This window comes from Enterococcus sp. AAFC-DPL-5146, assembly GCF_058216635.1.
In genome coordinates, this window is record NZ_CM177103.1 from 1,383,600 (window position 1) to 1,498,942 (window position 115,343).

97 protein-coding genes and 1 other annotated feature (1 of these 98 only partly in view) are annotated in these 115,343 nt (G+C 34.7%); of the genes, 73 read left to right on the top strand and 24 right to left on the bottom strand.

Annotated features, from left to right (window positions below):
- The 14 genes from uppS to AC4BB2_RS06305 all read left to right on the top strand — a co-directional run.
- Positions 1-221: the 3' portion of an undecaprenyl pyrophosphate synthase gene (gene uppS, locus AC4BB2_RS06240; RefSeq protein ID WP_490474565.1), read on the top strand. 583 nt of this gene lie to the left of the window's left edge; the window shows 221 of its 804 coding nt (coding positions 584-804); the start codon falls outside the window, past its left edge; the stop codon is at positions 219-221.
- Entirely contained in the window at positions 218-1,018 is an 801-nt protein-coding gene (locus tag AC4BB2_RS06245) for a phosphatidate cytidylyltransferase (protein WP_490474566.1), read from the top strand. Before uppS ends, AC4BB2_RS06245 begins: the two co-directional genes overlap by 4 nt.
- Positions 1,019-1,076: 58 nt before the next feature.
- Entirely contained in the window at positions 1,077-2,237 is a 1,161-nt protein-coding gene (locus tag AC4BB2_RS06250; protein WP_490474567.1) for a 1-deoxy-D-xylulose-5-phosphate reductoisomerase, read from the top strand.
- Positions 2,234-3,502, top strand: a complete 1,269-nt coding sequence (rseP, locus tag AC4BB2_RS06255; protein WP_490474568.1) for an RIP metalloprotease RseP — start codon at positions 2,234-2,236, stop codon at positions 3,500-3,502. Before AC4BB2_RS06250 ends, rseP begins: the two co-directional genes overlap by 4 nt.
- A gap of 72 nt (positions 3,503-3,574) precedes the next feature.
- Positions 3,575-5,287 (top strand): proline--tRNA ligase, encoded by a 1,713-nt coding sequence (locus AC4BB2_RS06260; protein WP_490474569.1) that lies wholly within the window; start codon positions 3,575-3,577, stop codon positions 5,285-5,287.
- Between the two features lie 479 nt (positions 5,288-5,766).
- Positions 5,767-10,119: a PolC-type DNA polymerase III gene (locus AC4BB2_RS06265; RefSeq protein ID WP_490474570.1), complete on the top strand. Its 4,353-nt coding sequence runs from the start codon at positions 5,767-5,769 to the stop codon at positions 10,117-10,119.
- 503 nt (positions 10,120-10,622) lie between these two features.
- A complete protein-coding gene (locus AC4BB2_RS06270; protein ID WP_490474571.1) occupies positions 10,623-10,880 on the top strand; it encodes a hypothetical protein in 258 nt (85 codons plus the stop codon).
- Positions 10,881-11,193: 313 nt separating this feature from the next.
- On the top strand, positions 11,194-11,637 hold the full coding sequence (gene zapA, locus AC4BB2_RS06275; protein WP_490474572.1) for a cell division protein ZapA: 444 nt from the start codon (positions 11,194-11,196) through the stop codon (positions 11,635-11,637).
- Positions 11,638-11,654: 17 nt separating this feature from the next.
- Positions 11,655-12,203: a CvpA family protein gene (locus AC4BB2_RS06280; RefSeq protein WP_490474573.1), complete on the top strand. Its 549-nt coding sequence runs from the start codon at positions 11,655-11,657 to the stop codon at positions 12,201-12,203.
- 95 nt (positions 12,204-12,298) lie between these two features.
- Entirely contained in the window at positions 12,299-14,665 is a 2,367-nt protein-coding gene (locus tag AC4BB2_RS06285) for an endonuclease MutS2 (protein WP_490474574.1), read from the top strand.
- A 90-nt stretch (positions 14,666-14,755) separates the two neighbouring features.
- Complete coding sequence (trxA, locus tag AC4BB2_RS06290) at positions 14,756-15,070, top strand: thioredoxin (RefSeq protein ID WP_490474575.1); 315 nt, start codon at positions 14,756-14,758, stop codon at positions 15,068-15,070.
- Between the two features lie 100 nt (positions 15,071-15,170).
- Positions 15,171-16,967, top strand: coding sequence for an excinuclease ABC subunit UvrC (gene uvrC, locus AC4BB2_RS06295; protein ID WP_490474576.1), 1,797 nt, complete (start codon positions 15,171-15,173; stop codon positions 16,965-16,967).
- Positions 16,968-17,308: 341 nt separating this feature from the next.
- Entirely contained in the window at positions 17,309-18,208 is a 900-nt protein-coding gene (locus tag AC4BB2_RS06300; protein ID WP_490474577.1) for an ABC transporter ATP-binding protein, read from the top strand.
- Entirely contained in the window at positions 18,201-19,460 is a 1,260-nt protein-coding gene (locus AC4BB2_RS06305) for an ABC transporter permease (protein WP_490474578.1), read from the top strand. Before AC4BB2_RS06300 ends, AC4BB2_RS06305 begins: the two co-directional genes overlap by 8 nt.
- 27 nt (positions 19,461-19,487) lie before the next feature.
- Here AC4BB2_RS06305 and AC4BB2_RS06310 read toward each other — a convergent pair whose 3' ends face one another.
- Entirely contained in the window at positions 19,488-20,483 is a 996-nt protein-coding gene (locus AC4BB2_RS06310) for a LacI family DNA-binding transcriptional regulator (protein WP_490474579.1), read from the bottom strand.
- Between the two features lie 205 nt (positions 20,484-20,688).
- On the opposite strand from AC4BB2_RS06310, the gene AC4BB2_RS06315 reads away from it, so the two are divergent.
- Positions 20,689-22,083 carry a 6-phospho-beta-glucosidase gene (locus AC4BB2_RS06315; RefSeq protein WP_490474580.1) on the top strand — a complete coding sequence of 465 codons (1,395 nt, stop codon included), beginning with the start codon at positions 20,689-20,691 and terminating at the stop codon, positions 22,081-22,083.
- A gap of 84 nt (positions 22,084-22,167) precedes the next feature.
- On the opposite strand, the gene AC4BB2_RS06320 is transcribed toward AC4BB2_RS06315, so the two are convergent.
- Positions 22,168-23,640: a helix-turn-helix domain-containing protein gene (locus tag AC4BB2_RS06320; RefSeq protein WP_490474581.1), complete on the bottom strand. Its 1,473-nt coding sequence runs from the start codon at positions 23,638-23,640 to the stop codon at positions 22,168-22,170.
- A 368-nt stretch (positions 23,641-24,008) separates the two neighbouring features.
- Here AC4BB2_RS06320 and AC4BB2_RS06325 point away from each other — a divergent pair, with 368 nt between their 5' ends.
- The 6 genes from AC4BB2_RS06325 (at position 24,009) to AC4BB2_RS06350 (ending at position 29,196) form a co-directional block, all read left to right on the top strand.
- Positions 24,009-24,437 (top strand): LPXTG cell wall anchor domain-containing protein, encoded by a 429-nt coding sequence (locus tag AC4BB2_RS06325; RefSeq protein WP_490474582.1) that lies wholly within the window; start codon positions 24,009-24,011, stop codon positions 24,435-24,437.
- A gap of 315 nt (positions 24,438-24,752) precedes the next feature.
- On the top strand, positions 24,753-25,487 hold the full coding sequence (locus tag AC4BB2_RS06330) for a WxL domain-containing protein (protein ID WP_490474583.1): 735 nt from the start codon (positions 24,753-24,755) through the stop codon (positions 25,485-25,487).
- 17 nt (positions 25,488-25,504) lie between these two features.
- Positions 25,505-26,320 (top strand): WxL domain-containing protein, encoded by an 816-nt coding sequence (locus AC4BB2_RS06335; protein ID WP_490474584.1) that lies wholly within the window; start codon positions 25,505-25,507, stop codon positions 26,318-26,320.
- Between the two features lie 69 nt (positions 26,321-26,389).
- Positions 26,390-27,202, top strand: coding sequence for a WxL domain-containing protein (locus tag AC4BB2_RS06340; RefSeq protein WP_490474585.1), 813 nt, complete (start codon positions 26,390-26,392; stop codon positions 27,200-27,202).
- Between the two features lie 117 nt (positions 27,203-27,319).
- Entirely contained in the window at positions 27,320-28,450 is a 1,131-nt protein-coding gene (locus tag AC4BB2_RS06345; RefSeq protein ID WP_490474586.1) for a WxLIP family cell surface protein, read from the top strand.
- Positions 28,451-28,500: 50 nt separating this feature from the next.
- Entirely contained in the window at positions 28,501-29,196 is a 696-nt protein-coding gene (locus AC4BB2_RS06350; protein WP_490474587.1) for a winged helix-turn-helix domain-containing protein, read from the top strand.
- 77 nt (positions 29,197-29,273) lie between these two features.
- On the opposite strand, the gene AC4BB2_RS06355 is transcribed toward AC4BB2_RS06350, so the two are convergent.
- On the bottom strand, positions 29,274-29,702 hold the full coding sequence (locus tag AC4BB2_RS06355; RefSeq protein WP_490474588.1) for a hypothetical protein: 429 nt from the start codon (positions 29,700-29,702) through the stop codon (positions 29,274-29,276).
- 189 nt (positions 29,703-29,891) lie between these two features.
- Positions 29,892-31,175: a BaiN/RdsA family NAD(P)/FAD-dependent oxidoreductase gene (locus AC4BB2_RS06360; protein ID WP_490474589.1), complete on the bottom strand. Its 1,284-nt coding sequence runs from the start codon at positions 31,173-31,175 to the stop codon at positions 29,892-29,894.
- A 138-nt stretch (positions 31,176-31,313) separates the two neighbouring features.
- Here AC4BB2_RS06360 and gdhA point away from each other — a divergent pair, with 138 nt between their 5' ends.
- Together gdhA and AC4BB2_RS06370 are read left to right on the top strand one after the other, a co-directional pair.
- Positions 31,314-32,660, top strand: coding sequence for an NADP-specific glutamate dehydrogenase (gdhA, locus tag AC4BB2_RS06365; RefSeq protein WP_490474590.1), 1,347 nt, complete (start codon positions 31,314-31,316; stop codon positions 32,658-32,660).
- A gap of 246 nt (positions 32,661-32,906) precedes the next feature.
- Complete coding sequence (locus tag AC4BB2_RS06370; protein WP_490474591.1) at positions 32,907-34,256, top strand: glucose-6-phosphate isomerase; 1,350 nt, start codon at positions 32,907-32,909, stop codon at positions 34,254-34,256.
- Between the two features lie 107 nt (positions 34,257-34,363).
- Here AC4BB2_RS06370 and AC4BB2_RS06375 read toward each other — a convergent pair whose 3' ends face one another.
- Positions 34,364-35,836, bottom strand: a complete 1,473-nt coding sequence (locus tag AC4BB2_RS06375) for a helix-turn-helix domain-containing protein (protein ID WP_490474592.1) — start codon at positions 35,834-35,836, stop codon at positions 34,364-34,366.
- A 158-nt stretch (positions 35,837-35,994) separates the two neighbouring features.
- Positions 35,995-36,306 carry a hypothetical protein gene (locus AC4BB2_RS06380; protein WP_490474593.1) on the bottom strand — a complete coding sequence of 104 codons (312 nt, stop codon included), beginning with the start codon at positions 36,304-36,306 and terminating at the stop codon, positions 35,995-35,997.
- 333 nt (positions 36,307-36,639) lie between these two features.
- Between AC4BB2_RS06380 and lepB the strand changes: the two genes are divergently transcribed.
- The 6 genes from lepB to pheT all read left to right on the top strand — a co-directional run bounded on the left by lepB (position 36,640) and on the right by pheT (position 48,953).
- Positions 36,640-37,185 (top strand): signal peptidase I, encoded by a 546-nt coding sequence (gene lepB, locus AC4BB2_RS06385; protein ID WP_490474594.1) that lies wholly within the window; start codon positions 36,640-36,642, stop codon positions 37,183-37,185.
- Positions 37,186-37,333: 148 nt separating this feature from the next.
- Positions 37,334-40,912 carry a PD-(D/E)XK nuclease family protein gene (locus tag AC4BB2_RS06390; RefSeq protein ID WP_490474595.1) on the top strand — a complete coding sequence of 1,193 codons (3,579 nt, stop codon included), beginning with the start codon at positions 37,334-37,336 and terminating at the stop codon, positions 40,910-40,912.
- On the top strand, positions 40,905-44,705 hold the full coding sequence (addA, locus tag AC4BB2_RS06395; RefSeq protein WP_490474596.1) for a helicase-exonuclease AddAB subunit AddA: 3,801 nt from the start codon (positions 40,905-40,907) through the stop codon (positions 44,703-44,705). Before AC4BB2_RS06390 ends, addA begins: the two co-directional genes overlap by 8 nt.
- Positions 44,706-44,765: 60 nt before the next feature.
- On the top strand, positions 44,766-45,110 hold the full coding sequence (locus AC4BB2_RS06400; protein ID WP_490474597.1) for a winged helix-turn-helix transcriptional regulator: 345 nt from the start codon (positions 44,766-44,768) through the stop codon (positions 45,108-45,110).
- A 366-nt stretch (positions 45,111-45,476) separates the two neighbouring features.
- A complete protein-coding gene (gene pheS, locus AC4BB2_RS06405) occupies positions 45,477-46,523 on the top strand; it encodes a phenylalanine--tRNA ligase subunit alpha (RefSeq protein ID WP_490474598.1) in 1,047 nt (348 codons plus the stop codon).
- A 6-nt stretch (positions 46,524-46,529) separates the two neighbouring features.
- On the top strand, positions 46,530-48,953 hold the full coding sequence (pheT, locus tag AC4BB2_RS06410) for a phenylalanine--tRNA ligase subunit beta (RefSeq protein WP_490474599.1): 2,424 nt from the start codon (positions 46,530-46,532) through the stop codon (positions 48,951-48,953).
- A 53-nt stretch (positions 48,954-49,006) separates the two neighbouring features.
- Here the strand turns inward: pheT and AC4BB2_RS06415 are convergent, their stop codons facing one another.
- Genes AC4BB2_RS06415 through AC4BB2_RS06430 form a run of 4 tightly spaced genes read right to left on the bottom strand, consistent with a single transcriptional unit; the run spans position 49,007 to position 51,994 of the window.
- Positions 49,007-49,663 carry an amino acid ABC transporter permease gene (locus AC4BB2_RS06415; protein ID WP_490474600.1) on the bottom strand — a complete coding sequence of 219 codons (657 nt, stop codon included), beginning with the start codon at positions 49,661-49,663 and terminating at the stop codon, positions 49,007-49,009.
- Between the two features lie 12 nt (positions 49,664-49,675).
- Complete coding sequence (locus AC4BB2_RS06420; RefSeq protein WP_490474601.1) at positions 49,676-50,374, bottom strand: amino acid ABC transporter permease; 699 nt, start codon at positions 50,372-50,374, stop codon at positions 49,676-49,678.
- Positions 50,375-50,420: 46 nt separating this feature from the next.
- Positions 50,421-51,233 (bottom strand): transporter substrate-binding domain-containing protein, encoded by an 813-nt coding sequence (locus AC4BB2_RS06425; protein WP_490474602.1) that lies wholly within the window; start codon positions 51,231-51,233, stop codon positions 50,421-50,423.
- Positions 51,234-51,265: 32 nt separating this feature from the next.
- The gene (locus tag AC4BB2_RS06430; protein ID WP_490474603.1) at positions 51,266-51,994 is read right to left on the bottom strand and encodes an amino acid ABC transporter ATP-binding protein; all 729 of its coding nucleotides are present in this window, start codon (positions 51,992-51,994) and stop codon (positions 51,266-51,268) included.
- Positions 51,995-52,457: 463 nt separating this feature from the next.
- On the opposite strand from AC4BB2_RS06430, the gene racE reads away from it, so the two are divergent.
- The 6 genes from racE (at position 52,458) to AC4BB2_RS06460 (ending at position 57,953) form a co-directional block, all read left to right on the top strand.
- On the top strand, positions 52,458-53,285 hold the full coding sequence (gene racE / locus AC4BB2_RS06435) for a glutamate racemase (RefSeq protein WP_490474674.1): 828 nt from the start codon (positions 52,458-52,460) through the stop codon (positions 53,283-53,285).
- The gene (rph, locus tag AC4BB2_RS06440) at positions 53,272-54,624 is read left to right on the top strand and encodes a ribonuclease PH (protein ID WP_490474604.1); all 1,353 of its coding nucleotides are present in this window, start codon (positions 53,272-53,274) and stop codon (positions 54,622-54,624) included. Before racE ends, rph begins: the two co-directional genes overlap by 14 nt.
- Before the next feature lie 10 nt (positions 54,625-54,634).
- Entirely contained in the window at positions 54,635-55,150 is a 516-nt protein-coding gene (locus AC4BB2_RS06445; RefSeq protein ID WP_490474605.1) for a metallophosphoesterase, read from the top strand.
- A gap of 177 nt (positions 55,151-55,327) precedes the next feature.
- Positions 55,328-55,825: a cyclic-di-AMP-binding protein CbpB gene (cbpB, locus tag AC4BB2_RS06450; RefSeq protein WP_490474606.1), complete on the top strand. Its 498-nt coding sequence runs from the start codon at positions 55,328-55,330 to the stop codon at positions 55,823-55,825.
- Positions 55,826-55,946: 121 nt separating this feature from the next.
- On the top strand, positions 55,947-56,648 hold the full coding sequence (gene dapD / locus AC4BB2_RS06455; protein WP_490474607.1) for a 2,3,4,5-tetrahydropyridine-2,6-dicarboxylate N-acetyltransferase: 702 nt from the start codon (positions 55,947-55,949) through the stop codon (positions 56,646-56,648).
- A gap of 177 nt (positions 56,649-56,825) precedes the next feature.
- On the top strand, positions 56,826-57,953 hold the full coding sequence (locus AC4BB2_RS06460) for an N-acetyldiaminopimelate deacetylase (protein WP_490474608.1): 1,128 nt from the start codon (positions 56,826-56,828) through the stop codon (positions 57,951-57,953).
- A gap of 44 nt (positions 57,954-57,997) precedes the next feature.
- Here the strand turns inward: AC4BB2_RS06460 and AC4BB2_RS06465 are convergent, their stop codons facing one another.
- Positions 57,998-58,930, bottom strand: coding sequence for a mechanosensitive ion channel family protein (locus AC4BB2_RS06465; protein ID WP_490474609.1), 933 nt, complete (start codon positions 58,928-58,930; stop codon positions 57,998-58,000).
- Positions 58,931-59,071: 141 nt separating this feature from the next.
- Between AC4BB2_RS06465 and AC4BB2_RS06470 the strand changes: the two genes are divergently transcribed.
- From AC4BB2_RS06470 to AC4BB2_RS06480, 3 genes are all read left to right on the top strand, one after another.
- Positions 59,072-60,088 (top strand): branched-chain amino acid aminotransferase, encoded by a 1,017-nt coding sequence (locus AC4BB2_RS06470; RefSeq protein ID WP_490474610.1) that lies wholly within the window; start codon positions 59,072-59,074, stop codon positions 60,086-60,088.
- A 117-nt stretch (positions 60,089-60,205) separates the two neighbouring features.
- Positions 60,206-61,264 carry a glucosaminidase domain-containing protein gene (locus AC4BB2_RS06475; RefSeq protein WP_490474611.1) on the top strand — a complete coding sequence of 353 codons (1,059 nt, stop codon included), beginning with the start codon at positions 60,206-60,208 and terminating at the stop codon, positions 61,262-61,264.
- Positions 61,265-61,393: 129 nt separating this feature from the next.
- Complete coding sequence (locus tag AC4BB2_RS06480) at positions 61,394-63,799, top strand: ATP-binding protein (RefSeq protein ID WP_490474612.1); 2,406 nt, start codon at positions 61,394-61,396, stop codon at positions 63,797-63,799.
- 5 nt (positions 63,800-63,804) lie between these two features.
- On the opposite strand, the gene AC4BB2_RS06485 is transcribed toward AC4BB2_RS06480, so the two are convergent.
- The gene (locus AC4BB2_RS06485) at positions 63,805-64,881 is read right to left on the bottom strand and encodes an ATP-grasp domain-containing protein (protein WP_490474613.1); all 1,077 of its coding nucleotides are present in this window, start codon (positions 64,879-64,881) and stop codon (positions 63,805-63,807) included.
- A gap of 25 nt (positions 64,882-64,906) precedes the next feature.
- On the bottom strand, positions 64,907-65,842 hold the full coding sequence (locus tag AC4BB2_RS06490) for a tyrosine-type recombinase/integrase (RefSeq protein ID WP_490474614.1): 936 nt from the start codon (positions 65,840-65,842) through the stop codon (positions 64,907-64,909).
- A 186-nt stretch (positions 65,843-66,028) separates the two neighbouring features.
- Here AC4BB2_RS06490 and AC4BB2_RS06495 point away from each other — a divergent pair, with 186 nt between their 5' ends.
- Complete coding sequence (locus AC4BB2_RS06495) at positions 66,029-66,853, top strand: aldo/keto reductase (protein ID WP_490474615.1); 825 nt, start codon at positions 66,029-66,031, stop codon at positions 66,851-66,853.
- Positions 66,854-66,917: 64 nt separating this feature from the next.
- Here the strand turns inward: AC4BB2_RS06495 and AC4BB2_RS06500 are convergent, their stop codons facing one another.
- Positions 66,918-67,637: a gamma-glutamyl-gamma-aminobutyrate hydrolase family protein gene (locus AC4BB2_RS06500; RefSeq protein WP_490474616.1), complete on the bottom strand. Its 720-nt coding sequence runs from the start codon at positions 67,635-67,637 to the stop codon at positions 66,918-66,920.
- A 147-nt stretch (positions 67,638-67,784) separates the two neighbouring features.
- On the bottom strand, positions 67,785-68,159 hold the full coding sequence (gloA, locus tag AC4BB2_RS06505; protein WP_490474617.1) for a lactoylglutathione lyase: 375 nt from the start codon (positions 68,157-68,159) through the stop codon (positions 67,785-67,787).
- Between the two features lie 173 nt (positions 68,160-68,332).
- Here gloA and AC4BB2_RS06510 point away from each other — a divergent pair, with 173 nt between their 5' ends.
- Positions 68,333-68,776 (top strand): NUDIX hydrolase, encoded by a 444-nt coding sequence (locus AC4BB2_RS06510; RefSeq protein ID WP_490474618.1) that lies wholly within the window; start codon positions 68,333-68,335, stop codon positions 68,774-68,776.
- Between the two features lie 67 nt (positions 68,777-68,843).
- On the opposite strand, the gene yidA is transcribed toward AC4BB2_RS06510, so the two are convergent.
- The 4 genes from yidA to AC4BB2_RS06530 all read right to left on the bottom strand — a co-directional run bounded on the left by yidA (position 68,844) and on the right by AC4BB2_RS06530 (position 72,338).
- Positions 68,844-69,650, bottom strand: a complete 807-nt coding sequence (gene yidA / locus AC4BB2_RS06515) for a sugar-phosphatase (protein ID WP_490474619.1) — start codon at positions 69,648-69,650, stop codon at positions 68,844-68,846.
- A 24-nt stretch (positions 69,651-69,674) separates the two neighbouring features.
- Positions 69,675-71,045 carry an HD domain-containing protein gene (locus tag AC4BB2_RS06520; protein ID WP_490474620.1) on the bottom strand — a complete coding sequence of 457 codons (1,371 nt, stop codon included), beginning with the start codon at positions 71,043-71,045 and terminating at the stop codon, positions 69,675-69,677.
- A 92-nt stretch (positions 71,046-71,137) separates the two neighbouring features.
- Complete coding sequence (locus tag AC4BB2_RS06525) at positions 71,138-71,986, bottom strand: lipoate--protein ligase family protein (protein WP_490474621.1); 849 nt, start codon at positions 71,984-71,986, stop codon at positions 71,138-71,140.
- Positions 71,979-72,338: a hypothetical protein gene (locus AC4BB2_RS06530; RefSeq protein ID WP_490474622.1), complete on the bottom strand. Its 360-nt coding sequence runs from the start codon at positions 72,336-72,338 to the stop codon at positions 71,979-71,981. Before AC4BB2_RS06530 ends, AC4BB2_RS06525 begins: the two co-directional genes overlap by 8 nt.
- Before the next feature lie 205 nt (positions 72,339-72,543).
- On the opposite strand from AC4BB2_RS06530, the gene AC4BB2_RS06535 reads away from it, so the two are divergent.
- From AC4BB2_RS06535 to AC4BB2_RS06585, 11 genes are all read left to right on the top strand, one after another.
- Positions 72,544-73,530, top strand: coding sequence for a thiamine pyrophosphate-dependent dehydrogenase E1 component subunit alpha (locus AC4BB2_RS06535; RefSeq protein WP_490474675.1), 987 nt, complete (start codon positions 72,544-72,546; stop codon positions 73,528-73,530).
- Positions 73,527-74,516: an alpha-ketoacid dehydrogenase subunit beta gene (locus tag AC4BB2_RS06540; protein ID WP_490474623.1), complete on the top strand. Its 990-nt coding sequence runs from the start codon at positions 73,527-73,529 to the stop codon at positions 74,514-74,516. The genes AC4BB2_RS06535 and AC4BB2_RS06540 overlap by 4 nt, the downstream gene beginning before the upstream one ends.
- A 2-nt stretch (positions 74,517-74,518) precedes the next feature.
- Positions 74,519-75,460, top strand: a complete 942-nt coding sequence (locus AC4BB2_RS06545) for a sugar-binding transcriptional regulator (RefSeq protein WP_490474624.1) — start codon at positions 74,519-74,521, stop codon at positions 75,458-75,460.
- Between the two features lie 315 nt (positions 75,461-75,775).
- Complete coding sequence (locus AC4BB2_RS06550) at positions 75,776-76,210, top strand: YwiB family protein (protein ID WP_490474625.1); 435 nt, start codon at positions 75,776-75,778, stop codon at positions 76,208-76,210.
- Between the two features lie 75 nt (positions 76,211-76,285).
- Positions 76,286-76,912, top strand: a complete 627-nt coding sequence (gene rpoE, locus AC4BB2_RS06555) for a DNA-directed RNA polymerase subunit delta (protein ID WP_490474626.1) — start codon at positions 76,286-76,288, stop codon at positions 76,910-76,912.
- Positions 76,913-77,216: 304 nt separating this feature from the next.
- Positions 77,217-78,050 (top strand): PRD domain-containing protein, encoded by an 834-nt coding sequence (locus AC4BB2_RS06560; RefSeq protein WP_490474627.1) that lies wholly within the window; start codon positions 77,217-77,219, stop codon positions 78,048-78,050.
- Positions 78,051-78,071: 21 nt separating this feature from the next.
- Positions 78,072-80,054, top strand: coding sequence for an N-acetylglucosamine-specific PTS transporter subunit IIBC (gene nagE / locus AC4BB2_RS06565; RefSeq protein ID WP_490474628.1), 1,983 nt, complete (start codon positions 78,072-78,074; stop codon positions 80,052-80,054).
- A gap of 287 nt (positions 80,055-80,341) precedes the next feature.
- The gene (locus AC4BB2_RS06570) at positions 80,342-80,695 is read left to right on the top strand and encodes a hypothetical protein (RefSeq protein WP_490474629.1); all 354 of its coding nucleotides are present in this window, start codon (positions 80,342-80,344) and stop codon (positions 80,693-80,695) included.
- Positions 80,696-80,711: 16 nt separating this feature from the next.
- On the top strand, positions 80,712-80,873 hold the full coding sequence (locus AC4BB2_RS06575) for a hypothetical protein (RefSeq protein ID WP_490474630.1): 162 nt from the start codon (positions 80,712-80,714) through the stop codon (positions 80,871-80,873).
- A 212-nt stretch (positions 80,874-81,085) separates the two neighbouring features.
- Positions 81,086-82,273 carry an elongation factor Tu gene (tuf, locus tag AC4BB2_RS06580; RefSeq protein ID WP_490474631.1) on the top strand — a complete coding sequence of 396 codons (1,188 nt, stop codon included), beginning with the start codon at positions 81,086-81,088 and terminating at the stop codon, positions 82,271-82,273.
- Between the two features lie 99 nt (positions 82,274-82,372).
- Positions 82,373-83,257, top strand: a complete 885-nt coding sequence (locus tag AC4BB2_RS06585) for a PhzF family phenazine biosynthesis protein (RefSeq protein WP_490474632.1) — start codon at positions 82,373-82,375, stop codon at positions 83,255-83,257.
- Positions 83,258-83,284: 27 nt separating this feature from the next.
- Here the strand turns inward: AC4BB2_RS06585 and mprF are convergent, their stop codons facing one another.
- Positions 83,285-85,873 (bottom strand): bifunctional lysylphosphatidylglycerol flippase/synthetase MprF, encoded by a 2,589-nt coding sequence (gene mprF / locus AC4BB2_RS06590; RefSeq protein ID WP_490474633.1) that lies wholly within the window; start codon positions 85,871-85,873, stop codon positions 83,285-83,287.
- A 9-nt stretch (positions 85,874-85,882) separates the two neighbouring features.
- A complete protein-coding gene (locus tag AC4BB2_RS06595; RefSeq protein ID WP_490474634.1) occupies positions 85,883-86,602 on the bottom strand; it encodes an alpha/beta fold hydrolase in 720 nt (239 codons plus the stop codon).
- A 174-nt stretch (positions 86,603-86,776) separates the two neighbouring features.
- Here AC4BB2_RS06595 and AC4BB2_RS06600 point away from each other — a divergent pair, with 174 nt between their 5' ends.
- The 10 genes from AC4BB2_RS06600 to AC4BB2_RS06645 all read left to right on the top strand — a co-directional run bounded on the left by AC4BB2_RS06600 (position 86,777) and on the right by AC4BB2_RS06645 (position 99,596).
- Entirely contained in the window at positions 86,777-87,394 is a 618-nt protein-coding gene (locus tag AC4BB2_RS06600; RefSeq protein WP_490474635.1) for a lysozyme family protein, read from the top strand.
- 144 nt (positions 87,395-87,538) lie between these two features.
- Entirely contained in the window at positions 87,539-89,875 is a 2,337-nt protein-coding gene (locus AC4BB2_RS06605) for a cation-translocating P-type ATPase (protein WP_490474636.1), read from the top strand.
- A 254-nt stretch (positions 89,876-90,129) separates the two neighbouring features.
- Positions 90,130-92,034, top strand: a complete 1,905-nt coding sequence (gene dnaG / locus AC4BB2_RS06610; protein WP_490474637.1) for a DNA primase — start codon at positions 90,130-90,132, stop codon at positions 92,032-92,034.
- Between the two features lie 72 nt (positions 92,035-92,106).
- Positions 92,107-93,213: an RNA polymerase sigma factor RpoD gene (rpoD, locus tag AC4BB2_RS06615; protein ID WP_490474638.1), complete on the top strand. Its 1,107-nt coding sequence runs from the start codon at positions 92,107-92,109 to the stop codon at positions 93,211-93,213.
- A 160-nt stretch (positions 93,214-93,373) separates the two neighbouring features.
- On the top strand, positions 93,374-95,380 hold the full coding sequence (locus tag AC4BB2_RS06620) for a cell division site-positioning protein MapZ family protein (protein ID WP_490474639.1): 2,007 nt from the start codon (positions 93,374-93,376) through the stop codon (positions 95,378-95,380).
- Positions 95,381-95,614: 234 nt separating this feature from the next.
- On the top strand, positions 95,615-96,319 hold the full coding sequence (locus AC4BB2_RS06625; protein WP_490474676.1) for an AzlC family ABC transporter permease: 705 nt from the start codon (positions 95,615-95,617) through the stop codon (positions 96,317-96,319).
- Positions 96,312-96,638, top strand: a complete 327-nt coding sequence (locus tag AC4BB2_RS06630) for an AzlD domain-containing protein (RefSeq protein ID WP_490474640.1) — start codon at positions 96,312-96,314, stop codon at positions 96,636-96,638. Before AC4BB2_RS06625 ends, AC4BB2_RS06630 begins: the two co-directional genes overlap by 8 nt.
- Positions 96,639-96,657: 19 nt before the next feature.
- Complete coding sequence (locus tag AC4BB2_RS06635) at positions 96,658-97,527, top strand: CvfB family protein (protein WP_490474641.1); 870 nt, start codon at positions 96,658-96,660, stop codon at positions 97,525-97,527.
- Between the two features lie 123 nt (positions 97,528-97,650).
- Positions 97,651-98,130, top strand: a complete 480-nt coding sequence (gene fur / locus AC4BB2_RS06640; RefSeq protein WP_490474642.1) for a ferric iron uptake transcriptional regulator — start codon at positions 97,651-97,653, stop codon at positions 98,128-98,130.
- A gap of 130 nt (positions 98,131-98,260) precedes the next feature.
- Positions 98,261-98,503 (top strand) — a binding site (T-box leader).
- 64 nt (positions 98,504-98,567) lie between these two features.
- Entirely contained in the window at positions 98,568-99,596 is a 1,029-nt protein-coding gene (locus AC4BB2_RS06645) for a 3-deoxy-7-phosphoheptulonate synthase (protein WP_490474643.1), read from the top strand.
- Between the two features lie 104 nt (positions 99,597-99,700).
- On the opposite strand, the gene gap is transcribed toward AC4BB2_RS06645, so the two are convergent.
- Positions 99,701-100,711 (bottom strand): type I glyceraldehyde-3-phosphate dehydrogenase, encoded by a 1,011-nt coding sequence (gene gap, locus AC4BB2_RS06650; RefSeq protein WP_490474644.1) that lies wholly within the window; start codon positions 100,709-100,711, stop codon positions 99,701-99,703.
- Between the two features lie 476 nt (positions 100,712-101,187).
- Between gap and obgE the strand changes: the two genes are divergently transcribed.
- The 12 genes from obgE to AC4BB2_RS06710 all read left to right on the top strand — a co-directional run bounded on the left by obgE (position 101,188) and on the right by AC4BB2_RS06710 (position 114,173).
- Positions 101,188-102,501 (top strand): GTPase ObgE, encoded by a 1,314-nt coding sequence (gene obgE / locus AC4BB2_RS06655; RefSeq protein ID WP_490474645.1) that lies wholly within the window; start codon positions 101,188-101,190, stop codon positions 102,499-102,501.
- Between the two features lie 261 nt (positions 102,502-102,762).
- Positions 102,763-103,482, top strand: coding sequence for a polyphosphate polymerase domain-containing protein (locus AC4BB2_RS06660; protein WP_490474646.1), 720 nt, complete (start codon positions 102,763-102,765; stop codon positions 103,480-103,482).
- A 120-nt stretch (positions 103,483-103,602) separates the two neighbouring features.
- Positions 103,603-104,280, top strand: a complete 678-nt coding sequence (locus tag AC4BB2_RS06665; RefSeq protein WP_490474647.1) for a DUF4956 domain-containing protein — start codon at positions 103,603-103,605, stop codon at positions 104,278-104,280.
- A gap of 9 nt (positions 104,281-104,289) precedes the next feature.
- Positions 104,290-106,167 carry a carbohydrate-binding domain-containing protein gene (locus AC4BB2_RS06670; protein WP_490474648.1) on the top strand — a complete coding sequence of 626 codons (1,878 nt, stop codon included), beginning with the start codon at positions 104,290-104,292 and terminating at the stop codon, positions 106,165-106,167.
- Positions 106,168-106,236: 69 nt separating this feature from the next.
- Positions 106,237-106,809 carry a DUF1269 domain-containing protein gene (locus AC4BB2_RS06675; RefSeq protein WP_490474649.1) on the top strand — a complete coding sequence of 191 codons (573 nt, stop codon included), beginning with the start codon at positions 106,237-106,239 and terminating at the stop codon, positions 106,807-106,809.
- Positions 106,810-106,966: 157 nt separating this feature from the next.
- Positions 106,967-107,659 carry a response regulator transcription factor gene (locus AC4BB2_RS06680; protein ID WP_490474650.1) on the top strand — a complete coding sequence of 231 codons (693 nt, stop codon included), beginning with the start codon at positions 106,967-106,969 and terminating at the stop codon, positions 107,657-107,659.
- On the top strand, positions 107,652-108,947 hold the full coding sequence (locus AC4BB2_RS06685) for a sensor histidine kinase (protein WP_490472190.1): 1,296 nt from the start codon (positions 107,652-107,654) through the stop codon (positions 108,945-108,947). Before AC4BB2_RS06680 ends, AC4BB2_RS06685 begins: the two co-directional genes overlap by 8 nt.
- Positions 108,948-109,015: 68 nt before the next feature.
- The gene (rnz, locus tag AC4BB2_RS06690) at positions 109,016-109,948 is read left to right on the top strand and encodes a ribonuclease Z (RefSeq protein WP_490472191.1); all 933 of its coding nucleotides are present in this window, start codon (positions 109,016-109,018) and stop codon (positions 109,946-109,948) included.
- A gap of 12 nt (positions 109,949-109,960) precedes the next feature.
- Positions 109,961-110,761, top strand: a complete 801-nt coding sequence (locus tag AC4BB2_RS06695) for an SDR family NAD(P)-dependent oxidoreductase (protein WP_490472192.1) — start codon at positions 109,961-109,963, stop codon at positions 110,759-110,761.
- 13 nt (positions 110,762-110,774) lie between these two features.
- Complete coding sequence (locus AC4BB2_RS06700) at positions 110,775-111,212, top strand: LapA family protein (RefSeq protein ID WP_490472193.1); 438 nt, start codon at positions 110,775-110,777, stop codon at positions 111,210-111,212.
- Between the two features lie 133 nt (positions 111,213-111,345).
- Positions 111,346-113,658, top strand: a complete 2,313-nt coding sequence (gene recJ / locus AC4BB2_RS06705; protein WP_490472194.1) for a single-stranded-DNA-specific exonuclease RecJ — start codon at positions 111,346-111,348, stop codon at positions 113,656-113,658.
- 2 nt (positions 113,659-113,660) lie between these two features.
- Positions 113,661-114,173, top strand: coding sequence for an adenine phosphoribosyltransferase (locus AC4BB2_RS06710; RefSeq protein ID WP_490472195.1), 513 nt, complete (start codon positions 113,661-113,663; stop codon positions 114,171-114,173).
- A 64-nt stretch (positions 114,174-114,237) separates the two neighbouring features.
- Here AC4BB2_RS06710 and AC4BB2_RS06715 read toward each other — a convergent pair whose 3' ends face one another.
- Both AC4BB2_RS06715 and trhA read right to left on the bottom strand, forming a co-directional pair.
- Complete coding sequence (locus tag AC4BB2_RS06715) at positions 114,238-114,438, bottom strand: hypothetical protein (RefSeq protein ID WP_490472196.1); 201 nt, start codon at positions 114,436-114,438, stop codon at positions 114,238-114,240.
- Between the two features lie 161 nt (positions 114,439-114,599).
- Positions 114,600-115,253 (bottom strand): PAQR family membrane homeostasis protein TrhA, encoded by a 654-nt coding sequence (gene trhA, locus AC4BB2_RS06720; RefSeq protein WP_490472197.1) that lies wholly within the window; start codon positions 115,251-115,253, stop codon positions 114,600-114,602.
- Positions 115,254-115,343 lie beyond the last annotated feature (90 nt).

The window sequence follows — 115,343 nt, forward strand, 5'->3', positions numbered from 1 at the left end:
TATCTGAAGAGTTAAGAGATCCTGAATTATTGATTCGTACAAGCGGTGAAGAGAGAATAAGTAACTTTTTACTTTGGCAGATTGCATACAGCGAATTATTTTTTACAGATGCATTGTGGCCTGATTTTAATGACGAGCTATTAGAAAGTGCTTTAGCATCATTTCAAAATAGAAATCGTCGTTTTGGTGGTTTAAAAGAAACTGAGGAGGAAGATAAATGAGACAGCGTGTTATTACAGCAGCCGTAGCATTAGTTGTTTTTATACCGATTATTTGGTATGGAGGTTTTGTCATCGAATTAGCCGCAGCGTTACTTGCTGTTGTAGGTGTTTATGAACTATTTCGAATGAAGGGCTTAGAAATAGCTAGTTTTGAAGGGGTACTTTCAGCTTTAGGGGCAGTATTTTTAGTATTGCCAAAAGAACGTTGGTTTTTCTTTTTACCAGAAAAAGCGGATAATTTTATTTTATTTTATCTGACAGTAATGATTCTTTTAGGTGGATTAGTTGCTTCAAAGAATATGTATACGATCTCTCAAGCAGGATTTCCGGTTATCACAAGTTTATATGTCGGTGTTGGTTTCCAAAATTTTGTAAGTGCAAGACATACCGGATTTGTTGTTTTACTTTATGCATTATTTGTTGTATGGTCAACAGATATCGGCGCTTATTTTATAGGAAAACGCTTTGGAAAAAGAAAACTCTGGCCAGAAGTTTCACCCAATAAAACAATTGAAGGTTCATTAGGAGGCGTTCTTTGTGCAGTAGTTGTATCACTGTTATTCTTGACGTTAACACCTAATAAAGAATTGTTTGCTTATAATTTACCAATTATGTTGATTATAACTGTAGTCTTTTCAATGGTAGGACAATTTGGTGACTTAGTTGAGTCCTCTATTAAACGCCATTATGATGTAAAAGACTCTGGAAATATATTACCTGGACATGGTGGTATATTAGATCGTTTTGACAGCTTACTTTTTGTTTTTCCAATTATGCATTTATTCGGACTATTTTAATTTCTAAACAAGAAGGGAAGGTGAAAAACTCTGAATGTTCAGGGTTTTTCTTTTTAATATGAAAAAAATCGCATTATTAGGAGCAACAGGTTCGATAGGTACAAGTACAGTGGATGTAGTTACTTCTTATCCTGAGTTATTTCAAATCGTTTCGTTAACATTTCATTCCAGTGTTGAAGAAGGTGCAGCATTAATCAAGAAATTAAACCCTCAATATGTGGGAGTTGGTTCAAAAGAAATAGAAGCAGAGTTATCTCAGCGCTTTCCAAATACTGCTTTTGGTGTAGGAGAGTTAGGTCTGATAAAAGCGGCAACCCTTGATGATGTGGATGTTGTTTTGACTGCTGTTACAGGAAGTGTTGGTTTGAATCCAACGATGGCTGCGATTGAAGCTGGTAAGGATATCGCTTTAGCCAATAAGGAAACGCTGGTAATGGCAGGGCAGTGGGTAATGGAAGCGGCGTTAAAAAAGAATGTCACTATCTTACCTGTAGATAGTGAGCACTCAGCCATATTTCAATGTTTAGAAGGTCAAAAGAAAGAGAATTTGAAAGAATTAGTAATTACGGCTTCTGGCGGAAGTTTTAGAGATTTAAGTCGTGAAGAGCTGAAATCTGTGACTCTAGAGCAAGCTTTGAAACATCCAAACTGGTCAATGGGTAAAAAAATCACCATAGATTCTTCAACAATGATGAACAAAGGGTTAGAAGTTATAGAAGCCCATTGGTTATTTGGTACAGATTATGATAAAATAAAAGTTGTTTTACATAAAGAAAGTATTGTTCATTCAATGATTGTCTTAAACGATGGCGCTTATTTAGCTCAATTGGGAGCAAGTGATATGCGGGAACCGATCCAATACGCGTTAACACACCCAACTCGTTTACCCATTAAAAATGAAAAAACATTTGATTTAACTCAAATTGCTCAATTAAATTTTGAAGAGATGGATTTTGACCGCTTTCCAATGTTGGCACTCGCTTTTACTGTTGGAAAAAAAGGTGGGGCATATCCAACGGTTTATAATGCGGCCAACGAAATTGCAGCGACAGCATTCATTAATGAACAAATCTCCTATCTGCAAATCGAGCAATTTGTTCAAAGAGCAGTGGAGAACTACACTGAAACTACTGAAGTCACTTTAGCACAAGTGATTGAAATCGATAAAAAAACAAGAACTATCGTAGAAAGATGGATTAAGGAAGAAGGTCGTTTATGAAAACTATCATTACATTTATTATTGTCTTTGGGATTCTTGTCTTAGTACATGAATTTGGACATTTTTTCTTCGCAAAACGTTCGGGTATTTTAGTACGTGAATTTGCGATAGGTATGGGACCAAAGATATTTGCTCATCAAGGGAAAGACGGTACAACCTATACCATTCGTATTTTACCGATTGGCGGCTATGTTCGCATGGCTGGTATGGGAGAAGATGAAACAGAGCTGGCCCCAGGAATGACTCTTTCTGTTGAATTAAATGAACAAGAAGAAGTCGTGAAAATCAATACGAGTAAGAAAGTTCAATTGACTAATAGTATTCCAATGGAAATGTTGGAAGCTGACTTAGAAAAAGACTTATTTATAAAAGGTTATGTTAATGGGAACGAGTTAGAAGAAATCACTTATAAAGTGAACCATGATGCAACAATCATTGAACAAGACGGCACTGAAGTTAGGATTGCACCGATTGATGTGCAATTTCAATCAGCGAAACTTTGGCAGCGTATGTTGACAAATTTCGCAGGTCCGATGAATAACTTTATTCTAGCGTTTGTATTATTTACTGTATATGTCTTCATGCAAGGCGGAGTTACATATACTAATACGAACTTAATCGGCGGGGTGCAAGCAGATAGCCCAGCTGAAAAAGCTAGTTTAAAAGCGGATGATAAAATCGTATCAATCGATGGACAGTCAGTTGCTAATTGGGAAGATTTTACAAAAATCATTCAAGAAAGCCCCGACAAAGAATTAAATCTAATGGTTGAATCACAAGGGAAAACTAGAGAAGTTGATATCACTCCCAAAAGTCAAAAATCAGGTAAAAAAGAAATTGGTGTAATTGGAATTTTACCACCGAAGAAAACAGGCTTTTCGGATAAATTAATTGGCGGTGTTCAAACAACATTAGATAGTTCTATGCAAATTTTCAAAGCACTTAAATCACTAGTTACTGGATTTAGTTTAGATAAATTGGGTGGTCCAGTAATGATGTTCCAAATGTCTTCAGAAGCATCTAAAGCAGGCTTAAACACAGTGATTTGGTTAATGGCTATGTTGTCAGTCAACCTGGGAATTATTAATTTATTACCGATTCCAGCTTTAGATGGTGGTAAACTTGTATTAAATATTTTCGAAGGAGTTAGAGGGAAACCTTTAAGTCAAGAAAAAGAAGGAATACTGACACTCATTGGTTTTGGGTTTATCATGTTATTGATGGTGTTGGTAACTTGGAATGATATTCAACGTTTTTTCTTTTAATTAAATAATCAGATTTTATGACGAATCACTTGAGGAGATTCAACATATTCGTTTAAACAAAGGAGAGTTCTAATGAAACAATCAAAAATGCTAATCCCTACTTTACGTGAGGTACCTAATGACGCTGAAGTCTTAAGTCACCAAATGTTACTGAGAGCAGGTTATATTCGTCAAGTCTCAGCTGGAATATACTCATATTTACCATTGGCTAATCGGGTGATTGAGAAATTGAAAAACATCATGCGTGAAGAATTCGAGAAAATTGACGCGGTTGAAATGCTGATGCCAACATTACTTCCAGCCGAACTATGGAAAGAATCCGGTCGTTATGAAACATATGGACCGAACCTTTATCGCTTAAAAGATCGTAATGAGCGTGATTACATTCTTGGTCCAACACACGAAGAGACCTTTACAGAATTGATTCGTGATGAGATAAATTCATATAAACGTTTACCGTTGAATTTGTATCAAATTCAAACAAAATACCGTGATGAAAAACGTCCACGTTTTGGTTTGTTAAGAGGACGGGAATTCATTATGAAAGATGGCTATTCATTCCATGCTGATGAAGAAAGTCTTGACCAATCATATCGTGATTATGAAAAAGCATACTCAGCTATATTTGAACGTTGCGGCTTGAACTTTCGTGCAATCATTGGCGATGGTGGTGCAATGGGCGGAAAAGACTCTAAAGAATTTATGGCGATTTCTGATATTGGTGAAGATACAATTTGTTTCTCAACAGAAGGCGATTATGCAGCTAACTTAGAAATGGCAACAAGTTTATATACACCAAAAAAATCACATGAAACGCAATTAGATATAGAAAAAATTGCAACACCAGATGTTACATCTATTGAACAAGTTTCTGCATTCTTCAACGTGGAACCACAACGTATCATTAAATCAGTATTATTTATGGCTGATGAAGAACCTGTATTAGTTTTGATACGTGGAGACCATGAAGTAAATGACGTGAAGTTGAAAAACTTCTTAGGCGTGAATTTCTTAGATGAAGCAACCGATGAAGATGCACGTAAATATTTAGGTGCTGATTTTGGTTCTGTTGGTCCAGTTGAATTATCTGAAGAAGTAAAATTATATGCGGATCTTCATGTCCAAGATTTAGCTAATGCAATTGCAGGTGCTAATGAAACTGGTTTCCACCTAAGTAACGTTAATCCAGGACGTGATTTTACACCTATCAGTTATGAAGATTTACGTTTTGTTCAAGAGGGTGACCCTTCTCCTGATGGAAATGGTGTTTTAGAATTTACTAAAGGAATTGAAATTGGTCATATCTTTAAACTTGGTACTCGTTATAGTGAATCTATGGGTGCTACAGTTTTAGACGAAAATGGTAGAGAAAAACATGTAATCATGGGATGTTACGGTATTGGAGTCAGCCGTTTACTTTCAGCGATTGTTGAACAAAATACTGACGAGAATGGTATTAATTGGCCAGCTGGTATTTCTCCATTTGATTTACATGTTGTTCAAATGAACGTAAAAGACGAGTATCAGACAAAATTAGCTCAAGAAGTTGAAGAGATGATGTCAGCTTCTGGCTACGAAGTCTTAGTCGATGAACGTAATGAACGCGCAGGTGTGAAATTTGCTGATGCTGATTTGATTGGTTGTCCAATCCGTATCACTGTTGGTAAAAAAGCAGTTGATGGGGTTGTAGAAGTTAAAATCAAAAGAACAGGTGAAATGGTTGAAGTTCGTAAAGAAGAACTTGAAAGCACGTTGTCTATTTTACTTAATGCAGATAAAGAATAGTATTAAAAATGTTTGCGAAATCTTTCCATAATTAGATTTCGCAAACATTTTCTTTTAGTTTTCATATTGGTAAAAGTAAAGTAAATAAAGAAAACGTATTTTGATTTACGTTGTATTTCAGTAAAAAAAATAGTATACTTAAATATGGCGAGGCACTTGGCAGGAATGTCTAAGGGCCTCTTTCTTATCAAATTATCCAATTAAAAAGTTATTGGATTTTCAATATACTTTACAGGCTAGCTTTCCGAAAAAAAGATAAAACTTGATCGTGACAAAAATCGTCATCTTCATGTTTTCCCTATTTTTTAGACAAGACAGAACGAGCCTGTTCAGCTGTAACATTATCTAGCTTCTCAGGCTAGCCTTTTGAAAAAAAGATAAAACCTGATTGTGACAAAAATCGTCACTCTCATGTTTTCCTATTTTTTAGACAAGGCAGAACGAGCCTGTTCAGCTTTTAAAACAAGGAGGTTCATTTAGTGGCAGAAAAGGCACAGGAGTTATTCGCAAAGTTGATTGATCAGATTCAGTTAAGTGACCAAGAACGTCAGCATCCTCTAATTCAACAGGGGAGAATCAACAAAGTAGTCGTTCATCAACAAAGCCGCTTATGGGAATTTCATTTAGGGTTCACAGAGATTTTACCTGTCATGCTTTATCAATCATTCATGCAGCAATTAGAACTTTCTTTTCAGCAAATTGCTGGTGTATCTGTAAAAATTTCAGCAGACAAAAATGAATTTACTGAAGAGCAATTAACGGACTACTGGCAATTAGCCTTATTAAATAGTCAATGTGATACACCGCTAGTTCAACGCGTGATAAAAACGCAAACACCAATTATTGAAGACAAAAAAATAATCTTACCTGTTGATAATGAAGCCGTTATTCCTTATTTAAAACAACAATATTTACCAATTATTGAAGAGCTTTATATTAATTATGGGTTTCAAAAATTTCATATCGAACCTAAAATGGATGAACAACAAGCAAAACGCGTGTTAGCGCTTTTTGAAGAACGCAAACAAGAACAAGATGCAGCTTTCCAGCAACAAGCGGCAGAATCACTTGTTAAGCATGAACAAAAGAAAAAACAACAACAGCAACAAGGGCCTGCCCTTGAAGGCCCCATTCGTCTAGGAAGAAACTTACCAAATGACGAACCGATCATACCTATGGGCAATATTTTAGAAGAAGAGCGTCGAGTGACCATCGAAGGATTTGTTTTTGATGTAGAAGTACGTGAATTACGCTCTAAACGTAAAATTTTGATTTTAAAGATCACCGACTACACCTCATCATTTATCGTTAAGAAATTTTCAAACGGCGAAAAAGATGAACAAGTATTTGATGCGATTCAAAAACATAGTTGGATTCGAGTTCGTGGAAGTATACAAGAAGATACATTTATGCGTGATTTGGTAATGAACTGTCAAGATTTGATGGAAGTCAAACATGCACCGCGGAAAGATTATGCGCCAGAAGGTGACAAACGAGTGGAACTTCACCTACACAGTAATATGAGTACAATGGACGCAACAAACAATGTAGCTGATTATGTTGCTCAAGCAGGTAAATGGGGACATAAGGCAATTGCCATCACTGATCATGGAGGAGCTCAAGGATTTCCTGATGCTCATAGTGCAGGAAAAAAAGCTGGCGTGAAAATTTTGTATGGTTTAGAAGCTAATGTTGTTGATGATGGTGTACCTATTGCTTATAATGAAGCGCACATTGAATTAAGTGAAGCGACTTATGTAGTATTTGACGTGGAAACAACTGGATTATCTGCTGTCTATGATACGATTATTGAGTTGGCAGCTGTCAAAATGCATAAAGGCAATATAATTGATACATTTGAACAATTTATTGATCCAGGTCACCCGTTGTCTCAAACAACAATCAATTTAACTGGAATTACAGATGAAATGGTACGAGGCTCAAAATCAGAAGAAGAGGTTCTTCGTTTATTTAGAGAGTTTTCTGAAGACACTATTTTAGTAGCCCACAATGCATCATTTGATATGGGATTCTTAAATACCAGTTATGGCAAATACGATATTCCAGAAGCAGAAAATCCAGTTATCGATACACTAGAGTTATCTCGTTATTTACATCCGACATTCAAAAGCCACCGATTAAATACATTATCTAAAAAATTCGGTGTGAATCTAGAACAACATCACCGAGCAATTTACGATTCTGAATCCACGGGTCATTTATGCTGGATCTTTTTAAAAGATGCCAAAGAAAATCACAATATGAATTATCATGACGAATTGAATATGCATATTGGAGAAGGAGATTCTTATAAACGTGCCAGACCGTTTCATGCAACGATATTAGCAACGACTCAAGCAGGTTTAAAAAATCTATTTAAGCTGATTTCAATGTCTAATGTCAATTACTTTTTCAGAATTCCTCGAATTCCCCGCTCTCAATTAAACAAATTGCGAGAAGGGCTGATCATTGGATCAGCTTGTTCTAACGGTGAGATATTTGAGGCGATGATGCAAAAAGGTGTGGAAGAAGCAAAAAATCGAGCGAAGTTTTACGATTATATCGAAGTAATGCCAAAGGCTGTTTATGCACCGTTACTTGAACAGGAATTAGTAAAAAGTGAAGCTGATTTAGAAGAAATCATCACTAACTTAGTTAAAATTGGTGATGAATTAGATAAACCGGTCGTTGCGACGGGAAATGTTCATTACCTGAATGAAGAAGATAGTATTTATCGTAAGATTTTAGTTGGTTCTATGGGTGGTGCAAATCCGTTGAATCGTCATAGTTTACCAGAAGTTCATTTTAGAACAACCGACGAAATGTTGACAGCCTTTCAATTTTTAGGCGAAGAAACGGCGCATCGTTTGGTTGTAGAAAATCCTAATGCAATTGCAGATATGTGTGATGAAATTACACCTGTTAAGGATGATTTATATACACCAAAAATTCCAGGTTCTGAAGATGAAATAAGAAATTTAAGTTACAATCGTGCCAAAGAGTTATATGGAGATCCCTTACCTGATATTGTTGAGAAGCGCTTGAAAAAAGAATTGGATAGTATTATCGGAAATGGATTTTCAGTTATTTATTTGATTTCACAAAAACTAGTGCACAAAAGTATGGAAGATGGGTACTTAGTTGGTTCCCGTGGCTCTGTAGGTTCAAGTTTTGTAGCGACGATGACTGGTATCACAGAAGTGAATCCTTTAGCGCCCCATTATCATTGTGTCAATTGTAAACACTCTGAGTTTTTCGAAGATGGATCTTATGGTTCAGGATTTGACATGCCGGAGAAAAATTGTCCTAATTGTGGTCAGCGTTTATTTAAGGATGGTCATGATATTCCATTTGAAACCTTTTTAGGATTCCATGGAGATAAAGTACCCGATATCGATTTGAACTTCTCTGGTGATTATCAGGCGGAAGCGCATAACTATACGAAAGTTTTGTTTGGTGAAGAATACGTTTATCGTGCTGGAACGATCGGTACTGTTGCCGATAAAACCGCTTATGGATTTGTAAAAGGTTATGAACGAGATCATAATCTACATTTTAGAGGAGCCGAAGTAGATCGTTTAGCTAAAGGTTCTACAGGGGTGAAGCGGACAACTGGACAGCATCCTGGAGGAATTATTGTTATTCCAGATTATATGGATGTGTATGATTTTACGCCGATTCAATATCCTGCAGATGATCAAAATTCTGAATGGAAAACAACTCACTTTGATTTCCACTCGATTCATGACAATATTTTGAAACTCGATATCTTAGGACATGATGATCCTACGGTTATTCGGATGTTGCAGGATTTATCAGGAATCGATCCTAAAACGATTCCGACAGATGATGCTGAGATGATGCGGATTTTTGCCGGACCTGAGGTATTAGGTGTGACGCCAGAACAAATTTATTCTAAAACTGGTACATTAGGGATTCCAGAGTTTGGGACTCGTTTTGTACGAGGGATGCTTGAAGAAACACATCCGTCAACCTTTGCAGAGTTACTGCAAATATCTGGACTTTCACATGGTACCGATGTTTGGTTAGGGAATGCTGAAGAGTTGATTCGTAGAGGCGAAGCAACATTGGCAGAAGTAATTGGCTGTCGTGATGATATCATGGTTTATTTAATTCACTCAGGATTAGACAGCGGAATGGCGTTCAAGATTATGGAAACTGTTCGTAAAGGGTTATGGAACAAAATTCCTGATGAGTTAAGGGAAGAATATTTAACTGCGATGAAAGAAAATAATGTACCTGATTGGTATATTGATTCTTGTTCAAAGATCAAATATATGTTTCCAAAAGCCCATGCAGCAGCATATGTTCTGATGGCGCTTCGCGTGGCTTACTTTAAAGTGTATTTTCCAATCCTTTACTACTGTGCTTATTTCTCCGTACGTGCAGACGATTTTGATTTAGTTGCAATGTCACAAGGAAAAGAAGCAGTAAAGGCTCGAATGAAAGAGATTCAAGATAAAGGGCTGGAAGCCTCTACAAAAGAAAAAAATTTATTAACAGTTTTAGAACTTGCCAATGAAATGATCGAGCGCGGTTTTAAATTCGGTATGATTGATTTATATAAATCGGATGCTGAAAATTTTGTGATTGATGGAGATACATTGATTGCGCCGTTTAGAGCTGTACCTAGCTTAGGTCTTAATGTGGCGAAATCAATTGTTGAAGCAAGAGAGCAACCTTTCTTATCTAAGGAAGATCTTGCGAGTCGAGGAAAAGTATCTAAAACATTGATTGAGTATATGACTGAAAATGGCGTTTTGAAAGATTTGCCGGATGAAAATCAATTATCATTGTTTGATATGTTATAAAAAATAGAGTAAAGTTTAGATATTTAGCTCTAAAATAATAAAGGAAATACCACAAAAATTATCTTGATAATTTTTGTGGTATTTCCTTTTCTTGATGAATAGATTCCGTTAAAATATACTAATTAAATCTTAGCTTTATATATATTATGAAATATCATTGTATTTTGCTCACTAATAGATTCATGATTGGAGAGGTCAAAAGCAATACTTATTTGTTATAACAATATTAATACAATGAGTTAATAGTTAGGAGATTTTAATTTAGTGAAAAAAAGGTTTTTTTCTATTTATATATTAATGTTTTTAAGCCTCATAGTTTATGTAAATACAATGTTTTCAGCTATTGTTGAAGCTGAAGAGGTTTGGTTACCGCAATCTAACTATTTGGAACACCAACAATTAGCTCCCGTCAACAAGAAATACAGCAAACAAATCCAGATTGGAAACTAAATATCTTAGATAATCGTTTAAGGAAAACTTCATGGGAAATTCAAGCACGCGTTATGCATCCTTTTCAAGCGAAGGTTGGAGAGACAACGAAAGAACTTAACGGAGCTGAAATAAAGATAAAGGATAATGGGAATATAATTTATTTAAATCAAGAAGTGAAAAATATTTATATGAAAGAAACCCCTGAAAGTAGTAATATCATCCAGTGGAAGGGGTTAAATGGATTTTATTTAAGTGTACCGCCAAGCGCAATCAAAAAAGATCTGTCCTATCAAACGGAAGTAGAGCTTTTATTAAGTGTTGGACCGTAGTTCAATAAAAAATTAAAAATTGTGTGAACTCGTTTACACTCTTAAATAAAAAGTCTATCTAAGCCTAATAGTTTATCATATTAAATTGATAACATTAGGTTTAGATCGATTTTTTTGAAATAAAGAATAGCAGTAAGTGTCTAATAACAAGTATTGTTAGAAAAAAAGGTAATAAAAGTTTTAATAATAACACTAAACCTTTAACTTTTCTTTTTAGTAGCATATAATAAGAAAGGGTTTATTTGAGAACACATAATGATGACTTTCATGGTACAATAGCATGTAATGGATCACTACAGGAGGGAACACGATTATGGTTAAAGAAAAATCAAGATATAAAGCTGTGATTGCCGATCATACGTATACGATCATCGGACAAGAAAGCAAACAACATATGGATTTAGTGACGAAATTAGTCAATGAACAATTAGCAGAAATTAAACATATCTCACCACAAACGAATAATGAGCAAGCATCTATTTTGTTAGCGATCAATGCAATTTCTGATCAGTTGAAGAAACAAGAGAAAGTTCTTAATTTAGAAAAAGAAGTGGCTGAGTTAAAGAAACGGACGATTAGATTAGCTGAGTTAGAAAATCGTATCAAGCGAATTGAAGCCATTGAAGAAGAAGCAAGAGTTGTGTTAAAAAACAATGGTCAAGAAGACGTTGAAATCCATAATCATATGGAAGCGCAACAAATTTTAAATGAAAATCGTAAACAACAGATTCAAAACAAAAGTACTCAAGATCAATAATTTGAGAGGATGACAGGATGTTAACATTACTCATTTTACTACTATTAGCCATTGGATTTTATACAGGAGCTAAACGCGGATTGGTTCTGCAAATTATATATACATTCGGTTATCTATGCTCTTATTTAGTAGCAAAAACGTTTTATAAGAGCTTGGCCTCTCATTTGGAATTGTACATCCCATATCCTTCACCAACAGCGGATACTAAATTAGTTTTTTTCAACCAAGAATTGACACTAGATTTGGATCAGGCATTTTATGGAGCAGTGGCTTTTTTACTTATTTTAGTAGCCGGTTGGCTAGTTGTACGATTTTTAGCCATTTTTGCCCATGGATTGACTTTTGTACCAGTTTTAAAACAAGCTAATTGGTTAGCAGGAGGCATAATAAGCGTACTGGTTATTTATATTGGTGTATTTTTGGTGTTGAGTATGCTATCGATGCTACCAGTTGATGCTGTTCAAAACCAATTTAAAAATAGCGGGTTCGCTCGTTTTATTGTAAAAGACACACCGATTTTTTCAAAACAAGTCTACCATATGTGGATTGAACAGATGATAAAATAAAATATCAACGCTATTGACGAGTGGATATTCAAATAATGCTAAATTATATTATAGAAACGACTTATCTTAAGTATTACAAGAACAGAAGGTGAAAAATGAATACACGAATTTTAATGACATTAGGTTTTGACAAGGTTAAATTGCTGGTGTCTCAGTATATTGTGACAGCCCAAGGGCTAGAGGAAGTTGAACATTTAGTTCCTGTAAACGATGCAGCTAAAATTCATGCATGGTTGGAAGAAACAGAGGATGGATTAAAAGTTCAGCGTTTACGTGGAGGAATCCCGATTCCTAAAGTAGAGAATATTCGTCCCCATATGAAACGAATCGAAATTGGTGCGGATTTAAATGGGATTGAATTAGCACAAGTGGGGCGAGTGCTGTCAACGACTTCTGAAATTATTCGCTTTTTTAGTGATTTACAAGACAGCGAAATTGAATTGTTGAGACTCTATTCTTGGATGGATCAATTGATTGTTTTACCTGAATTGAATCGACGTCTGAAAGAGTCAATCGATGAAGACGGACGAGTAACTGATGAAGCATCACCAGAATTAAAAATCATCAGAAATAATATTCGTAGAAGTGAACAGACAATCCGAGAACAATTAGATGGCATCGTTAGAGGGAAAAATGCAAAATACCTAAGTGACGCAATTGTAACAATGAGAAATGAACGCTATGTTATTCCAGTTAAACAAGAGTATAAAAGTGTGTTTGGCGGTGTTATCCATGACCAAAGTGCATCAGGACAAACCTTATTTGTTGAGCCAAAACAAATTGTTGATCTGAATAACCGCTTACGCCAGCATCAAATTTCTGAACGTAATGAAATTGAACGGATTTTATCAGAGTTATCCGCTGAACTAGTTCCTCATAGAAACGACATTATGCACAATGCATATGTGATAGGGAAATTGGATTTTGTGAATGCGAAAGCTAGATTTGGTAAAGAACTGAACGCCGTGGTTCCTGAAATAAGCGAAGAGAACCATATCTATTTCAAGCAAGCAAGACATCCGTTATTAGATCAAGAAAAAGCTGTTCCAAATGATATTACGATTGGGGAAGATTATCAAGCGGTTGTTATTACGGGACCCAATACAGGTGGTAAAACCATTACATTGAAAACCTTAGGATTACTTCAATTAATGGGGCAATCTGGGTTACCGCTGCCTGTTGGTGAAGAAAGTAAAATGGGTATTTTTGATGAAGTCTTTGCGGATATCGGAGATGAACAATCAATTGAGCAAAGCCTCAGTACGTTTTCTTCTCATATGACAAATATCGTTGATGTACTAAAAAAAGTTGATAGTCACAGTTTAGTGTTGTTCGATGAATTAGGTGCTGGGACGGATCCTCAAGAAGGGGCAGCGCTAGCTATCTCAATTTTGGATGCCTTAGGAAGTAAAAGTGCTTATGTAATGGCTACAACGCATTACCCAGAGTTAAAAGTCTATGGGTATAATCGAGCTGGTACCATCAATGCGAGTATGGAGTTTGATGTAGATACCTTAAGTCCAACCTATCGATTATTAATAGGGGTTCCTGGCCGAAGTAACGCTTTTGAGATTTCAAAACGTTTGGGTTTAGATACTACAATCATTAATGAAGCAAAACACATTATGGACGGTGAAAGCCAAGATTTAAATGAAATGATCGCTGATTTAGAAAATCGTCGTAAGATGGCGGAAACTGAATACTTAGAAGTACGTCATTATGTAGACGAATCCCAACGATTGTACAATGAGTTAAAAGAAGCGTATAGTTACTTTTTTGATGAACGTGAGAAAGAAATGGTTAAGGCGCGTAAAAAAGCCAATGATCTAGTTTCTCAAGCAGAAGAAGAAGCTAGCGGGATTATTTCTGATATTCGCAAAATGCAGCTTAACAACGGTAATCAAGGCGGCATAAAAGAACATCAATTGATTGATGCAAAATCTAAACTTTCCCAACTGCACCAAGAGGAAGCAAAGTTGGAAAAAAATAAAGTTCTGAAAAAAGCGAAAGAACAAAAGAAATTAAAAATAGGTGATGAAGTGATCGTGAATACTTACGGGCAACGAGGGACATTGATTCGTAAGTCAGGAAATCATGAATGGCAAGTTCAACTAGGCATCTTAAAAATGGCTGTTGACGAAAGTGATATGACACCAGTTGCTCCAGAGAAAGAGCCGAAACAAAGAGTTACAGCTGTCCGTTCAAGCGAAAGCAGCCATGTAGCAAATCAATTAGATTTACGAGGCCAACGTTACGAAGAGGCGTTAGCCGAAGTTGATCAATATCTAGATGCGGCTATTTTAGCTGGATATCCTCAAGTAACGATCGTTCATGGTAAGGGAACCGGAGCATTACGTACCGGGATTACAGATTATTTGAAGAATCATAGAAGCGTTAGCAGTTTTGAGTTTGCACCAGGGAATCAAGGCGGTAATGGAGCAACGATTGTTAAATTTAAATAGTCTGCTTACTAAAGGTAAGCAGAAAACTAGTCGAATAATTAAACGAGTGATATAATCAGTTTAGAAATGAAAGAGTAGGAGGTCTTTAATATGACACAAGTAATTACTGATAAAGAATTTTCAACTGAAACAGATAGCGGTCTTGTCTTGATCGATTTTTGGGCAACTTGGTGTGGCCCTTGTCGTATGCAAGGACCGATTTTAGAACAATTAAGCGAAGAATATGATGAGAGTGAAGTAAAAATCACAAAAATGGATGTAGATGAAAATCCAGAAACGCCTGCATCATTTGGAATCATGAGTATTCCAACTTTACTTTTGAAAAAAGATGGAGAAGTTGTAGAAAAAGCAGTTGGTGTTCATTCAAAAGAACAACTACGTGCATTAATCGACAAACATCTGTAGAATAAAATTTTAGGATGGAGATATTCTTCATCCTATTTTTTATGTCTAACTTTAGAGAAAATGGTATAATAAAATTTATCAAGAAAAGAAAGGAAGTATTATGAACGATAGAATCAAAAATAAATTAGCATTGCTTCCTGACCAACCAGGTTGTTACTTAATGAAAGACAAAAATGGTACAATCATTTACGTTGGGAAAGCTAAAGTTTTAAAAAATCGCGTACGTTCTTATTTTACTGGCAGCCACGACACAAAAACAGAGCGTCTTGTCAGTGAAATTGAAGATTTTGAATATATTGTGACTGAATCAAATATTGAAGCATTGCTTTTGGAAATAAATTTGATTCATAAAAATGATCCTAAGTACAATGTCATGTTGAAAGATGATAAAAGTTATCCGTTTATCAAAATTACAAATGAGGATTATCCCCGCCTGTTGATTACTCGAAAAGTGTCTAAAGATAAAGCATTATATTTTGGGCCTTACCCAGACGTTGGTGCAGCCAATGAGACAAAACGCTTGCTTGACCGCCTTTTCCCATTAAGAAAGTGTCGAGTTTTACCTAAGGAAGTTTGCTTATATTACCATATGGGACAATGCTTGGCTCCTTGTGTGTTTGATATTCCAAAATCAACCTATACAGAGATGGTTGGTGAAATCAAACGCTTCTTAAATGGTGGACATCCAGTAATACAAGAAGAATTACAGAAAAAAATGGATATAGCTGCAGAAAATATGGAGTTTGAAAAAGCAGCTGAATATCGGGATCAAATCAAAGCAATTGAAACAGTCATGACTCGCCAAAAAATGACCAATGCTGATTTAGTTGACCGTGATGTTTTTGGTTATGCGGTAGATAAAGGTTGGATGTGCGTTCAAGTATTTTTCGTTCGTCAAGGAAAACTGATAGAGCGAGATGTCTCTATTTTTCCTTTTTATAATGAAGAAGAAGAAGACTTTTTAACATTTATTGGACAATTTTATCAAGAAAATGAACACTTTATTCCAAAAGAAGTATTGATTCCTGATAACATCGATATTGCCAGTGTAGAAGCTATGTTAGCAACAAAAGTTTTGCAGCCTCAAAGAGGTGAGAAAAAGAAATTAGTCAAATTAGCTGGGAAAAATGCAATAGTTGCCCTGCAAGAAAAATTTGATTTAATTGTACGTAAGCAAGAACGAACCATTGGAGCGGTAGAAAAATTAGGGAATGCCATGAACATTCCATCTCCAGTGAGAATTGAGGCATTTGATAACTCAAACATCATGGGAACCGATCCGGTTTCAGCGATGGTTGTTTTCATAGACGGACGCCCAGACAAAAAAGAATACCGAAAATACAAAATAAAAACGGTAAAAGGTCCTGATGATTATGCATCAATGCGGGAAGTTATTTATCGCCGCTACTCACGAGTCCTAAAAGAAAATTTACCATTTCCTGATTTGATTGTCATTGATGGTGGGAAAGGGCAAGTGGATGCTGCTAAAGAGGTTTTAGACAATCAACTAGGGTTAGATATTCCAATTGCTGGACTAGCAAAAAATGATAAACACAAAACAAGTGAGCTTCTTTTTGGTTCTAATTTAGAAATCGTTCCTTTAGAAAGAAACTCACAAGAATTCTTTTTATTACAGCGGATTCAAGATGAAGTCCATCGATTTGCGATTACTTTTCACCGACAATTAAGAAGTAAAAACAGCTTTTCTTCTCAATTAGATGAGATAGATGGTTTAGGTCCAAAGCGTAAGAAAGAGTTATTAAAACAATTTAAATCGTTAAAAAATATTACAGCTGCATCGGTAGAGGAGCTAAATGCTTCTGGATTACCGAAAAATGTGGCAAAAAATGTGTACGATCATCTTCATAAGGAAATAGACTCAAAACAAGATTCTTAATATTTGAACATTAAGTTGAAAGATCCCATTGTCAAAGAATTGATTGTGGGATTTTTTTATCCATGTCAAGTAAAATGCTCATATGAAGAAGAAAAGGTTTGACTCCACTAATAACAAACGATATCATATTATTATGTCTCAGTAAAAAGCAGGACTAGAAACATTGATTAGAAGATAGCGTTAGTTTTGGAAGATGAATTATCTGAATCTTTAGAAATTTCGGGTAGTGTAGTTAGGAAATTCTAGTAGAATCTTGAATGATTTTTTTTAATACTAATACATGGTAAAATTTGTTAAAGATTAGTGCACAGATTTTTAATTTGAATACAGGAGGATGGGAAATGTTAGAAGTAAATGGTTTGGTTAAAACATTTGGTGATTATACAGCTGTAGATAATATCTCTTTTAAAATACCAGATGGTAAAATACTTGGGTTGATTGGTCAAAATGGTGCTGGTAAAACAACAACATTCCGTTTAATTTTAGATTTTTTAACACAAGATAGTGGAACTGTACTTTGGAATGGTCATCAATTAAGTGGAAAAGACTACAATGATATTGGTTATCTACCTGAGGAACGTGGATTATATCCAAAAGTATCGGTTCAAGAGCAATTGATTTATTTTGCTGAGCTAAGAGGCAAGACAAAAAAAGAAATCGAACCTAAGATTGATGAATGGATGGAAAAATTTAAAGTTAAAGGTAAAAAAACAGATAAAGTAAAATCATTATCTAAAGGAAACCAGCAAAAAGTTCAGTTAATCGCAACACTCATTCACGAACCTAAACTAGTTATCTTGGATGAACCGTTTAGTGGATTAGATCCAGTGAATGCGGAGCTTTTAAAAGATGGAATACTCGCTCTAAAAGAAAAGGGCTCGTGTGTCATTTTTTCCAGTCATAATATGGATAATGTTGAAAAAATTTGTGATCATCTAGTCATGTTAAAAAATGGAAAGATGGTGCTAAATGGTAAAGTTCACGAAATTCGTGAGAGTTTTGGACGTACGAAAGTATTTTTAGAATCACCGTTAAATCCTGAAGATATCTTATCCATTGATGGGGTAAAAACAGCTATCAAGCGTGGAGATGGTGTTGTTGAAGCGACATTAACTGATCCAAAGGCGGGGCAAGAAATTTTTGCTCGTGCAACTCAGTATGGTTATATCCCAATGTTCAATCAGCAACCACCGAGCTTAGAAGAAATATTCAAGATGAAAGCAGGTGAACCAAATGAGTAAGTTTTGGATTATAGCAAGTGACGTATATAAAAAAAATGTAAAATCTGTTTCTTTTCTCATCATGATAATTGTCCCGTTCCTAGTTTTGGGAATCATTTATATTGCTGGTTCAATAGCCGGAGGTTTGTCAGAAGAGACAACAGTTGGTCTTGTTTCAGATAATCCCAAAGTAGCAGAAGAATTAGCCAAATCAAAAACAGATGACTATACATTTAAAGTAGTCAAGTCTCAAAAAGAAGCAGAGAAGCAATTAAAAGACAAAGACATTGAAGCTTTTCTTATCTTAGATACAGAAACGGAACAAATTCAAGGAAAATTATACGCTGAATCATCTCTAGGTACGACAACTGAACTGATGTTGAGTCAAATGCTTAATAGCTTACAATCTTCACTGAATGCCGCAAAATTGAAGTTAACTCCTGATCAACTGACCAGCTTAAGTCAAACAGCAAATTTTAAAAAAACGAAAGTAAGTTTTGATGAGAATGGAAAAATGACGACAGGACAAGACAATACAGCAATTCAATCAGTTGTATCACTTGTGGTAACTATCATTCTTTGGGTGATAATTATCACTTATGCATCGATTATTGCTCAAGAGATTGCCTCTGAAAAAGGAACTCGGATTATGGAAGTCATTTTATCAAGTACAAAAGCTCAAACACATTTTTACGGGAAATTGACTGGAGTCATTTTAGTGGCACTTACTCAAATCGTAATTTATGCAGGAGCAATCGGAATAGGTTATACGCAATTGAAGAATTTAGATATAGTGAAAAGTTTCATATCTGGGTTGTCATCTGCAAATTTATTTGGAAGTTTCCTATTTTTCACGTTACTATTTTTTGTGTTAGGGGTATTAGTTTATTCAGTACTAGCAGCTTTATGTGGGTCATTGGTATCAAAACCAGAAGATACGGCAAAAGCTGTTCAGCCAATTATCTACATTGCGATGATTGGATATTTTATCGGAATTTTTTTAGGAGCAAACGATCCGCAGAATATTGTGATTAAAGTGTCATCTTATATTCCATTGATTTCATCCTTCATTATGCCAATTCGATTAGCAAGTGAGACAGTAAGTACTGCTGGGGCAGCTATTTCTGTTGGAATTCTAATTGTTTTCGGTTTGCTATTAACACTATTTTCAGCGAAACTATATAAATCAAATGTCTTAGTTTACAGCGAAGGCGGCGTGTGGAAATCATTAAAACAATCCATTTCAATATTAAAGAATGAACGAAAAAAATAATTACAAAAAAAGCAATGAAGAAAAACTTCACTGCTTTTTTTCATGTTCTCTGATAGGAACAGTATTTCGTTCAATCAATTGAACACTCATTTCCTGTTGGGCAAGAACTTCTGTATTCAATTGATTATAAATATAAATAAAAGAATTCTCAGCTTGTTGTTTAATAGAATAATCTACAGTTGTGATATGCATCAATCGACTGATTTCACTATTATCAAATCCAATTACAGCTACATCCTCTGGAATTGAGTAACCCAATGATTGAAGTTCAGAAATAAATCCAGCCGCAACTGAGTCTGTATAAAAGGCCATTGCATCAGTTTTATTGGCCATATCATGCCAAAGTCGAGCGATATTGCGGCCATTGTCTAATCTTGCATTATCGTGGAAAAGCCATTCTTCTTTGCTTGAAATGTTTTTTTCTTTGTGAAAATCATTAATAGCACGTAATCTAGCTTTAGTATTTAGATTTTCAGAATTACCTAAAACATGACCAATAGAGCGATAACCTCGCTGAAAAAGATAATTTAATGAGCGTAAGTAACCTGAGTAATGATCGATATATGAAGAATAGATTCGCTCAGAATCAATCCTATGCCAAGTTGAGATGGGACCATAAATACTATAAGGTTCAATAACTTCCCATCTATTTGCTCTAGTTAAAATAAAAACACCATCTAGTTGTTTGTATTTCATCTGATTTAAGGCGTCAATTTCTTTTTTCTTGTCTCCATCAGTAAAATACAATGTTACATAATAATTATAACGCTTAGCGATAGAAATAAAGCTTTCAAGAAAAATTCCTAAAGGATCGATAAAACCTTGTGCAAGAAAGCCGATGGTCTTTGTTTCTCCACTTTGTAAATTACGAGCAATTAAGTTAGGAGAATACGCTAAAGTTTCCATTGCTTCGAGAACCTTTTTACGACTTTCTTGACTAACGTAACCATTTCCTGAAATCACTCTAGAAACAGTAGATTTTGATACTTGGGCCTGTTTTGCTACATCAATAATCGTTGTCATTTTTACTCCTTTTTTCATAGAATTAAAAACTACAAAAATGGTTTTTTATACATTTAGTTAGTCTTTAAGTTAGATTCTGTACATTTTTTAGTATAACACAAAATTATTAAAAAAAGAGCTTGACATGGGAACATTCCCACAGATTATTATGAAAATGTAATCGATGTCAGAACGTATTCTGAACAAAAAATCAGGAGGGAAACACATGACAAGAAATGCATTGAAAATCGCAACAATCGGTGGGGGTTCAAGCTATACACCGGAATTAATTGAAGGATATATCAAAAGAAAAGACGAATTACCAATTAAAGAAATTTGGTTAGTCGATATTGAAGCTGGAAAAGAAAAATTAGAAACAGTTGGCGCTATGGCAAAGCGAATGGTTCAAGCTGCTGGGTTAGATTGGGAGGTTCATTTGACATTAGATCGTCGTGCTGCCTTAAAAGATGCAGATTTTGTATCCACACAATTTCGTGTAGGTTTGTTAGATGCACGAATCAAAGATGAACGAATTCCGTTATCACATGGTGTTTTAGGGCAAGAAACAAATGGAGCAGGCGGAATGTTTAAAGCATTTCGTACGATTCCTGTCATTCTTGACATTATTAAAGACATGAAAGAGTTATGTCCCGATGCTTGGTTAGTAAACTTTACAAATCCTGCTGGTATGGTTACAGAAGCTGCAATTAAACATGGTGGATGGAAAAAAACTGCTGGTTTATGTAATGTGCCGATTGGGCATAGAAAGCAAGCTGCTGAAAAACTAGGAATTCCAGAAGATGATCTATTCTTCAAATTTGCTGGAATCAATCATTTTCATTGGCATCGAGTATGGGACAAAGAAGGAAAAGAAAGAACGCAAGAATTGATTGACCTGATTTATGGACCTCAAGAAGATTCAGAAAGTCATTTGAAAAATATTCATAATGCGCCTTTTCACTATGAACAAATCAAAGATTTGGGATTGTTGCCATGCGGTTATCATCGTTATTATTATATTGAAGATGAGATGTTAAAACACTCAATCGAAGAGTTTGAAAAAGGTGAAACAAGAGCGCAAGTGGTGAAAGAAACTGAAGCTCGCTTGTTTGAATTATACAAAGATCCAACTTTAGATTACAAACCAAAAGAGTTAGAACAACGTGGTGGTACACATTATAGTGATGCAGCGTGTGAGTTGATTGCATCGATTCATAATGATAAACGAACAGATATGGTTGTTTCTACAGAAAACAATGGAACAATTACAGATTTACCTTACGACTGTGTTGTTGAAGTTTCAGGTCCTGTAACAGCCCATGGACATGAACCATATAATTGGGGAGCCTTTCCACCTGCTGCAAGAGGAATTATCCAAGTAATGAAAGGAATGGAAGAAACTGTGATTCGCGCAGCTATTGATGGAGATTATGGTGCTGCATTGCATGCGTTCACTATCAATCCTTTGGTGCCAGGGGGGACGATGTCTAAAATATTACTAGATGAATTATTGATTGCTCATAAAGATCACCTTCCAAATTTCTCAGAGGCTATTGCTAAGATTGAAAAAGAGCAGCCAGATACGGTAGCTTATGTTACTGAATTAATGAAAAGTAATTAAATAGTATTCAAAAAAAGACCGAATCGTTTGTCGTCGGTCTTTTTTTGAATACTATTTTTTAGAATGATGTAAAAATTTAATCGTTCAATCATTAATTAAAAGATTTTTTTGGATAAATATAATTAGCTCAAGCCACATTCTTTCATCAAGAAAACTATTTAAAAAGAAAAACTTTTGATGTTCCTTTTCTTCATGAACTTCAAAATTATCAACAATAGCAATATCTGCATCAGTTAACTGGTTTGTGAAGTTGATTGTTTCAGGATTAAAAAGTGTTAAAAGTCTATTTTTAATGAAAACAGAACCGAAATTGTTGCTACTATACTGAATGTAGATAGCTACAGAAGGCAGTAAAAACATATCTGTCAAAATAGTCAGAAGCATACAAATACCAAAATTAAATGACGGGTCAACGACAAATTCAGGATGTTTTTTTCTAAAATCTTTATAAAAACGATAGTTTTTAGGGTGCTTTTTCATATACTTCTTTAAAAATTCTGTGTTATTAGGCTCATTGATAAGCACTTGTCTGAAAAAGTAGAGTGGGTTGATATCAAAATAAGTACAATGAACAAGACCGATTAGTACATAATAGAAAATGCTTGATTTTTCTTTTGGAGTCATAGGAACATTAGAATGAAAACTTTTTGCATATTCGTTTATTAATAGTTCGCACGAAAAAACTAAAGAGGATGTTCTTGGAAAAGTATCAAAAAGAATGTTTTTTTCTTCTGAAGAATCAATATCTGAGATGAAACTTCGTAGCATCAGGTTAAAAAATAGATGCTCATCTTCTGTTATGAAGTATTCTTTAACGATGGATGAGATATCTGTTGATGTTGAAAATGGTTTTAATATATTTTTTATTTCTTCTGGTAACGTTACTGGATATTTATACTGTCTAACGATAGTAATACCTAGCATCAATTTTATACGTTTAACAACTGAAGCTGAGTAGCGCTTTTCCAGATTTTTTATTATTTCCGGTCGAGTAAATATACAGCTGAGTTCAGATTCAAAAGGAATAATCATTCCTCGATAGGCGTTCCAATAGAAGTAAAAGCAAAACATTCTTAAATGTTTCTCATCACCACATAAATTTTCATCTGATTGGAAAACGATCTTAATATGAAAATCTTTAAGTTGTTCATTTAACATATTGATTTGTTTATATAGGTAAGGAATACTGACAAATAAATTATCAGCTAATTCATCCGCAGTTGTGTAATTTCGAGTAAAAATACTTGAAATTATTTTAAATTGTAGAGATTCATTTAAATAATAGAGTCTTAAATGAATAACAAGATAGTCAATTTGATAATCTGTAAGGTTAGTTAGTTGAAAACCTCCAGTAAATTTTTCAAAAATAATCATATGTAACTGTTCATTTTTTTGAATATCTACTTCTAATTCATAAAAATATCTTTTTAAAGTGCTTAAAGAAATATCTAAATGATTTTGAATATAATTGAAGGAAACTTTTTCACCATCTTTGGAAATTAATTCTTTAAAAAGTTCTAATTTTTTTTTGTTTTTATCATTTAAAAAAAAGTCCATGTATTTACGTCCTTTGTTTAGTTGTTTTCCGTGGAATTATAGAGTAGAAAAAAAACAAAGTCAATGAAGTATGGAATAAAACAAAGAATATTTGTTTTAAATTTGTTATTTATAGTTAGTTTTAAGTTGTTTTTGAAGATCTCTCTAATCAGTTTTTTGTTATTTTATCTAAAAGAGGATCAAAATGTGACCAGTTTTGGATTTTAAAAATAAATCTTTATGATTTATGATAATAAAGTGACATGAAATAGGAAAAAATTTAATCAAATTCTCCGAAAATTTATTTAATATATCTATATTATATTTGTTAAATATACGATCAACATTTTTTTAAGTAAAGGAAAGATGGAGGATGAATAGGGGGTACTATGAAATATAAAAAGGTTATTTTCCTTAGTATTGTTTTTTTGGTTATATCTTTGTTTCAATTATCTAATGAATCCCAAGCTGTAAACTACGACACTGAGATTGGTTTAACTTTTAATGGTGACGTGGATGCGGTAACTAGTAGTGGTTCGAGTACTACAAGCGAAAGTAGCACGTATTCAACATCAGAAAGTAGCACGTATTCGACATTAGAAAGTAGTAGCGTTATATCACAAGATAAGTCGCAATTACCTGAAACAGGAATAATAAAAACTGTTAAATCTGGCATTACAGGATTGTTACCAAGTACAGGTTCTAAAAATAATTATCTTTACATATTTTTAGGTTTTATAATTTTAATCGTTATTTTTGCTACATTTAGATTTAAAGCCTTCCGTACATTTAAAAAAATGCTTTTAAATAGGAGGTGAGAATTTTAGAAGTAACTTTATTTTATCTGACAAAGTTATGTTCTACCTACAAATAATACGTAGTAAAGAGCATATAGTATTAGCATAAGTGGTTACTTGCGACTTTTTATTGTTGATTAATAGAAGTCTATTGGGGAAGAGAATTCTATTTACCAGATCCATAAAGAGATCCTAATAATAGTAGCTAACTTTTGGTTGATAAAGAATGATTTTTTTATGTTGTGCTAATACACGGTCGGTTAAAACAAAGAATACTTATCCCAATAATACTGTGGATACCTAAAAATGGACCATAATAAAAAAAGGGGGGGGAAAATGAAAAAAACTATAAGAAAATTTATTGTTTTTCTAGCTCTTTTACTAGCCGGGACTAGTATGGAGGCAAATGTTGTATCAGCCTATTCAATAGCGGGTATTAAATCTGAGGCGGAAATTTCTTACACAGAAAATACCGATATCACACCACCTTTAAATCCGTTAAAACCTGATAATCCAACAGAAATTGTTTCACAATTTCCTGTCCAACCAGGAACTTCAGGACCTTTGAGTGTTGATTTTGCACCTCATGTTATTTTTGGGGAACATGATGGTTCAAAAAAAACGGATGTTTATTATGCAAAATTAACAAGGATTCAAAAAAATGATGACGGTTCTGAATCTGAGGTACCAAACTTTATTCAGTTAACTGACAATCGAGGAAAAAATTCTGGGTGGCGTTTAACGATTAAGCAAAATGGACAACTTAGGAATGGAAATCATTTTTTAAAAGGAGCCGAAATATCGTTAAAAAACATCACTTTGGTTTCTCCAAACAAAGGAGAGAAACCAATCGTTGCAGAAACTATCCATTTGGATCCTGAAAGCGGAGCACCGGCCGAAATATCCAGGTCTACAGAAACTACTGGTAAAGGAACGTGGCTGGTTATGTTTGGTAAAGATATGGAAGAAAGTAAAACAAGCATACAAGTCAGTGTTCCAGGGACAACAGAGAAAAAAAAAGGTAACTATACAACTTCCTTATCTTGGGAGTTGATTGATACACCAATTTAAATTAAAGGGGAAAAAACATGATATCAAAAAAGAACGTAACACTAACTACTACAGGACTGGTAACATTTGCGAGCTTGTTACTAGGAACACCAGCAGCTTTTGCTGAAACACAAGGCGAAGGCAACGAAGTAAAACCGCCAATGACAATTAAAGATCCAGCTAAATCAGAGGCTGAAATTTCATTTACTCAAAATCAAACAGATCCAACAAAACCAACAGGACCTGGTGGTGAAGAAGTTGAATCACCTAATGAAGGCGAAACAGGAATGGTTGGACCTCTAACAATTGACTACATTAGCAAACTTAACTTTGGCAGCTATAAAGTTTCTGGTAACGACAAAACTTATTTCGCCAAGTTAGCACAAATTAAATTAGTAGGGATTGAAACACCAAAAGAAGTACCAAACTACGTTCAAGTTACAGATAGCCGTGGATCAAACGCTGGTTGGGAATTACAAGTAAAACAAGATGCTCAATTCAAAGCAAAAGATGAAAAAGGTGCAGTTTCAGAACTTACAGGCGCTCAATTAGTATTTAGCAACCCTAAATTGAAGTCAAGTGAAAAAGGAGCAGATACTGCGCCAGAAGGACTTGAGAAAACATTTGTACCAGGTGAAGCTGCTAGTTCAGTGGTTCGAGCTGCTGCTGGTAAAGGAATGGGAACTTGGCACTATTCATTAGGAGATACTAATGAAGAAGGAAAAAATAGCGTGTCATTATCTATTCCTGGTAAAACTGCAAAAGTAGCAAATGTAGCATATAAAACAGTATTAACATGGACATTAGTTGATGCGCCAGCAGGCTCAGATGTTACTCCAGAGCAAGCGCCTTAAAAATAACACACACAGAAAAAGATAGAAGTAAAAAACACAAAATGAACAATAAGAAAGAGGAAGTTAATTATGAAAAAGACAACAAGAATCGCTTCAACGTTATTAATCAGTACATTTGTATTAGGAGCAGCTTCACCAGCTTTTGCAGATCAAGTAGCAGCACCAACTACAGATGCAACAGTAAAATTTAAATCAGAAGGAGATACTGCTACTGGCGGCGGAAATACTATCGATCCAACAAATCCAAATGGTAATGGAGTTAAACCTAATCCTGGTGAAGGTTCAGAAAGTACTAAAGGACCTTTAAGAATTGATTTTGCACCTAATTTTAAGTTTGGTGAAGTAACAATGTCAGGTAACGCTGCTGATTATCATCCAGATTTATTGAAAGTTAATTCACTAGATGAAAAAGGCAATGTAACAGAGCCTGTTCAACAAAAACTTGTTCCTCATTATGTACAAGTAACAGATAACAGAGGTACGAATGAAGGATGGACATTAAGTGTTACTGCAACTCCATTTAATGGAACAAAAGATCCAAAAGCTGATTTGAAAGCTACTTTGACGCTAGTAAATGCTAATTTTGTTACAGCTGTTAAACCAGTTGATGGAAAAGATTTTAAACCAACTACACTTAACTCAAATCTAACATTATCTAAAGATGCTCAAGTTCTTGCAGAAGCAAAAGCTGATCAAGGAATGGGTTCATGGTCAACTATATTTAGTAAAGATCCAAAAGCTTCTTTAGTGGGTGTAGAAAAAAATACTGACGTTACACTTCATGTTCCTGCTGATTCTAAGAAAGATCCGAATGAAGAATACAAATCTACAATTACTTGGACACTTTCAACAACACCAACAACTCCTCCAGCAGAAAACTAAAAGAACTAAGATACCCAATCAATGCAGCAAAAGCAATATTCTGCTGCATTGATTCTTACATAAAAATAATGTAATAACATAAAATCAAACATAAGCAAGTTGGGAGAAATGCAAGTAATGAATAAGCGAATAGTACCATTATTACTATTAATCATCATGATAGGGTTTGCTCCGCTACAAGCCTTAGCACAAGACGGAACAATGAATTTTTCCGTAACGGCCATCATTCCAGAAAATCAAATAGATAAAACAAAGACCTATTTCGATTTGAAAATGAAACCTGGTCAAGTACAAGAATTAGAAGTGTTGATGAATAATCCTTTAGATAAAGAAGTAACGGTTGAAAATCATGCAAACACAGCGGTTACTAATGATAATGGAATTGTTGATTATAGCAATGCAGAGCCTAAAATAGATGAAACCTTAAAAGCTCCTTTTTCTGTCATTACTGAGGTAGAAAATGAAACGACAATACCTGCAAAAAGTTCAAAAACACTAAAAGTAAAAGTGACTATGCCAGATGAAGAATTAGATGGTGTGATTTTAGGTGGACTTCATTTTACTGAGAAAGAGGATAAAGCCAACGAAAATAAAGATGATTCAGGTGTGCAAATCAAAAATCGATTTGCTTTTGCTATTGGCGTTTTAATAAGAGAAAATGACAATGTGATAACTCCAGATTTGAAGCTAGGAAAAATACAGCCTTCTCAAGTAAACTATAGAAACGTTCTGAAAGCGAATATCCAAAATACACAACCTGTAATTATTCAAGATATGGAAGTGGATGTCCGCGTAACTAAAAAAGACAGTAAGGAATCTATGTTTGAGCAAAAAAAAGCTGGTCTTCGTATGGCACCAAATTCTAATTTTAATTATGGAATCAATTGGCAAAATCAAGAATTTAAAGCTGGAAAGTATACATTGCACATGAATGTTGCTAGCGGATCAGAGAAATGGAAATGGTCCAAAGATTTTGAAATCAATCAAAAAGAAGCTAAAGAATTAAATGATAAAGCAGTTGAATTAAAAGTAGATAATACAAAATGGTATATTATCGGAGGCGTCGCTGGAGTTATAGTATTAATGGTTATAACTTTTCTATTTAGCCAATATATTAGTAAAAAAAGACGATTAAAAAGAAGAAAACTAAAAGCTGAAGCGGCTAAGAGAAAGAGAAAAAAACAAAAAAGTCAAAAAAGCCAAGTAAGTAATAATAAATCTAAACAAAATAGGGTTAGAAAAAAATAAAAATATAGATTCGTTAAGCAACATAAAATTTATATATAGGAGAAATGTATATGTACAGCATAGGTTATCTTTCATCAAGACCACCTCAAAATAACTACTATAAAACATTGGAATTAGACCAACAATGCTCACTTGACCTATTAGAAGAAGTTTGTCTAGATGATTTAGGTTCATCAGATATACTTATAATAGAAGAAAGTGTTGAATTAAATTTTACCAATATATGCGAATTATTGTTGGAAATTAGAAAAATCTCTGATATCTACATTCTTATTCTTGCAGATAAAGATCAAATGATTTTCACCTCGCGAATGGTTTATTTAAAATTAGGAGCAGACGGTATCTTCTCAGAAGAACCTGACGAGTTAGATTTGATTGTCAAAAATATTTTAAAAAGAATAAAAAAAGAAACAGTTAAGAAGAAGGAGAAAGAGTCTTCTTTTGAAATTATCCCAGAAAAATCATGTGTATTAGTAAATAAAAAGCATGAAGTTGATTTAACAAGACAAGAATTTTTGGCATTGTCAATTTTATATAAAAATAAGAATCAGACTGTCACATATGAAGATATATACAGAGGTGTGTGGTCTAGTAACACTGGTGAGGTTCAAAAGAATCGAGTATGTAATTTAGTATCACATGTGAGAAAGAAATTTGCTGATTTAAAAAACTCGCCAGCTCAAGTGAAAACAATTCGCTCAATTGGATATATATTAGATGTTTCTTTTTCAGAAAAAGAATTATAGCATCCGATGAAACGAAAATTACTTCGTAAAAAAATAAAAGCTCTATAAATTCATAACTGGATTTATAGAGCTTTTATTTAGTATATTTCTATGCAAGAATTGTCACTTAATAATGAGTCAAAAGGCTCAATACTAAAGGTATAGGAACGATAACGAAACAAATGATTCAAAATAAGAAACGCAGATAATTCAGTTAATAAGAATATTTTTAAAGAATCAATAGAAAGACTAAGCAATGAAATTGCTAAAAACAGAATGATAAATAAAGAAAATAAGCGCTTAATTTGATTTGTATTAGTAATAACGATTTCTTTAGTTTCGGGAGTTATAGTAACTTTTTGAGAAAATCGAAAAAGACCTTCCCTAAATTCAAGGGTATCACCAATGTTGGTTTCCAATTCGATAGGAATATTATTAAATAATTTTATTTGGTAAAGACCATTTTTATAAACAGTGAAATGACGTACACAGCCCCATGTGGTTTGTCGTTTTAAATTAATTTTCATTATAACTACCTCCTTAAACTATTTTCACATGATTGATAAAAAAAAGAATCAAGCTAAAGACTTATTTATTCTATAAATTTTATCCTGCTAAGGTCTTAGTCAGAAAGAGGAACATACTCCTGTATAGATTCATACTAAAATGAATCTATACAGGAGTATGTTTGTTAAATAATGAACGAAACCTGATGCTTAATCTAATGGTGGTAAATAAGTATACTCAGCAATACTTGCTGCATGAGTTCCAGCTACATGTCCAGTGACAAAAGCTGCAGTGACATTGTATCCACCAGTATATCCGTTAACATCTAGCAGCTCACCTGCAAAGAATAAGCCATTTACTAATTTACTTTCCATCGTTTTCGGTTGAACCTCTTTTAAGGAAATTCCTCCGCCGGTTACAAAAGACTTTTCGATAGGTAATGTTTTTTCTGCGGTTATCTCAAAAGACTTTAAGTGTTCAACGAGCAGTCCAAGTTGCTGGTCTGAGACTTGTTTGGATTGGATCTCAGAAAGATCAATTTTATTTAAGACGAAATCTAATAGACGCTCAGGAACAAGGTTTTTTAAAGCGTTCTTTAGGGATTTTTCCGGTTGATCTACAAGTTTTCTTTTAAGCTCACTGTTTAGTTCCAGAGCCGTTTTTTGAGGAAAAATATCTAGCCGTAACTCAACAGGATGGGGCTCATTTTTAGATAATTCTTGATTAACAAAACTGGAGCATCTTAAAGCAGCCGGTCCAGAGACTCCAAAATGAGTAAATAAGAGATCCATTTGATGTTCAACAACCACTTTGCCTTTATTATTTAAGACTGAAAGTGAAACGTCTTGTAAAGAAAGTCCTTGCAATGTTTTATCTTTAATAAAATCGTCATTAGAAATAATTGGAGATTCTGTAGCATACAACGGGCTTATAGTATGACCTAATCGTTTAGCGAGCTTATAGCCATCACCTGTTGATCCAGTGGAAGGATATGTACGGCCGCCAGTCGTTAAAATGACACAGGGAGCATAAATTTTTTCATGTTCTAAGGCGACTCCGATGACTTGCTCTTCTTTGCGTAGGATTTTTTCTACTTTTGCTTCTGTGTAAATCGTTACATCAAGTTTCTCCAATTGATTAAACAAGGTTTCTACGATCGTCTTAGAACGATCTGTGATAGGGAACATCCGTCCATGATCTTCCTCTTTTAAATGGGTGCCATTGGATTCAAAAAATTCCATAATGTCGTAATTGTTAAACTGCGAGAAAGCACTATATAAAAATTTCCCATTTCCAGGAATGTGGGCAATAATTTCATCTGCTGGACGATTATTGGTCACGTTACAACGCCCGCCACCAGTTAATAAGAGTTTTTTACCTACACGTTTATTTTTTTCTATTAATAATGTATTACTTCCAGCCTTAGCAGCTGCAATAGCAGCCATCATACCGCTAGTACCGGCCCCGACTACAATAACATCGAATGATTTCATAAATTCTCCTCCACTTCAATGGTAGTTTAACACAATTTTGAAAACTTTTTCGGTGTTTTTTGCAATTTATAGTAAAAAATTGTGGAAATTTTCTGAATTTAGGTTAAAATAAGATTATAACGATGAGAGGGTGATTAAATGGAAGCAAAACAGTACGTGGAAGAAATTCAAAAGAAGATTCATGAAAACGATCGAGGGCAAGTAGAATACTTGCAAGCCATTGACGAATTTTTACCTACAGTTGAGGTGTTTTTAAAAGAAAATCCAACGTTTATTAAAGCCAATATTCTAGGCGTTTTGATTGAACCTGAAAGAATTTTGCAGTTTAGAGTTCCATGGCAAGATGACCAAGGGAATTGGCGTGTGAACCGTGGCTATCGGGTACAGTATAATTCTGCGATTGGACCTTATAAAGGCGGCTTGCGTTTTCACCCTAGCGTGAATTTAAGTGTGATGAAATTTTTAGCATTTGAGCAAATATTTAAAAACAGTTTAACAGGCTTGCCGATTGGCGGAGGCAAAGGCGGAAGTGATTTTGATCCGAAAGGGAAATCAGATGCAGAAGTTATGCGTTTTTGTCAAAGTTTCATGACTGAACTTCAAAAACATATTGGACCAAGTACAGATGTACCAGCAGGAGATATTGGTGTTGGTGCAAGAGAAATTGGTTACTTATTCGGCACATATAAACGTTTGAGAAACTATGATGCAGGGGTTTTAACAGGGAAACCATTAGGCTATTGGGGGAGTGAAGCAAGAACAGAAGCGACAGGCTATGGTTGTGTTTATTTTGTAAAACATCTGTTGGCCGATTCAAATGATTCTTTTGCAGGTAAAAAAGTTGTTGTTTCAGGTAGCGGAAATGTTTCTATCTATGCGATGGAAAAAGCAAAAGCGTTAGGTGCAACTGTTCTGACATGTTCTGACTCAAATGGCTTTATTTATGATCCAAATGGTATTGATGTTGAATTAGTCAAAGAGTTGAAGGAAAAAAATCGTGAACGGATCTCTAAATATGTAGATACTCACAAAGATGCTACGTACTATGATGGCCAATCAGTCTGGGATTTTGATGTAACTTATGATATCGCTTTGCCTTGTGCTACTCAAAATGAAATCAATGAGGAACAAGCGAAACGCTTAGTGAAAAATGGCGGAAAAATCGTTGCTGAAGGAGCAAACATGCCTTGTACTTTAGATGCAGTTCATGTATTAGACGAAGCTGGAGTTCATTATTGTCCTGGTAAAGCGGCAAATGCCGGTGGGGTAGCTGTTTCAGCTTTAGAAATGAGTCAAAATTCAGAACGTTTATCTTGGTCATTTGAGAAAGTTGATGGCATGCTGGAAGATATCATGAAAAATATTTATGAAACTTGCCGTGATACAGCGTCTAAATATGAAGCGCCTAATAATTTTGTTTTAGGTGCAAATGTTGCTGGTTTTGAAAAAGTTGCTAAAGCAATGCTTAGTCAAGGCTTAGTCTAGACAAACGGAGAGCGTATTTCCAGTAGAATAAAATTGAAGATATTGTTGAGGATTAAAGAAGAGTGATTATGATCTAGCTTATTACAATCATTCTTTCTTTTTTTCTGTCAATTTTTATCGTATAAATTATGCATATAGAATGAAAAAAAAGAAAATTGGTACATACAGTAATAATTTGCTTGAAAAAAGCAGAAAAAGAACGTAAAGTAGATACTGTATTAAGTTTAATTTCAAGGAGGAGAAGGAATGTCACACATTCAATTTGATTATTCTAAGTTGACCCCATTTATTGCTGATCACGAATTGGAATACATGCAAACACAAGTGACCGCAGTAGACAAAGCATTGAGAGAAGGAACTGGAGCTGGAAGTGATTTCACTGGGTGGATCGACTTGCCAGAAAATTATGATAAAGACGAATTTGCTCGTATCAAAAAAGCAGCTGAGAAAATTCAATCTGATTCTGAAGTTTTAGTTGTAATCGGTATTGGCGGTTCTTATCTAGGTGCTAGAGCAGCAATTGAATTTTTACATCATTCATTTAATAATTTATTACCAGCAGACGAAAGAAAAGCACCACAAGTATTTTTTGCTGGAAATAGTATCAGCTCAACCTATTTGGCTGATTTGATCAACGTTATTGGTGATCGTGACTTCTCTGTAAATGTGATTTCTAAATCTGGGACAACTACAGAACCTGCAATCGCATTTAGAGTATTTAAAGAGTTATTGATTAAAAAATATGGTAAAGATGAAGCGAATAAACGTATCTATGCAACAACTGACCGTGCTAAAGGGGCTGTTAAAGTTGAAGCTGATGCTGAGGGTTGGGAAACATTTGTGATTCCTGATGATGTTGGTGGACGTTTCACTGTATTGACTCCAGTTGGTTTATTACCGATTGCAGTTAGTGGTGGTGACATTGATGCATTGATGACAGGTGCCAATGATGCACGTAAGGAATACGCATCAACAACTGACTTAAGTAAAAACCAAGCATATCAATATGCTGCGTTAAGAAATATTTTATACCGTAAAGGTAAGACAACCGAAATGTTGATCAATTATGAACCAGGAATGCACTATTTCTCTGAATGGTGGAAACAACTTTTTGGGGAATCAGAAGGAAAAGATCAAAAAGGTATTTTCCCAGCAGCAGCAGATTTTTCTACTGATTTGCACTCTATGGGTCAATATGTTCAAGATGGAATGCGTAATTTATTTGAAACAGTTGTTAAAGTTGAAACGCCACGTCACACAGTTTCGATTCCAGAACTAACTGAAGATTTGGATGGATTAGGTTATTTACAAGGAAAAGAGATTGATTTTGTAAATACAAAAGCATTTGAAGGGACTTTACTTGCTCATACAGATGGCGGTGTGCCGAATATGATCGTAAAAATTCCTGCGATGGATGCTTATTCATTAGGTTATGTAATGTACTTTTTTGAAATTGCAGTTGGGATTTCAGGTTATTTAAATGGTGTGAATCCTTTTGATCAAGAAGGTGTAGAAGCATACAAGAAAAACATGTTTGCACTTCTTGGTAAACCTGGCTTTGAAGACTTAGCAAAAGAATTGAATGCACGTCTGTAATATAATATTTAAGATGAGCGAAACTAATACCGCCGAATGGATTTTCAAAATCCTACTCGGCGGTATTTTATTTTTATAAATGGTAGTTTAAGTTCTTTTAACGATTCTTAAGAAATCCCTTTATTTAATTTGAAAAAAATCATTTGAATGCAAGAAAATAATTCGTACCATGTTTGTTCATCATAAACATCTGAAATGTAGAAAACCTTTTGTTTTTTTTGTTCATTTCTTGGCTCAAAACAATCGATAATAACCAGATCAGCCTCTGCTAAACACTCTGTTATTTGTATTGATTTAGGATTAAAAATCGTCTGTAGTTTATTTTTAATGTAAACTGTACCAATATTATTTTTAGAATATTGAATATATACTGATAGAGTGGGAGGTGAAAAAGTTTCGGTTAAAACAGTTAGTAAAACACAAATTCCAGAATCACAGGAATCGGGCACAGGAAAGTCAGGATGTTTTTCTTTAAAATTATGATACACTTGATGAATTTTTTTATTTTCTTTTATTGAAAGTTTAGTGTGATTATCATCAATAAATGAAGCTCTGAAAAATTGGACTGGACTAATTGAAAAATAAGTTGATTGTATCATGCCTATCAATACATAGTAAAAGATGGTGGCTCTTTGACTTTTATCCATAGAAGAACCAAGGTAGATTTCTTTTTCATATTCTTCTATTAATGAGTCGCAGGCTTTGATTAGTGGCAAGGATCTTGGAAATGAGTCATACAGTCTGATTTTATCTTGCAATGTGTCTATTTCAGAAATATAGCATCTAGCAATCAAATTAAAAAATAGAATTTCATCCTCAGAAGAAAGAAAAGGTTCTACCAGATGGGAAATTTCATTAGCTGTTGTAAAGTGTTTTGATAGTTCTTTGATTTTTTTTGGTAAACGGATAGGATGCTTTGTTTGTCTAGCCATAAACAAACCAACCATAAATTCTAAACGTTTTATTACTGAATCAGGATAAGATGTTTCCAAGTTTGTCAAATCAACGCTTGTTGAAAAGCGCTTCATGTTTGGAAAGTTATATGGCCAAGAGATTCCTCTGTAAACGTCCCAAAAGAAATAAAAGTTCAGCATTCTGATGTATTTTTCTTTTCCTTGAAAATTAGTATTAGGATGAAAAACTATTTTTAGGGGATATCTTTTTAACTCAGCATTTAGTATGTTAATATTTTTGTATATATGTGGTGGGCTGACATATAATTTTTCAGCTAAATCTTCTACAGAATTGTAATGATTCAGCATAAGTTCTAAAAATATTTTAAATAGTAGTGATTGTTCAAAATATTTGAGGCGTAGACGAATAACCAGATAATCCATATCATGAGCGGAATGATTTCGAATTAAATATCCGCCTGTTCTTTTTATTAATATTACATGTTGAAGGTGTTCATTGGTTTTTATATCTGCTGCGAGTTCTTGGAAATATCGCTTTAAGGTGCTCAAAGAAATGTCTAGGAAATTTTGTAAATAAGAAAAGGAAATTTCTTCATTTTCTCTATACAATAGCTCAGTGAAAAGCTGAATTTTTTTTTTGCTTTTTTCATTCAATGTATATTCCATTTCATCATTCCTTTTAGTTATCTTTTTTCAAATTATAGAAATAGAACGCTTTAAAGTCAAATTTTATGGATAGTATCACATATAACGATAATTATTTAATTTTTTAATACAAAAAAAAGACAATATTTATATTTAGACATAAATATTGTCTTTTTTTGTTATTGGAATTTGTTATCTTTAGGATATGGGAGAACATGTAAAGAATGGTCATCCTCTGACGTATCTATTGCCTCTGATTCTTGTATGAAGTCGTTTTGTTGATTTGACGTATCGTGTTCTGAGTGAATTGACAGTTGTGATGGATCGTTATTATTAGCAAGTCGTTCTTTAGCAGCTTCCTCTGCTTGCTGAGTTTTTATATGTCGTAAGTTAGTATTTTTTCCGCTGGTAAATGTTAAATAAATAATTAATGCAATCATAATGAGCGTCAGCAGAATCAAACCAATAAACATACCGAATGAAATAAACATGATGTATATCCTCCTTTAATCATATTCTCCTACAGTTTATCAAATGTTGCTTCCACAGTCATCTATTTTTCTCCGATATAAGTAATAAAGAATGATTTTTCTATATAATAGTTTAAGTATTTAGGAAAAGAGTTTTTTATGTATTGCAACATTTCAGAGTTGGTTGTGAATTCATTGAGATTTAAGTTATTGGTTAGAACAAATAATTCATTGTTTACAGGTTGAATTGGTACAATTATTAAGAGATCTTTTAAAAAATTAGGTAAAAAGAAAAGAATCCTGTAGAATTTCTATTGTCTGTGGTAAAATATATAAAGCAAGTTTTTTGGAGGAATGAGTTTGAAATCTAAAGAGTTATTACATACCATACTGTTTTTTATCGGTCTAGCTGTGGTTTTACTTTTATTGAGAGAATTTGTCTTTACGCCTGTTGTGGTTAAGGGACATTCAATGGATCCAACTTTGGCGGATGGTGAACGCGTGATTGCACTAAAAAATACGGAAATCAAGCGCTATGATATCGTGACGTTCCCAGCTCCAGATGAACCCAAAAAGAGTTACATTAAGCGAGTAATTGGTTTGCCTGGGGATACAATTGAGTATAAAAATGATATTTTATACATCAATGGTAAAGAAGTAAAAGAACCTTATCTTGATCAATTCAAAAGTGAAGTGACGGATGGCTTGCCATTAACACTTGATTTTACATTAAGTGAGGTAACTGGCCAGAAGAAAGTCCCAGAAGGCGAATACTTTGTAATGGGAGATAATCGTCGAAATTCTAAGGATGGACGAATGATTGGGTTCATTAGTAAGGCAAACATATCAGGTGATGTTAAGTTCGTTTTATGGCCGTTAAATCGTTTTGGAACGATTTAAAAAAACAGATACAGTTGATTTAGTTACAGAATTTTAAAAAAGCTCTCTTTTAATTAAGAGGCTTTTTTTGTTAGATAGTGAACGCCGTATTCCGTGCTGATTTATGATAAACTAAGAAGTAAGAGATGTTTATAAAGGATGTGACCGCATGAGCCTACAATTTATCCGTGGAACTGCTGAAATGGATTTAGAAGAAGTACTTTTGCAAGAATCTGTTAAGTGGTTGTCAGAAAAAAATATAAATGAAGTTTTTTACTTAGTCCCAAACCATATGAAATTCGAACAAGAAATCAATGCGCTTAAGCGTATTAAAAGCATACAAAATAATCAAAGCGATTCTATTGCTACGATGCGCCTTCAAGTATTTAGTTTTTATCGTTTAGCTTGGTACTATTTACAACATACTCAATACTATAGTTCTGAAGTGTTGTCTGAAGCTGGAGCTGCAATGGTTTTTAGAAAAATTCTAACAGAGAATGAAGAATCATTGAAAGTCTTTCGTGGAGAAATCAATAAATCCGGGTTTATCCAACAATTATTTGATTTATATCAGGAAATGAAGGAAGGAAACGTCGATTTAGAAGAGTTGTTTGGTCTTTTATCAGGACAAAATTCAGATAGCAAAGAGCAAGATCTACAATTAAAGATTCAAGATATTAAATTGATCTTCTCAAAATTTGAAGAAATCATGAGTCAATATGGCATTAAATCCGCAGAAATCATTAATTATTTGACTGATTATCTAGAAACCCAAGATCTTAGTAATGTCTTATTTATAATCAACGGGTATCATCAATTTTCAGCAAGAGAGTTAAGATTGATCGATGTTTTAATGCGCAGAGGCGGGGAAGTCAAAATTTCTTTGGTTTTGGATAAAAAATATCCAAATGAGTTACCCTCAATGATGAATCTATTTTATGAAACTGGTACTACTTATCATAAGCTGTATCAATTAGCTAGAAAATCAAATGTAGCGATTCTACCTGATTATGTTGAAAAGAATAAATTTTTAGTTGTCAATGAGGATATTAAAACCCTTGAAAATTATTGGATTACAGCACAGGAGAGTCACTCTAAAAAGAATAAGATGTATTTGAATAATGATTCTGTACAATTTTGGTGTGCAGAAAATCTTAAAGAAGAAGTCAGCCATATTGCAAAAGAAATTAGAAGATTAGTTGTTGAAGAAAAGTACCGCTATAAAGATATTCAGATTCTTACGCGAGAACTGGATAGTTATGAAACACTTATTGAGCCGTTATTTTCATTACATGAAATTCCAGTCTATTTGGATCGTGACATGGCAATGGAACAACATCCTTTAGTTGAATTTATTCAGTCGTTATTTGCAATTAATGCTTATCGTTATCGCTATCGTGACGTGTTGCGCTTTTTAAGAACGGAACTGTTTTTCCAAATTGAAGATCAAATTTCAATTGAAGAATGGAAAATAAAACGAAATGAATGGCGTCGTAAAATCGATGTGGCTGAAAATGTTGTACTCGCATATGGGTATGAAGGGTATCATTGGGAAAAAGACAAAGAGTGGCATTTTATTCGCTATGATTTTGAAGCCGATCAACAAGATGATACTGAATTGATCGAGAAAGATGCCAACACTGTTCGGAAAATGATCCAACAAAGCATTCCAACGTTCTTCAAAAAGATCCAAAAAGCTAAAAATGGTATTGAAGCAGCCGCCTTTTTTTATCAATTTTTAGTAAATAGCGGGGTAGAAAAGCAATTAATGATGTGGCGTAATCAAGCTATTGACAATGGTCAATTAGATGATGCTAGGAATCATGAACAAACATGGCAAGCATTAATGACCTTGCTGGATGAATATGTAACGATTTATGGAAATGATTCCTTTAACTTAGCTGTATTTGAAGAAATTTTTTCCAGTGGTTTAGAAGGACTACGCTACAATAAAGTGCCAACGGCTATTGATCAAGTACAAGTTCGTGCCATTGATCTCGCTCGGTCAGGGCAAGCGAAAGTTGTTTTTGCCATTGGGTTAACGGATCAAGTTCTGCCGCAAAAATTTGATAATAAAACATTACTTTCAGATGAAGAGCGTCAATTTGTGAATGGTCACTTAGATGAAGGACAGTTTTTATTGAACGATACTAGAAAAAATATTGCTAAAGAACCTTTCAACGCATATATTATGTTTTCTGCAGCAACAGAGCGATTGTATTTTTCGTATCCAAGTGTGAAGGATACAGCTAAAGATGTAAAAGTTTCTACTTATTTAACTAATATTCAACATGATTTAGGTTTGAAATTGCAGCAGCGAAATGCGTTGACAATTTCAGATAATGAACAAGTTAGTTTGGAACATATCGGAACATATCGGACATTGATAAGTGAGTTAACAAATTTGAAACGCCAGAAAAAAGAAACACAAGAAGGTATTTTAGCATTTTGGTTAACGTTGGAACGAATATTAATGACAGAAGACCAAGCAAGTTTAGCTACACATGTCTTTGAAAGTTTAGGGCATCAAAACTTACCTGAGAATTTAGAAGATCAGTTAGCAGAGGATCTGTATAGCAAAGAAATTTATACTTCTGTTTCAAGAATGGAAAGTTTTTATCGATGCCAATATCAATACTTTTCTCGATTTGGTTTAGGATTAAAGGAACGAGATGTTTTTGGCTTATCTCCAGCTGCAACAGGAGATTTTTTCCATGAAGCATTGGATCAATTCTTTAAATTACTAATCATGCAAAATAAACAATTATCTGAATTGACGGATCGAGAAGTCAATGAATTTACGGAGCAAGTCTTAAATGCTGTTTTTGGTGAAATCAAATTTTCAATTCTTGATTCATCAAATCGGATGAATTACATTCGTTATCAGTTGGGACAGACAATCAAAAAAGTTAGCTGGGCATTAAGACGTCAAAGTGATCGAAGCGGAATGAGCACCATTCAGACAGAGGTATTATTTGGTCAAATTGCTAGTCAAAAAGGGATCAAAGGGCTAGAACTTCCCCTGCAAAATGGTGGGAATATCAGTGTTAGAGGTAAAATTGATCGCTTGGATCAATTAGTAACCCCAGATTCTTTATATTTAGGCGTCGTTGATTATAAATCTAGTCATAAAAAATTTAACATTACCGAAGCCTATTATGGTCTAGCTATGCAAATGTTAACTTATTTAGATGTTGCTTTGATGGATGCTGTAAATTTAGTTGGTCAGGCAGCCAAACCTGCTGGATCGTTTTACCTTCATGTTCATAATCCGATTTTGTCCTACGAAACAGAAGATAAAAAAGAGCAGCAACTTTTAAAGAAATTTCAGTTTGACGGGTTATTATTGAATGACCCAGTCTTGTTGGAAAATCTAGATAAAAGTTTGCAACCTAAACAAAGTTCACTGATTTATCCAATTGAAGAATCTGCGAAGGAAATTATTAAACCCGGTCGACGTCAAGAAGACAAATTTGTAACTGAACCTGAACTAGAGGCGTTATTAACACATAATCGTAGTAAATTTATCGAAGCTGGTAATAAGATCACTAGCGGAGAGATTGATTTAAATCCTGCATATCAAGGGAAAGAACGTATTGCCTGCCGTTATTGTCCATTTAGAAGTGTCTGTAATTTTGATGTGATGCTAAAAGAAAATAATTACAATCGAATCGAAACATTATCTAAAAAGGAAGTTATGGACCGTTTGGTTGAAAATGAGCATGAAGGAGGTACCATCGATGAGTAAAGAAATTCCTTTACGTCCAGAAAATGAGCAATTTACTGATAATCAGTGGCAAGCAGTATTTGATGGAGACGAAAATATCTTAGTTTCAGCTTCAGCTGGTTCTGGAAAAACGACGGTTCTTGTTCGCCGAGTCATTGAAAAGCTAAAAAGTGGTGTGGATATTGATCGATTATTGATTGTAACCTATACAGAAGCTGCGGCCAAAGAAATGAAAGAGCGGATTCAGACAGCTCTTCAAAAAGCTATCACAAATGAAAGTAATCAAGAACGAAAGCAACACTTTATGAAACAGTTAACGCTACTTCCAACTGCCAATATCAGCACGCTTCATGCGTTTTGTTTAACTGTGATTCGCCGTTTCTATTATTTGATTGAAATGGACCCGGTTTTTCGTTTGTTAACGGATGAGACGGAGATGTTATTATTAAAAGAAGATGTTTGGGATGAACTTAGAGAGCAATTTTACGCTGAAAATAGAGAATCTTTTTATCAGTTGACTAGTAATTTCTCCAATGATCGCAGTGACGATGGGCTAACTCGCTTAATTTTTTCACTTTATGAGTTCGCCAGAGCTAATCCAGATCCACAGGAGTGGCTGGTACATTTAGCTGATAGCTATCGAGTGACTGGAAAATTAGGTGACTCTGCGTTATTTCAAGAGTTTTTGAAGCCACAAATTATGGAAAGTTTATTTCGTTGTGTAGATCGTTACGAAGAAATGATTCATATGACAGAAGGAGAGGAAAAGCTAGAAAAAATAGCTATCCTCGCTAGAAATGAAAAAGAATTTGTAGAAACATTCTCCAGTCTATTAGCAGATAACGATTTGGAAGCAAGCTTTGATATTTCAAAAACGGTAAGCTTTGAACGTTTTCCAACAGTGCGTGTAGAAGAATTAAAAGAAACTTCCAGTCAGGCTAAAAACTTACGTGAGCAAAATAAAAAAGTTATAAATGATATACTAACAAGTTTATTTACTTTATCTCCCGAACAAATGAAAGAGATTATGGATAAATCACTTCCTGTTGTTGAAGAAATGGCTAAAGTAGAAAAATCGTTCATTGATGAATACAGCAAGCAAAAATTAAAAAAAGGGCTAGTTGATTTCAACGATTTGGAACATTTTACCTTAGCGATATTAGCGAAAAAAGAAGCGGGTGAGTGGTTCGAAACAGAAGCATCAAAGTATTATCGAGATAAATTTGATGAAGTGCTAGTTGATGAGTACCAGGATATCAATCGTTTACAAGAGACGATTATTTATTGGCTAAGAAGACCAAGTGTTGAAGAAGGCAATTTGTTTATGGTTGGAGATGTGAAGCAGTCAATTTATTCGTTCCGTTTAGCCGATCCAACATTGTTTATCGAAAAATATAATCAATATGGTCAAAACAAAGAGGGGAAACGAATTGTTTTAGCTGAAAACTTTAGATCTAGAAAAAATGTTTTAGATTTTACAAATTTAGTTTTTGAACAGTTGATGGATGAACGAGTGGGGCAAATTGCTTATGATGAGGCAGCAAAGCTGGTTCATGGATTTGACCAGTTTGCAGAAGCGGAAAATTATGATACTGAGTTATTAATATATGAAAAAAAATCAGGACAATTAGAGGAACCAATAAAATCAGAGGATTCACAATTTATCTTGGAAGATAAAACGGAAGGCGAGCTACACATGACAGCGCTCAAAATTAGAGAGTTGGTAGATAATAAATTTTTGATTTATGACAAATCAACGAAAGAAAACCGTCCGATTACTTACAAAGATATTGTGTTACTATCACCAACCAAGAAAAATAATTTGACGATTCTAGAAATATTCAAATTGGCTGGAATTCCGATTCAAGTAAACGATGCTCAAAATTATTTCCAAGCAACAGAGGTTCAAACGATGGTCGCTCTATTGCAAATTATTGATAACCCTTATCAAGATATCCCGTTGGCAGCGGTATTACGCTCACCGATTGTCGGTTTAAAAGAAAATGAATTAGTTATGATTCGTTTAGCTGCTAAGAAAAGTTTTTACTATGATGCTTTTTTAACATTTAATCAAACCAAAGCTGTAGATAAAGATCAGCAAATATTAAAAGAAAAAACATTACAGTTCGCAAAATGGTTGGAGAATTGGCGAGAAATTGCTAGAAGAAATCAATTATCTACACTGATTTGGCAAATTTATCAAGATAGTGCGTATTTAGATTATGTAGGGGGCATGCCTGCAGGCAAACAAAGACAAGCCAATTTATATGCATTGGTTGAACGTGCATCAAGCTATGAACAAACGAGTTTTCGTGGTTTATTTCAATTTGTTCGTTTCATTGAAAAGATGCAAGAAAAAGACAAAGATTTAGCTGAGCCTGTAATTTTAAGTGAAGAAAATGCAGTTCGAGTAATGACGATTCATGCAAGTAAAGGTCTTGAATTTCCAGTTGTTTTTATTTTAGATATGACCAAAGAGTTTAACCTTGGAGATTTGAATGAACGATATATTTTTGATGATCGATTAGGTGTGGGGATTCGTTATCTTGACCAAACGGATCGAATGCTTTATGAAACATTGCCATTCTTAGCCATCAAGCAGGCAAAACTGAAAAAATTATTGTCAGAAGAAATGCGTAAATTATATGTGGCCTTGACAAGAGCTGAACAAAAGTTATACCTTGTAGGTTCATATAACGATCAAGATGCGACTTGGAAAGAATGGCTTAAAGTTGGAGATGTTCAGACAAAGGTTTTACCTAGTGGAAATCGTTTGCAAGGAAAAAGTAGCTTAATGAATTGGGTAGGGATGAGTTTAATACGTCATCAGAGAATGAATGAGTTTCAGACCGAATATACAACTGAGAATGTTGGGGAAATTACACAACATCCGGCAAACTTTTCAGTGACTTTTAGGACAGAAAAAGAAATTAAAGAACAGTTTGTATCACTACAATTCATTGATACATCTTCAATAAAAGAAGACACTACTAAAAGTAGTGATCCAAAAATGGTAAAACAAGCCCGACAACGTTTAGATTATATTTATCCATTTCAGCTTTCAACACAGACGACAAATTATCAGTCTGTGTCTGAAATTAAACGAGTGTTTGAAGATCCTGACAATAGAGAGATTGCTAAAATAGAATTAGATGAGAAAAACACTATTCAATCAGCACCCATGATTGTCCACCGAATGAGTGATGGAGAGCTAGGAAAACCTAGATTTATAGAAACCATACGTAAAGCATCTGCAGTGGAGATTGGAACAGCTACTCATTATCTATTGCAACTTTTAGATCTAACGAAAGAACCAACAAAAGAGAATCTAGAAGAGTTAGTCCAAGAATTGATTCAAACAAAGATTATCCAAGAAAATGTGGCGAAAGAAATAAATATTGATCAAGTTCTAGCTTTTTATCAAACGAATTTAGGGCAACAATTGTTAGCTAATCCTAACGAAGTAGTTCGTGAACAACCGTTTTCAATGTTACTAAAAGCAGAAGAACTAATTAAAGATTATCCAAAAGAAACGGAAGATGATTTGTTGATTCACGGGATGATCGATGGTTATATAGAACAGAAAGATACATGTATTTTATATGATTATAAAACTGATTTTATTCAAGATGTTGATAATGTAAAAGAGATAAAAACAATCATTCAACGGTATAGAGGACAACTGAATTTGTATCGAAAAGCGCTAGAACAAGCGACGAATAAGCAGGTAACCAACGTCTTGTTGGTGTTATTATCCGCTGGGATCATCATTGATATGGATCAGGAACAAATTATTGAAAAAATGAATGAATAAAAGCAAATATACTTACAAATTGTAAGTTGTGTGCTATAATCATTTCACGAGGTGAGGAAAATGGAGCAAGTAAAAACAACCGAATTTTCACTATGCCCTAAATTTGAAAAAGCTTTTGCAATTTTAGGGAAAAAATGGAATGGTTTGATTATTGATGTTTTGTTGGAAAGTGGTCCTCAACGTTTTGGTGAGTTAAGACTAAAAATTCCAGAACTAAGCGATCGAGTATTAGTTGAACGCCTGAAAGAACTGGAAGTAGAAGGTCTCATCTCAAAAGCTGTGCGCTGTGATGAGAGCAGCCGTCTAGAGTATTTTCTTACAAATAAAGGTATGGACTTACAACAAGCAATGGAAAAAATCCAGACCTGGGCAGAAAAATGGGTTACAGCTGAAGAATGCAGTTGACCTCAGACACAATTTCTTGTAAACTGTAATCAATTGAATAACAAAAAATGTTGATGGAAAAAAGTAATTTGGCTGATACGAAAAAGGGAAAATCTGTCTTAGACTGTAAACAGATTACGTAATCGAAAAATGAAGTTCACTTCCGGAGTTTGTTTGTTCTAAAGAGAACAGACCGGCGAAAGCCGTTATAAGAATTGAGTGCATGATTTTTTTGTCATGAAGTAGGATGGTAACACGATAGCTCGTTCCTTTATAAAGGAGCGGGCTATCGTTTTTTATTTTTCCTAACTTAATAGAAAGATAAAATTATGATTCACACTAAAAAAATTCAGTTCTATTAAACATATATAAGAAAGGAATAGAAAAATGACATTAAAAGCTCAATTAGAAGCATTAAGAGATGAAACATTAATTAGTATTGAAAATGTGACTGATCTTAAATCACTTAACCAAATTAGAGTAGAAACATTAGGGAAAAAAGGTCCGATTACAGAAGTATTGAGAGGAATGAAAGACTTGTCTGCTGAAGAGCGTCCTGTGGTTGGAAGCTTTGCAAATGAGATTCGTGACTTATTGACTGATGCTGTTGAAAAACGTAAAGAAGTTCTTGAAACAGCTGCATTAAATGCGGCATTAGATCAAGAAACAATTGATGTGACATTACCTGGAAAACAAATGAGTCATGGAACTCGTCATGTGTTATCACAAGTAATGGAAGAAATCGAAGATATTTTTGTTGGCATGGGCTATCAAATCGTTGAAGGGTACGAAGTGGAGTCTGATCACTATAATTTTGAACGGATGAATTTACCTAAAGATCACCCAGCTCGCGATATGCAGGACACGTTCTACATTTCAGATGAGATTTTGATTCGTACTCATACATCACCTGTTCAAGCAAGAACAATGGAAAAACATGATTTTTCAAAAGGTGCCTTGCGTATGGTTTCTCCAGGGAAGGTTTTCCGCAGAGATACTGATGATGCAACACATAGTCACCAATTCCATCAAATAGAAGGATTAGTCATTGATAAAAACATAACTATGGGCGACCTTAAAGGTACACTGGAAGTTGTTATGAAAAAAATGTTTGGTGAAGATCGTAAAATTCGTCTACGTCCAAGTTATTTTCCATTTACAGAACCATCAGTTGAAGTGGATGTTAGCTGTTTCAAGTGTGGCGGTGCAGGTTGTAATGTATGTAAACAAACTGGCTGGATCGAAATTTTAGGTGCTGGGATGGTCCATCCTGATGTCTTGAAAATGTCGGGAATCGATCCAACTGAATATAGCGGATTTGCGTTTGGTTTAGGTCCAGATCGTGTGGCTATGTTACGTTATGGTGTCAATGATATTCGTAATTTCTATCAAAATGATTTACGTTTCTTAAATCAGTTCAAGGTAAAGGAGTAATCGACAATGTTAGTTTCTTATAAATGGTTAAGTGAATATTTAGATCTTTCAAACATTTCTGCAAAAGAATTATCTGATCAAATGTCTTTGACTGGGATTGAAGTTGAAGGGGTCGAAGTGCCAGAAGAAGGCTTGAAGAAAATAGTTGTAGGTGAGGTTAAAGAATGTGTTCCACATCCTGATTCAGATCATTTATCGATTTGTCAGGTAGATATTGGCGAAGAGGACTTATCGCAAATCGTTTGTGGAGCTCCTAACGTAAAAGTTGGAATCAAAGTGATCGTAGCCTTGCCTGGTTCTAGAATTACAGGGAACCAAAAAATTAAAAAAGGCAAAATGAGAGGCGAAGTCTCAAATGGTATGATTTGCTCTTTACAAGAACTAGGTTATTCAGATAATGTGATTCCTAAAGCTTATTCAGAAGGTATTTACTATATGCCGGAAGATGCGGTGAATGGTAACGATGTTTTTCCTTATTTAGATATGGATGATCATATTATTGAGTTATCAATTACACCTAATCGTGCAGATGCATTAAGTATGCGTGGGGTTGCTTATGAAGTGGGAGCAATTTACCGTCAAACACCTAAATTTAATGATCAAACGTTAGAAGAAGATACAAGTGAAACTGCTAGTGACTACCTATCTGTAGAAGTCGAAGATAAGGAAGATGTACCAGCGTATCAAATTAGAGTGATTAAAAATGTTAAAGTTGCTGAAAGCCCATTATGGTTGCAAACTCGTTTGATGAACGAAGGGATTCGCCCAATCAATAACGTCGTTGACGTAACAAACTACATTCTTTTACTGTTTGGACAACCATTACATGCGTTTGATTACGATAAATTGGAAAGCAAAAACATTTTGGTGAGACGCGGGAAACAAGGAGAAGAGCTAGTTACTTTAGATGGCGAAACAAGAAAAGTTTCTGAAGAAAACATTGTGATTACAAACGGTTCAGTTCCTGTTGCTTTAGCGGGCGTAATGGGCGGTGAAGATTCAGAAATCACCAACGGAACAACTACAGTTGCTTTGGAATCAGCTTTATTTGATTCTTTATCTGTTCGCAGAACGTCAAAAGAATTTAATTTACGTAGTGAGTCCTCTAGTAGATTTGAAAAAGGGATCAATCATGCAACAATTGGTGAAGCAGGTGATGTAGCTGCTGCGATGATTGCTAAATTAGCTGGCGGAACTGTTGTTTCAGGTAAAAGTGTTGGTTCTGAAATAACATTGGAAGAAGTTAAAGTTGATGTAACGATTTCAAGAATCAATGATTATTTAGGTACTAAATTAAATCAAGAAACAGTTAGTGAAATTTTCGAAACATTAGGCTTTGTCTATACAGTAGACAAAGAGAAATACGTTGTAACAGTTCCTCCTAGACGTTGGGATATCACAATAGAAGCAGATTTGATTGAAGAGGTTGCACGTATTTATGGATATGACAATTTGCCTTCTACATTGCCAAAAGGTGAGACCGTTGCTGGTAGTCTAACAAATGGACAGATACTAGTTCGGAAAATCAAAGGCTTATTAGAAGGTTGCGGTGCAAGTGAAGCTATCAGTTATGCTTTGACAACAGAAGAAAAATCCCGTCAATTCATGATGAGAGAAAGCCTTACAACAAGTTTACAGTGGCCGATGAGTGAAGAACGTTCTGTTTTAAGAATGAACTTGATTTCAGGTTTATTAGATGACGTTGCCTATAACGTAGCACGTAAGAATACAAATGTTGCACTTTATGAGATTGGACGAGTATTCTACCAAGAGAATGATCCTAAGAAGGAATTACCTTACGAAGAAAATCACTTGGGGCTTGTTTTATCTGGAAATACAGAAGTAAAAGATTGGCAGACAAAAGAAACTGCTGTTGATTTTTATACAATTAAAGGAATGTTGGATGTGTTATTTGAATCTATTGGTATTGCTGATAAAATTTCTTATGAAGCAACAAAAGAAAACAAAGAATTACATCCAGGAAGAACAGCTTTAGTGAAATTGAATGAAAGTGTGATCGGTTTTATTGGTCAAGTTCATCCAACGATTGCTAAAGAATATGAAATTCCAGAAACATATGCTGTTGAATTAAATCTTCAAGCGATCATTGAAGAACAAAATGATCCATTAGTATATCAACAGGTTTCAAAATTCCCAGCAATCTCAAGAGATATCGCGTTACTGATCGATGAATCGGTAACAAATCAAGAATTAGTTGGAACGATTTCTAAACATGCTGGAAAATTCTTACAGTCGATCCATCTATTTGATGTTTACCAAGGTGAGAATATCGCTGAAGGGAAAAAATCAATGGCTTACAGCTTAACTTTTGTAAATGCTGAAGCAACGTTGGTAGATGAAGAGATCAATCGCTCACTTGAAAAGGTTGAAAAAGCGTTAGTTGAGGAATTTGATGTAACAATTAGATAATAAAAAATCCACGAGTTTCCTTAGTTAAAGGCTCGTGGATTTTTTATAGTTTATTATACCCAATTTCGAGATAACCATCTAGAAAATTGAGAGATAGAAAAGTTAATTACAAAATACATTAACGCAACGAGTCCGTAAATCATAAAAACTTGTTCTGTTTGAGCATAACGTCCCATCAAGATGTAAGATTTTCCAAATAACTCTTGTAAAGCGATAACAGAATATAAGAAACTAGTGTCTTTAATAACCGTTACAAATTGTGAAACGATTGCTGGTAAGACATTTCGAATTGCTTGTGGTAAAACAATATACAAAATGATTTGAAAATCACTAAAACCTTGTGAACGAGCAGCTTCTTTTTGACCTTTATCTACACCATTTAATCCACCTCGGATAATTTCTGCCAAGGCTGCTGTTGTGAAAACAGTGAAACTAACGATACCAGCAGGAGTAGATTTAATTTTAAAAATTAAAAAAATCACGTAAATCCATAATAAATTAGGAATATTTCGAACGATTTCAATATATAAGCTAGATAAAAATTTCAATGGACCTGTTTTCTGATTACGTAAAACAGCTAAAATCGTCCCAAAAATTGTACTTAAAACAATTGATACAAAAGAAATGTAAAGAGTAAGCTTTAAACCATCAAATAAAAAACGCAAATTATTGCTGGTCAGAAGTTGACTCATTTGTTCTGAAAAAGACATCATTGCATCCTCCTATCGGGTATATGCTTTCTTATTATTTTCTTCCATTGTTCGAGCTAGTTTGGCTAGGGGGAAGCACAAAATAAAGTAAAGGAATCCAGCTACAGCAAAAGCAGGGATATAATTTAAATTAATGGAAGACCAACTGTTTGCTGTAAACATGATATCAGCACCAGAGATGATTGCAACAGTTGATGTATTTTTGATCAAATTAACAATTTGATTTGTCAAAGGAGGCAACATAATCCGCCATGCTTGAGGTAAAACGACATATCGCATCGTATTACCATAAGAAAAGCCCTGTGAATAAGCTGCTTCAAACTGACCTTTAGGGACTGCTCCAATCCCAGAACGGACTACTTCTGAGATGTACGCGCCATGATAAAGACCAACGCAAATAATCGCAATCGTGGTTGTCGAAAAAGTCAACGCAGGACTAATTAAAGGAAAGCCATAGTAGACTACGATAAACTGAATTAACAGAGGTGTGTTCTGGAAAAATTCAACATAAATCCGGCTGATTATATTCATCAGTTTATTTTGCATTGCTGAAAGACTGCCAAATACAATACCTAGAATCATTGCAACGATTAGTGAGCCAACAGCTAAAAGAATAGTATATAGAAAAGCATCATAAAAAAGTTTCCAGTCTTTCAATAACGCTTCCCATCGATAGAGTGCAAAGGGACTTGTATTTGCTATAATGAACATCTAATTTCCTCCTAAATCCGAACAAAATTGATAGAATCAAGAGGAATTAATCTAGATTCCATTTTTTGTAAATTTTATCTAAAGTGCCGTCTTGTTCCCATTTTTTTATTGATTCATTCAAATAATCATTTAACTCAGTATTTTCTTTTTTTGTAGTAACACCATATTCTTGTGGGGAAAAACCATCTTTAAGAATTTCAGTTTTGTCATCTACATAACCTGTTAGAATAGATTTATCAACAGAAAATGCATCAATTCTTTTTGAAGTTAAGGCAGTTTTTAGTTCTGGATAAGAACCAAGTTCTTGATATTTGAAAGAGACACCTAATTCTTTTGCACGTTTTTCAATAGCTTCTTTTGTGGTTGCAGATTGGACAACGCCAATGGTTTTTCCGTCTAAGCTAGCTGTGTCTGTGAATTTGTCTGCTTTTCTTACTAAGAAACCAACTTCATCTTTGTAATAAGGAGTTGTAAAGTTATAGGTTTCTTTTCGTTCATCTGTGATCGTGAATGTAGCAATAACCATATCCAACTCACCGTTATCTAATAATGGTCCACGAGTTTTGGCGGTTACACCAACGAATTCTACATTATCTTCACTGCCAGTTAATTCTTTAGCGATCAAACGAGCAATGTCCGGTTCCATGCCTTCATTCTTATTTGTATCTGGATTCATATAACCGAAGTTTGGGACGTCTTCTTTTACACCAACTTTAATCACTCCGGCGTCTTTGATTTTCTGAAGACTTGTTGAGTTTGTGTTGTCAGATTTTTTATCATTTCCGCTTCCGCAACCTACCATAATACCGAGTAACAGAGCAAGAGATAATGTACCTATTATTTTTTTTGTTTTTTTCATTAATAATTCCTCCTTATATTGTGATCAAAATGTTAGTTATGAATAATTTTACTTAAAAAGTCTTTGGCACGATCGTTTTGTGTGTTAGTAAAGAAGTGCTCGGGTGTTCCAGTTTCGATGATTTGTCCATCATCCATAAAAATGACTTTGTCAGCAACTTGTCGTGCAAAGCCCATTTCGTGGGTTACACAAATCATAGTGATGTTTTGTTTAGATAAATCGACCATAACATCTAAAACTTCCTGAATCATTTCAGGATCAAGTGCTGAAGTTGGTTCGTCAAAAAGAATGATTTCAGGATGCATATTCAAAGCTCTGGCGATAGCAACCCGTTGTTGTTGTCCGCCGGAGAGTTGAGCGGGGTAAGCATTTGCTTTATCTGCTAATCCAACTCTTTCCAAATACTCCATCCCAGTTTTTGTTGCCTCTTCTTTGCTGACACCTTTTACTTTTATCGGTGCTAGCGTGAGGTTTTGAATAATTGTTTTGTGAGCGTATAAATTAAAACTTTGAAAAACCATCGCTACTTTTTGGCGAACTTTCTGAACAGGCGCTTTAGCTTCGGTGATATCAATACCATCTACATATATATGTCCATCACTGACTTTTTCCAGACGATTGATACAACGAATCAATGTACTTTTACCAGAACCAGACGGGCCAATAATGACAATTTTTTCACCTTCTTCAACTTTCAAAGAGATATCCTTCAATACGTGATGCTCTCCAAAAAACTTATTTACATGTTCTAATGAAATCATAGTTCTTCTCCTTTATGTATAATTATATTACATCAAATTATCACGATTAGTGATGTTTAAGTAAATGAAATAGATGTATCATAGAAACGAAAAGAATGGTTATTAAACATATATGAGAAAATGATAAGTAAGTTTTTTTGTGAAATATAGTATTATTTAAGCATTTTTTTGATAGAAAAAAACTTAAAATATTTTCTTTTTATAAACACAATTAACTTTTATAATTAATTCAATAGCCATAATTCTATTCGTTTGTTAATGTTAGAAATTATAACATAAGAAAAATAAGAATACTAGTTTTTTTTAGCAGGTCGGATAAAGTGCAATAGATTGCATGGGGCAAATAGCAGATTATCAGATAAAGAATGATATAATGGTATAAGTACGATAATAAAACTTGAAAAATAATGCTAAAAAGTAGAGAATAAGAGTGTTGAAAAAATACTGTAAAGGTTTGAGTGACTTGAATAATCATGAAGCAATAGGATTTATAGATTCCGGAGTCGGTGGACTTACGGTAGTGAAAGAAGCATTAAGACAATTGCCTAATGAGCGATTGATTTATCTTGGAGATACAGCGCGGTGCCCATATGGTCCACGCCCAGCAGAACAGGTCATTCAATTTACGTGGGAAATGACAAATTTTCTTTTAGAGAAAAAGATTAAGATGTTGGTTATTGCTTGTAATACGGCTACAGCGGTGGCCTTAGAAGAAATCAAAGCTCAATTAGATATTCCAGTAGTGGGTGTTATTTTACCAGGAACTAGAGCTGCATTAAAAGCAACAAAAAATAATCGTATCGGTGTAATTGGGACTGCCGGAACAATCAAAAGTGGTGCTTACGAAATTGCTTTAAAAAGCAAAGCGCCAAATACTTCTGTTTCTAGTTTAGCTTGTCCTAAATTTGTTCCGATCGTTGAAAGTAATGAGTTTCATTCTTCTGTAGCTAAAAAAGTCGTTTCAGAGACACTAAATCCGCTACTATTAAAGAAACTAGATACGCTGATTTTAGGGTGTACCCATTATCCATTATTGCGACCATTGATTCAAAATGTTATGGGTAACCATGTGAAATTGATTGATTCGGGTGCTGAAACTGTTAGCGAAGTGAGCATGCTGTTGGATTATTTCGACATCGCAAATACTCCACAATATGAAAATAAAGCCAATGAATTTTACACAACCGGCTCTGCAAAAATGTTTGAAGCAATTGCTAATGATTGGCTGGATTTAGAAACGATTATTGTAGAACAAATTCGATTAGGAGGAGTGCGCCATGATCAGACATGATGGAAGACAAGCGAAAGAATTAAGAAAAATCATTATAGAAACAAATGTTTATAAACATCCAGAAGGCTCCGTAGTGATTTCATTCGGGGATACTAAAGTTATTTGTTCGGCAACTGTGGAAGAAAAAGTCCCGCCGTTTTTAAGAGGTGAGGGAACTGGTTGGGTAACTGCAGAATATAGTATGTTACCAAGAGCCACGAATACAAGAAATATCCGAGAAAGCGCTAAGGGCAAACTAACTGGTAGAACCATGGAAATTCAACGCTTGATTGGCCGTTCGCTAAGAGCAGTTATTGATTTGAAAAAGTTAGGGGAACGAAGTATTGTTGTTGATTGTGACGTAGTGCAAGCGGATGGCGGTACTCGAACGGCAAGTATTACAGGAGCCTTTGTAGCGATGAAGATAGCCGTTGATAAAATGCTTCAAAAAGGTGAGCTACAGGAAAATCCAATCAAAGAATATTTGGCAGCGGTCAGTGCTGGAATTTTAAGTAAAGGCGACTGCGTTCTTGATTTAGATTATGAGGAAGACTCGGCAGCAGCCGTTGACATGAATTTAGTAATGACTGAATCTGGTAACTTTGTCGAGCTGCAAGGAACGGGAGAAGAATCAACATTTTCAGGTGATGAGTTAAATTCATTATTGTTTTATGGAAAAACAGGAATCGAACATTTGATTGCTTATCAAAAAGAAGCTTTAATGAATCAGTCATCAACTGAAAACAACTATGCTTCGGATGCTAATACAATCGTTGTTGCTACAAGAAATCCAGGAAAAGCTAAAGAATTTAAGAAAATTTTTGCTGAAAAAGGCTATCAAGTAAAAACACTACTAGATTATCCAGAATTGCCTGATGTTGAGGAGACAGGAAAAACATTTGAAGAAAATGCTCGTTTGAAAGCCGAGACGATTGCGAATATCTTGAAACAGCCTGTTTTAGCAGATGATTCAGGATTGATTGTTGATGCATTAGACGGTATGCCAGGTATTTTCTCTGCTCGATTTGCTGGTGAACCGACTAATAATGCAGCAAATAATGCGAAATTACTTCATGAATTAACAGGGGTTCCACAAGAAAAACGAACAGCTACTTTTCACTGTACACTTGTTTTCGCTGCACCTGACAAACAAAGTTTAGTTGTAGAAGGTGATTGGTCAGGTGAAATAGGCACGATTCCTCGTGGAGACAAAGGATTCGGTTATGATCCATTGTTCTTTGTTCCAGAAGAGCAAAAAACAGCAGCAGAACTATCAGATGATCGGAAAAATGAAATTAGTCATAGAGGAAAAGCTGTGGCAAAACTTAGAAGTCAATGGGAAAATTGGTTAAACAAATAGGAGGCATTTCATGAAATATCTAGTAGTAAGTGATAATCATGGTGATCGTGATGTTTTGGTTGACTTAGCTGAAACCTATCGAGGCAAAGTAGATAAAATGTTTCATTGCGGGGATTCAGAACTAGAACCAACCGATGTGTTGTGGAATGATTTCGTTGTTGTGAAAGGAAATTGCGATTATGATCCAGAGTTTCCAAATACAATCGTAGAAAAAACGGGAATTGACATAGTATTTATGACGCATGGTCATTTAGCGAATGTTCGTGTTGGCTTAACCACGCTAGCTATGCAGGCATCAGAGGTTGATGCAACGATTGTTTTATTTGGACATACTCATGAAATTGGTTGTGAGATGCAAGCAAATGTTCTTTATTTGAATCCAGGAAGTATCAGTCAACCTAGAGGTCCCATTCAATTGAAATCATATGCTGTTATTGAAAGTACAAAAAATGAATTGAATATTCAGTATTATGGACGTAATCATAAGCCTGTTAAAGAACTGCAGTTTACATTTGAAAAGAATTAATTTAAAACAGTTGTTGCTTAAAAAAAGTAGCAGCTGTTTTTTACTTAGGTTGAAAAAAATAAGTGTAAATGTTAATTTTTTTTAAGAGTTATGAAAAAAGTTTGAATTTAAAGACATTTGCATTCGTTTTCTGTACAATGATAGTTGTGGCAAAGAAAATGAAATGGAGGCACTCCAATGATTGGATCTGCTGTAAAAGAATTAATATTAGAAAAAGAAGCAACCTTTTTAATACCTGCTGAAAATGTGGCAAACGTGATGTGTTTAAATCCATTAAGCCATGCTTTATTGGTATTATCTCAAGTAAAATATTCAAAAATTCCTGTTTTAGATAAAGGTGATCGTTTTGTTGGATTAATCAGTTTATCTGATGTAGTCGATAAAATGTTTGATATTACGTCAGTTGATTTTGAAAAGTTAAAGGATTTCACTGTTGCCGATGTAATGGAGGTAAATGTTCCTGTAATTGGTGAGAAATGGCAATTAGAAGATGTGCTGCACTTATTAGTAGATGCTGCATTTCTACCTGTTGTGGATGACAATCAACGATTTAAAGGAATTATTACCCGCAAAGAACTGCTAAAAGCAATTAATCACATGGCGCATGAATTAGAACGAAAGAATAGTATTCAGCCAAAATCTGACGGAGATTCTAGAGAGATGAAAGTGATTTAATTTTACGAATTAAAGATTCACTTTTTTCTAGATTTTTGATATGCTAAGAATCAGCAAACTAGTGGACAACTAACCGTAAAAGCATTGAGGTTTTTCGGTTTAAATTGAAGGGAGTTATTTTATGGACGCATATGAAATCATTAGTTATATTGGGAATGCAGAGAAAAAAACACCAGTAAAAGTTACTTTAAAAGGAAAACTTAAAGAAGTTACTTTTCCAGATGATATCCAAGCGTTTACTAATTGTAAAACAGGGACACTATTTGGTGAATGGAAAGTAATCAAAGAATTTCTAGAAGAGAACAAAGAAAAAATTGTCGATTATGTGGTTGAAAATGATGCTCGTAATTCGGCAATCCCTATGTTGGATATCAAAGAAATCAATGCTCGAATCGAACCAGGAGCAATCATCCGCGATCAAGTTGAAATCGGTGATAATGCTGTGATTATGATGGGTGCCGTGATTAATATTGGTGCTGTGATCGGAGATGGCACAATGATTGATATGGGTGCGATTCTAGGGGGACGTGCTACTGTTGGTAAAAACTGCCATATTGGTGCTGGAACGGTTCTTGCAGGCGTTATTGAACCACCAAGTGCAGAACCAGTGGTAATCGAAGATAATGTATTGATTGGCGCAAATGCTGTTGTATTAGAAGGTATAAGAGTAGGAGAAGGTGCGGTTGTTGCTGCTGGAGCGATCGTTGTTGATGATGTCGCACCCCATACTGTTGTTGCCGGTGTACCTGCTAGAAAAATCAAAGATATTGATGAAAAAACCAAAGGCAAAACAAATATGATGGATGAATTACGTAAATTATAAATAACAGTTGAAAACATACTAAATAAACTGGGAAATCAGTTGTTTAGTATGTTTTTTATGTACGTTAAGACTTTAAAAGTAAAAGATCGTTGTTAATGTTTATTAGTAATGGATTGACAGAACGGAATTTTTATTCGACAATAAATCATAAAGAAGCAGAAAAGAGGCGGATACATAGTGATTCAAGAACAATTAATAGAAATTCGCAGAGAGTTACACCAAATCCCAGAAATCGGTTTGGAAGAAAAAAAAACGCAAAAAAAACTACTTGAAATTATTACTTCAATTGATAAAAATTTTGTAGAGGTTAAAACTTGGCAAACTGGCATTTTAGTTTTTGTCCACGGAAAATCACCAGAAAAGACGTTTGGATGGCGGGCAGATATTGATGGATTACCAATAACAGAAGGGGTCATCTCTGATTTTCAATCTAGCCATGTTGGGTTTATGCATGCTTGCGGGCATGATCTACATATGACGATTGCCTTAGGCTTGTTGGAACAATTATCACATGAACAACCCAAAAATAATTATCTATTTTTGTTTCAACCTGCAGAAGAAAATGAAGCTGGCGGTATGTTGATGTATGAAGCTGGGGCGTTCGGTTCTTGGTTGCCTGATGAGTTTTATGCTCTTCATGTGAATCCTGATTTGCCAGTTGATACGATAGCAACAAGAGTTGGAACATTATTTGCTGCTACTTGTGAAGTTCAAATCACTCTGACAGGTAAAGGCGGGCATGCGGCTTTTCCGCACGATTCAAATGATATGATTGTAGCAGGAATGAGTTTGGTGCAACAGGCGCAAACAATTGTCAGTCGAAATGTTAATCCAGTTGAAGGGGCTGTTGTCACATTTGGGACATTTAACGCTGGAACTGCAACGAATGTTATAGCTGGAGAGGCAAAGATTTCTGGAACGATTCGTACACTAACAGAAGAGATGAATCAATTAACACAAACTAGAATCAAAGAAATTGGTGATGGAATCGCTAAGTCGTTTAATTGTCAGGTAGATGTATATTTAGATCAAAAAGGATACCTTCCAGTAATTAATAATAAGAACACCACAGAGAAATTTATAGAATTTATGGAACAAGAGTCAGATGTTGATTTTAAAGAAGCAGAAGTAGCAATGACTGGTGAAGATTTCGGTTATTTATTATCTAAAGTTTCTGGAACAATGTTTTGGTTAGGAGTAGATAGTCCATACGGTCTGCATTCAGATAAATTTGAGCCAAAAGAAGAAGCTATACCGTTTGCTGTGAAACATATTAGTAGGTTTCTAAAATCGTTGGACAAATAAAAATACGATCCAGATTCTTTTACAGAAGATCTGGATCGTATTTTTTATTTTAATGTGATGGGTGTGTTTGGAATGGTAAAATTTGCTTCAGATAATTTCTTAACATATTGAGCTAGAAATTCTTCTCTAATGATTGCTTGTTTACCATTTAAGACATACATAGTTGTTCGCACAGCGAAGTTACCATTCCCAAGATCCACCATACCGAAAATTGTTGGACCTGTTTGGATACTTTCGCTATATTTTTCCTTTAGCTCCTGGTTAACATGATCAATAATTGCTGTAATCTTATCATATCCTTCATCAGGTACAATCCTAACATCAATCAAAACTTGCATATTTGATCTTGAAAGGTTACTAATAGTAGTGATATTACGATTAGGAATAAAATGAACCGTTCCATCCAAAGCCTTCATTTGCGTTGTCCTTAGACCAACTGCAGTGACCGTTCCTTCAATACCTAGTGTAGTCAAACGAATATAGTCGCCAACATCCATTTGTTGCTCTAAAATGATAAAAAAACCTGTGATAATATCATTCATGAATCCCTGAGCACCTAAACCAATCGCAACACCAGCAATACCAGCTCCAGCTAACAATGAACCAACGGGAACACCTACTATTGTAAGTAAAGAGTAGATGAAAAAGAAAAAGAGTGTATATTGAAAAGCATTAATAATCAATGTGTGTAATGTTTTTAAACGACTCTCGCTTAGCGTTTGTTTCTTACTGTAATTCCCATAGGTTCGATCGATAAGAGCTTTACCTATGCGATTAAGAATCACAAAAAGGAGAATCAGAAATACGAGATAAATTGCTTTTTCAATCAAAGTAGCTAAAATTTGGTCCCAATTAATCCCATTCCAAAATCTCTGAAGGGCATTGACTTTTTTTTCAGTGGCATCTTTTATGTCAAGTGTAGAATCTAAAGTGCTTTCAAGTGTTTTACTAGATCCTGATTGTCCAAGAATAAACAAGGAAATCCCAACTTTCTTTTTTTATCTATGATTACTTTATTATTATACTTGAATTTGAAAAAAGATGTCATTATTTATTTAAAAAGCTTAACAATTTCATTGGAAATGTGTTACAATATTCTGAAAATAAGGAGTGATTTTATGACGATAGAGTGGGACAAATTAGGCTTTGATTATATAAAAACACCTTTTCGCTATACCTCAACTTGGAAAGATGGCAAGTGGGATGAAGGTAAATTGACGGAAGATAACATGTTGCATATCCACGAAGGATCTGCGGCTTTGCATTATGGGCAGCAATGTTTTGAAGGGTTAAAGGCTTATCGCTGTAAAGATGGATCAATTAATTTATTTAGAGTTGATGAAAATTCTAAACGAATGAATCGCAGTGCTCGACGCTTGTTAATGGCTGAGGTTCCAGAAGAGAAATTTATTGGCGCCGTAGAAGAAGTTGTAAAAGCAAATGAAGCATTTATACCACCTTATGGTAGTGGCGGTACGTTGTATATTCGACCCTTGTTGATTGGTGTTGGCGAAGGTATCGGTGTACACCCAGCACCTGAGTATCTTTTTACCGTTTTCTGCATGCCGGTAGGAGCTTATTTCAAAGGTGGATTAACACCTACGAACTTTATCGTTTCTGACTATGACCGAGCAGCGCCTCAAGGTACTGGAGCGATCAAAGTGGGGGGGAACTATGCAGCGAGTTTGTTGCCGGGAGAAGAAGCGAAAGAAAAAAGTTATTCAGATTGTATCTATCTTGATCCTGCCACACATACAAAAATTGAAGAAGTCGGTTCAGCCAATTTCTTTGGAATTACGAAAGATAATCGTTTTGTAACCCCATTATCTCCATCTATTTTACCAAGTATCACTAAGCATTCATTGCTTTATCTAGCAGAACACAATTTAGGGATGGAAGCAGTAGAAGAAGATGTTTATCTGGATTCTCTGGATGAATTTATAGAAGCAGGAGCTTGTGGAACAGCGGCTGTAATTTCACCAATCGGGGGGATTCAGACCTATGATGATTTTCATGTATTTTATAGTGAGACACAAGTTGGTCCAGTGACGCAAAAGCTTTATGATGAACTGACAGGTATCCAGTTTGGTGATGTACCTGCACCAGACGGTTGGATTAGAAATATAAAACTATAGATTCATTAACTTATAAAAGAAAACGACGAGAGTGATTCGTTGTTTTCTTTTTTTTGATTGAAAACTAAAAAAAATGCGTATAACTACTTTAAGAGGAGTAAGAAAGAGGAGATGTTTATGAAGAAAAAAATTTTATCCTTGGTAGTTATAGCTTTTGTATTAAACGCAGTTTTTTCACCTATTTTTGTTAGAGCTATGTTTGGAGAATTATCAAGATCAGATATGAATCAAATCGAACAAACAGTTATTTCCATAGAAAATTCAAGTAGTTCATCAGTATCTAAAGAAGCAAATGTTAAGACTGGTTTAGCGGTCATTGAAAACGTAAAAGAAAGTGACCAAACTCTTGAAGATGCTGTAGAAATTTCTCTTGTTGGTGAAGGCGAATCAACCGATGGTTTAGAAGAAGAACTAGGAGAAGGGCAAATGCTTGATGCAACAAATATCTCTTCACCAGAGATTGTCATTGTCAAAAATATAACAACTGAAGAATTTATCAAAACAATCGGAAATCAAGCTGAAAAAGTAGCTTTTGAGTATGATTTATATGCTTCAGTAATGATTGCTCAAGCTATTTTAGAGTCTGGATCTGGAAATAGCGGATTATCAATGGCGCCGTATTATAATTTGTTTGGAATTAAAGGGAATTACAGTGGATCAACAGTTGTCATGAAAACGCAGGAAGATGACGGTAAAGGGAATTTGTTTACGATAGATGCAGGATTTAGAAAGTATAGCTCTTATAAAGAATCCTTGGAAGATTATGCTCAGTTATTGAAAAGTGGAGTGTCTGGTGATTCGGAGTTTTATAAAGGAGCGTGGAAGAGTGAAACAAGGGACTTTCGAAATGCGACCATTTTTTTAACAGGAAGGTATGCGACGGATGTTCAATATTCTGAAAAGCTTGATAAGTTGATCGATGTTTATGGGTTGACTAGTTATGATGAATATCAGGGAGAAGAAATCAAGAGGAATCTAGAACCAGAGAAGATGGTGAGAGCTGAAACAAGAGTGAAAGAGCATGTTGAGGATATTTTGAGAATAGATGAGATCAGGACTTTGATTCGTAGAGCTGTTGAGGAGAAGAGGATAAAGAGGCGAGAGAAGTGGTGCGGGTTGATACTTGAAGGAGTGGGGAGTTGTTTTACAAGTATTTTTATGGGAGTAGGGATATGAAAGGGATTAATATGTTGAATTCTAAAGGTAAAAAATCAGTTTCAGCTTTCTTGTCGGAATTTGTAAAAAATAAAAAACTTTGTGTTATAATAATATACAAATAACTATAAATTATTTGGAGGAAATATAATGAGAAATCAAAAAATTATTTTTTTTGATCCATTAAAAAAAATTTATTTCTCTACTATACAGCTGATTGAAAAAAATAACCAAAATATCTTTATCTTTGGAGAAAACAGGAGTGGAAAAACTACATTTCTAAAAAAAATTAAGAATCATTTTTCACAAAAAGAAGGTTTTTCGATATTATTCTTAACTGGAAATAGAGGTCAAAGAGACTACAGTAATTTTCATATTGCATTACACGATGTTGGAAAAAAAAGGAATCTAAGTGCTGAATTATTAGATAAAATCGAAGTAGATAAATTAAAATTTCCGAGTCAATTGGCATCTTTTGTTATGAAATTTCAAAGAAAAAAAATAAATTATGATGGATTTCATTTAAATGAAATCGAAAAAGAAATAATCGATCGATTAAGACTACTAAAGAAGGATAACCGGCTTCTAATTTTTGTAGATAACTTTGATTTACTAGATGAAAGTTCCAGAAACCTACTCTCTTTCATTTCTTGTGAAAGTGAACACTCTGTATTTAAATTTTTAAAGGGTACAACAATTATTGCTACAATAAAATCGGAAAATAATTTACAAGAAAATAGAAATGACATAACTTACAAAAAGCATGTTATTAATACTGAACTAACTAAAAACACTTATTTTAACACTTTAAAAAACAGATTAGAAGAAACTTCTATTTTAGAACTTTATAAAATCACAAATGGAAAATTAGGATTAACACAAGATATATTAAATGAAGTTGACAATAAAAATCTGTCCGAAATTTTAGAAGAAAATACAAGGAATTTTGAAGATCCGATTTTCAAGAGCATTCGGAAACGTTTGGATGATGTTATAAAACAAAATGTTGAAATTGAAGAGATTCTTAAAAGAGCATCTATTATTGGAGAAGCATTTCCCTATCTATACTTATTTGAGATTTGTAACCAAGAAGAATTTGAAATTAGAAGAACGTTGGAAAAGGCAGAAAAAGAAGTATTCATTAGCAGTATAGAGGACAAGGGATATTTTACTTCGGAGTATATCTTTAATTTTTTTTCCTCTATAGTTGATGATTATCAGTCTGAATATAATTTTGAAATGGCAAAAGCTTTGAGGAAACTTAAATCAAGGGACTACTATGGAAGATATTATCATTTACAACTAGCAGGAAAAAAAGATGAAAGTATTGCAGCTTTAATTGTATACTTATTAACAAATTACATTACTTATGATATGGAACCAAACTTAAAACTAGTAAATGAAATTCAGAAAAATTCATATATATATTACACGGAAATTTATATGCCTTTAATTGAAGCATTAAAACGATATAAAATGAATAAATCAAAACAAGACGTTTTTTTACATTGTAAAGAGCAAATTATAATTGATTCTCCATTATTAATGGTAGAGTATAATTACGTTATTTATTATCTTTTATATAAACTGGGAAATGAAGAAGATTTTTTAAAATGTGAATCCCTTATTATAAATACATTGGAAAGTGGACTAGAAATTGATACAGATCAATGGATACGACTTTCGATATTACTATTATTATTATATATTAATCGATTGGATGAATTTGACAAAGCTAATAAAACTTATAAAAAAATCGCCTATTATTTTGCAAAAAATAGTAATGATCAATCAATTATCTACTATCAGAACTATTTGAAATTAATATCTCCAGCTTTAGATACTGTGGATATCTCAAAGTGGGAACTAACTAAAGCGATAAACTTTTTTAGTCAAAAACTTCCCCGATATAAAATTGAATATATAAGGGCATTAGCAAATTTGTCTGGTGTATATTTTTATAGCTCAGAATTTGATAAAGGTTTTATAAAAAGTCAGGAAGCTTTGAAAATGATTGATGAGTTGTCTTTAGATTTTTACAAAAAAGAAAGAATTCTTAGTAATTTTTTATTATGTGGCTTGTATAATAACAGCCTATTATTAGATGAAGTATTAGAGCAATATGGACAAATCATACCTAAAATTAACAGAAGTAGTGGTACTCTGTTTAAAAATAATTACACTGTATTGAAAGCTTTTTCTGGGCAATATGTAGAAGCGTTTGATGATATGGTTAATTTATATGAAAATGAAAAAAGGGATGAATATTATTCCTTTCTGCTGGGATCAAATACAGTTATCTTAGCTATAGTAAATAATAAACTTGAATTAGCTTTAGAGATATTTGAAAATATAAAAGAAATTGTGCCAGCAATTTCTAATCAAGAAAAATATGAAATTGAAAAAAGAGTTGCTGGCATTAATGAAATTTTACTTTCTAATAAGAGATTTACCTTGTCTCAAATTGAAGACATTTTTGAAAGGAACTTATCTCAGAACATCGGGCTCTATTGGAAAAAGAGTTTGCTACTTACTGACTTTCAATATTGGAGTTAGAAAAACTAACTATTTCTCCTTAATTCATTGTTATTTAATAATGATTGACCTATGATAAATGCAAATAAATCGTTATATGAGTACCCTAAATTTTGAAATATAAGTGCATATGAACTATGTCCAATAATATATGGATGTGTAGATAAATCAATAACGTGGATATTACCATTTAAGTCTCTTCTGAAATCTACTCGAGAGTACACGCTAAAACCTAAGCATAAAACTATTTTTTCAGCGACTTTTAGAAGTTCTTTTGTATCTTCATTATTTTTAAGAATACAAAAATTGTAGCTCTCATTAAAAGCAATTTCATAATCAATAATTCCATGTATTGATTTTACTGATGAATCTAAAATGATTTTTGCTGCACCAAGAGCAGTTGGAGATTCTGTTATTAATACTGGTACTTCAATTTCTTCACCTGTAATAAATTCTTGTACAAGAATTTCTTGTGCGAATTCATTACATAATGATTCAATATATTCAATTTGATGTTTAGAATTTTCGAAATTAAATATCCCTTGATCTCTAACTCCTCTAGAAGCTGATTCAAAAATTGGTTTTATGATAACCTTCATACCTAATGGTGGTTTTTTGTTCATTAACCAACCCTTAGAGGAATACACCCATGTTTTGGCTGTCGATATACCCAGGTTTTCTAAAATTTGACTATAATGAAACTTGTGTCTTCCTAAACAGGTTGCATATGCAGAAGAGCCTGTAAATGCTAAACCACGTGATTGACAAAAAGATGGGATTAATGATTTTTTATTCAGCCCTTTTCCGTTTCTTGCAAGATTAAATACAATATGAGTTCTGCTATTTCTTATATTATTTTTTAAAACATAGCTTATAAATTCTTCCTCATTAAAAAAAGTACGAATAGAAAAACCGTTATGTTTAATTGCATTAAACAAGCTATTATATTCCTCTTTAGTAAAATATTCAGTAATAATTGAGTCTTCGGTATTACTATAGTCAATTTTATGTGTTTCACCTTCTACATTGGCAACAAATAATACTTCATAGTTTTCAGCTACTTGTTTTGCATAATCAATACTTTTTTTTATTTTCATTAACATCCAAAAACCTCCAAATAATTTATAGTTATTCGGAGGTTTTCGGATGTAATTTATTCCTCAAATTATAAGTATCCAACACTTTAATCTTTTGATTTGTACTCACAGCAGTATAAATCTGCGTAGTAACAATACTCGAATGTCCAAGTAACTCCTGAACTTCTCGAATATCCGCTCCATTTGATAGTAATTCTGTTGCAAATGTATGCCGCAAGTGATGTGGAGTAGAAGAGGGGGCGATATTTGCTAAATCTCGATATTTCGAGTAAATATTTTCAATACCATAAATCGAAAGACGTTTACCATATTTATTTAGAAATATAGCATTCGACTTAGGTTGATAACCTTCTCTAGCACTAAGATAATCAGCCAGTGCATGGTTTGTCTCAAAAGGAGAGATATAAATCAGCCGTTCTTTATGGTTTTTCCCTTTAATCAGCAATAAACGACTTTTAGGCTGATAATCAACGATATTTAAAGCATGAGCTTCACCAATTCGAATACCTGTTGCAATTAAAAGTTCAATTAAGGCAATATCACGAATAAGATTTCTGTGTTTTGATGGTGTTAGATTGGTTGATTGGAGTAAATACATTTTCTTTAATATTGTATTTATTTCATCAGGTGATACTATTTTGGGAAGCTTTCTTGGAGTGATGTAATAGTAGTTAAAATTCGGTTTTGAAAACATTGAAACATCCAGTAAGTTTTCATTTGTTAGGTACCGATAAAACATTTTAAAGACAACAATTTTTCGTTTTAACGTCGTTGCTTTTAATGTTTGCTGGAATTCATTGATATACTTACTAATACCGATAGTGTAAGTATAATTATTTCTAGAGCAAAACTGATTTAAGTTAATCAAATCTGAATAGTAAGCTTTTAATGTTTTTTTTGAAATGTTACTAAATGTTTTTCGCTCTTCAAGGTAATTATCGATGTGCTTTTTAAAATCAAGTGTCATTAGTGTTAACCTCTCTTATGTGAAATAGAATCATTCTTTATCATAAGCTACCAACTAAGAGATTTCTATACTTGATGACAAAATTGAATAAAACGCCAATTGTTTATAGTTTAGCTGTTTTGCAAATGACGGTTTAAGGAGTATACTAAGAATGTATTCGCTTTTTTAAGAAAGGAATGAACAAATATGTCTGTTGAAAAAACAAAACAATTAGCCAACGGTTCGATTATCCCTCGTTTAGGTTTAGGAGTATGGCAAGTAAACGACGGGGCAGAAGCTGTTGATTCTGTAAAGTGGGCGTTAGAAGCTGGGTATCGTTTGATTGATACTGCTGCAGTTTATAAAAATGAGGTTGGTGTTGGAAAAGGCATTCGTGAGTCTGGTATTCCTAGAGAAGAAATTTTTGTAACAACCAAATTATGGAATACAGATCAAGGATATGAAACAACGTTAAAAGCTTTTGATGAGAGTTTGAATAAACTTGGTTTAGACTATGTTGATTTATACTTGATTCATTGGCCAGTAAAGGATAAATATAGAGATTCTTGGCGTGCGATGGAAGAGATCTATCGCAGTGGACGAGCGAAAGCGATTGGTGTTTCTAATTTTCATGAACATCATATGGATGATTTGTTAACCACAGCTGAAATCGTACCAATGGTTGACCAAATTGAGCTTCACCCTGCACTAACACAAGAACCATTACGAAAATATCTAGCTGAGAAAAACATCGCAGTTGAAGCATGGTCACCGTTAGGTCAAGGGAAACTTCTTGAGAATTCTACTTTAGTTGAAATAGGCAAAAAGTACAATAAAACGGCAGCACAAGTAATCATTCGTTGGCATTTACAAAACGATATTATCGTTATTCCAAAATCTGTCCATCAAGATCGTATTAAACAAAATTTTGATGTTTTTGATTTTGAATTGACTGATGATGATATGAATCAGATCAATCAACTAAATAAAAATGAGCGTTTCGGTTCTAATCCTGAAAAGTTTGATTTTTAGTTCTGTTAAATTATAAAAAAATAAGGTAGAAAGTTGATTTAAACCAACTTTCTACCTTATTTTTTTATAGTTGATTCACAAAGTAATCGAATAGTTTAAATTCTTTTGATTCGATATCAAATCGAAGTTCAGGGTGCCATTGAACACCTAATATTCGTTGTTTTGCATCAATTGATTCAATAGCTTCTGCAATACCATCAGAAGATTTTGCAACGATTTTTAAAGGAGCAGCTAATTTGTTTATTGCTTGGTGATGATAAGAATTAACATGATAGTGTTCTCCTAACAATGGATAAAGAGAGCTGTCTTTTTCTACTTGAATACTATGTGTCGCAAATTGCGGTTGAGTAGGCTGTTGCCCATGTTTGACTTTCCAATCAGAATATAAAGAAAGATCTTGATATAATGTTCCACCTAAAACAACGTTAAGTAATTGCATACCGCGACAAACTGCGAAGATTGGTTTTTGTTGTTTCACAGCTTCTTTAATCAAAGCTATTTCAAAAAGGTCACGGTTGCGATTGGTTTCCTCAAGTTTGGGATGAGGTTCTTCACCAAAGAAATCAGGAGAAATATCTTGTCCACCTGCTAATAATAGTTTATCGATTTTAGAAATATAAGCCTCTGCGGTTTCTTGTGGGCCGATAGGTAAAACAATCGGTAACCCGCCGGCGTCTTGAACTGCCGTAACAAATCCTTGAGGTGTATAACTTACATGGTTGCCGTTGAAAACATCAACGGATTGAATAATTTGATTGCCAGCTATGCCGATAATACTTTTCATTTGATCACGTCCTCAATTAATATCTAGGGTAACAGTTTATCACTTTTTTTGTAAAAATAGGGGATAAATGTTTTATATGTCATTTCAAAAAGAAACAGTCATTCATAAATTAGGATCAACCTAAAAAATGAATAACCGTTTTAACCATTAACGCGTACGAATGACTTCGATTTTATATCCGTCTGGATCCATAATAAAATAATATGATGGAGGGGTTCCAGGTAAGCCTTTCATATCAGTAACTGTGAATCCTGCACTTTTTTGTTCCGCATGTAGTTTTTCGATTTCATCTGTACTGATAGCGATATGACCGTAGCCATCTCCTAAGTTGTATGCTTCATGATCATAATTATAGGTAAGCTCTAGTTCGTATGCATCACCAGGTAATGTAAGATAAACTAAAGTAAATTTATGTTCTGGAAAATCACGACGGCGGCTTTCTTCAAAATTGAATGCCTTTTGGTAAAATTCTAACGATGCTTCTAAATCTTTGACACGAACACAAGTGTGAGCCATTTTCATATGAGTCATCTCCCTTTTATAAATAGATAATAGCACAAATTATTTAAGCAATTTGCGGATATTTTCATAGTAGCATAGACTTTATAGAAATTGTGAGTGAAATGATAAGATATTACTTGTTCATGAGAAAATTCTCATGTAAAATTAGGTTAAAAGAAAAGGGAGCTGTTTTTATGAGTATACCGTCATTCGGTGAAAAATCGGAAACGTTGATATATAAAAAAAGGTTAGGTGCATATATTATTGTTTCAAGAAACGAAGGGACAGAAATTGTTTTAGTTCAAGCACCGAATGGGGCATATTTTTTACCAGGTGGAGAAATTGAACAAGGGGAAACAAAGGAAATCGCAATACATCGAGAAATGGTTGAAGAGTTGGGTGTTGAAGTGACCATCGGTGAATATCTTGGACAAGCAGATGAATATTTTCATTCGAGACATCGCAGTACAGATTATTATAATCCAGGTTATTTTTTTGTTGCAGATGATTGGCAAAAAATTTGTGAACCATTGGAAAAAACAAATACAATTCGTTGGGTTGCTGTCGAAGAGGGAATTGAATTGTTAAAACGAGGTAGTCATAAATGGGCAGTAAAGAAGTGGAGATCGAAAAAATAAAAAAGCCAAGAAAATAACTCATTCTTGAATTATTTTCTTGGCTTTTTTAAGTGAATGAATCTAGTTATTACATGTATTTTAATAAAACTTCTGCAACACCATCTTCATCATTACTGGTTGTTTGGATATCAGCTGCATTCTTCACGCTTTCAGTTGCATTGCCCATTGCAACGCCAACTCCAGCATATTCAATCATTGATAAATCATTTTCATTATCTCCAATTGCCATTGTTTCTTCTTTGGAAATACCTAAGTGTTCCGCAAGTTTAGCTAAAGCATTCCCTTTACTTGCTTCTTTATTTAAAATTTCATAGTAAAAATCAGTGCTTTTTACGGTGGTATATTTAGTTGAAAATTCTTCTGGCAGTTGGCTGATTGCTTTGTCCAGAATTTCTGGTTCATCGATCATCATCATTTTAATAATTGACATATCAGAAGTCATCTCGTCCACTGCACGATATTTTAAAGGCATATCAACCAGATAAGCTTCATGTACAGAGTATTTACCGATGTCTCGATTGGCTGTATAAATTGCTTTGTCATCAATCGTGTGAAGATGAGCACCAACTTTTCGTGACATTAATTCGATTTCTAAAAAGTCATCATAACTTAATGTGTATTGAGAGATAACTTCATTTGATTTAGTTGCTTGTACTAAAGAACCATTGTAAGTGATTACGTAATCATTATCTCCATACAAGTCTAGTTCTGCTAACTGTTCTTTTACACCTGGTAAAGGACGACCTGTACATAAAACGATAAACATACCATTTTCATTGGCTTTTTTTAGTGTTTCTTTGACTTTTGGGGTGATTTTTCTGTTTGAATCAAGTAATGTTCCATCGATATCTATTGCGACTAATTTGATTGACATAGGTTCCTCCAGTGGATATATAGTTTAATTTTTTTCTTCAATTAATGCCCCATTATGAATATACGAAGCAAATTCACGATACGTGTCGTCGAATAAATCATAATGTTGCCGTCTTTTAGGATCAACCATTTCTTTTGGAAAGAAAAAACGTTCATCGATTTGTGTTTGTCCTGCAAGAGCAGCAACTAAGTGACTAATTTTAGATAACTCAATGAGTGTACCATCTTTTTGCATAATTTCAATTTGTGTGCGATGACTATTTTTTTCCGGACGATAAAAATCGTAAGGTAAGTCATAACTTGAATTGATGGCAGTATAGTATTTTGGGTTATAACCGACTTTTTCAATCAAGGATTTTAAATGGCGGATAGTTACAGAATCACGATTACCAGAAAATGTTGCTGATTTTAGCGGTTTGCGTATTAAAAAGCGATTGGCTAAGTCATATAGAATTGGGTCTGGTAAAGAAGTCCATTGTGTGAAATACGTGTTAAGAACGCCATCATCTAACTTTAAATACTCCTGCAGCGAAAAGTTTCCTTTGAAAAAAGGAACAAGTAACTGAGAGTGTAGCTGATAATCTTCTGGTTGTTGCTCATACAATTCTTTTGCTCGATGAAGTAAGTGATCTAAAATAACTTCCATACCGCGAGAAACAGGGTGGAAATAGACTTGAACATACATTTGATAACGACTGACAATATAATCTTCCACAGCATGCATTCCATTCATAGCAAAAGCTAAACCATCCTTATACGGGCGAATCACCCTCAAAATCCTAGTTAAATCAAAAGTACCATATTCCGTACCTGTAAAATAAGCATCTCTCAATAAATAATCCATACGGTCAGCATCGATTTGACTGGAAATCATTTGAACCACTTGAGGATTTGGATATTGTTTAGTGATTACACTAGCTACTTTATCAGGAAAGTCAGCTGAAACACGATTCAATATTTGAAAAACTTCTGTTTCAGGCGAAGTGATGATTTCTACTGTAATCGCTTCATGATCCGTGTTGAAAATATGCTCAAAAGTATGAGAATAAGGCCCATGACCAACGTCATGAAGTAAAGCCGCGCAAAGCGTAACCAAACGTTCGCTATCATCCCAACCTTCATCACCTAAACGTTCAGATGAATAGTTACGTTGGAAGATATCGCAAATGCGTCTGGTGATCTCATAGACACCTAAAGAATGAGCGAAACGACTATGTTCTGCACCGTGAAAGGTGAAAGAAGAGGTGCCTAACTGTTTGATCCTCCGTAATCGTTGTACTTCTGCTGAATTAATCAAATCTAAAATAACTTGATGTTGTACGTGAATATATTTATGAACAGGATCCCTAAAGACTTTTTCAATTGGTAAAATTTGATACTTATAAGGTGTTGACATTGTTCCACTCCTTTGCTGTGAGACACAGCGAATATTTTATGAGCTGATGTTGAACAGTACAAGAAAAATCATTTTATTCTTATTATGTTTAGCTAATCTAACAGTAGATTTCGCTGCTTCATTTTATCTATCTGTTTTTCAGTTTCAGAGGTGAACCATTCTGAAATTAGTAATTTTGGCAGCGTTTGTTCATCTATAGTGATTTGCATGTCGTCTATCAGTGTGGCAATCAGTTGTTTTTTCACTTCAGCAATAGTTAACGGGCGTTGCAGTAAATCTTCTAAATTCGCCATTACAGATGGATCAACTGGGGGATAGCCATTTTTGCCAAAATCCTCATGTAAACTAGCTTGATAAAAGCGACGAACACTTTCTCCACGCTTTTGTTGATCCCCGTTGATGCTTAAATAGATCATTACAGCAATCCCATCTTTCACTCGACGCTGAGCAATCCCAGCAAATTTTTTCCCAGCAATGCTTAAATCAAATGTACCTGGGCAATAAGATTCAGTAATTTCAAAAGCTTCGATAGAGTGAGCGGAATCTTCAAAAGCACGCTTAATCCAGTTCCACATCACTGTATATGCTTCATCGATACTGATTTTTTTCTTAGGCGAATTTGGCAGAATCAATGAAACATTTAAAACTCCTTCATCCGAAATCACACCTAATCCTCCAGCATTACGAATAACGACGTTGTAGCCATCTTGCTTCAACGAAACTAACCCGTTATTTAAATCAGAGACTCGAGTATCTTTCATTCCAAGAATCATTGCTTGGTCAAACTGCCAAAAATGAACGATGGGTTGTTGATTAATGCCAGAAAAAGTTGTTAGAGTATCTGTTAAGGCAAAAGGAAGATAATAGTCTTTTTCCGTCAAACACTCTTGATCGTATAAAAAAAGTTGATTGGTTGTAAAAAATTCATTTAAATTAGTCATCTTGTTCTTCATCCTGTTTTACGCGTGACACGTAGTCTTTCACTTCTTTATTCATTTGGTTATATTCGTTCGTAAAACGCATTGGTTTACTGATAATTCGCATGGGCATGGTGGCTAAAAATTTACTGAAATCCTGTCTAGCTTCTTCAGTTAAACGACCAGGCTTAGAAACCAAGCGTTCATATAGATAATGATAAAAATGATTCATCGCATCAATATCGATGCTCATTTGGTTATGACACTCCTCACATTCAATACTGGAAATGATATCGTTCATATATTCAATCTCATGGAGTGTTTCTTTTTGGCAATGCATACAAAACAACATTGCTTCTTCATCGTGAAATAACATCGGTTTCCACCTCCATATTCTATTATATACGATTTAAAAGAAAAATCATGCTTATCTATGTAGAAAAGGGCAGGAAAATTGAGAATTTTTAAGGAAATCAAAAAAATACAGAGAAAATCTTGCTATCGACTAAAGAAAACTATAGAATATTTACATATGATTCGTATGAGAACAAATGTAAAGGAGTGAGAAAGTGAGCCAAAAGATGATTGATAACAAGCAAATTAAATCGATTGATGAGATTGATGCGTTAAAAAAAATGTGGGAAATCCGTATTTTTGAAGAGATGATTCAAGAACTTTTTGATGCTGGAGAACTTTATGGTACGATGCATCTTTGTACTGGACAAGAAGCGACAGCGGTCGGAGGAGCAGGGATTTTAAAGCAGAGTGATTGGATTGTATCAACTCACAGGAACCATGGGCATTGTATAGCTAAAGGTACAGACATCAGAAGTATGTTTGCTGAAATACTTGGTAAGAAAACAGGGACAAATGAAGGCAAAGGCGGCAGTATGCATATTGCGGATTTAGATGTGGGAAATTTAGGGTCCAATGGTATTGTTGGTGCTGGTTTCCCTATTGCAGCAGGTGCTGCATTGAGTGCTCAAATGCAAGGTACTAATCAAGTAGTGCTATGTTATGCTGGTGATGGTGCTACAAATGAAGGAAGTTTCCATGAAGCCTTGAATTTAGCGTCGATTTGGCAATTACCAGTTGTCTATCTCATTGAAAATAATCAATATGGCATGAGCAGCTCAATTGATCAGATGGTTAATATTGATAAACTTTCTGAACGAGGTAAAAGTTACGGTATTGAAGGTATAACGATTGATGGAAATAATTTGACTGCTGTTACTAGAACGGTTTCTAAAGCAGTAGAAAAAGCGAGAAACGGCGGTGGTCCTACATTAATTGAAGCATTGACTTATCGCCATAAAGGGCATTCTAAATCAGACAAATTAACGTATCGCTCGGAAGATGAGGCTCGTGCTTGGAAAGAAAATAATGATCCAATTTTTCGTTTGGAAAAAGAACTGATTGAAAAAGATGTGCTTAAAGAAAAAGAGATTCGCCAGATGGAAACGGAGATTCGTAAAGAATTGGCTGATTTAGTTTCTTCGGTTAAATTGGATAGTGAACCGACAGTTGCTGATTTATGGACACATGTTTATGCGGAGGATGGAGCATGAGAACAATCACTTATTTACAGGCAATCAACGAAGCAATGGATGAAGCCTTAGCTGAAGATGAACGTGTTTTTCTTTTAGGTGAAGATATTGGTATTTATGGAGGCGGATTCGGCGCAACTCAAGGACTTCAAGAAAAATATGGGAAGCAACGTGTCCGAGACACGCCAATCTCTGAAAGTGCAATTGCTGGTACAGCAGTAGGAGCGGCAATGACAGGAATGCGTCCGGTGATGGAATTGCAATTCTCTGATTTTATCACAGTAGCAATGGATCAATTAGTCAATCAAGCAGCTAAAATCCATTATATGTATAGCGGAAAAGCCAAAGTTCCTTTAGTCATGCGCACCGCAGCAGGTTCCGGCACAGGAGCGGCAGCTCAACATTCGCAAAGTTTAGAAAACTGGATGGCTCATATACCAGGTATAAAAGTTATTCAGCCGTCTAATGCATATGATGCAAAAGGATTGCTTCACGCGGCTATCAAAGATAATAATCCTGTGATGTTCTACGAACACAAACTATTATATAAAACCACTGGAGAGGTTCCAGCTGAATCTTATACAATTCCAATTGGCGTTGCGGACATCAAGCAAATAGGTAGCGATATAACAATCATTGCTACAGGAATTATGGTCAATAAAGCATTAGAAGCAGCAGAAATTGTAAAAGAAAAAGGAATTTCTGTTGAAGTTGTAGATCCCAGAACCTTGGTGCCTCTTGATAAGGAAACTATTTTACAATCTGTTGAAAAAACTAAGCGAGTAATCGTTGTCACTGAAGCAGTCAAAAACAGCGGTTTTAGCGGAGAAATTACGTCAATTATCGCTGAGTCAGAGGTAGCAATGCAATTAAAAGCACCCATTCTTCGCTTAGGTGGAGAGTTTGTTCCGATGCCAGCGCAAAAAATATTGGAATCTCGTGCAATACCTCAAGTTGATTCATTAGTTGAAGCGATAGAGAAATTGATTGTCGAGGTTGAACTGTAGTTATGAAAATAAGTGAAGATCGTAGAAAAATGCTAAAAATTGTTACGATGTATTATGAGCAAGGAATGACTCAAACTGTGATTTCTAAAAAGATGGGAATTTCACGTCCTGTTATTTCTAAAATTCTACAACAAGCAAAAGAGTCAGGGGTCGTTTCAATTTCAATTAAAGATGAATCAGCTTATGCGGTAGAACTTGCTTTACGCTTAGAAAAAAAATATCACTTAGATGATGTCATCGTGATACCTGCAAATAATCAAAGCAAAACAGAGACATTACAGCGAGAAGTTAGTCGTGCAGCTTCTTTTTACCTGAAAGATCGATTAAAAGACGATATGAGCGTAGGATTATCGTGGGGAACGACATTGGCTGATATGATTGATGAAATGGCTTATTGTTCGTTTCCGACGATTAACGTTTGCCCTTTAGTAGGTGGAGTATCTAGTGAGCATCTTTATTTTGATACCAATCACTTGGTTTTTAGATTAGCTGAGAAACTTAATAGTCGTTGTCAATATTTTTATGCACCAGCACTAGCTGAAAGTATCAAGTTAGCAGAGGTTTTAAATGATACAACACTAGTTGAAAAAGCGATGGAACAAGCTAAAAACGTTGATTTTGCGATTATTGGTGTAGGGAATCCAAATGAAAGTTCAACTTGGAAGCGTCTTGGCTATATAGAAACAAAAGAATTACAAATAATAAAAGAAACAGGTGTCAAAGGAGATGCTGTGGCGTCCTTATTTGACAAAAACGGTCAAACAGTGAACAATGAAATAAGTAAGCGAATGCTAGGGATTAAAGTGGAAGATTTAGTGAATATACGAAATGTCATGATTATCGGCTGTGGTAAAGAAAAAGCAGAAAGTATTGAACCATTATTAGTCGGTAAATGTTGTACTATTTTAGTTATTGATCAGATGATTGCTGAAGCGTTGATTTAAAACGTGGTGCTGAATAATCTTCTGTCAGAACCGAATGAACTACCATGCATTTGCATTGTCTAGCTACACAGGTTAGCTCTTTTGGAAAAAAGATAAAAATGGAATGTGACAAAAAGCGTCACAGTCAATTTTTCCTATTTTTCAGTCAGAGCATTACGAGCCTGTTGCGCTTTTAATTGATCTAGCTACACAGGCTAGCTCTTTTGGAAAAAAGATAAAAATGGAATGTGACAAAAAGCGTCACAGTCAATTTTTCCTATTTTTCAGTCAGAGCTTACGAGCCTGTTGCGCTTTTAATTTAAGGAGAGTGTTTTAATGGATTTATCACAAGGGACACCAGTATCTATTCAGTTGAAAACTGTTGTAGATCAAGCTGGGGACAAGAAAAATTTTTATTTTGACTTAGAAGGTCAAATTGTAAAAATCGGAGATACTTTATATATCCGTTACAAAGAAGAGCAAGAAGAAGGGGAGGCTGTACCGGTAACAATCAAAGTCGAACCGGATGGGAAAATTCAATTAATTCGAGCTGGTGGACTTAGAATGCGGTTGAAATTTGCTTATCAGGAGCGTTTAGATACCAGTTATAAAACACCTTATGGCTTATTCCAAATTACGACATTTACCCGTAATTTACGCTTTAGTTTGAAGGATCAGCCTGTTGCTGGAAGTATTTTGATTGATTATGATTTGTACTCTCAAGAGGAAAAAATAGGGGAATATCATTTAGAACTAGAATTTACTGCGTAATTATGCAATAATCAATTGATTTTTTCTTGATGTTTTTGTATGATAAGGAGTAGACTGTGAAAGGACGTGTACCGTTTGGAAATTAATGTATTTGACGGGTTGAACAAAGAAGAATTATCCATGATCGAAGTTGCGCACGCAATTTTAGAACAACGTGAAGATGTGATGGACTTCTCTGATTTAGTAAACCAAATTCAAAATTATCTTGGGAAATCTGACAGCGAAATTCGTGACTCTTTAGCACAATTTTATACTGACTTAAATATTGATGGCAGTTTTATCTCTTTAGGAGATAACCGTTGGGGCTTGCGCTCATGGTATCCAATCGATTCTATCGATGAAGAAGTAACACACGGTTTAGACGAAGATGAAGAGGATAAACCACGCCGTAGAAAACGTAAGAAAGTCAATGCTTTCATTATTGATGCAAATGACGAAGACGTGATCGACTATAACGATGACGATCCAGAAGATGCTGAATTAACGGATGAAGATGACGACATTATCTATGATGATGATGACGATGAGGAAGATGAAGAAATTAAAGCATACAACTCAGATCTTCAAGAAATCGGTGCAGATTCTGATGATGAAGAAGAAGAGTTACCAGGAATCGAAGAAGATCTTACAATTATTGATGAAGATGATGTAGACGATGACTTTGATGATGAAGATGAATATGTAGTTCCAGAAGAAGAATAAATAGAAGACATGAGTGTTCTAACATGAGAACACTCATGTTTTTTATAGAGAGAACTCTCCAAAATGCTTGTTTTTATCAATAAGAAAAAAATGAATCAAAATGATTGACAAATGGTCTATATCTTTGTAAACTATCACTGTTAACAAAATGCAAATAGCGTTTTCATGTGACTAGATAATACTAGGCATGGAAGAATTTCATTAAAATATGATATACTCATATTTTGACGGGGTTGTTCTATGCTTTTTTTGTTATCTTACAACAAGAAAATGGACAATCTACTTCTGCAGAAGAGGAATGTTTATGAAAATCAAAAAGGTGCTCAATCAAAATGCAGTACTTGTCGTGGATGCTGGGCAGGAAAAAGTGGCTGTTGGTAAGGGCGTGGGTTTTAACAAAAAGAAAAATGATTTGTTACCCCCACAACAAGTGGAACGAATGTTTGTAATGGAACCAGAAGGCTTGAAAAAGCTCCAAGTTTTATTATCACAAATCGATGAAAAGTATTTTTTTGTCACAGAAGAAATCATCGCTCATGCTGAGACTGTACTTGGTGAGAAACTAAATGAACACATCAATATTGGTTTAAGTGATCACATCGCGTTTGCTGCTGAAAATATCCAAAATAATATCATTGTGAGAAACAAGCTTTTAAATGAGATTGAAATTCTTTATAGTGAAGAATTTTCGATTGCACAATGGGCGGTGGATTATTTGACGCAAACATTAGGAATTCCTTTTAGTTATGATGAAGCAGGCTATATTGCAATCCATATTCACAGTGCTCGCAGTGGACGAACGGATAATAGTAAAAGTATTCGTGAAGTCACTATTGTTTCAGAAATTATTCATTTAATCGAGCAAGAATTAGGAATCAACATTCATGATGAAAAGATGAGCCTGAGTTATTCACGACTGGTCAATCATTTGCGCTTGTTTATTCATCGGTTTCAGCAAAGTCAGTATGCAGTATTAGATGATGAGATTTTGGATATTGTGCGTAAAAAATATGCAGACAGTTACGAAATCTCGAAAAAAGTCCAAGTTTTGTTAATGAGAAATTTTCACTACCAAGTACCAAATGAAGAATTAGGTTATCTAGCTATTCATATCGAACGGCTAAAGATGATCAAATAAAAGACAAGGGGAGAGACAAAAATGAAAGCATATATGCAAAGAATGGGACGCTCGTTGATGCTTCCTGTAGCGGTATTACCGGCTGCGGCGATTTTAATGGGTATTGGGTACTGGATTGATCCTAACGTAATGACTGGTTTGGGAGATCCTAATTTTCTATCTGTATTTTTAGTTAAAGCAGGTGGCGCAATTATTGATAATCTACCTGTTTTATTCGCGGTAGGTTTAGCGCTAGGTATGTCTAAGGACAAAGATGGTGCAGCAGCTCTTAGTGGATTAGTTGCCTTCTTAGTAGTAACAACGTTGCTTTCAACTGCAACAGTAGGTGCAATGAAAGGTATTCCTGTAGAACAAGTGGATCCTTCTTTTGCTAAAATCGGTAATGCATTTATCGGTATTTTATCTGGTTTAATTGCAGCTGCAATGTACAATCGATTTAGTCAAGTGAAATTACCAATGGCGTTATCCTTCTTTAGTGGAAAACGTTTGGTTCCAATCATGACTGCCTTAGCAATGTTAGTTGCTTCTGGTGTATTGTTCTTCTTATGGCCAGTTGTATTCTCTGGATTAGTTACTTTTGGTGAGTCTATTTCTAAACTAGGTGCTGTTGGTGCCGGTCTTTATGGATTCTTTAACCGTCTATTGATTCCAACAGGTTTACATCACGCATTAAACTCAGTATTTTGGTTTGACGTAGCTGGTATCAATGATATTGGTAATTTCTTATCTGGTACTGGTGAAAAAGGGATTACAGGTATGTATCAAGCTGGCTTCTTCCCAATGATGATGTTTGGTTTACCAGCTGGTGCTTATGCAATTTATCGTAATGCTCGTCCTGAAAAGAAAAAAGCAACTGCTTCATTGATGATCGCAGCCGCTTTCGCATCATTCTTTACAGGTATCACTGAACCATTAGAATTCTCATTTATGTTTGTTGCATGGCCTTTATATGTTTTACATGCTATTTTGACAGGAATTTCATTATTTATTTCTGCATTCTTCCACTGGACAGCAGGATTTGCTTTCAGTGCTGGTTTAGTCGATTTCGTTTTAAGCTTACGTAACCCAATTGCAAATCAACCATATATGTTGATTGTTCAAGGTTTAGTAATGGCTGTTCTATATTTTGTTGTATTTGATTTCGCAATTAAAAAATTCAATTTAATGACTCCAGGACGTGAAGAAGGCGAAGGCGAAGAAACGCCAGATATCGATACGACTGGTGATAATAAATTTGCTGTATTAGCAAACAAAATTTACCAAGGTCTTGGCGCGGATGCAAACGTTACTTCAATTGATAACTGTACAACTCGATTACGTTTAACAGTTAATGATACAAGTAAAGTCGATCAAGCTAAAATCAAAGCAACTGGCGTTCCAGGTGTGAAAGTAATTGACGATACTAACATCCAAGTTATCGTTGGTACAGAAGTTCAATTTGTAGCAGATGAAATGAACAAAATTCGTAATGGCGCAACTCCTGTTACAGGTGAACCTGCAAAAAAGCCTGAGGTTAAAACAGAAGCACCAAAAGCAACTGCAAAAGAAACTGAATTATACGCGGTTGCCAACGGAAAAGTTATTCCAATCTCAGAAGTACAAGATGATGTATTTTCTGCTAAAATGATGGGCGATGGTTTTGCTGTTGTTCCAACTGATGGTGAAGTATTTACACCCGTAGCTGGTAAAATCACAAGTATTTTCCCAACGAAACATGCGTTAGGAATCCAAACAGATTCTGGAATCGAAGTATTGTTGCACATGGGCCTAGATACAGTTGAATTAAAAGGCGCACCATTCACTTTACATGTTGAAGAAGGTCAAACTCTTAAACAAGGTGATAAGGTAGCAACAATTGATTTAGCAGCTCTAGAAACTGCAGGGAAAAAATCTGATTTGATCGTTGTATTCACAAACCAAGATGTTGTTGAAAACTACGATTTAATTAAATCAAACCAAACAGTTTCTGCGAATGATTCAATTGGTAAAGTAACTGTAAAATAGTTAAATAAAAGCTATCTAAGATTTTTCTTGGATAGCTTTTTTATACTCTTGATTTATTTTATTTCTGTGATATGGTTAAATTGTACTTGTTTTATGTCATTAAGCTAAACGGGTTAGTTCTTCGGAGATAAATATCTTTCTGTTTGAACGAGCCAATTACGCTTTTAATTTAGGAGGAGATTATCTTGCATGAATAAGGCTGGACACAAAGAAGTGCCAGTTGATGATCATATGGTTTCTTTGTGTCATATTGAGAGAATATGATAAAGAAGAAGGAGCAGAATCAAATGATTATTATTAATGGAAAGAATCCAAGGAAAATCGAAAAAATTTGGGAATTAGTAAAAAAAGAGCACTCTGGTAAGAAAGTTGCGATTGTTGGCTATTCAGGAGGAATTCCGCATAATTTTATTCGAGCAAAGCAAATGCCTGCCTATGAAACAATGACAAAAAACAATACACTTACTGATTTAACTCATTTTTTAAATGAGGCGAAAGACCGATTTGAAGCAATCGTTCTTTATATTGATTGTGAAAGTCATTTGGTAGAATCAATAAGAGACATTACAAAGTTGTATAATGAAAAATTCATCTTAACTGTTTCTGATGAATTGGAGTATGAAAAAGTGATGGATGAATAAATAAGGTGGTAGCAGTATGAATGATAATACAGAACAATTATTAAAACTAATTCAAAAATTTCAAACAGAAGATCTTTCTCTGGAAGATGCGATAAAACTTCGGCGCTTATCAGCAGAATTTGCAAATGTATGTGGCGAAGCTGTCGAAAAGAAGATGGATCAGTTTGTAATACGATGAATAACTAATCGAATAATGAATAGAGGAAGGATAGGTGTATTTTTATCCTTCCTTTTTAGCGTATCTTCAGTAGTTTTTTTCACTTATAAAAAGTAAGCAAATAAGTTGTGTATTTTAAATATAGGTATATAATAACAGTATAAAGGTCAAAGATGGTCAGTTGAAATTGATTTTACTTTGAATCTTTAATCAAAATAGGAGGTTTGTAAATTATGGCAAAAGAACATTATGACAGAAGTAAACCACATGTAAATATCGGAACGATCGGACATGTCGATCATGGTAAAACAACATTAACCGCTGCAATTACTACAGTATTAGGAAAAAAAGGCCTAGCAAACCCGCAAGACTATGCTAGTATTGATGCAGCACCAGAAGAACGTGAACGTGGGATTACAATCAACACATCACATGTGGAATACGAAACAGAGGCTCGTCACTATGCCCATATTGATGCACCAGGACACGCAGATTATGTGAAAAATATGATCACAGGAGCTGCTCAAATGGATGGGGCAATTTTAGTTGTATCTGCAACAGATGGACCAATGCCTCAAACAAGAGAACATATTTTATTATCACGTCAAGTAGGGGTGAAATATTTAATTGTTTTTCTTAACAAAATAGACTTAGTTGATGATGAAGAATTGATAGATTTAGTAGAGATGGAAGTTCGTGAGTTATTAAACGAATATAATTTCCCTGGTGATGATACACCAATTATTAAAGGTTCTGCGTTGAAAGCATTACAAGGTGACCCGACCGCAGAAGCTACAATCATGGAATTGATGGATACTGTGGACAGCTACATTCCAACCCCTGAAAGAGATACAGACAAACCACTATTGTTGCCAGTAGAAGACGTCTTTTCAATTACAGGCAGAGGCACAGTTGCATCTGGACGTATTGACCGAGGCAAAGTAAGTGTTGGAGACGAAATTGAAATCGTCGGAATTAAACCTGACACTCAAAAAGCAGTAGTAACTGGAATTGAAATGTTTCGTAAAACGTTAGATTATGGAGAAGCAGGAGATAATGTCGGAGTTCTTTTAAGAGGGATTACTCGAGACGAAATTGAACGTGGGCAAGTGATAGCCAAACCTGGTTCAATTACCCCTCATACAAAATTTATTGCAGAAGTTTATGTATTAACAAAAGAAGAAGGTGGGCGTCATACACCGTTCTTTACAAATTATCGTCCACAATTTTATTTCCGTACAACGGATGTAACTGGAGTTGTGGAATTACCAGAGGGCGTTGAAATGGTTATGCCAGGAGATAACGTAACGATAGATGTTGATTTGATTCATCCGATTGCTGTAGAAAAAGGAACAACATTTTCTATTCGCGAAGGTGGTCGAACTGTTGGATCAGGTATTGTTACTGAAATAGAAAAATAAACGAAAAAGGAATCTTTGACAGTCGTCAAGGGTTCTTTTTTTACATGACTGGAATGTTGTTTATTGGTATACTATGGACAAAAAGATGGAGGGGTATAGGTGAGTTGTACTGTTTTAAGAGTTGATGCATTTACAACTATTCCAGGACAAGGTAATCCAGCTGGTGTTGTTTTAGATGGGGATAATTATAGTGCTGAAGAAATGCAAAATATTGCAAAGAATGTTGGTTTTAATGAAACTGTTTTTGTTTGCAAGAGTGATATTGCGAAAGTCAAATTAAGATATTTTACTCCTGGACATGAAACGCCTCTTTGTGGTCATGCAACGATTGGAGCAATATTTGCTTTATATAATGGAACAGAAGATCATCAGTTCCATATAGAAACTGATGCCGGTATTTTGCCAATTTCATATGAGGAAAAATCTCGAAGAATTACAATGAAACAAGCGTACCCTCAATTTGTCGACTTTAATGGTGATAGAATTGCTCTTTGTAAAAGTCTAGGAATTACAATAGAGGATCTTCATCCTGAATTACCTATTCAATATGGCAATACAGGTTCTTGGACATTACTTGTACCAGTTGTTAATAAGAATGTTTTAGATAAGATGAAGCCTAAAACGGATGAATTCCCTAAGATTTTAAAAGAGATTCCCAGATCATCTGTCCATCCTTTTGCAGTTATGTCAGAAAAATCGGGAACTTTTATTGCTAGACATTTCTCCTCACCATTCTCAGAGACAACCGAAGACTCTGTGACAGGAACTGCTTCGGGGGTAATGGGAGCTTATTCACTGAACCATATTTATCAAGAGAATGAAAATAAAGTGATGACTGTTTTTCAGGGATATCATGTTCAAATGGAAGGGGAAGTTATAGTTCATGTTGACAAAGGGAAGGCGGGAGCGCATGAAGTTGCTATTTCAGGAACCGCCTGTCTTAATAAGAAATTTGAGGTTTCCATAAATAAAGAGGAGGACTGAAATTATCTCAGCTCTCCTCTTTATTTTTTATCGTTGAGATCTATTTCTAAGAATACGACGTACACCGTGCATTTTCTTTTGTTCCTCAATAGGTGCATTATCAATAATCAACAATGCGATCATTACATAGGCGATGAAACTGTTTCTGGAATATAAAGTATATCTAGCAACCCATTCAGCAGCATATTTTTCCTTGTAATCTCTCAATCCTTGGAACGAGTAAAACCGTGAACCAAATTCATAGACTAAATAAGCAATCCGCTCTTGAATAAAGCTTTTTTTAGAGGTTCCTACATTTGATAGAGGAGCCATTCCCAGATTAAAATAAGATAATCCTTCGTCTTTCATATAATTGAATAAAGAAATAAATAGGTAGTCCATTACACCAGAAGGGGCTTTTTTACTATATCTCATTAAATCGATGGTGCCTTCTTCTTGGGTATAAGTCGGTATAATATTTGCAAAAGCGACAATTCGATTCTCTTGGTCTTTAGCAACTGCTATTTTTCCACGTTGCAGGTAGCTCTCAGAAAAGAAGCCTAACGAGAATCCTTTTTCTTTACGACTGCCTAGCCATTCATCAGAAACCTGTTTTAGTTCCTGCATCAATTCTTTTGAAAAGGGAGGTTGAAGTACTTCAAAGCGATAATTTTCTTTTGTAAAACGATTCATAACGGCTCGTTCACTTTTCATTTTCTTACCAGATAACGTAAAATTAGGCAAGTCTACGTGAGCTTCTTCCCCCATTTTAATGAAATCATAGCCGAATTCGTGGAGGAACATCACAATTTCCTCTGACGCTTCATAGAAAACAGGGAGATAGCCCCATTTGTCCGCTTCGTTAATGAATTGTTCAATAGCAACGGAAAAATCTGCTTTTTTTCCAGAAGGATCTCCCATCACGATACATTTATTATTTAATGTTTTAAACTGCAATAAAACAGTCTCTTCATTTTCTTGATTCGTATAAACATACATGTCTTTATCGTTGAGAAAAATTAATTGACTGTCAGTATTTCCACCATAAGTTTTCAAAATGGTATGTGCCCGTTCCTCATCTAATGGGGCGCCCATTTTATGACGTCCACCTTCAAGATAGCGGATAAATAAGTAACTAAACAATGTAACTAGTAAAATACTTACAAAACCAGAGAACCAAACTTTTTCAGATGGAAAGAAAAAGAAAGAAATAAAGTGGCGATTGTGATGAGGAAACGTAGGTAAATTGTATACGCCGATTACAATATATAATACAGTTAGAGCGAGAAATATGATGCCGTCAATAGTAAGCATTTCCCATGAGTAAACTAGTTGTTCTCTAAATAATTCTCTTTTAGAAAAAACAATGATGACCAATAGGAGGCTAAGGAAAATAATAACGCCCCAACTGAAATCTTTAATAAATGTATAAATCAATGTCACTAAAATTAAGCCAATCGTTGGCAGGTAGGCTCGTTTAACTCTAGCTGCAATTCCTCGTCCCATGATTAGTAATAGAAAACCTAATAAAATAGCTGGAAATTGTGTGATGAGATGGAACGAAAGAGGGTTTAAATGTTTTAACCAACCAAATTGACTAAATGCTTCTGGAATCGTAGCAGAAAGGACAATCATAACACCTGAAAAATACATTAAGAATACTACGAATTTATGTGCTAATTCAGTTGATAACTCTCTGGGGATGCCAGAATACCGAGAATTTAAACCATGACTTAGATTTTTTATAAAGAAAATAGCACCAATAATGAATGGCACGATATAATAGAAAAGACGATACAGCAATATCCAAGCAACAACAACATCGCGATCGATTCCCAATGCGGATAAGCCGATAATCATCATAATATCAAAACTTCCTAATTCTCCTGGAATCATAGAGACAATCCCAATCACTGAAGCAGCGATGAAAAGAGGGATGATTTGCATAGAGTTTGCTTTGATGCCCATTAACATACCGATTGCTAAGAAGCTGCCTAAAACGCCTGTCCACTCTAAGAAAGAAGTCAAAATAAGTCCAACTCGTGTCTTATTATCAATATCCCCAATATATTCATCTTTTCTAACTAGACTTGCAATCAAAACAATTGGAAAATATAACCCGCCACCAATCAGCCAAATCCAATATTGCTGTAAATAATCATTAGTGTGTCCAAACATAACAAGGAAAAATGCCAGCAGACTATAAATTGAAAGTCCAGACATTAAAAAAATCAGAATTTTGGAAAGAGCTCGAACGACCATTTTTCCATCTTTTTCTTTTCCGTAAAATTCAGATCGTAAACCAATACTGATCAATCCACCAAAACCAGCAATATTGTTGATTGTATTAATCATCCAACTGCTTTCTAGAAGATAAATTCTTTTAGGTTTTTGTTTCAAAATTTTGTTTAAAATTACGTCATAACCAATCATAGGAAAAACAGCAATTAAACCAATTAGAAACATCAAACCAATCTTCCAAATTGCAATATCTTGAAAAATAGTTGCAAGTTGATCCAGTGAGATTGTTTTACTAATAGATAGCAATTCACGAATAATTATAATAACCACTGAAAAAATAAAAATTGATTTAAAATAGCTGGTATGATCTTTAACCCATCGAAGCATTTTTTTCATTATTAGCACCTACTTTTCTTTTAAAAATGTTAAAATTTCTTGATTGAATAACTTAGGATTTTTTTTAGCGAAGGAATGGCCTTGTTTGGGAACCAAAACAAACGAGGCATGAGGAATTTCTTTAGCCAAATACATTGAATGAGACTGTTTGATAATATCATATTTGCCAACGATTACTAAAGTTTTAGCGGAGAATCGTTGTAAATCTAGTCGAGAAACACCGATATCCTTCAACATTAACCCAATAACAAGTAATTTATTTTTGGCTCTATTATTAAATAGCGCTAGAAACTTAAAACAGATATATTCTAGAACAGTGACAATTTTTATGGGGAAACTGACACCATCTACAACTGTATTACCCGCATTTAGAACTAAGCGATGAACAGATTCAGGGTATTTTTTAGCAAAAACCATTGCTAAGTTAGCACCATCACTAAAGCCAACAATATTTGCTTGAACAATATGTTCTTGTTCCATAATCAAATGAAGATCCTCAGCCATCTGCTCAAAAGAGAGAGAAGTTCCGCTGTTTTTTGAGCGTCCGTGCCCACGGCTATCAACAGTGAAAACAGTGAAGTTACGGCTAAATTCCGGTACTTGTTTTTCAAAATATTTTCCACTGCCACCATTTCCGTGAAGAAGAAACAAAGGGAAACCATGACCAGATACTTCATAATAAATTAAGCTTTTATCAACAGTTAACAACGTCTTTTTTTGTTTTTCCATATCTTTACCACCTATTCTTATCCAGTATATCGGTTTTCCAAGAGATTGGAAACTGAATAGGCAAAATAACAATCAACTTTTTATTAAAGAATAATAAAGAATCGCTTTTTTTTTAGATTTTTTTTGAATAATAACGTATTATAAAGTCTACTTCAAAAAAGTTTGGATGATAAGATGAGAAAAGTGATGAAAATCGTTAAAAGAATGCTATTATTACTTTTATTGGTATTGGTTATTGGCTTGGGCTATTTTGGGTTTAAAATCCGTCAAAATGTTCAACAAGTCATGAGCTATGAGCCAGAAGTGGAGCAAGCAGTTAAAGAAAATAATATTCCTGAATATAAAAATTTAGTTTTGGCTATTATTTACACTGAATCAAAAGGATTGTCAGATGATTTGATGCAAAGCAGCGAGAGTGCTTATGGCAAACGTCAATTGATAGGTACGACGAAAGAAAGTATTGATATGGGTGTCGCTTTTTTAGCTCAATCCATTGAAAAAGCAAATGAAGCAGGCTGTGATCTGTGGACTGGAGTGCAAGCCTATAATTTTGGTTTAGATTATATTGAATTTGTTAAAAATAGAGGTGGAAAAAATTCCATTGCTCTTGCAGAAGAATATTCAAAAGAGATTTTATCGCCATTACTAGGTAACACAGATAAAAAAACCTATCGTTATTATCGTCCGCAAGCTCTTATATACAATGGAGGTTTCCTCTATAGTAACGGAGGCAACATGTTTTATGCGGATATTGTTAAGATGAATCAGCAATTTATTAAATGGTTAAAATAATTTTAATATTAAAAATACAGATCCTTAGGAATTATCGTCTATTAAAAAATACGAATTCTTAAGGATTTTCTTGATGTTCTTTCTATTTACAAGTAAACTAAAGAAGGTGTATTTTTAACAATGAGAAAGTAGGGAATCAAATCCATGACAAATAAGTTCGACTTAAAACAAGGCCTGACCCAATTAGAGGTGGAGGAACGAAAACAGCAAGGGCTGCAAAATAACTATGAAGAAAACGTCGCTAAATCAACAAAAGATATTATTTACGACAATGTAATGACATTGTTTAACTTTTTAAACTTTGCGATTGCGATTTGTTTATTTTTTGTAGGCGCGTACTCCAATTTGGCGTTTTTGGCTATCATATTGGTGAATATGGGGATGGGAATCTATCAAGAAATCCATGCAAGAAATTTAGTACAAAAATTATCAATCGTTGCCAAAGAAAGTGTCCATGCGATTCGTGAAGGCAAAGAGGTAGAAATCGATACTAAAGAAATAGTGTTGGACGACATTGTTCTAATTTCTGCTGGTGAGCAAGTTCCGTCTGATATGGAAGTTATAGAAGGTAAAGCAGAAGCAAACGAAGCTTTGTTAACTGGTGAATCTGATTTAATTGAGAAAACAGAAGGAGATGTTCTATTATCTGGAAGTTTTCTTGCAAGTGGACAAGTGTATGCAAGAGTCATTCATGTTGGAGCTGATAACTATGCTGTTAAAATTACGGCAGAAGCCAAAGTACATAAACCAATCCAGTCTGAATTAGTTCATTCGATTCGCAAAGTATCGAAGTTTACAAGTTTAGTTATTATTCCTATAGGGATTATTCTATTTTTAGAAGGTTTTATGATTCGAGATTCTGGAATGAAAGCTTCAGTTGTGGCTTCAGCGGCAGCTTTGCTTGGAATGTTGCCTAAAGGCTTAGTTCTTTTAATCAGTATTGCATTAACAACCGGTGTTGTGAAATTAGCAAAAAAACGTATTCTTGTTCAAGATATGTATTCAATTGAAACATTAGCACATGTTGATACTCTTTGTTTAGATAAGACCGGAACGATCACTGAAGGAAAAATGAAAGTTCAAAAAGTTAAAGTTATGCATGCGAATTATCATGAGAATTTCCCGCAAATCATCGGCAGTTACTTAGCAGAGAGCACGGACAATAATATTACAATGCAAGCCATCCGTGACCACTTCGACTTATCGAACCGTTATGGCGCGATAAAATCATTGCCATTTTCATCTGAACGAAAATGGGGAGCAATCGAATTTAATGAATTGGGAACCGTTTATCTTGGAGCTCCAGAAAAATTAGTAGCAGAAGATCGATTACCCAAAGAAGTGATAGAAGCCCAAGAAAATGGGTATCGTGTATTAATGTTGGCTATCGCAGAAAATACGCCATTAAATGAAGAAACGATGCCTTATTTAGAACCGTTGGCTGTTTTAGAAATCGATGATCCAATTCGTCAAAATGCCAATGAAACTTTAGCATATCTTCGTGAAGAAGGTATTGACTTAAAAGTTATCTCTGGTGATAATCCCGTGACCGTTTCTAATATTGCTCGTCGTGCTGGTCTATTTGGTTATGAGTCTTATATCGACTTGTCAACAATGGAAACCGAAGAAGAGGTACGTCAAGCTGTTCATGAATATACTGTATTTGGCCGTGTATCACCTCAACAAAAAAGAACAATTGTTAGGGAACTGAAAGATAATGACCATGTAGTTGCCATGACAGGTGATGGCGTAAATGATGTTTTAGCTTTGAGAGAAGCGGATTGTAGTATTGCTATGGCAGAAGGCGATGGTGCAACGAGACAAATTTCAAATTTAGTTTTGTTGGATTCAGATTTTACTACATTGCCGGATGTTTTATTTGAAGGCAGACGTGTGGTTAATAATGTAACAAAAGTGGCAAGTATCTTCTTTATTAAAACCATTTATTCATTTATTTTATCAATGATTTGTGTGTTTACAGCAGTGGCATTTCCTTTCATTCCAATTCAAATCACGTTGATTGACTTGGCCATTGAAGGGTATCCAGCATTCTTCTTATCCTTTGAAGGTGACAAGAGGAAAGTTACAGGGAAATTTTTACCAACTGCGTTAAGAAATGCTTCTGTTAATGCTGTGTTGGTGGTAGCAAACATTGTTGCTGTTTATTTAATGGGACAAAATCAAGGTTTTACTCAAATAGAAACAACCACATTAATGTATTATTTATTGATTGGTATTAGTTGTATGGCTGTTGTTCGCGCTTGTTTACCGTTTAATCCTTTGCGAATTTTCATAGCAATTACAACTGTCAGTGGAATTTATGTAGCTGCAATGCTCTTCCACAGTATTTTAGAAGTCGGCTTTTTAAATCAACAAACATTGCCGATTTTTGCTGTGATGATGCTTATTAATATCATTGTACGAATCATAATTGGTTTTTTCCAAATGCAACGAGTAGGTAAAACGATTAAAGATTTATAAGAAGAGGTTTGATCAAGCTTTTCTTTCTGCTTTAAGAATCTGAGGTATAGCTAGAAAAGTTATACCTCAGATTCTTTTTAAAAGTAAGTAAGAATAATGAAAATAAAGATGCAACTTACTTGAAAATTACGTTTATTATGATACAATGAAACATGTGTAATTGTGTCTTTTTAAAATCGCGCTGAAGGATTCAGTGCTTTTTTACTGACTGATCACGTGAATTAGCTTTTAGCTATTTATTGGAGGTGAGAACAGTGGCACAAAGAATTCCTCAAGAGGTTATAGAGGAAGTAAGGCAACGTACGAATATTGTTGATGTGGTTGGACAATATGTTCAATTGAAAAAATCCGGAAAAAATTATATGGGTCTATGTCCGTTTCATGAAGAACGTTCCCCTTCATTTTCAGTAGCAGAAGATAAACAGATCTTTCATTGTTTTGGCTGCGGAAAAGGCGGAACTGTTTTTAATTTTCTGCAGGAAATAGAAGGAATTAATTTCCCTGAATCAGTACGAAGAGTAGCTGAATTAGAACAAATCCCAGTCAATATCGATTGGACAAATACCACAGATTCTGACTCGACAGAAAATTTGCAAAATCGCAAACTGATTGAACTGCATAAAAAAGCAGCGGATTTGTACCATCATGTTTTGATGAACACGCAAATCGGTGAGCCTGCGTTGAATTATTTATTAGAACGCGGGTTAACAAAAGAGTTGATTGAAACGTTCAAAATTGGATTTGCTCCTCAAAAACGTGATTTTTTAAGTCAAGTATTCCAAAATGAAGAAGTGGCTGAAAATCTATCGAAAGAATCTGGATTGTTTATTCAACGAGACAATGGCGATTTTCTGGATCGTTTTTATCAGCGAGTGATGTTTCCAATCAATGATGATCGTGGAAACGTGATTGCTTTTTCTGGAAGGTTACTTAAGACAGAAGATTTTCCAGGTGACGACATGCCTAAGTATTTAAATAGCCCGGAAACAGTCCTGTTTAATAAAAGAGATACTTTATTTAATTTTGATAAAGCCCGTAAAGAAATTCGTAAAGAAAATACTGTGTTTTTATTTGAAGGATTTATGGATGTAATTGCAGCTTGGCAAGCAGGAATCACAAGTGGCGTTGCATCTATGGGAACTAGTTTAACCAATGAGCAGATTCGCAAGCTTGAACGAGTAGCTAAGGAACTTGTGGTTTGTTATGATGGTGATACGGCGGGTGTTGAAGCTACGAATCGGGCAATTTCGTTGTTGAGTGAACATAGTCGTTTTCAATTAAGTATTGTTAGCATTCCAGAAAAACTAGATCCAGATGAGTACTTAAGAAAATATGGAAACGAGTCATTCCGTGAGTTAGCACTTCATGGTCGAGAAACAGTATTTAGTTTTAAAATGCAGTACCATCGTTTGACTAGGAATATGAATAACGAAAAAGAACAGTTAGATTATGTGAATGACTTACTGAAGGAATTAATCTTGGTACAATCACCACTTGAGCGAGATCGCTATTTAAATCAGTTAGCCCAAGAATTTCAGCTATCTTTCCACTCTTTAGAAGAGCAATTGAAACAAATTGAGACACAACAGCGCTCAACTAAACGAAGAGAACGTCAACAACAAACAACACCTCCGCCTCAAGAATTTGAAATGGAAGGCATGCTGGAACCTCCAGAGATGTTTGAAGATGTTGCTCCATCTGTTCAAAATAAACTGCCATTAACACAAGTAGAGAAGGCAGAACGTACACTGTTATATCGTTTGATGAATGAACAAAGTGTTAGAAACCAAATGATTCAACTTGCAGATTTTAATTTTGCTCATGATCATTATCAAGAATTATATTTGCTGTTAGATAGTTATATGAGTATTCATGATGAATTTCTTCTTGCTGACTTTTTGGATTATTTAAAAGAAGAAGCAATTAAAAAATTAGCAATCGACATTTCTTTACAGACCATTTCAGAAGAAAGTTCTGAGCGTGAGATAGCTGATGTGTTGAAAGTGATTGATAATTCCAGTTTAGAAGAATTAATTGCTGAAAAGCAGTTACAAAAGAAAGAAGCAGAACGACTTGGCAACAAACAATTAGTAGACGAACTAGCCATTGAAGTTATCAGCTTAGTAAAACAATTGCAAAAAAGTCGTACAGCGTCTTAATTTTTTTAGACAACGTATCTGACTATGATTTATAGATTTAGCCGAATGGAAAAATGAAGGGGGCCTTCTTTCATGGAAAAAGAAACAGAAAAAAAATATTCAGCTGCAGTGGCAGCCTTTATCAAAGAAAATAAGCCTAAAGGTAATGTTTTCTATGATGATTTAACAAACAAATTAGCAACACCATTTACATTGAATGCAGATGAAATGGAAAAATTGATTCAAAAAGTTGAGGATGCCGGAATTAGTGTTGTCGATGAGAATGGTGATCCAAGTGAACATAGTCTTAAAAAAGATGTAAAAGTTGCTGAAAAAGCTCAAATGGAAGATTTATCTGCCCCGACTGGTGTAAAAATCAATGATCCTGTCCGTATGTATTTAAAAGAAATCGGGCGCGTTCAATTATTGACTGCAGCAGAGGAAGTAGAATTAGCCTTAAAAATCGAAGAAGGCGATCAAGAAGCAAAACAACGCTTAGCAGAAGCAAACTTACGTTTAGTTGTATCGATTGCTAAACGTTATGTAGGACGTGGTATGCAATTCCTTGACTTGATTCAAGAAGGAAATATGGGTTTGATGAAAGCTGTTGAAAAATTTGATTACCGTAAAGGATTTAAATTCTCAACATATGCGACATGGTGGATTCGTCAAGCGATCACACGTGCAATTGCTGACCAAGCGAGAACGATTCGTATTCCTGTTCATATGGTGGAAACTATCAATAAATTGATCCGTATCCAACGACAATTATTGCAAGATCTAGGTCGGGAACCAACACCAGAAGAAATTGGTGCTGAAATGGACTTGCCTACTGAAAAAGTGCGTGAAATCTTGAAAATCGCTCAAGAACCTGTTTCTTTGGAAACGCCAATCGGTGAAGAAGACGATTCTCATCTTGGAGACTTCATTGAAGACCAAGATGCCACAAGTCCTGCTGAACACGCAGCTTATGAACTATTAAAAGAACAATTAGAAGATGTATTAGATACATTAACTGACCGTGAAGAAAATGTTTTACGTTTACGTTTTGGTTTAGACGATGGACGTACACGAACATTAGAAGAAGTTGGAAAAGTATTTGGTGTAACTCGTGAACGGATTCGTCAAATTGAAGCCAAAGCATTACGTAAATTACGCCATCCTTCTAGATCTAAACAACTAAAAGATTTTCTAGAATAAGACGTTTTTCTTTGAACTTTGAACAGCTCTTTTCGATTTTTTTCGAAAAGGGCTGTTTTTAAACAATCGTAACAAAAAAGTTAGATAGTACATATTGGAAGAAACACGATTTTATGGTAGATTAGATTTACATGAATGTATAGATTGTGAGGCGGAATGAATGACGAAACAATGTCCGGATTGCGGAACTGAAATAGACAACCAAGAAGAAGTATGTCCAAATTGCGGTTATTCTTTTAAAGATCAAGAAGCTAAAGAGGAAACTTCACCTAAACAAACAATTAAAAATGACAAGAATAATGAAAAAGAAGAAAATAGTTCCAGTTTTTTGACTAAAGATCAAAATGAAAATATTGAATGGTCTGAACTAAAAGATATGAGTATCGGTCATGTAATGACAATGTTCAACGAACAACAACCAGAAGAAAAAAGTAACGAAAAACCGGAAAAGAATGAAAAAGAACAAGCTGAAACGAAAATAATGGAAACTGAAATAGAAGATACCGTTGAAAAAGAGTCCGTTTCTCAAGATAAAGATCCAGACAAACTAGCAGATACTGCAACTTTAAATCAGTACATCAATGAACATAAAAATGAGAAACCTGAAAATGTTGAGGAAACACCTTCAAAAAATAAGACAGATTTACAGCAAGAAATACCTAAAGAAATTGATGCAACATCAGAAAATAATGGTCAAGCAACAACTGCTGATGAGAAATCAAAATTAAATGATAAAGGAGTAGATGAAGTGAAGCCTACGGAATCTGAAAATAAAACAACAGAACCGGTGAAAAAAGAATCTGAGCAAATGAAAAAAAATAGACCAAAAGAAGAAATTACAAAATTTGAGAAACCTGATAACAAAGCGGAAGAAACCAAAACCATCGGACCAAAAGCTTTACCTAACAATAATCCTGAGATCCCATCAAAGAGTAAAAAACCAGAAGAGATCGAGATGGATGCTGCACCTATTTTCTTTAAAGATACAGAAGAAACGAAAACAACAAAAACTCAATTTGAAAAACCAGCAGCTGAGAAGGCAACTAAAAATGAACCATCAAAGCAGCCGATAAGTAAAAACTATAAAAAAATGTCTATCGTTTTAGCAGCAGCTGTTATTCTTGCAGGTGGTTCTTGGTTTGCGTATAGTCAAACGCAAAAAAAATCTGCAACTGGAGAACAAGTCACACAAAAACAAGAAAAATTAGCAACACAAACTGAAAAAGAATTAAATAGTTATTTTACAGATGATAAGCAATTATTCCTCAAACCAGAAATGGTCAGTGTCAACACGAAAACAATTAAAGAAAATTTAGATACGTTAAAAGATGACTCAAACTATAAAAATCTGGAAGCTGTTTATAAAAAAGTCGTGGACAAACAAACAGCAGTCGCAAAAGTAAATGAATTATTTGCTGAACCGATTATTAATGGGAACAAATTAAAAGACGTAGCAATCAAAGCAGATAAAAAAATTGAGTTGACAAAACGCGAAGAAAAAGACGATTTTGATAAATTACTTAATCAAGCAGTTGGTCAAGCTACGGGACAGTATGATCAACTACAAAAAGCTAAAACAGCGGTAGATGTTTTTTATAAAAACAATGAATTGACAGATGCTTTAACAAGAGAAAACTACAATGCTGCAAAAGCAGAAGTTGATAAAGTCAAAAGTGAATCATTGCGTAAGCCACTGAATGATGCACTAATTAAAGCAGATAAATCATTGACAGATACTGAAACTACGATAGAAAATCAGCCAGTGACAGATCAAACACCTGCACAAACAACTAACAACGGAACAACGGCAGATTACCAAGGCAATAATACTCAAACTGCTAATGGTGTACAACCAGACCCTAGTACATTCTCTGCGCCAAATGCTGAGGGAGTTTATACTGATCCTGTCTATTCTGTTAATCCAAATGATATTAGTGATATGAGCAATCCTGCTTGGGCTTGGGCTCCTGGGATTCAGGAAAAAGTCATTGCAACATCTATTCAACGTGGGTACATTACAGCTGGAGCATACTCTTTACAACCAGCTAGAATTATTAACGGCGAAGGATATTACAATTTATACGGAGCGGACAATCAGTATTTGGTTACTATCAATGCAAAAACTGGTTGGTTTAAGGGGAACGCTTCAAGAAATGCAGGAAGATAATTTAAGTGTTGAAATGATATCGGGAACAGAAGCGACTATTTTAAATTAGTTGCTTTTGCACCCTGTTTACTTAGATTCAGAGTGTGAGGCAAAAGTGTTTTTACTTTTGTCTCACACTCTGGTTTTCCTGCTAAATTATGAAAAATCGTATTTCAAAAGTATTTGTAGGTTGAACTGTTTGGAATTAAAAGGTGGCTTAAAACCACGTTGTATCATAAGGAGAACTGTATGGGTATAGAAAAAAAAGAGTATTTAACATTTAAAGAAGGTGTAAATGCATGTATACCAACAATTTTAGGTTATTTGGGAATCGGGATTGCCGCTGGGGTCGTTGGTAAAAATGTAGGTTTATCTATTTTAGAAATTGCCTTGATGTCGATTTTAGTTTATGCTGGTGGCGCACAATTTATTATTTGCGGGATGCTTGCAATTCAATCCCCGATTTCAGCTATTATTTTCACAACATTTTTAGTCAATTTACGGCATTTTTTAATGAGTATGTCTGTCGCTCCTTACTTTAAGAGGGAACCGCTGATTACAAATATAGGTATTGGAACATTGTTAACGGATGAATCATATGGGGTGTTGATGACAGCTTTAAATAATGATCATCGTATCAGTTCTGCTTGGACACACGGATTGAACATCACGGCGTATTTAACATGGATTATTTCTACGATTGTTGGAGGCTTATTAGGTACATGGATTCCAGATCCTTATCTTTTAGGACTAGATTTTGCTTTAGTGGCAATGTTTGCTGGTTTATTTATTTTACAAGTAGAAACTCCTATTAAAAAACGCACAAAACAAACATTGATTGTTTTGGGAACAGTATGCTTATCCTTATATTTTTTTATGGGCTTTTTTTCACCAGAACTTTCCGTTTTATTTGCAACAATTTTAGGTTGTACAGTTGGGATGGTGAATCACCATGAGTAACAATTATGTTTTACTAACAATTTTAGGATGTTCATTAGTCACTTGGATTCCGAGGATTTTTCCATTTCTGATTTCAAAGAAGGTCGATTTCCCTGAATGGTTTCTGCGTTTTTTATCCTATATTCCAATTTGTATCTTGACGGCGCTCTTATTTCAGAGTATTTTAGAAGTCCAAGCAACAGGCTTTCCTAAAATAAAGACGCTAGAAGCAATAAGTTGTATTCCTACTTTACTTGTTGCTATTCGAACAAAAGATTTAATGAAAACAGTTTTGGTAGGGATGATTACCATTGCTTTATTACGTATTTTTTTAGGCTAAGCGCCAGGAGGAGAAAAAGATGAACGAACTATTAGCACAAGTATTTACAGCATTAGTCATAGATGAAAATGAGAGCTACTACTTTTTACAAAAAAATGGGATCACTTTGAGATTGGCCAAAGAAGAAGGCAGTCATGAAATAGGGGAAGCAGTAGAAGGCTTTGGATATTTAAACCAAAAACAAGAACCAGAAATGACTACAAACATTCCTACAGCTAGAATAGATCAATATGCTTTTGGAACTGTAACTGGCACTAGAAGAGATCTAGGAGCCTTTGTAGACATCGGTTTAAAAGATAAGGATGTTGTTGTTTCTTTAGATGAACTTCCTGTTATGCGTGAATTATGGCCGAAAAAAGGAGATCAGTTGATGGTTTCTTTAAAGGTGGATAATAAAGAACGGATTTGGGGTCAATTAGCTGATGAAAAAATCTTTAAAGCTATGGCTAAACAAGGAACAGAAGAGTTAAAGAATGAAAATATCAGTGGTGTTGTTTATCGTTTGAAAATGGTAGGTTCATTTGTCTTAACAGACGATTTTTGTATTGGATTTATTCATCCTTCAGAACGTTACCAAGAACCTCGTTTAGGTGAAAGAATCAATGGTCGTGTGATCGGTGTTAGACCTGATGGTGTTCTGAACCTTTCTTTAAAACCTCGTGGATATGAGGCAATCAGTGACGATGCCGCGATGATATTAACATTCTTGGAGCGTTCCGCTGATCACAAGATTCCGTTTACAGATAAATCCAATCCAGAGGAAATCAAACAAACTTTCGGTATCAGTAAAGCACAATTTAAACGAGCAATCGGTAATTTACTGAAGCAAGGAAAGATTTCTCAAAAAGAAGGATTCACAATTTTAAAAGAAGAATCTCAAGAAAAATAATTGTTTTTTCATTCTAATTGAGAATGACTTGCAAATGTTGTGGAGTTATTTTATACTTATTATAATTTGTTACTAGAAATTATAGATATAGATTAAAATCATTCTAAACAAGGAGCTGCGTTTATGGATTCTACTGCTGCTTTAAAGAAAACAAAACAACAATTGCATGAATCTGGTTTCAAACTGACTCCTCAGCGAGAAGCAACAGTTTTGGTATTGCTGGAAAATGAGAAAGACCATCTGTCGGCAGAAGAAATTTATTTTTTAGTCAAACAAAAAAGCCCTGAGATTGGTCTAGCAACTGTTTATCGTACATTAGAAATATTAACTGACTTAAAAGTCGTCGACAAGGTAAGTTTTAATGACGGATTAGCCCGTTATGACTTACGCAAAGAAGGAGCCAAGCACTTTCATCATCATCTTTTATGTTTGGAATGTGGAAACATCGAAGAAGTAGAAGAAGATCTATTAGGTGAAGTGGAACAAGTAATTGAACAGCGTTACCGTTTTATGGTGAAAGATCATAGACTAACTTTTCATGGCATCTGTGAAGAGTGCCAACAAAAAAAGAAAAACCAACCAACAGAAGAAGTTAAAGGATAAGCCTTTAACAACTTGGAATGCTAGGTGATTGAGAGATAACTCAAAGAGTTGTATCTCAATCACCTAATTTTTTATTCATGAAAATGATTGACATCTCTTGGAGAATCTCTTACAATGACTTCAATAAACAATAAAAGTTTTGATAAGAACTAGTAGGATATTACAGGTGTACAGAAAGCAGCCGGGTGTTGAGAGGCGCATAAACCTAATGTATCTGAATTCCTCTTTGAACTTCACACCGAATAAAGTAGGCTGTGACGGTCAAGCGCACCCGTTATTGTGCCAAGGTATAATTTTGTACCTATCAAGACAATGAGTGTGAGCTGATTGTAAACAAAGGTGGTAACACGAGTTTTCAAAACTCGTCCTTTTCAGAAATGAAAAGGGCGGGTTTTTTTATTGTTTGTCCATAAGAAAGAATGAAGGGAAGTTATCGTATGAGTTTTAAGCCATTGAGCCAGCCAATTAATTTTGAACAAGTCAAATCATTATCCAAACTAACAACACAACAAGAACAAAAAAAGGCGATTCGTGATCAAGAATTAAAAGAAATCATTGAAGGAAAAAATGATAAAGTCTTACTTGTGATCGGGCCTTGTTCTGCACACAATGAAGAAGCTGTGATGGAGTATGTTATTCGCCTTGCGAAACTACAAGAAAAAGTAAAAGATAAAGTATTCATGGTGCCACGCGTTTATACAAATAAACCAAGAACTAACGGCGACGGATACAAAGGTTTACTACATCAACAAAATCCAGAAGGGAAAAGCAATCTAATCAAAGGAATCGCTGCTGTCCGAAGTTTACATAATCGTGTCATTAGTGAAACAGGTTTAACAACAGCGGATGAAATGCTTTATCCTGAAAATTTGGAATTTGTCCAAGATTTAGTCAGCTATATTGCTGTTGGCGCACGATCTGTTGAAGATCAACAGCATCGCTTTGTCGCTAGTGGAATCGATCAACCAACTGGAATGAAGAACCCAACTAGTGGTAATTTAAAGGTTTTATTTAATTCTTTATACGCAGCGCAACAAAAACAAGAATTTATTTTTAATGGACTTGAAGTGGAATCTAGCTCAAATCCTCTAGCGCACGTTGTTTTAAGAGGCGGGCTGAATGAATATGGTGAAAATATCCCGAACTACCATTATGAGGATCTATTAAAAGTTGTTAATTTATATAAAGCTGGCAACTACAAAAATCCATTTATCATGATTGATACAAATCATGATAATTCAGGTAAACAATACAAAGAGCAAATCAGAATCGTGAAAGAAACGTTAACTAACCGTTCATGGAATGATGATATGAAACGATGGGTTCGCGGATTTATGATTGAAAGCTTCCTTGAAAGCGGCCGTCAAGAAGCCGATGGAAAAGTTTTTGGACAATCGATTACTGATCCATGTCTGGGATGGGACGAGACAGAACGATTAGTTGAACATATTGCTGAAAATGTTTAATTTTCTGATAAATGAACAAAAAAACGAGCAGTCAATGAATTTAAACACTAATTCATTGACTGCTCGTTTATTGACTAAAAAGCATAATATAGATGATTTAATTTTTATAGATTAGCAAATTTTTCCAACAAACGAATCATTTGGCAAGTGAAACCATACTCATTATCATACCAAGCCACAGTTTTCACTAATTGGAAATCACCTGAAGTTGTTACTTCTGTTTGAGTTGGATCGAAAATAGAGCCTTCTGTAGTACCAATAACATCACTAGAAACAATTTCACGATCATCATAACCGAAAGAAGGGTTATCAATCGTATGTTTTTTGATTGCTTCATTTACTTGGTCAGCAGTTACTTTTGTTTTCAAAATAGAAACCAATTCAGTCAAAGAACCATCAACAACTGGTACGCGTTGGGCATGACCTTGTAGTTTTCCATTTAATTCTGGAATAACTAAGCCAATTGCTTTAGCAGCACCTGTTGAATGGGGAATAGTGTTGTCAGCAGCAGAACGAGCAGCTCTCAAATTTCCACCTCTATCAGGTCCATCTAGTAACATTTGAGTTGATGTATACGCATGAACGGTTGTCATTGTACCCACTTCAATACCAAACTCATTATTTAAGAAATAAGCCATCGGGGCCAAACAGTTTGTCGTACAAGAGCCCGCTGAGATAATTTTATCATCAGAAGTCAAGGTATCATCATTAACATTATAAACGATTGTTTTCATATCACCAGCAGGAGCTGAAATAACGACACGTTTAGCACCAGCATTTATATGGGCTTGTGCTTTTGCTTCTGATGTATAAAAACCAGTACACTCTAAGACGATATCTACACCATTTTCTTCTACCCATTTTAACTTACTTGCGTCAGCTTCTGCATAAACTTTTGTACTTTGTCCATCCACTACGATCGCATCGTCAGTTGCCGTTACTTTTCCAGGATAAGTTCCATGGGTAGAGTCGAATTGCAATAATTGTGCTAACATCGTCGGACTAGTCAAATCATTGATTGCTACAACTTCAATATCATCGGAAACTTCTTTGATGCGGCGGAAAGCTAAACGGCCAATACGTCCAAATCCATTAATACCTACTTTTACTGTCATACTAAATTTCCTCCTTTGATCATTAAGAGCAAGTGACACTCTATATGTTGTTTTTTAAAGCTATAGAGCTTGATAACGTCAGCGTTATATAACCGATTCTTAAAAAAACGGCTACACACGCTATACTCATAGCATGAACGCTTTTAAAGCGTTTGTCAAAAATCTTGTCTTTTTTAGTTTTGAAAAACAAATAGGATTAAAATACAGTTTTATAGAGTGTTTATATTTAGGTCTCTAGTTGGATGAAGGGATCTATTTGTGCTCTAATCATCAGTGTCAGTTGCCTATTCAAATTTCAACTCATAAAAACGAATTTGGCTAGACAAATCCCAGTTTAACCTTTACAATAAGAAAGGCTTTAAAACAGTATTTTTCATTTAGAAAAGAATAAACGGTGAGACACAAGCACACTTTTTTCTTAGTTGATAGGCTTGAATAACTTGTGTCCCAACCTTTTTAGATAGGAGGACAAAAATATGTCCATGTTTTTAGATCAGGTAACAATCGATGTCAAAGCCGGTAAAGGCGGAGACGGAATGGTTGCCTTCCGTAGAGAAAAATATGTACCAGACGGCGGACCAGCAGGCGGAGACGGCGGTCAAGGAGGAGATGTGATCCTTGTTGTAGAAGAAGGGTTACGTACATTAATGGATTTCCGTTTCAATCGTCATTTCAAAGCACAACCAGGTGAAAATGGTATGAGTAAAGGAATGCACGGACGTGGTTCTGAAAATACATTTGTTAAGGTTCCACCAGGCACAACCGTTCGTGATGCTGATACAGGTACATTGATTGGTGATTTAATTGAAAATGGTCAAACATTGACTGTAGCTAAAGGCGGACGTGGTGGACGTGGTAATATTCGTTTTGCATCAGCTAAAAATCCAGCACCAGAAATCGCTGAAAATGGTGAGCCGGGTCAGGAAAGAATAATTGAATTAGAGTTGAAAGTTTTAGCAGATGTTGGTTTGGTGGGCTTCCCATCCGTAGGGAAATCTACGTTACTTTCTGTTATTTCATCTGCTAGACCTAAAATAGGTGCTTATCATTTCACAACATTAGTACCGAATCTTGGAATGGTTTCAACAAATGACGGCCGTAGTTTTGCTGCCGCTGATTTACCAGGTTTGATTGAAGGCGCCTCTCAAGGTATTGGTCTTGGCACTCAGTTTTTACGTCATATTGAACGGACAAGAGTTATTTTGCATGTAATCGATATGAGTGGGATGGAAGGACGCGATCCTTATGAAGATTACTTAGCAATCAATAAAGAATTAGCATCTCACAATCTACGCTTGATGGAACGTCCACAAATTATTGTAGCAAACAAAATGGATATGCCTGAAGCAGAAGAAAATTTAAAAAAATTCAGAGAACAGCTTGAAAAAGAACGGTCAGATGAATATGCAGATCATCTACCTGTTTTCCCAATTTCTGGGGTTTCACGCAAAGGTATTGAACCTTTATTAAATGCAACAGCAGATTTATTAGATGTGACACCAGAATTCCCATTATATGAGGAAGAAATTGTAGAAGATACTGTTCACTACGGTTTCCAACCAGAAGGACCAGAATTTACAATCGATCGTGATTCAGATGCTACTTGGATTTTATCTGGAGAAACATTAGAAAGATTGTTCCAGATGACCAACTTTGAACATGATGAAAGTGTGATGCGTTTTGCACGTCAATTACGAGGTATGGGAATCGATGAGGCCTTACGTGCTCGTGGTGCTAAAGATGGCGATATCGTCAGAATTGATGAATATGAATTTGAGTTTGTAGAATAAAAAAATAGAAAAAAGATGAGAGCTGATAATTTTTCAGCTCTTTTTTGTGTTTTCTTCAAGTGATTATTTTCAGATTAGGTAAGAGAAAATAACTAAAAGGTGAGAGGAGATGATGATTACTCTATCTCTAAAATGACATTCTCAAATTTTATCTACTTCATAACTAGCACCATTAACAATATGAATTTCATTTACGGATTATCTTTAAGTTTCATTTATGTTTCCTTTTATACAATGAATTCAGCCAAAGGAGGAGATAAAATGGTTAAACTAAAAAATAGTTTTAAAAGAAAAGAAAAAAAGTATGCTCTGACGAATAAAATGTATCATCAATTAAGAGCAAAGTTACATCCTTATATGCAGGAAGACGACTATGGCCTACATACAATTATTTCTGTTTATTTCGATACTGAAAATTATGAAATGATACGTCATTCAATAGCCAAACCAGTATTCAAAGAAAAATTTCGGATTCGAAGCTACGGTATACCAACAGAAACTTCCGATGTTTTTCTGGAAATAAAAAAGAAAGTCAGCGGTGTGGTTTATAAAAGAAGGGTGGCATTACCTTATCAATCAGCAAAAGACTATATCCGATATCCTCATTCGTTTCGTTTAGAAAAAAAGAAAGATAAGCAAATAAAACAGGAAATTGATTGGCTTGTGTCTAAGCGAAATCTGGAACCTAAAGTGATGATTGCTTATGACAGACGAGCATTGTTTGATTTAGAAAAGGAAGATTTTCGAATAACTTTTGATTTTAATATCCGTTATCGAAAAGAAGCGTTGACGAATACATTAGATGATAAAGGGGAGCGAGTAGCCCCTGAGATAGATGTATTGATGGAAGTTAAAGCATTGGGGGCATATCCTCTTTGGTTTTCAGAAATCCTAGCTGAACTTGGTATCTATCCAACATCTTTTTCAAAATATGCACAAACCTATCAACGGTATTTATATGTATCTAGCTTTGCGAGCTAGTCTTTCGGAAAAAAGACAAAAACTAATTGTGGCAAAAGCTACCACCTTTATTTTTTCCTATTTTTCTGTCAGAGCTTAATGAGTATATTATGTTTTTAAAATTTAAGGAGGATTTTTGTTATGTTATCGAGTTTATTAGTAGAAAGTTCAGTTGATTTGTCATTCAAACAACTGCTGGTTTGTATTACCACATCAGTATTATTAGGTCTTTTAGTCGCATTCGTTCATATGTATAGAAATGTTTATAGTAAAAATTTTGTGATGACATTAGCTGTACTACCCGTTTTAGTTCAGTTAGTCATTATGCTTGTAAATGGAAACTTAGGAACAGGAGTCGCAGTTTTAGGTGCATTTAGTTTAATTAGATTTCGTTCTGTAGCAGGAGGGGCTAGGGAAATTACAAGTATTTTCTGGTCTATGGGAATTGGGCTGGCAACAGGAATGGGGTATGTGAGTTATATTGCATTATTCTCTCTGATTATTACTCTTTTTCTATTATTCCTAAACACAGTAAATTTTGGTGAAAAACCAAAAATTGCTGAACGTGAAGTAAAGATTACGATTCCAGAAGATTTAGATTATCCAGGATTATTCGATGATTTATTTCAGCAATACACGTATTCTGCTCATTTAGATTCAGTAAAAACGACGAACATGGGTAGTCTCTATGAATTACGTTATCGAATTAAGTTAAAAGATAATCAACAGGAAAAGGAGTTAATGGATGCTCTGCGTGTAAGAAATGGGAATTTAACAATTGTTTCTGGAAAAGTTTCAACAAATAGAGAAGAACTGTAGGTGATGGTCATGAAAAAAAATAAACTTGGTTTAGCACCATTGGCTATTCTACTCATTACATTGATTGGGTGTACTAAAGAAACCTCAAACAAAACGACAGCAACTTCAAAAAGCACAGAAGAAATTGCTGCCGTACAAGAAACGAAAAAAACAGCAGATAATAAATATGGTAAGTATGACAATGATGATCTTCTTGAAACATATGATGAAACAACCGCTACGAAAATAGCGTTAAAAGATTCAGGCAGCACAATAGATGGATCAGGTGCTTCTGAAAAGAGCAATACAATTTCCATTACTGCAGGAGGGACATACATTTTATCTGGAAGTTATAAAGGTCAGGTCAAAATCAATGCCAATAACGAAATGGTTCATCTGGTTTTAAACAATGTGTCAATAAACAATGATTCTTCTTCTGCTGTATATGTTGAACAAGCAAAAAAAGTCATTACAACCTTAGCTGAAGGATCGAAAAATACTCTGACTGATGGAAAAGATTATGCTTTTGCTTCAACCGAAGAAACTGAGCCTGACGCAGCTTTTTTCAGTAAAGACGATTTGACAATTAACGGAACGGGTACTCTAGACCTTACTGGAAACTACAGCAACGGTATCCGCAGCAAAGATGATTTAGTCATCACCAACGGTACAATCAACGTTAGTGCAAAAAATAACGCATTGAAGGGGAAAGATGCACTATCAATTGCAGGTGGAACTTTTTCTTTGAAAACAACTGAAGGAGATGGTATCCAAGCCAATAATAACACAGACACCAGTAAAGGCTGGATTGCAATCGACGGGGGCACATTCACGATTCAAGCAGGTAACGATGGGATTCAAGCTGAAACAAATCTATCTATTTCTAAAGCTGACATCACCATACAAACAGCCAAAGGGTATGAAGATCAATCAATCGACACTGCAGCTAGCTACAAAGGGTTAAAAGCATCTGGCAACATTATAATAGATGATGGAACCTTTGAGTTAAACACAGCAGATGACAGCATTCATTCTAATGCTGCTGTTACGATTAATAATGGAACCTTTTCACTAACCAGCGGTGATGACGGTATTCATGCTAATACAGACTTGGTAATTAAAAAAGGAACAATCAATGTCGGTCACTCTTATGAAGGCTTAGAAGGCTCCACGGTTACAATTAATGACGGCGATATTTCGGTAAAAGCGACAGATGATGGGATTAATGCTGCCGGTGGAAGTTCTGATGAGACCAATCAGGATGGACAGTTTGGTGCAGATTCTTTTGGAGGACCTGGCGGAGCTGGTAAACCTGGTGACGGCGGTGATAGTACTAAATTTATAGAAATAAATGGTGGAACGGTCTATGTTAATGCAGAAGGTGACGGGATTGACAGCAACGGAGATGTTCGCATGACTGCTGGTACATTGATTGTAAATGGTCCAATAGATAATGGAAATGGTGCATTGGATTATGACGGTACTTTTACAATGGATGGCGGGTTGTTTGTTGCGAGTGGAAGTTCAGGTATGGCAATGAGTGCTAGTAATTCTTCTACTCAAGCAGCACTTAGTCTTTATTTTGATGAAACGCAAAAAGCAGGGACACTCATCAATTTAAAAAATACTGATGGAAAAACAATTCTGTCCTTTTCTCCTAAAAAAGAGTTTTCCCATATAGCTATTAGTTCACCTGATTTAAAAGTTGGTGAAACTGTTAATTTATCTACGGGTGGTCAAGATACAGGCACCGAAAAAAATGGATTATACAGTAACAGCAACTATTCTAACGGAACAGAATTAGCTAAAATCACTATAAGTGATACGTTGACTTCAGTAGACCAAACTGGCTCACAAGTTAATGGCAGTCAAATGGGTGGCGGACCTGGTGGACAACCACCTAGATAATTTATTTCCATTGCTTTAATAGCTAGTTTATTGATAGAATAAGGATATCAAATAGAACGAGGTGGTTATATGTCTAAACGAGTTATTATTATGCACTTTGATGTAGAGAGCCAAGCGTACCAAGCATTTTCTGAGATAAAAAAATTGTATCTGGAGAAAAAAATCAAAGGAGAACAAATGGCGGTTGTCACCCATGAAAACGATGGTGTTCATCAATTCAAAATAGATGATTTTCTTGATTTTACAGGAAATAATCATACATCTAAGAATAGTTTTATAGGAATGCTAATAGGAATTTTAGGCGGACCATTAGGTATTTTATTAGGTTGGTTTGCGGGAAGTTTATTTGGAGCTTCTCAAGATGCCAAAGAAATCCAAGATGCTCAAACAGTCTTTGAACACGTAACCAAACAAATCGGCGAAGGTGAGACTGGACTGATTTTAATTGCAGAAGAAGATGACAATCGTCCACTAAATCAGTTAATTATGAATGAATTAGGCGGCGAAATCACACGTTTAGATTTTGAAGATGTAGAAAAAGAAATCACTGATGCCAAAGACGTAGAAAAAGAAACAAAAGATTCAGCTGAAAAATCTTGGAGAAATAAAAAACAAGATTCCAATGAAAAAACAGAAAATTAATTAGTTACCGGAAATATAATAAATAGGTTTAAATAGATAATTAACAACGATGTCTATTTAAGCCTATTCTTCAAATTAAATAAATGGTAAGTGAGAAGATGTGATAAAGAGCTCTTTTTATTCGTCTTCTTTTTTGATTATAAGGATGTGAAAACAAGTGCTAAAAATATTATTAGTAGAAGATGATGAAATATTATCAGACAGTATTTTGGAAATTTTATCTAAAATCGGCGAAATTTTTCAGGTTTATGATGGAGAAGAAGCTCTATACGAAGCACAAAGGGGTATTTATGATCTAATTGTTTTAGATTTGATGTTACCCTTAATGACTGGTGAAGAAGTCTTAACTGCTTTACGAAAGAAAAATATTTACACTCCTGTGCTGATTTTGACGGCTAAGGATGGTTTGGAAGATAAAGTCAATGGATTTAAAACTGGTGGAGACGATTACCTGACTAAACCTTTTCATAGAGAAGAATTATTGTTACGTGTCCAAGCGCTTGCCCGTCGTTCTTTGGGATTAAATCAAAAGAATGAATTAGTTGTTCATGATTTGCGAATAGATTTGGATAACCGTCAGGCGATTTTTAAAGAGAAGGAAGTAATTCTTCAAGGGAAAGAATTCGATCTACTACATTATCTTATGCAAAACCAAGGACGAATCATCACCAAGGATCAATTGTTTGATCGAATATGGGGATTTCAATCCGATACAACGTTAACGGTTGTTGAAGTTTATATGAGCAATCTCAGAAAAAATTTAAAACCCTTCGGAATTGATCGTTGGATAAAAACGTTGCGTAACGTTGGTTATCTATTTGAAGTGCCTGAGGAGAAAGAGAATGAATAAACAATTAAGTAAAAGACAAAGAATTAATTATTTTCTGATGAACTTGATTTCGTTTGCAAGTATCTTTCTGATTTTAGGTTTAATTGTATTTCAATTGGTGCAATCATCTATTTATACGTCCGTTGACCATGATTTACAGCGACTTTCTGAAGATAAACAATTTATAGAACACCAATTGACAAAAAATGAACGATTACAGGAAAAAATACCAGAATTAGGGAAATTTGATACACCACCGCCCAATAATTTTCAACAACAAGTAATTCTCTGGTCAAAAGATGGAAAGATACTCAATGAAGCTGAGTTAGGTTCTCGTTTCTATGATTTCCAAAATTTAACATTATCGACAGAAGATTTAAATAAAATAACTAGTATTCAAACAAAAGATAGTAATAATCGGTCACTTCAATTTCGTTCGATTACGTTGTCAGTTGAAAAACAATCTGAGATAACCTATATTCAACTGTTAGTAAATACTGATCCAATTAAAGGGACAGTTCAGCAGTTTAAACAAATATTGATTATTTGTATGGTTATTTTTGGTTTATTATCAATTGCTTTAAGCTATTTTCTTTCAAAGTGGTTTATGAAACCCATCTTGATTTCTTGGAAAAAGCAGCAAGAGTTTGTAGAAAATGCCTCTCATGAATTAAGAACACCTTTGACAATCATCCAAGCAAAATTAGAAAAATTGTTTACCAAGCCAAATCATACAATTTTAGAAGAATCTGAGACGATAGCTTTATCTTTAGACGAAGTGCAACGTTTGAGTCAGTTAACAAGCGATTTACTCTTACTGGCCCGTTCAGACTCAAATTCACTAACCTTAGAAAAGGAAGCAGTAAAAATTAATCACTTCCTAGAGAATGTCTTGCTTCCGTATCAAGAGTTAGCTTTAGCTGAAGAAAAAGAATTTACCATTGAGTTAGGTGAAGAGCAACAATTGATTTTTGATAAAAAAAGAATCCATCAGCTATTAATCATTCTGTTAGATAATGCATTGAAATATACAGCATCGGGTGAAAAAATAGTTGTTTTCTCGACGGTTAAAAATAACGAATGGATAATAAAAATCAGTGATACAGGTATAGGGATCGTTGATGAGAAAAAAGCAGCAGCGTTTGAACGATTTTATCGAGGGGAAGGCTCTAGAAATCGTAAAACAGGCGGTTACGGGATTGGACTTGCGATTGCAAAATGGATCGTAGACGAACATCATGGAAAAATCCAGTTGACTGATACCTCGCCAAAAGGGACCACCGTTATTTTACGTTTTCCTGTGAAATAAATATTATTTGCTAAAGTGGTAACTTTCTTCTAAAATAAAGAAGAAGTTTAAAGAAAGTTAGGTAGCCAATGGAATTACAATTTTTAGGTACAGGAGCTGGGGTTCCAGCAAAACATCGTAACGTAAGCAGTATTGCTTTAAAATTATTAGACGAAAGAAATGCAGTCTGGTTATTTGATTGCGGCGAAGGAACACAATTACAAATTTTAAAAAGTAATATTCGTCCCAGAAAAATAGAAAAAATATTTATTACTCATTTACATGGGGATCACATTTTTGGTTTACCCGGATTATTAAGTAGTCGATCTTTTCAAGGCGGAAACGAAAAACTTGAAGTGTATGGCCCACCAGGTGTTGCTGCATTTGTTCGAACAGCATTAAAGGTATCGCAAACGCGGCTTTCATATGAGCTGAAATTTATTGAAATAGCTAAAGAAGGAATCGTATTTTCTGACAAACAATTTACTGTTTCCTGTTTGCCGTTGGATCACGGAATCGAAAGTTTTGGTTATAGAATTGTTGAGGCAGATCACGAAGGAGAATTACAAGTTGAAAAACTTGCTGCCTTAAATATCCCATCAGGACCGATTTACGGAAAAATCAAACGAGGAGAACAAGTAGAGTTACCTGATGGTCAAGTAATTGATGGAAAAGACTTCGTTGGAGAAAGAAAAGCTGGAAGAATCGTAACTATTTTAGGCGATACAAGAAAAACACAAAACAGTGTGTTACTCGCTGAAAATGCCGATATCCTAGTTCATGAAAGTACTTTTAACAAAGATGAGGAAAAAATGGCCAAAGCTTATTATCATTCAACAAGTCATCAAGCTGCACAAGTTGCACTAAAAGCCAATGTAGAAAAGCTTGTTTTGACTCATATCAGCGCACGTTATTTAACTGGAGATATCATTCATTTAGAAAACGAAGCTAAAGAAATATTTCCTAGAACAAAAATCGTTAAAGATATGGAAATAATAGAAATACCTTTCAAAGATCAGTAAGGGGGAAAGAGAATGTATCCAGGACAAGATTTAACAGATAAAATAGTTGTCGTAACGGGGGGTTCAGCAGGTTTAGGGGAACAAATTTGTTATGAAGCAGCGAAAAAAGGCGCAATTGTTGTTGTATGTGCTAGAAGGATTAACTTGATTGGCAAAGTAAAAGAAACATGTGAAGAGTTAAGCGGAAAATTAGCTTTTTCCTTTCAGTTAGATATTGCAGATCCTGAAAATGTGGACACTGTTTTTGAAAAAATCGAAGCAGAGGTTGGGCCCATTGATGTACTAGTCAACAATGCTGGATTTGGAATTTTTGAAAACTTTATAGACACAGATTTAGCAATAGCTAGAAACATGTTTGAAGTCAATGTTTTAGGGATGATGGTCTTTACACAAAAGGCGGCGATTCAAATGGCAGAAAGAGGAACAGGTCACATTATTAACGTGGCGTCTATGGCTGGGAAAATGGCCACAGCAAAGTCAACTGTTTATTCTGCAACAAAATTCGCAGTTTTAGGTTTTTCAAATGCCTTACGATTAGAATTAAAACCTTTAGGAGTTTCTGTTACTACCGTAAATCCTGGTCCTATACAGACTGACTTTTTCGATAAAGCTGATCCTTCAGGTGACTACTTATCCTCGGTTGATTTATTCGTCCTAGAACCAAATAAATTAGCACGAGAAATTGTAAATGCAATGGGAACGTTCAAACGAGAAATTAATCGCCCCCGAATCATGGAAGGTGCCTATCGTTTGTATACCTTATTTCCTCACATAGGTGATTTATTGGCTGGCGGATTACTAAACAAAAAATAAGGAGGAAGAACAGATGAAAAATCAGTGGCGTGTAGTTATAGGTCTAATTTTGGTTCTTATCATTGTAATCTTTGCTGTATTAAATAACCAAACAGTTCCAGTCAGCTTCGGTTTTGCGAAAATTTCGGGGCCATTAATTCTAATTATTCTTGGTTCAGCCATTTTAGGAGCTTTGATAGGTTTACTAACCTCAACTACGACAATGTGGAAGCAGAAAAAGCAAGTGAAAGAATTAGAGAAAACCATTGGAATCTACAAAAACGATGCAGAGAAACTAACGCAAGAAGAAGTTGAAAAAGTTAAACGAACATATGAAAATCAATTAGCTGAATTGCAAGCAAAATATGATACGGTCGTTGCTAATACACCTCTAACTGCTACAGAGGATACAGAACCTGTTGGCAGTCGTGTAGACCACTTCACGAAACCAAGAAGTAATGAAGAAGAATAAGTCGACAGAAGCAGAGAAAAAGCAGAAATAGTTTATCTCTGCTTTTTAATTTGCGAAAATAGTTTTTCCTCTATGATACTTTCTTTAGTTTTCCCATTCTATTTGTTATAATTACTTGGTTAGGAGTGACGTCGTGAAAAAAGCAAAATATACATGGCAATTACGGGACAAGACAGAGTTGCCTCAAGAGTTTTCAGAAATACTAACAAATGAAAAAATCAATCCTTTGCTAGGGCAACTTTTATGGCATCGAGGAATTCAGACAAAAGATGCTTTAGAAACGTTTTTACGTCCTACAGTTGAAAATCTTTACGATCCTTTTTTGATGCATAATATGGAAAAATCTGTAAATAGAATTCAGGAGGCTATCGCACAAGGGGAGAAAATTCTGGTCTATGGCGATTATGATGCGGATGGTATCACTAGTACAACCGTTATGAAAGAAGCAATCGAGTTAATTGGTGGTGAAGTTGAATACTTCTTACCAAATCGATTCATTCATGGGTATGGACCAAATCTATCTGTATTCAAAGAACAGATTGAAAATGGTATACAATTAATTGTTACAGTGGATAACGGAGTTGCTGGTCACGAAGCAATTAATTATGCAACAGAACAAGGAATTGATGTGATTATTACAGATCACCATGAGTTGCCTCCAGAATTACCAAATGCTTTTGCAATTATCCATCCCAAACATCCAGAAGGAGAGTATCCATTTGGCGATCTAGCAGGTGTAGGAGTAGCATTCAAAGTAGCTACGGCTTTACTAGGTGAGCTGCCTGTTGAATTTCTTGATTTAGTTGCGATTGGTACAATTGCTGATTTGGTTTCATTGACAGACGAAAATAGAGTGCTAGTAAAAATGGGGCTTGAAATGATTCGAAACGGTGAACGAATCGGTTTAGATACATTGATCCATTTAGCAGAAGTCAAAAAAGAAACAATAAGTGAAGAGAATATCGGCTTTACCATTGCCCCACGCTTGAATGCTTTAGGCAGATTAGGCGATGCTGCACCAGGTGTTGAACTGATGACGACCTTTGATGAAGAAGAAGCTGAGGGAATTGCAACATACATTAATAGTCAAAACGACGAACGAAAAGAAATTGTTGCAACAATTACAAAAGAAGCCTTTGAGCTTATCGATCTCAGTGAGCCAATTCATATTGTGGCAAAACAAGGTTGGCATGAAGGGGTTCTTGGAATCGTTGCGGGAAGAATTATGCAGGAAACCGGGAAACCGACGATTGTATTGACGATAGACGAAAATAATGAATCTGCAAAAGGTTCTGGTCGTAGTGTTTCAGCATTGAATCTATTTGATGCATTGAGTGAAATCCGTGAAGACTTTACTCATTTTGGTGGACACCATATGGCTGCTGGTATGACGCTGCCTGTTGCTAATATCGATAAAGTAAAAAAACACCTCATTAGCTATCTTGAAGCCAATCAAATCGATCTTTCTCAAGGACAAGAACTATTGATAGATGAAACATTAAAAGTGGAAGAAGCAACAATTCCATTCATTCAGCAACTAAAAATTCTTGCTCCATTTGGAACAGATAACCCAGTCCCAAACTTTTTATTCGAAGATGTTTCTATTGAACAAATTCGTCAAATCGGAGCAGATAAAAGTCACCTTAAGTTTCAGTTAAGTCAAGACAGTGCTAAATTAGATGCAATTGCATTTCAAATGGGAAATCAAGCAGATGAATTTGAGCAAGGAGCAACAAGTGTTTCTGGGCAATTATCTATCAACGAGTGGAACGGTAATAAAAAACCACAACTAATGGTTAATGATTTTTCAGTTGATGGTGTTCAATTATTTGATCTTCGCGGTAAAAATGGTCGTCAAAAAGAAATTCCAGCTTCAAATACGCTATATGTGTACTTTAGTAACGATAGTAAGAAGCTAATTGATGATACTGCCAGTGATCAATTATTGTTTAACGATTTAGATGAAGCAGTAGAAAAGATCAAAGACAAGGACATTCAACAACTAGTTTTTGTCGATTGCCCAGATGATATTGCTTTACTGAAGCAAATTACACAACTTGGAAAAATAGAGCGTGTTTATATGATGGGAATTTCTCTAGAGGAAGCGTATCTAAACGGTACTGGAACCAGAGAACAATATGCTCAACTCTACAAATTCGTAAGACAACAAGAACAAGTGGATGTTCGTTATAAGCTAAATGTTGTTGCTCAACACTTAAAAATACAAGAAAAATTACTAATTTTTATGATTCAGGTGTTTTTTGACCTAGGATTTGTTACAATAGAAAACGGTGTTTTAAGAAAAGTCGATAGTCCAGAGAATCATCCGTTGACTGAGAGTAAGGTCTATCAAACTCGCTTAAAAAGAATCAAAACAGAAGAATTTTTGTTATACAGCGATCGTGAGACAATACAACAATGGCTGTGGAATGAGGAGGAAGTATAAGAATGAATTTAAAAGATTATATTGCTAGTATTCCTGATTATCCAGAAAAGGGTGTTGTTTTTAGAGATATTTCACCGTTGATGGCAAATGGGGACGCATATCGTGAAGCAACAAAACAAATCGTCGATTATGCAAAAGAAAAAAGAATCGACATGGTGGTTGGACCTGAAGCACGCGGATTTATTGTTGGCTGTCCAGTTGCCTATGAACTAGGCGTAGGTTTTGCACCTGTTCGTAAAAAAGGGAAGTTACCTCGTGAAACAATCGAAGTGACCTATGAATTGGAATATGGAACAGATACGTTAACGCTTCATAAAGATGCTATTCAACCAGGACAACGAGTGTTGATTTGTGATGATTTATTAGCTACAGGCGGTACAATCAAAGCGACAATTGAATTGATTGAGTCTTTAGGTGGTATTGTAGTAGGCTGTGCATTCCTGATTGAATTGATGGATTTACATGGGCGAGATAAAATTGCAGATTACGAAATAGTTACATTAATGGAATACTAAAAAAGTCTTTACTCTTAGTAACATAAGAGTAAAGACTTTTTTGTAGTATATTAGCAAATCTGTTTTACGGATATTTACGATAGATATAATGCTGATGTTCTCTTTTTTTTCTAGCCTGAGTATATCTTTTCTCATCCCATAACATGAACCATATAATAAATAGAGGGCTAACAATAAGCAAAGCTGAACGTAACCCTAATGTTCCTAAGAAAATACCAATAACCAATACAAAAAATAATAATCCACCTCGACGAACTGCTTTCATTCTTAATCACCTCATAATTTTTATCGAACAAACGTTTGTATATTCATTATACGAATGTTTGTTCGATTTGTAAAGAGAAAAATATAAAAAAAGCATTTCTTTTTTGACGAATCAAAAAGAAATGCTTTAGCTAACCTTTAAAATGAAGGTAATTTGTTTTCTTACGTATATAATAAAATTGAAAGGAACATAAACCCAGCACCCAGCATAACAAATAGATGCCAAACTACATGCATAAATCGAACACTCTTCAAACTATAAAAAGCAGCGCCTAATGTGTAAGAAACACCACCAGCGACCAACAATGCAATACCTGTAAATCCCAAAGAATCGTATAACGGCTTGGCAGCAATGATACATAACCAACCCATGATAATATAAATCACAGTAGAAATATTTTTAACTGTTTCTTGTTTATGAAGAGTTAATGATTTATAGACAACTCCGCTAATCGCCATCAGCCATATAAGAACAAACAATAACCAGCCTAACCACCCCTTGATACTTAATAAACAAAATGGTGTGTAGCTTCCAGCAATTAATAAGAAAATTGAACTGTGGTCAAAAACCTGAAAAACTTTCTTAGCTCTAGTAAAAATCAAACTGTGAAATAAAGTAGACGATAAAAATAAAAGAATCAATGTTGTACCATAAATAGCATATGAAACAACGTGTACTGCCGAGCCAAGACGCGCCCCTTTTAAAAGTAAAACAACTAATCCTACAATACTTAATCCAGCCCCAATCCCGTGAGTCACTGCATTGAGAACTTCATTTACAATCATATATTTTCTGGAGAATTTAACTTTTTCCAAGAAATCAACTTCCTTCATTTTAATTTGGTGAAAAATAATTATTTGTCTGTTATACTATATACAGACATTTAAGCCTCAAAAGTATTTTAC

Bases quoted from the DNA above. Each gene is read 5' to 3' on its own strand.
- AC4BB2_RS06245 (WP_490474566.1), top strand. From the start codon at position 218: ATGAGACAGCGTGTTATTACAGCAGCCGTAGCATTAGTTGTTTTTATA.
- AC4BB2_RS06250 (WP_490474567.1), top strand. From the start codon at position 1,077: ATGAAAAAAATCGCATTATTAGGAGCAACAGGTTCGATAGGTACAAGT.
- rseP (WP_490474568.1), top strand. From the start codon at position 2,234: ATGAAAACTATCATTACATTTATTATTGTCTTTGGGATTCTTGTCTTA.
- AC4BB2_RS06260 (WP_490474569.1), top strand. From the start codon at position 3,575: ATGAAACAATCAAAAATGCTAATCCCTACTTTACGTGAGGTACCTAAT.
- AC4BB2_RS06270 (WP_490474571.1), top strand. From the start codon at position 10,623: ATGCATCCTTTTCAAGCGAAGGTTGGAGAGACAACGAAAGAACTTAAC.
- zapA (WP_490474572.1), top strand. From the start codon at position 11,194: ATGGTTAAAGAAAAATCAAGATATAAAGCTGTGATTGCCGATCATACG.
- AC4BB2_RS06280 (WP_490474573.1), top strand. From the start codon at position 11,655: ATGTTAACATTACTCATTTTACTACTATTAGCCATTGGATTTTATACA.
- AC4BB2_RS06285 (WP_490474574.1), top strand. From the start codon at position 12,299: ATGAATACACGAATTTTAATGACATTAGGTTTTGACAAGGTTAAATTG.
- trxA (WP_490474575.1), top strand. From the start codon at position 14,756: ATGACACAAGTAATTACTGATAAAGAATTTTCAACTGAAACAGATAGC.
- uvrC (WP_490474576.1), top strand. From the start codon at position 15,171: ATGAACGATAGAATCAAAAATAAATTAGCATTGCTTCCTGACCAACCA.
- AC4BB2_RS06300 (WP_490474577.1), top strand. From the start codon at position 17,309: ATGTTAGAAGTAAATGGTTTGGTTAAAACATTTGGTGATTATACAGCT.
- AC4BB2_RS06305 (WP_490474578.1), top strand. From the start codon at position 18,201: ATGAGTAAGTTTTGGATTATAGCAAGTGACGTATATAAAAAAAATGTA.
- AC4BB2_RS06310 (WP_490474579.1), bottom strand. From the start codon at position 20,483: ATGACAACGATTATTGATGTAGCAAAACAGGCCCAAGTATCAAAATCT.
- AC4BB2_RS06315 (WP_490474580.1), top strand. From the start codon at position 20,689: ATGACAAGAAATGCATTGAAAATCGCAACAATCGGTGGGGGTTCAAGC.
- AC4BB2_RS06320 (WP_490474581.1), bottom strand. From the start codon at position 23,640: ATGGACTTTTTTTTAAATGATAAAAACAAAAAAAAATTAGAACTTTTT.
- AC4BB2_RS06325 (WP_490474582.1), top strand. From the start codon at position 24,009: ATGAAATATAAAAAGGTTATTTTCCTTAGTATTGTTTTTTTGGTTATA.
- AC4BB2_RS06330 (WP_490474583.1), top strand. From the start codon at position 24,753: ATGAAAAAAACTATAAGAAAATTTATTGTTTTTCTAGCTCTTTTACTA.
- AC4BB2_RS06335 (WP_490474584.1), top strand. From the start codon at position 25,505: ATGATATCAAAAAAGAACGTAACACTAACTACTACAGGACTGGTAACA.
- AC4BB2_RS06340 (WP_490474585.1), top strand. From the start codon at position 26,390: ATGAAAAAGACAACAAGAATCGCTTCAACGTTATTAATCAGTACATTT.
- AC4BB2_RS06345 (WP_490474586.1), top strand. From the start codon at position 27,320: ATGAATAAGCGAATAGTACCATTATTACTATTAATCATCATGATAGGG.
- AC4BB2_RS06350 (WP_490474587.1), top strand. From the start codon at position 28,501: ATGTACAGCATAGGTTATCTTTCATCAAGACCACCTCAAAATAACTAC.
- AC4BB2_RS06355 (WP_490474588.1), bottom strand. From the start codon at position 29,702: ATGAAAATTAATTTAAAACGACAAACCACATGGGGCTGTGTACGTCAT.
- AC4BB2_RS06360 (WP_490474589.1), bottom strand. From the start codon at position 31,175: ATGAAATCATTCGATGTTATTGTAGTCGGGGCCGGTACTAGCGGTATG.
- gdhA (WP_490474590.1), top strand. From the start codon at position 31,314: ATGGAAGCAAAACAGTACGTGGAAGAAATTCAAAAGAAGATTCATGAA.
- AC4BB2_RS06370 (WP_490474591.1), top strand. From the start codon at position 32,907: ATGTCACACATTCAATTTGATTATTCTAAGTTGACCCCATTTATTGCT.
- AC4BB2_RS06375 (WP_490474592.1), bottom strand. From the start codon at position 35,836: ATGGAATATACATTGAATGAAAAAAGCAAAAAAAAAATTCAGCTTTTC.
- AC4BB2_RS06380 (WP_490474593.1), bottom strand. From the start codon at position 36,306: ATGTTTATTTCATTCGGTATGTTTATTGGTTTGATTCTGCTGACGCTC.
- lepB (WP_490474594.1), top strand. From the start codon at position 36,640: ATGAGTTTGAAATCTAAAGAGTTATTACATACCATACTGTTTTTTATC.
- AC4BB2_RS06390 (WP_490474595.1), top strand. From the start codon at position 37,334: ATGAGCCTACAATTTATCCGTGGAACTGCTGAAATGGATTTAGAAGAA.
- addA (WP_490474596.1), top strand. From the start codon at position 40,905: ATGAGTAAAGAAATTCCTTTACGTCCAGAAAATGAGCAATTTACTGAT.
- AC4BB2_RS06400 (WP_490474597.1), top strand. From the start codon at position 44,766: ATGGAGCAAGTAAAAACAACCGAATTTTCACTATGCCCTAAATTTGAA.
- pheS (WP_490474598.1), top strand. From the start codon at position 45,477: ATGACATTAAAAGCTCAATTAGAAGCATTAAGAGATGAAACATTAATT.
- pheT (WP_490474599.1), top strand. From the start codon at position 46,530: ATGTTAGTTTCTTATAAATGGTTAAGTGAATATTTAGATCTTTCAAAC.
- AC4BB2_RS06415 (WP_490474600.1), bottom strand. From the start codon at position 49,663: ATGTCTTTTTCAGAACAAATGAGTCAACTTCTGACCAGCAATAATTTG.
- AC4BB2_RS06420 (WP_490474601.1), bottom strand. From the start codon at position 50,374: ATGTTCATTATAGCAAATACAAGTCCCTTTGCACTCTATCGATGGGAA.
- AC4BB2_RS06425 (WP_490474602.1), bottom strand. From the start codon at position 51,233: ATGAAAAAAACAAAAAAAATAATAGGTACATTATCTCTTGCTCTGTTA.
- AC4BB2_RS06430 (WP_490474603.1), bottom strand. From the start codon at position 51,994: ATGATTTCATTAGAACATGTAAATAAGTTTTTTGGAGAGCATCACGTA.
- rph (WP_490474604.1), top strand. From the start codon at position 53,272: ATGATCAGACATGATGGAAGACAAGCGAAAGAATTAAGAAAAATCATT.
- AC4BB2_RS06445 (WP_490474605.1), top strand. From the start codon at position 54,635: ATGAAATATCTAGTAGTAAGTGATAATCATGGTGATCGTGATGTTTTG.
- cbpB (WP_490474606.1), top strand. From the start codon at position 55,328: ATGATTGGATCTGCTGTAAAAGAATTAATATTAGAAAAAGAAGCAACC.
- dapD (WP_490474607.1), top strand. From the start codon at position 55,947: ATGGACGCATATGAAATCATTAGTTATATTGGGAATGCAGAGAAAAAA.
- AC4BB2_RS06470 (WP_490474610.1), top strand. From the start codon at position 59,072: ATGACGATAGAGTGGGACAAATTAGGCTTTGATTATATAAAAACACCT.
- AC4BB2_RS06475 (WP_490474611.1), top strand. From the start codon at position 60,206: ATGAAGAAAAAAATTTTATCCTTGGTAGTTATAGCTTTTGTATTAAAC.
- AC4BB2_RS06480 (WP_490474612.1), top strand. From the start codon at position 61,394: ATGAGAAATCAAAAAATTATTTTTTTTGATCCATTAAAAAAAATTTAT.
- AC4BB2_RS06485 (WP_490474613.1), bottom strand. From the start codon at position 64,881: ATGTTAATGAAAATAAAAAAAAGTATTGATTATGCAAAACAAGTAGCT.
- AC4BB2_RS06490 (WP_490474614.1), bottom strand. From the start codon at position 65,842: ATGACACTTGATTTTAAAAAGCACATCGATAATTACCTTGAAGAGCGA.
- AC4BB2_RS06495 (WP_490474615.1), top strand. From the start codon at position 66,029: ATGTCTGTTGAAAAAACAAAACAATTAGCCAACGGTTCGATTATCCCT.
- AC4BB2_RS06500 (WP_490474616.1), bottom strand. From the start codon at position 67,637: ATGAAAAGTATTATCGGCATAGCTGGCAATCAAATTATTCAATCCGTT.
- gloA (WP_490474617.1), bottom strand. From the start codon at position 68,159: ATGAAAATGGCTCACACTTGTGTTCGTGTCAAAGATTTAGAAGCATCG.
- AC4BB2_RS06510 (WP_490474618.1), top strand. From the start codon at position 68,333: ATGAGTATACCGTCATTCGGTGAAAAATCGGAAACGTTGATATATAAA.
- yidA (WP_490474619.1), bottom strand. From the start codon at position 69,650: ATGTCAATCAAATTAGTCGCAATAGATATCGATGGAACATTACTTGAT.
- AC4BB2_RS06520 (WP_490474620.1), bottom strand. From the start codon at position 71,045: ATGTCAACACCTTATAAGTATCAAATTTTACCAATTGAAAAAGTCTTT.
- AC4BB2_RS06525 (WP_490474621.1), bottom strand. From the start codon at position 71,986: ATGACTAATTTAAATGAATTTTTTACAACCAATCAACTTTTTTTATAC.
- AC4BB2_RS06530 (WP_490474622.1), bottom strand. From the start codon at position 72,338: ATGTTATTTCACGATGAAGAAGCAATGTTGTTTTGTATGCATTGCCAA.
- AC4BB2_RS06535 (WP_490474675.1), top strand. From the start codon at position 72,544: ATGATTGATAACAAGCAAATTAAATCGATTGATGAGATTGATGCGTTA.
- AC4BB2_RS06540 (WP_490474623.1), top strand. From the start codon at position 73,527: ATGAGAACAATCACTTATTTACAGGCAATCAACGAAGCAATGGATGAA.
- AC4BB2_RS06545 (WP_490474624.1), top strand. From the start codon at position 74,519: ATGAAAATAAGTGAAGATCGTAGAAAAATGCTAAAAATTGTTACGATG.
- AC4BB2_RS06550 (WP_490474625.1), top strand. From the start codon at position 75,776: ATGGATTTATCACAAGGGACACCAGTATCTATTCAGTTGAAAACTGTT.
- AC4BB2_RS06560 (WP_490474627.1), top strand. From the start codon at position 77,217: ATGAAAATCAAAAAGGTGCTCAATCAAAATGCAGTACTTGTCGTGGAT.
- nagE (WP_490474628.1), top strand. From the start codon at position 78,072: ATGAAAGCATATATGCAAAGAATGGGACGCTCGTTGATGCTTCCTGTA.
- AC4BB2_RS06570 (WP_490474629.1), top strand. From the start codon at position 80,342: ATGATTATTATTAATGGAAAGAATCCAAGGAAAATCGAAAAAATTTGG.
- AC4BB2_RS06575 (WP_490474630.1), top strand. From the start codon at position 80,712: ATGAATGATAATACAGAACAATTATTAAAACTAATTCAAAAATTTCAA.
- tuf (WP_490474631.1), top strand. From the start codon at position 81,086: ATGGCAAAAGAACATTATGACAGAAGTAAACCACATGTAAATATCGGA.
- mprF (WP_490474633.1), bottom strand. From the start codon at position 85,873: ATGAAAAAAATGCTTCGATGGGTTAAAGATCATACCAGCTATTTTAAA.
- AC4BB2_RS06595 (WP_490474634.1), bottom strand. From the start codon at position 86,602: ATGGAAAAACAAAAAAAGACGTTGTTAACTGTTGATAAAAGCTTAATT.
- AC4BB2_RS06600 (WP_490474635.1), top strand. From the start codon at position 86,777: ATGAGAAAAGTGATGAAAATCGTTAAAAGAATGCTATTATTACTTTTA.
- AC4BB2_RS06605 (WP_490474636.1), top strand. From the start codon at position 87,539: ATGACAAATAAGTTCGACTTAAAACAAGGCCTGACCCAATTAGAGGTG.
- rpoD (WP_490474638.1), top strand. From the start codon at position 92,107: ATGGAAAAAGAAACAGAAAAAAAATATTCAGCTGCAGTGGCAGCCTTT.
- AC4BB2_RS06620 (WP_490474639.1), top strand. From the start codon at position 93,374: ATGACGAAACAATGTCCGGATTGCGGAACTGAAATAGACAACCAAGAA.
- AC4BB2_RS06630 (WP_490474640.1), top strand. From the start codon at position 96,312: ATGAGTAACAATTATGTTTTACTAACAATTTTAGGATGTTCATTAGTC.
- AC4BB2_RS06635 (WP_490474641.1), top strand. From the start codon at position 96,658: ATGAACGAACTATTAGCACAAGTATTTACAGCATTAGTCATAGATGAA.
- fur (WP_490474642.1), top strand. From the start codon at position 97,651: ATGGATTCTACTGCTGCTTTAAAGAAAACAAAACAACAATTGCATGAA.
- AC4BB2_RS06645 (WP_490474643.1), top strand. From the start codon at position 98,568: ATGAGTTTTAAGCCATTGAGCCAGCCAATTAATTTTGAACAAGTCAAA.
- gap (WP_490474644.1), bottom strand. From the start codon at position 100,711: ATGACAGTAAAAGTAGGTATTAATGGATTTGGACGTATTGGCCGTTTA.
- obgE (WP_490474645.1), top strand. From the start codon at position 101,188: ATGTCCATGTTTTTAGATCAGGTAACAATCGATGTCAAAGCCGGTAAA.
- AC4BB2_RS06660 (WP_490474646.1), top strand. From the start codon at position 102,763: ATGGTTAAACTAAAAAATAGTTTTAAAAGAAAAGAAAAAAAGTATGCT.
- AC4BB2_RS06665 (WP_490474647.1), top strand. From the start codon at position 103,603: ATGTTATCGAGTTTATTAGTAGAAAGTTCAGTTGATTTGTCATTCAAA.
- AC4BB2_RS06670 (WP_490474648.1), top strand. From the start codon at position 104,290: ATGAAAAAAAATAAACTTGGTTTAGCACCATTGGCTATTCTACTCATT.
- AC4BB2_RS06675 (WP_490474649.1), top strand. From the start codon at position 106,237: ATGTCTAAACGAGTTATTATTATGCACTTTGATGTAGAGAGCCAAGCG.
- AC4BB2_RS06685 (WP_490472190.1), top strand. From the start codon at position 107,652: ATGAATAAACAATTAAGTAAAAGACAAAGAATTAATTATTTTCTGATG.
- rnz (WP_490472191.1), top strand. From the start codon at position 109,016: ATGGAATTACAATTTTTAGGTACAGGAGCTGGGGTTCCAGCAAAACAT.
- AC4BB2_RS06695 (WP_490472192.1), top strand. From the start codon at position 109,961: ATGTATCCAGGACAAGATTTAACAGATAAAATAGTTGTCGTAACGGGG.
- AC4BB2_RS06700 (WP_490472193.1), top strand. From the start codon at position 110,775: ATGAAAAATCAGTGGCGTGTAGTTATAGGTCTAATTTTGGTTCTTATC.
- AC4BB2_RS06710 (WP_490472195.1), top strand. From the start codon at position 113,661: ATGAATTTAAAAGATTATATTGCTAGTATTCCTGATTATCCAGAAAAG.
- AC4BB2_RS06715 (WP_490472196.1), bottom strand. From the start codon at position 114,438: ATGAAAGCAGTTCGTCGAGGTGGATTATTATTTTTTGTATTGGTTATT.